A 106,302-nucleotide genomic window follows, 5' to 3' on the forward strand; every position below is an offset into this window, starting at 1 on the left:
TCTACCGTAGCACCTGCTGGACAGATGATACTTGGTGGTGTAGTGTCTACCACCGTGATGACCTGCACACAAGTAGTAGGGTTACCACACTCATCGGTGGCCGTCCAGGTGCGGGTGATTGTTTCGGTGTTGCCACAACCAGGTACAGAACTATCGCTGAAAGTAACGGTGACCGTTCCACAACCGTCGGTACCAATCGCTGTACCGGTGGCTGATGGGGCATCGCCACATTCCACCGTCTCGTCGGGAGGAATGACAATGGTGGGGGGGTATTGTCTACTATCGTGATGAGCTGGTTACAGCTTGATGGGTTGTCGGAAGCATCCGTCGCTGTCCAGATACGGGTGATTACGCCAGTATTGCCACAAGCTGAGGCAAAAAGGTCATTCCACGTAATAATGGGCGTACTACAATTATCGCTGCCCGTTGCAGTACCAGTGCTTCCTGGTCCGGTGTCTTCGTTACACTCTACGGTAACAGCAGCAGGGCAGGTGATGCTCGGAGGCGTACTATCCACTACCGTGATCGTCGCGGGGCAGTCATCACTATCGCCATTTATATCGGTAATGGTGAGCGTTACCAGCTGCGGTGTACCCACAGCATCACAACCGAATGTATTCGGGAAAACCATGAAGTCGGCCAAGCCACAATCAGCGGTACTCCCGTTGTCAATGTCATCAGTCGTGATGGTTACGGAATTACCGACTAGTACGGCGGTAAAGTTCTCACAATTAGCTACTGGTGCTACACAGCAGTAGCTATTATTATCAGCTATCGTGAAGCTACAAGTAGTAGTAGCTGTGTTCATAAATTGATCGGTCACTTGCAGCGTCACCATCTGTGGGCCTAGGTCGTCGCAATCAAAAGTGAGGCTGTTTTCACCGTCAATTAGGAAAGATAGCGGAGTGCAACCGTCGCTGGAATCACCGATTTGTTCTGCCGTTACGATAACCGTGGTGTTAACATCGAGCTGCACCGTCAGGTTGGCGGTACAGATCGGCGTAGGATCGGGTGTAGTGCCTTGGTATTCGTAAGCACCCATGTCGATAGTAGGAGCGCCAGGGATGGCCTCGAAGGTACGGTCGTTGCCGTCGAGGTCGGTTGCTTCTGAATTAGCACTATCGTCACCAGCATCTATCGCAGGAGAGCATTCCTGGAGACGAAGGTCCCCATTTACCTGGTCAACAAAGAGAGGGTCAATATCCAGCAGATTGGTACAGGTATAAGCGACTGAGCCAGTAGGACACCCCCCTTGCACGATGGAATTAGTAATGTCAGCGCTGCCACCAACGATTAAAAATTCACTCCCCCCGTCGCCCCAAAAGATACAATTTTTCACGATTGGTGAAACACCAATAAATCCGCTCAGACCACCAGCATTGTTTCCAGAATAAGTGCAGTTGACCAGCGTTGGAAAAGAACCGGAAGCGAAGGCTGTTCCATAATTTCCATTCCCAAAGAACGTACAGTTGGTATAAATGGAATCGTCCCCGTAGGTGTTCACGCCATTTTCAACATTATTAATGAATGCACAATTCCTTACTTGCATGCTTGCAATACCATCTATTCCGTCGCTGCCATTTTCGGTAAAAACACAATTAGCAATTGTTGGTAAGACAAAATATACAGACATGCCGTCAGCATTGGCGCCCCTGATGGTAAATCCATCCAATACCGCTGTTGCACCAATGACGACGTTGGTGCAATTATCACCCAATCCCGGTACACCGATTTCACCACTTAAGATAGACACATTGGTCATCCAGTCCCTTACGCCAAAGTTTCCTTCTTGTCCTGGTGAGCCCGGGAAGCCGCCGTAGATATCGACGCCATCTTTCATCTCAAACTCGTCCGCTTGGTTGGTGCCGGGTACGTAGATCCCTTCGGCAACCCAGATTTCGGTGACACCGGGGCACGTACTCGCCAGCGCATCCTGCAAATCAGTGAAGGCATCCGTCCAGGAGGTGCCGTTGTTGAGGCCACTAGCTTCGTCATTTACATAGAGTACATTTCCACCGGGGCAGCAGGTGTTGCCTTCGTCGATACCGTTGATACAATTATTGTCTACACCATCGCAGACTTCGAGCGCATCTGGGTTGACATTAGGATTATTATCGTCACAATCGCCGGCCTGTAATACCCAGCCAGCGCCGGGGTTGGTGCAAAAACCTTGGCCAACATTGGCGCCATAGGTATCACCGTCGGTATCAGCGTAATAAGTGGTGAGGGGTACAATAGATTGGTATTCATACGCCCCCATATCTATCATAGCCCCGCTGGGGATGGCCTCAAACTTGCGGGCATTGCCAGCAAAGTCGGTAAGTTCGGTATTAGCGGTATCATCGCCAGCATCAATTGCTGGGGAGCATACTTGCAATTGAAAGTTAGTAGTACTAACGAAAAGGGGATCTGCATTGCCGCTGCCATTTGGACAATCGGTGCAAGGCCCATAGCCGCCCTGTACGATGGAGTGGGTAACGTTGGGGCTGCCATTGATACCCGTAAAATTATTTCCCCAAATAATACAGTTGATAATATTGGGGGTGCTGTTATTATTGTGTATTCCCGAGGCACTACCCGATGAGTTGCCAGAGAAAGTACAGTTGATAATATCCGGGCTACTATTGATGAAGTTGCCCATACCCCCACCAACGACGCTGGCTGAGTTTCCAGTAAAAATGCAGTTGATGATGGCGGGACTACTGGAACTATTGGCCATTCCGGCACCACTACCAAAGGGTATCCTGTTCCCTGTAAAAATACAGTTGATGATAGAAGGGCTGCTATTTTCGTTGTACATGCCGGCACCGAATCCAGTACCAAAAGGGTCACTGGTGTCTCCTCCGGTGATCGTGAAGCCATTTAATACGGCACTGCGATTTAGTCCAGAGTTATAAACTACGTGGTAACTATTATCAGTGGTGGTACTGGTGCTGCCTATTTCACCACTAAGAATGGTGACATTGGCCGACCAGTTGCGCGCGCCGATGCCAGGGTTACCTGTGTTCGGGAATCCGCCAAGAATGGCCACCCCATTTTTCATCACAAAAGCATCAGTACGGTTGATGCCGGGGGTGTAAGTACCTGCGGCCACCCATACTTCGTCACCATTATTAGAGGCATTAATCATAGTCTGCAAATTGCCGGCGGCATCGGCCCATGAAGTGCCGCCACCACTACCGCCTGCTTTCACGTATCNGGTGGTGGCCATTAGCTGGCTGGAAGCCAAGAAGACCAGCATCAGTAAAGGAAGTGTTGTTTGTAAAAATTTGGTTACCGTATTCATAGTATTAAGATTTTGTAAGTTTTTCTATCAAAAGTCCCCGCCACCCACGTATGTGTACGGGCAGCGGGGCGGTAACCAATGCTCCTTTTACAAGGGGCATTGGTTCTTCTTAAAATCCTATTGTTGATCCAGGATCAGGATGGCAGGTTTTCCAATCACGCCAGCAGCTTGCATTGCTGTTTCTGTTTTGGGGTCGGCCGCATAAGCTTGAAAAGCCTCCAAGGAGGTCCATTCACTGAGGACGTAAACGGTTTTAGGATCATCGTGCAGGGTACCGAACTCAGAGCTGATCTCCCCGGCTGCCGAACGCATCTCCGCTTTCGCTGCGAAATTCGATTTCCACTTGGCAAAATCTTCCACCTGATGATGAACCATGATTTTGACGATGGGTGTTAGTACCGTTTGGGCTATTTTCCACTGGTCTTTGTCCTGGATCATGGTATTGGTGTAGACGCCTGTGGTGTGAACCTCAATATCATACACGTTGGTGATGCCGTAGATTTCATAGGTGCCCCTGGCAACCCAAGCGTGTTCAGCGTCCGACCAATGGACACTGCGCTGGCGAAGCAATAGCGTGGCATTGTTCAACCTAAACTGTTCCGATAGGTAGTTTACGACTTGGTCGGCGCCGACCATTTTTTCGCCGGCTTGGTCGATGCGCGTCACGTATTCGGAATACATGCTTTTTAGGGCGTCGACGTTCTGTTGGTTATAAGCAGCCATATAGTCACGAGCGAAGGCCTGCATTGCGTGTTCGTTAGTGGTCATTTGTGCTTGAATTTTTGAAAAGGTGATGGTACAAAGTAGTACCGTGAAGAGCAGGTAGCTTTTCATGATGTAGGATTAAAGAATTAGTATAGTGGTGTGAAAAATCGGGTCTATAGCCCGAGGACTACGGATATTAGTGCTGTTGGGTTAGCGCTTGTTGGGCTATTTCGCGAGATAATTCGTAGACGTAGCGCCCAGTGACTTTGCTCACTTGATCGGCGAGGAAGCCTATTTCCTGGTACCACCTTTGTAAAGACTTATTTGACTTTGCTGCTTGATTTGCTCTTCTGGTGGCCAGGCCATCAGGATCATCGGCTGGGTAGACGAGTTCAAAAATGATCATGTTGTCTTCTGCTGCGTAGGTGTAGCAATCATATTCCACAGGACTATTTAGCGCTCGCAGCGATGTAGCAATTTTGCGGAGCTTATCCATCATTTCGGTACGATCGCTCGAATGGACCCGATAAGTTACTACTTCCAGGTAAGGTGCGCCCGATATTTTGGCGGGCAAAAAATCCACCTGGTTACTATGGCTCAAAGCGGCGTGGTAATGAATCCCCTTACTTTCTTGCTGGTTGACTGCTCCCGTAAATTTGGTTGGGATGGCCGGTTGGTTGGTTAATTTTTCTGTCTCTCCATGAATAAGGGTACCCCACTCCAAGGTGTGATCATCATAGACATACACGTAAAAAGGAGCATCCAACCGGGCACTAAAAGCGTTGGCCCGGTTGACGTTTTCTGAAATAAAAGCTGTTTCCTGGCCCGGTTGTATATGGAGGCGAATGATTTCGATCAACTGATCGTTGTGCTGGCCAGCCAGCGAAGAAAAAATTCCCAAAAAGAGTGTGCAGGTGACGATGAGTTGCAACCTCCTATTGCCAAATTGTAATACTAGATTAATGTCGTACATAGAATATGAGTTTTAAGGATTGTGCCCAGCAGAATAGCTAGTGCATCACAATCTGTCAGCGTTTAGATTCTTTGCCTTACTGCGCAATCAGAAATTCCATCACCGCCGGAGGCGTAGAGGCTTCTCCACTCATGTTGACCTGAAGGAAGTATTTGTACCAGTTAGAACTGGCCACTGCCTGCTCGAAGCCCCTTACACTTTCTTGGCTAGGGAAGCTCCAGGTAGCGAAGAAATCATAATCGGCACGTTGGTCGGTTTCTAGATTATTCACCCCCCAACTGATGATTTCTACGCCACCAGCCAATATATTTTCGATTGGGGCAACCAATGATTCCAGATAAACCCTTTGCTCTTGGTCGCTGAGTGCTTTCCAGGCTTCGGTAGCGGTCCAGGCTTCAATGAAATGAATGCGTTCTTGGTCTTTTGCTACTGGTGTAGTACTATAACTTCGATAAACATCTACTTTGACACCCGCTTCGTCTTGCATAGCAGAAAAGCTATTGTAGTCGCCTGATTCTACTTCCAGAAAAATCTGTTGCTTATCGTTGGTTTGTGCATCGAGATGGATGGTAACAGAAAAAAGAAAAATGATCGTTAGTAATTTGACGGAAATAAATGGAACAACTTTCTTTTGAGATTTTTGAAAATTTCCACACAATTTCCTTGCAGTCAATTGTTTAGAAAATTTTAAAAAACCGAAAGTTGTTACACTTATTTTTTCTCCGTCTCTTAAGAAGAAAAAGGATATATGGTTTTTCATGATAAAGGGTTTTGCTTGCTCGTTTGTGTAATTGTGCTACTAAAGCTGTTAGCTTTTTTAAGGTCGCTATCAACTTATGGTCTCACGTCCAATACTACAAAGGTGCAAGCAAGGCACAGGAATGCCTTTCACCTATTATTCAAAAGCGTGAAGCTATCTTACAGGAAAGGGAAAAAGTCTAGGACTTATTTTACAAACGGATGCAATACAAATGCTAAAGATCTGAATTTCAACGCCTTAAAAACCCACTTGGGTTCTTGCCGAATTCTTTTTGAAATGTTCTGGAAAAGTAGCTGGGATCAGCAAACCCTACTTCATAGGCCACCTCAGAAACGGTCAATTGACCTTCTTTTAGCAATTCAAGGCCTTGTTGTAAGCGGTAGGAACGTATAAACTGGGAGGGCGTCTTGTTCGTTAGTGCTTTCAGTTTACGATACAGTTGCATCTGACTGAGGTGGCTCGCGGTGGCCAATTGAGTCACTCCAAACTCCGTATCACTGAGCCGAGCATGAATGTGTTCGTGCAGTTTGTTTACGAAAATATCTTCTATAGAAAGAGCGCTTGGGTCAACGGCTGCATCCACAGTACTACTGGCATAACGCCGTTGCAATTGCTTACGCACTTCTATTAGCCTCTTCAGACGGATCATCAATTCCTCTTTATCAAAAGGTTTGGTGAGATAGGCATCTGCTCCATAGCTTAACCCCTGAACTTTGTCTTGCTGAGTAGCCTTGGCGGTCAGTAAAATAACAGGAATATGGCTCGTACGTTCGTCCTGTTTTAATGTTTCGCACACTTCGTAACCATTTTTTTGGGGCATCATCACGTCGCTGATGATGATATCAGGAATAATTTCGAGGGCTTGTTCAATGCCTAATGCACCATTTTTGGCAGTATGAAAAAGGTACTGCCCATGCAAAATGGTTTTGATGTAGGTAATGATATCCTGATTGTCTTCAATGATCAGTAATTCCGGAAGTCCTGAAGTAAGTGCTTCTGATGCTTCGTCTTGCAGCGCTGTTGAAGTAGCGAAGGTCAAGCCCTCCTCTATAGGCAGAAGGGCATTTATGGGCTGCGATGACGTAGCGGCTATGTTGGCTTCAATCGGCAGATAAAGGGTAAATTCGGTACCGGATCCTTTCTCACTCTCTACTTCTATCCGACCATTCATTAACTCAACCAGCTCTTTGGTCAAGGCCAGGCCAATGCCTGTTCCTTCTGCTTGCTGGTTCTTCGTATCATTCACTTGATAAAAGCGGTCGAAAATGTGGTCGATGTTTTCAGGAGAAATGCCCTGCCCCGTATCTTTCACTTTTAATTTAAGCAAAGGTTGCCCCACCTCCTCTACTTTGTTAGCGTGGAAAACAATCCTTCCGCCCTCAGGCGTAAATTTCAGCGCATTGGAAAGTAAGTTATAAACGATTTGCTGGATGACACGCTCGTCGTAATCCATACTCACCTCTTTTTCTTCAGAATAAAAAACCAGGCGAATGTTTTTTTGCGTCGCGGTTGAATAAAAAGATTCTGTCAAGTATTGCAGGTACACGATGATATCTTGGTGTACCGGGTTTAAGGTCAGGCTACCCGATTCTAGTTTTGACAAGTCGAGCAGTTGGTTGATAAGCATCAGTAAGCTAGCACTATTACGTTTGATCAATTCCTTTTCTTTAGAATGACCTTTTATATTCTCGCTCATCCCCATAATTACCGTCAGTGGAGTGCGGAATTCGTGGGTAATATTGGTGTAGAAACGGGCCTTGAATTCATTGAGTTCTTTTAGGCGATCAGCCTCCAATTGCTTTTTCTCTTGAATGAGTTGACTTTCCTTGAGCGCAAATTTGGCTTGTTCTCCGGCCTGAAGCTGCTGTCGCTGACGGTATGCCAAACCCAGCGAAAAGACGATTACCTCAATAATCGCTCCTACTTTTAAGTAGAAAATGGAATAAGGTGTACTAGGTGACAACCTAGAAAGCAGGGTCAGGAAAAAGCCTAGCGTGATGATCGCAATACCCGCCACTACGAACCGCCCTTTGGTATCTCCGGTTTTATACAAAGGAAAAAGGAACAGCAAACAAGAAAACGTCACCAAGGCGACGTAGAACATACTCACCTGATCTTCCACCTTATAGCTAAAGTTAGAGTAAACGGACAGCACTACAGACAGTGCTATCAACGGAATTCCTAAATAGATAAGATACTTAAAATAACGATCCCATCCAGGTAACAACTGCTCTAAATCCAGAAAACTACGGATGAAAGCAACATAACACATCAATCCCCCAAACAGAACCAGCTTGAACAAGCTGTAATACAACGGATGTTGCGTAAACAGGACATTGCCCAACCAATCGGTCAGATCACTGGACGAAAAACTGACGTATAATACCACCGCCAGGATATAACCAGAATAAAAGAGAAAGCTGCTGTCGCGGTCAAAGAAGTAAACAATGAGGTTATAAAACAACATCATCAATAAAAAACCGATAAAAATCGAGCTGCCTGTTTTATCTATCACCAGTTTGTCATAAAAATCATCTAGTGGTTGAGCAAAAAGGTAAAAAGAAGGAATAATCTCTTCCTGTTTACTGATCCCCCGAAAGTAGATGGTTACCACCTCACCGGGGGGTAATATTATTTTGACCAAATTGCCTTTTGTGCTAGGCACAAACTTCTTTTGTGAGTAGGGCGTAGATGCACCACTAAGTTGTCGTTCCCAATGACCTTCTGTGGTGAGGAGGTAAATTTCCAAAGCAGACCAGGTGTCGGAAAAAGCGAAGGTCCATTCGGGGTACTGATCCGCTTCCGGCAGACGATTTTCTACCTGAATTTTTCCCCAGTAGTACTGGTAATTCTGCATGGGAAGAGGATAATCCTCATAAAACAAGAATTCACTTTGTTGGGCGGGCTGCAATATATCGTCCAGCGTATACTTACCCATGCTGTCGGCTAAAACCTGAGTGAACGTTCGCAGCTTATAATTTGTCTGATCCTGCTCCAGCAACGCCACTGGCGGAATACTACCAGGTACAGCCAGCGAAAAATCAGTATTCTGACAGCTGACCAGTAGTAACAACAGTATCCCAAAAAAAATAGCATGTTTATGCTTATGCATACCAGTGTTTTGTGCAATCCTTTCGTAAAATACGACATTCTCAGAGAGAACGAATAATTTAATTGTGGATCAACGTTAGCGGCCGACAAGCTAAAATTATTATTGCTTCTTAAATTTTTTTTAACATTTCCTACTACTGGTGCAACCTTCGCATAAGACCTCTGTCATTACCCATGTAAGTAAAACAGAATCACCCCTCTGTAATTTAAAAAAGGCCGGGGGCATTTGTTCCCCGGCAATTTTTTACTTTAGAGCGACGGCAACATTGGTCATGAAAAGCAATAAGGCCACTTTGGACTATGTGAATACGCATCGAGAAATTATCCAGGAATGTCAGCACGGCAACCGGCAGGCACAGTTCGAGCTATACAAGCACTACAACCGTGCTATGTTTAACGTGTGCTTACGGATGCTAGGAAATGAACACGACGCTGAAGATATTCTACAAGTGTCTTTTGTGCAGATTTTCAAGAAGATTGACACCTTTCGTTTTGAGAGCGCTATAGGAGCCTGGATAAAAAGAATAGTGGTCAACAACTGCATCAATTTTCATAAAAAGCGAAAGCTTCAGTTTTCTGAATGGGATGCTAAAATTGACCCTGTTGACGAATCATCCGAGCCACCTGTTCCTGATGGGCTGAAAGTTCAGCAAATCAAACAGGCTATGACCCAGTTATCTGATGGATATCGTACCGTTTTTAGCCTTTACGCCATTGAAGGGTACGATCATCAGGAAATAGCAAACATTTTGGGTATTAGCGAAGCGACCTCTAAGTCGCAGTATTGTCGTGCCCGGAAAAGATTAAAAGAAATTTTGCAAACACAATAGCTTGATCATTATTAAGCGATGTGTTTGGTTTGAATAAGATTATCTCTGTCTGATCTAGAAATATTTTCTAAATCAGCGGATGTAAAGCGAGTGAAAAATGCAACAGAACGATTTAGAAAAATTCATCCTTGACAACAGGGATGCCTTTGACGACGCACGTCCTAGTCTTAAACTCTGGGCTGCTATTGAGAAGAATCTCAACGAAGAGAAGGCTCCCTCGCACACTGTGCGTAATCGTCGCCCCTGGTACCAGGTAGCAGCTACGGTACTAATTCTCCTCACGGCAGGAGGTCTTGGAGGCGCTTTCCTTACGCAACAGACACAACAACCCACCGCACAAAGTTTGATTGAAGACGTTGCTCCCGAGTTCGCAGAAATGGAGCAATACTACAATCAACGCATCAAAGAGAACTACGCCCGTTTAACAACCCACACACAAGATCCTGAAATTGACGCGGACCTACAGCAGCTAGACAATGCGATGGCCGAACTTCGGGAAGATTTAACAAATGCACCCTCCGGGCGCGAAGAAATGATCGTACAGCAACTTATTGAAAGCTACCGTCTCAAACTTCAAATCCTGGAGCGCATTCTGGAGCGCATCGAAAATATTGACAACAGTATTACTACACCAGACAACAACAGCAATGAAACCAGTATTTAAACTACTCCGGGCGGGCAGCCTACTTTTTGCGGCCCTGCTTACCATCGGTAGCCTGATGGCCGGGACCAACCCTACAAGGGAGTTTTCAAAAACCATTAACAAGCAGTTCAACATGGCATCAAATGGCCTTGTAGAACTCTCTAACCGGCACGGAAAAATCGACATTAAAACATGGGATCAGAGTAATGTCCGTGTTTCTGTGAAAATCTTGGTCGATGCCAAAAGCGAAGAAGACGCCCAAGAGGTCTTCGAACGTATCAGCATCAACTTTTCTAACAACAGCAGCAGTGTTTCTGCTATTACAGAAATCCAGGACAAGAAATCCAGTTGGTGGGGATGGGGTGATAACAATGACGAATTCTCTATCAACTACGAAGTATTTATGCCCGCAGCTGGCAGCCTTGATGTAACCGCTAAGTATTGTGATGTTTACGCAGCAACGATTGCTGGTTCAGGTAAATTCCAAGTAAAATACGGCAACTTCAAACTGGATGGCCTCGGAGAAGACAGTGACATCACACTTGCCTATGGAAACGGTTCACTTAACCGTGTTCGTGATCTAAAGGTAGACCTTGCTTATGGCAACCTTGATGTAGAAGAAGCCAGTGACCTTACTGTCGATGTTCGCTATGGCAACATTGATGTCGCCCAAGCCGGAGACATTATCAGTGATTCCCGCTACTCTAACTTCAAGCTGGGCGAAATTCGTGAGTTCCGTAATAACGGAAAATACGACAATGTTGAAATTGGCTTTGCAGAAGAAGTGGTTTGCGAAACCCACTACACCAGTGTTCAGGTCGGGCGCCTATCCCGCCGAATGAACCTTGACATGGCTTATGGGTCTGCAAAAACAGGAAAAGTCGATGCGAGTTTCGACGAAATCAACCTCAATGGTCGATACACCGATTTTAAAATCAGTATGGATCCTGGCATTAATTGCTCACTGGACCTTTCGGGAAACTATGCCGACATTCGCTTACCATCTTCTGGTGTGAGAACCAGCTATGACGCCCAAGATGGCAACTCTCACGAAGTGCGGGGCACCATGGGCAATGGAGGAAACAGCAGTATTAAGGCTAGAATGAGCTACGGAGGAATCGTTGTACGGACGAATTAGAAAAGCTAGAGCTTTAAATAAAAAGACAGCGGGCAAAGCGATCAATGATTGCTCTGCCCGCTGTTTTTTTTATTTTCGTGCTGTTCCTAAGCATTGATCTTTTGAAAAATCAACAAGCCCCAATCAAGGGCATCCTGCTTTGCTGCGTTTTCCCAAGAAGATAATTCTTGATCTAAACTCTTTAAGAATGCTGCAGTAGGCTTCTTAAGACCGCTTGGAAACGGTGCAGTAATCGCACTTCGTAGTTCTGTTAAATGCTGTGGCAGGTATTGAGATAGCATTGCCGTGTAGACTTTAAGCAGTAAAGCACGATCAGCAAATTTTTGATAATTAGCAACCTCTGGAAAAGCATCCAATTCCAATAAATCAGCAACAGTAGCTAAAGCATCTTCAGAGGTCCCTTCTTTTTTTACGAGGCTCGTAAAAACAAAGCGACCTTTAGGAGTCAGTACACGTTGTACTTCTCGAAAAAGTTTAGCTTTTTTCTCAACACCAAGCATGGTATCCTGGGCCCAAACGATATCAAAGCTCTCGCGGTCAAACGGAAAAGAACTTAGGACACCTTCAGAAACGCCTACCTTTTTCTCCATTCCTTCTGCTGCGATCTTCTTTTCCAGCAACTGATTGTAGTCAGTATTTGGGTCAAGGCATTCAATTTTGCAGCCGAACTCTGTTTCCAAAGCCATTACCGTAGCACCTAACTGCGAACCGATCACCAACATTTTGGTACTCTTCGCAATTTTAGGGATCAAACGCACCATTTTAGCGGTCGTTTGCTCACAAGCTTCCGTTAACGTCAAGGATTCAGGGCGATAAATGCCCAAATGGAAGTAGCCCCCAAAAAGTTGTTCAAAAAAAGCGGTAGCGGCGGGGTCTCCGCTAAATTTATTAATCGTATTGCTAAATATCATAGACTATCAAAGATAGGAAAAATTTCGGCGCAAAAAAAAAGGAACCTGCCGAAGCAGATTCCTAATTTTGTGGGCGATGAGAGACTCGAACTCCCGACCCCCTCGGTGTAAACGAGGTGCTCTAAACCAACTGAGCTAATCGCCCTTTGCGTTAAGCGAATGCAAATATAGGGGGTCTTTTTTTTATGTGCAAGACCTTCTCGAAAAAAAATAAAATTATTTTTCTCTTCGACTTCCGTATTTTTACCTGTATATCCACTTCAACATTATGAAACGCTTCTTCAAACGCTTGCTAATTGTTCTTAGTATTCTTTTTTTACTCCTCTGCGGAGCCGTATTTGTAATATCTAGTCTCTTTTCCGATCAAATCGGAGAACGGGTCGTTAGTGAATTGAATCAACAGCTCAAAAGCGAGCTAGAGGTAGAAGGTTTCGAGCTTTCTTTTCTAAGAACCTTCCCTAATATTGGAGCAAACCTAAGAGGTGTCAGCCTAAAAGGAACAGATGAGGAAGACCTTCTTGTCGCAGATGAACTTTCCTTTCGTGCCGGTTTATGGAGCTTGCTCGGTTCGGATGTTCAACTCAAGTCGGTAGTTCTTAGCGATGGCATTTTACGAATTGCTGTAGATAGGGACGGCAATGCTAATTACGATATCTTTAAAACGGAAGAGACTGAACCAGCTCCAGAAGAAAACACTACGTCTGCCAGTATAAACCTGGAAAAAGCAGTCGTAAGCAACATGAAATTATTTTACAGCGATGCACAGAACAAGCAACGCCTGACGATGGATATTGAAGAAGCCATATTTGCCGGAAACTTTGGGAGTTCTCAGTACAAATTAAATAGTGAAGCTCAATTATTTATTAAATACCTCGAATCCGACGGTGAGAGCCTTCTTAGCAATCGGCCTTTCGCTTATAACACTGAGATAGCCGTGAATACCGAAGAAGGGCAATATCAAATTGATGAATTGCGCCTACAGGTAGGAGAGCTTCCGCTGGAAGCTTCAGGTAACTTTAGAATACAAGAAGAGGAAACCTTCATTAACCTCAGCTTTAGCAGTGAAGATGGAAAGTTAGAAGATGTCTTGAGTTTACTTCCTGATGAATATAAAAACCAGTTAAATGGTATAGAAACTGACGGTGACTTTAGCCTCAACGCCACGATTGAAGGGGTACAAAACAAGCAACAGCAACCCAAAATAACGGCTGAATTGCGTTTTGCTGATGGCCGTATTTCTGGCGATCGTGTCAATGCCCGAGTTCGTGACCTTGGCTTCCTGGCTTATTACACCAATGGCACCCAACAAAATGACAAAACGTCGAAAATCGTTATTGAAAACCTTCATGGAGAATTCGAGCGAGAACCTTTCGCACTTGATCTTACCATCGAAAATTTTAGCGAACCCAGTATCGTATTCGCCGCAGATGGCACCCTGGCTCCAGGAGCCTTAATGGCCTTTATTCCCGATGAAAGGATTTCTTCCGGTAACGGGAAAATACATCTCAACCGGCTTCGGATAAGAGGCAGATACGAAGATATGCTTCGCAGTAGCCGAATAGGCAGGGTAGACATGGGTGGTTCGCTAAGCTTTGAAAACGCAGGCTTTACTATAAACGATGAAGACATAAGCCTGAGCAGTGGGGAGATTGTCCTTGAGCAAAACACCCTGACTGCCAAAGCCGTCACCCTGGATGCCCCGGGCACAAAGATGCTTTTTGATGGTCGGGCAACCAATATTCTCCCGGTATTACTCGCCGATTCAGTGAACTCTCAGGGAGCAACACTGGTCTTTGATGCCCGCCTTCAGGCCACCGAGTTGGACATTGATCAACTAATGGCACTCGGAGCCCCTTCAGAAATAGCCCAAGAAGAAGCAGAAGCCACAGGAACAACGGATTCGCTAGCTCAGGCAGAAGTAGAAAAGCGAGAGTTTTTTACCCGTTTCTTGGATGGCACTTTTGCTGCCGAAATCCAAAGCTTCAATTACGACCTAGTAGAAGGAGAAGACTTCAAGGGAAACCTTACCTTTAAAGACGGTACAATGACCATTGCGGGAAACACCAAAACTATGGATGGTGAATTTCTTTTGGATGGCGAAATGAGATTTACGGAAACACCTGTATTAACGGCAAAACTCAGCGGAAACAGGATCAACATCTATGAGTTTTTCAGGCAATCAGAAAATTTCGGGCAGGATTTTCTCGTCGCAGACAACCTCGAAGGGCAACTTGATACCCGAATTTTTGTTGAAGCTCATTTTGACAACGCCGGCAACTTTCAAGAAGATCAACTAAGGGTACTTGCTGGCGTAGGCCTCAAAGACGGCGTATTGAAAGACTTCGCTATGCTAGAGGACTTTTCCACATTTGTGAATATTCGCGATCTACAAGAAATTCGTTTTACCAGCCTTCAAAACTTCTTTGAGGTTAGAAATAGTAAACTCTACCTCCCTGTTATGTTTATCCAAAGCAACGCCTTGAATATGACCATTAGCGGTGAGCATACTTTCGATCAGGACATCAACTACTTCGTTAAAGTCAATGCTGGGCAGGTCATGGCTGATCGGTTCCGCCGGCACAACGCTAAGCTGAAGCCTAAACCAGCCAGGCGAAAGGGATTCTTCAATCTTTACTATGCCATTTTAGGCAACCTGGATGATTATAACTTCGTATCGGATAAACGACGGGTAGAAAACGATTTCCGCGAAAGCGACAGGCGTAAACGCGACATCCACTTTGAACTGGAACGCTTGTTTGGCACCATTATAGAACTCGTTGACGAGCCACTAGACTGGCGTGACATTCCTGAGTACGAAGAGAACCCCGATAGCGACGAACCGGAATTTTTAGATATGGAGATTGAAGGTGGAAATTAGTGCTGAGAATCGTTTTTGTTTATAGTCCTCCAAGGCAGGATTTACTTTCAGTGCTACTTCGCGGTGTGAATTCTGACTTGACGAACGATAAATGTTTTAAGGCATCCATTTTTAATACCAATTAAATCCTAGTCCAATAGAGAGCACTACCGCTTCTCGATCTTTACCATCATCTAAATTAGTCCAGCCCATCTGCAGTTGGGTTTGAAGGTCTAGTGCAAAGTTTTTCTTTTGCACTAATTCATACCCTGTACTGAAGGAAACTGCTCCACCAAAATTCCAGTCTTCATCTTTAATGTTATCTTCATAGATTGCTGGAAAATCCATAGCTAGACCTGCACCAGCATTTACCCACCATCGGTCTTTTACCCAATATTGAACAGATGGCATAAATGCATCAAAACTTCGGTCTTTACCTTGGTATTCGTAGCCCATTCCAGAATACATTCCTAGAATAGCTAGGCGATCATTGACCATCCAACCCAATTTCAAATTTGGAAAACTGCCGCCGCCCTGAGCTTCGTCGAAAGGTATTTCTTGATCGCTATCAGATATACTGATTACACCACCGCCTATTCCAAAACCAATGACAAATCCTTTTCTTTCAATTTGGTTGGTCTCATTTTGACCATAAGAGAGAAGCGCACAAAACGTAAATACAAAAATTAATAAGCTTTTCATTTCCAATCGTTATATAACAAGTAATTGATTTTATTTATCAGACTATATCGTCCTCCAACCCAAGATTTGTGAATTCTGTCTTGTCCTTTTTCGCCTCACTACGTTGGAAAGCCTCGCCAACGCGCTGCGTTTCCTGCGTTTTCCGCCTTGTGAGTCAAAAAAATGACTTTGCCATATTTTCACAAACCCTGACTTGGAAGACTATAGCTTAAAATTTCCACCCGATGTAAATATTTGGCTCAAAGAGAAAGACGTTTCCATATTTATCGTCAAACTCCCTAAACCCTTCAGGGGAATTGTTATCAAACATCCACTGGTTGATATGAACCTGAGGTTCTATGAAAAATCGTTTTTTCTTCCCAAATGCAACATGGTAGCCCAAATGAAGCGAGTTGTAAAGCTTAAATCCATTTTTAATTTTATTACCATCTAAATCCGTGTAGGTTTGAATTTGCGGAAGGACTTCAACAGAAGCAAATAACCCTTTCCAAAGCATGCGTTGGTAGGTGATACCTATTCCTGTTTCCCTTAAATATCCATCGTAATACTCAGTTCCAGACTCTATTTTATCTACCACGCCATCCCACCAGGTGATTCCCATGGGTTGAAATAATCGCCAGGTGGCAAACTTTACCCCAATGATGTTCTTATTATCTAGGTTGCGTTTTACATGTAATTCTACCATTTGAGTACTTGTTCGACTGCTCCAACCATAGATAATCTCATCTGGAACAAGATAAGGTATACTTACCCTCCACTTATGAGCTACTTCCGTTTCTTGATCTACTGACGAGTTGCTTTGAGAAAAAGCACTAAGTGTGTAAAAAGATAGAAGAATTAAAAATAGATTTTTCATAACAGTATTTTTTTGGAAAACTCCGATTGCTACCAAGCACCTCCCATTATCGTTAATTCATTTAATAAATGGGAAAGGAGTCATCAGCCGATGATTACTTACGCTGCTTGATCGAATTGTTAATACAAAGATGGAGTGAAAAAGGAAGTGAATCGTTCTGAAGTGAAATTTGGAACTTTTTAGTGAGATTTAGAACTTTTAAGACATGCTATGTTAGCTTGGCTAAAGCCAAGCTTAGCATCTCTTAAACAGCTCTGAAGTAATCCACGAAATAGGGTTACCAGTTAGATGTTTAATTCCGTGAATTACTTAAATCTGATTAGCTTTCACCCAAGCTTTCGGTGTCATCCCTTCGGTTTTTTTAAAGAAGGTATTGAATACCGTTTTAGAGTTAAAGCCGCTTTCATAAGCTAGCGCTAAAAGAGTAAGGTGGCTATTGGCAGGATTTAGAGCATTCTCTTTGAAGTTCTCCAAACGAAGACTATTGATGTATTCATTGAAGTTTTGGCCAATTCGTTCATTCAGCAACCAGGAAAGCTTATTACTGCTAATATTCACGTTTTCGGCTAGCTCGCGTAAAGTTAGAGATGGGTTTTGAAACCACTTTTCTTCCTTCATTCCTTTTTCAAAAAATTCTAAAACCTTGTCGATTTTAGCAACTGACATTAAGGCTTTGGGAGGGGCAATTCGTATTTGTGTTTCGGGATCAGTTGGTAATAGTTCTGTACGGAAAACAGCTTGAACCAAATCCTGAAATCTCTGATATTGGTGTAAAGGTTTAAGCAGCGGAATATTCATAAAGTTTATGATTTGACCGGTACGCATTTTGATGTTTTCTTCTAAAAAGTCCAATGCCATTTCGTGTTTCCCAAAATGGACCATCAAGAATAATGGCCAGGGAAATCGTGCTGATCCAATATCCTCTTTTATCATTAAGCTCACTCTACTGATATCAATATCGATCTTTTCTTCTGCGTTGACCAGCTTATACAATACTCTGCATTCTTCTGGTCTCTCGGCTAAAGGGGTTTGTCTTAAGAAGTCATTTAGTTTTTCGTAATCTTTCGTAAGAATTAAGCAGATTTGTTTTAATGCGATAGAATGTGTGAAATCAGGATTGATGCTTAAGGAGATCTCTATACAATCCAGCGCTTCGGTGTAGTCCTCGTTTAAATAATGAATATTTGCTTTGGTAAAATAATGATTCGTAGCAAAAGGATTGATTTTTAAAATATGATCAGTATGCCAGAGCGCTTTTTCGAAATAACCTACTGCTGTATACAATTCGCATAATCCTTCTTCTGCTTCCGTATAGGATGGATTAAGTTCTATTGCTTTTTGAAAATATTTATGCCCATTGATAAAATCCCAATGACTCCAAAAAGACAATGTCGCTTTACTAAAATACCCTACAAAGGATTGTTTGTCCAGGTTAAACCCTTTGCTGAGTTTCTCTTTTGTCACCTGCAATAAACCTTTATTATTTCTAAATGATATGGACATGGCATTACAATACGCCAAACCAAAGTAAGGCAAAGAAAATGAGGGGTCTTTCGCTATGCTTTGTTCATAGAATTCTGTTGCTTTTGCGATTCCTGGTCCATCCCACATTAAATGCTGATAGCGACCTTTAAGATAAAGGTTGTAGGCCTCTATATTTTGTGTAGGCGCTTCAATTAGATGTTCCTGAATATTGAGATGACCAAAATTTTCTCGAATCTGGTCAGCAATGAGTAAACTTATTTCATCTTGTAGTGCAAATATGTCTTCCAAATTCCGATCGAAATTCTTTGACCAGAAGTGAGTGCCGTCATTAGTACTGATTAACTGCGCTGTAATGCGAACCCTTTTTTTGACTTTCCGGACACTCCCCTCCAAAATAGTGCTTACTCCTAACTGACCACCAATGGTTCGCACATCTATATTTTTATTCTTAAATGCAAAAGAGGATGTGCGGGCAATGACTTTTAAGCCCTTCACGGTGGTTAGAGCGTTGATTATTTCTTCCGTAATGCCATCGCTGAAGTATTCGTTCTCAGGGTCGGCACTCATATTAACAAAAGGGAGAACCGCAATGGATTTATTGGAGGATGGTATGGGTAAATGATTACTCATTTTCTACTATACTTTATCAAGGCTTCTACGAACTGACATTGAATTTTAAGGATTTTTCTTTTAATCGGCTGCAACATTCCGGCTCCCGCGCAAGCCGACGTTAGGAGGATTGACGTCATAGCCATTGTTCGCCGCAATCTAATATTCATACTTTTCAACTTCCTTCAGAAGCATTTTATCACTTTTGGGCTAACTCTCATGATTCCTTTTGTTGACGTTAGCTTGGAAATTTAATCAGCAAGGAAGAAATTGGGTGATTTTCACTACCAAAAGCGAAATCCACATAAGCCCTTTACTCTGATGTGATATTCCTTCTTTTTACCATTCGATTAATCACATACATCAACCCACCAGTTGCAATCATCAATGATATTACCACAACCCCTAAGGTGGGGAAATTATTTATCATCCCATCTTCAGATTGAAATACTATCAATCCTGCTATCATGGCCGCCATACCTCCGACTGCCAGTTGCATTGCTGCATCAACAGCCATAAATGCACCGCGGTCTTCCACCTCAGGAATAACTGTTCCTAAAGCTGAAGAAGAGATACTTCGAGCATTAATACCAAGGAAGAGGAGGGTATGAACGATGATAACTGCCCAAAAGGGGTTTATTCCCAAGTTCGTAAATACCGCTACCGTCATTATGGTCATGATAGTCCCTGCCCAAAAAATATTTAGTGTTCCATATTTATCTGTCAAACGACCAATAATGGGAGCAAATATGAAAGTAGCAACCCCTGCAATTCCATAAAGTAATGGAAGGTCGTCAAGATCTACTCCAAGATTGTTAGTGCAAAATGCAGAGCTAAAGGTCATCAAAATAATATCTCCTGATACCAAAAGCGTGTTGTTTAAAAATACTGTTAAATAATTTCTATTGCTGATTATTTTTACAGAATGATGCAACGGGTTGACTTTTGCTGGTATTTGTAGATGTTGATCTACGGGCCTTATTTTCCAAAAAACAAGAAAAACTGCAATGATTCCTATAAACAAAACCAACCCAAAAGCTAAATGCCAATCCAACTCTGAAGCTAAGTAGAGCGCAAGTGGTAAACCGAAAATTTGAGTCCCTGCCGAAGCCATTTGTAGAAATCCGAAAGCCCTTCCTCTTTGGGTCGTTTCAAATAAATCAGTTACGATGGCAAAACAAATAGGACCTACGACCCCTCCGAATATACCTGTTATAACCCTAGCAACAACCAATACTTGGAATGAAGGTGCATTTGCACAAAACAAAATACCCAGCAAAAAACCTGAGTAAAAAAATAAAAGCAATTTTCTCCGATCAAATTTGTCCGCATAACCTGATAATAAAACAGCAGCTATTCCTGCACTAATTGGATATGCAGACGCCAATAAACCAAACTGTTTGGTAGTGATTTCAAGCTTAGGAAGAAGGATTGCTGACAATGCGGACATAAGCATGAAGTCCAAAACTATAGTCATTAAAACCAATGCAATGATAGCTACTAAAAGAAATTGATAGCGCGTAAATTTAGGCTTAGTTTCGCCTTTCATAGTTATTCTATTTTTCCTGAGAATTCACCCATACTCGTGGAGTCATTCCTTCCATTTTCTTAAAAAAAACATTGAATACTGTTTTGGAATTAAAGCCACTTTCATAGGCTAAACCCAAAAGAGTAAGGTGACTGTTATTTGGGTTTAATGCTTTTTCTTTGAAAGCTATTAATCGGAAGGTATTAATGTATTCATTAAAATTCGTACCAATTTGTTCATTGATCAGCCATGATAATTTATTAGGGGACAATTCCAGTTTTTCTGCTAAATGCCTTAATGAAATTGATGGGTCTTTATATATTTCATCTACTTTCATTAGCTCCTCTAGTTTTTCTAAATAGTTTTCTATTTCATTTTTGCTTAACAATGAAGTACTAATGAAAGGGGTTTGAGCTATGGTTATAGGTTCAAGAATCTGCTTGTTTTTTATAGATGGGGGAAAATTCATTTGGGAATAAATTTCTTTAAACCGAGCATTATCCCGAAGGTTATCCCAGACCCAATAATTCTTTAAGGTTACCATCGTTACCGAGCGTTCTTCGTAAGCTTTGTCTAACCAGTAAATGGCTTCATTAGGCATATTTAAAAGAGAAAATAATAATGCTGGATCTGAAGAGTCCATGTATTTCGATTTTTTTATAACCGCTAAGGCCTCTTCCTTCTTGCCCATAAGTATTTTCACCACCAATAAATCTAAATTAGCAAGTCCTTGACCACTTGTAAGTCCAAGTGCCCTATTGATGTCAATTAATGCTTCGTTATATTTCCCTAAATACCCCAAGGCTAAACCTCGAAAACGAATTGCCTCTGCAAAAGTAGCGTCAACTTCCAAGGCTTTATTAAATGCTGCAATTGCCTCTTCAAAACTACGCGCAAAATAATAGATCAAGCCCAGTTGCCAATGTGTATGAACATCAAGAGGGTCAGTTTCAGCCACCCTTTTGGATACTTGAACAGCCCGTTCAAAATCCTCCTTGATAAATATATAGTAATAGGTAATGAATTCATTTTGGTCAGATAGACCATATTTTATTGCCTTATCGTATTCTATTAGGGCAGCGTCCCAATTCCAATCCGAGAACAGTTTGATATAAGCAAGCATCATATGTGCCTTTGCATTTTCTGCATCTAATTCGATGGCTTTTTCAGCGGTATTTCTTGCTAAGTCATTCCCTTCTTTACTGGGTATCATATTGTAGCTCGCCGCGTGAATATATGCTTCTCCCAAAAATGCATGGGCGTCTGCATAGTTCGGGTCAATTTTAATTGCACCTTTGAAGAAGTTCATTGCTTTTTTAACATCATCAAAGTCTTTCCTTTTTAGATGATAACTCCCTTTCAACCATAAATCATAAGCCTTGATATTTTGAGTTGGGATAGCATTGGAAAAAGACGGAATTTCGAAATGCCCAAAGTTTTCACGGATTTGGTCTGCAATGAGCAAACTGATTTCATCTTGCAAGGCAAAAATATCCTCCAGCTCCCGATCAAAATTCTTCGACCAGAAGTGAGTGCCGTCATTAGTACTGATTAACTGCGCTGTAATGCGAACCCTTTTTTTAGCTTTCCTGACGCTCCCCTCCAAAATAGTACTTACCCCTAACTGATCACCAATGGTTCGAACATCTATATTTTTATTCTTAAATGCAAAAGAGGAGGTGCGGGCAATGACTTTCAAGCCCTTCACGGTGGTTAGGGCGTTGATTATTTCTTCCGTAATGCCGTCGCTGAAGTATTCGTTCTCAGGGTCGGCACTCATATTAACAAAAGGGAGAACCGCAATGGACTTATTGGATGATGATATGGGTATATGCTTGCTCATTTTCTACTATACTTTATCAGGGCATCTACGAACTGACATTGAATTTTTAATGATTTTATTTAAAAATATAGTTTTGAACAGCCTCAACACGCAACCAATCTCTATGATTCATCATTGAACTTGTACTTGGCTAACCAACTTGCTCCCTTTCATCTTCATCTCTACTATGTAGCTTCCTTTCCTAAGAAAGGAAACATCAACATTAATAAGCTGTACTCCAAGATACACTTCTACTCTTTTGCTTCTCAATATCCTGCCATCCAGGGAAATGATACTCATTGTCGCAGAGCCTGCTATTGGAGAGTCAATATCTAAAGTCAAATAATCGTCTAGTACAGGGTTCGGAAACAATCGAATCTCATCTAGATTGTTATTTGTTAGCTCTTGTAAAGAAACTACCTGCTGATTAATATATAGCCTAGTAGATCTAACACCATCTGGCCACCCTGCTATCAACACATCTTGGTCACTATCTCCATCTACATCTGCAAAGACAACGGAACCTAGTGTAACGCCCTGAAACGGAGTGCCTAGAACTTCGCTGAACTCTCCCGATCCATTATTAGAATATAATTTTGCAATTCGTCCAATTTCCGTGTTTCCTGATATTATTACATCTTGGTCACCATCTCCATCTGTATCTGCAAAGGCAACGGAACCTCCATAAGTATCAAGAAATGGTGTATCATCTACTTCGTCAAAAACCCCAGTCCCATCATTAAGATACAACTTCGTAATAACTTCCAATCCATTCGCACCGGTTACCAGTAAATCTTGATCATTATCGTTATCAATATCTGCGAAAGCAACTGAACTTTCAATTCCTTCTACGTCCTCGATTGAAGTATTTTCATTCTCACTATATCCACCATTTCCATCGTTAATATACAACCTAGAGCTTGAGGAAGATCCGTTAAAGCCCACAATCAATAAGTCTTGATCATTATCACCGTCTACATCTGCAAATTTCACACAACTAACTGACACTCCTTCAAAAGGAGTGCTTTCGACTTCACTAAAACTACCTAATCCATCATTTTCATAAAGTATAGCGATATCCATACTACCATCGTTTCCTGTTATCAATACATCTTGATCATTATCGTTATCTATATCAGCAAATTCTACTGCGCTAAAACTAACAGCTTGAAACGGAGTATTTAAGACCTCACTAAAGTTTCCTAGCCCATCATTTTCGTACAAGTTAGAAATTCGACCTGCACTGCTTAATCCCGTAATGAGCACATCTTGATCATTATCACCGTCAATATCCGAAAATGATATTGAGCCACTACTAACTCCTTGAAGTGGTGTCTCTGTCAACTCAACAAAATATCCAAAACCATCATTCTTATATAGTTTTGCAACTTGAGCTGTTCCTGTATTACCCGTAATAAGTAAATCCTCATCGCCATCGTTGTCTATATCTGCAAAGGCAACTGAACTTCTATCAACTCCTTCAAAAGAAGTAGATATCGAAGACTCTAAAAACGATTGAGCGACAAGTAATGGCCCAGTTGCTATAAGGTATAAAAGTAAATATTGCTTTATCATTTTTATCATTGCATAGTCAAGGATATAGTGTACATCTTCTCAAGACACATGGTTTACAATTTTAGATATTTTTCTTCTCATCACCCGCAGGGTTGCCACCAACTCATTTTTATCCCCCCCTAATTCTTCCAATCCTTCTTCTCCTGCTCTATATGGTGTAGCACCACTTTGATCCCGTATTTATTCTTGATATGCCGGGCCAGGCAATCCGCTGCGTAAACGGAGCGGTGCTGTCCGCCTGTACAGCCAAAATTCACTTGAAGGTTGGTAAAACTACGATCAATGTAGTCTTCAACGGCGTTGTCTACAATGCGATAGACATCTTGCAAATACGTCCCTATTTCACTATGATGCTGCAAAAAATTGATAACAGACTCGTCCCGGCCAGTGAGTTTTTTGTAGGGTTCGTAGCGGCCAGGATTGTGGATAAACCGACAATCAAAAACAAATCCGCCGCCGTTGCCACTATTGTCTTCCGGCACACCGGTCTTTTTGTAGCTAAAGCTATTAACACCTACCGTCAATAAGCTGGAGCTTGCCTTAATTTTATCAAAAGGCTCAAATTTTTTAGAAGCGATCAGTTCTTCCAACGCCCGCCTGAGTTCAGGGATGGCTACCGGAATTTTATCATTATCAAACAGCCATTTAATATTTCGCAAAGCAAAAGGTATACTTTGCAAAAAGTGTTCTTTCCGCTCGTACATTCCCCTAAAACCATAGGCTCCCAACACTTGTACACAGCGCATAAATACGTATCCGTAATAATAGGGCACAAAAGCCTCTCGGTCAATAGGGCAAATAGGTTCCAGTGCATCCAGATAATGCGCTAATAATTCTTCGCGGATATCTTCCGGAATATTGGCTTTCGCCTGATAAAGCAAACTAGCCAAATCGTATTGTAATGCCCCCCGGCGGCCACCCTGGTAATCAATAAAGATGGGCTCACCATTCTTTATCATGATATTTCGGGTCTGAAAATCCCGAAACATGAAATGATCCGTATTCGTCTCTAGCAAGAAATCAGCCAAGGTGTGGACGTCATCTTCCATTGCCTGCTCATCGAAGGGAATATAAGCCAGCCGCAGAAAGTAATACTTGAAGTAATTGAAATCCCACAACATTGATTGTTTATCAAAATTAGTGCGGGGAAAGCATTTCTCGTAATCCAAACCATCGCCGCCTAATACTTGCAAGCGGGCAAGCTGTTCAACAACTCTTCGATAGATTTTCACCAGGTAATCTGGAAAATAATCCCCTTTTTGCAAGAGGTAACTGTACAAGGTTGTTGCTCCAAGATCTTCCTGCAAGTAGATATGCTGCGCTAGATTTTCAGCAAAGATTTCCGGTACAGGCAAGCCTTTTTCTCGAAAATGACGGGAAAAACTAATAAAAGCTTCATTTTCCTGAAGATGCGGGTTATATGCGCCTACGGCCAGTTTGTTCTTACTCTGTAAACGATAGTAAATACGATCCGACCCAGAAGGCGCTAAAGGAAGTACCAGCGTTGGGATCTCGCCGGCCCATTCTTCAAAAAGAGCACTCAGGCGTTGTTCAATTGCGATGGAAGCCATTAATTATAGGGAGTTATGAGGAACAGCACAAAAATAAGTTGAGCCATATTCAGCAAAGGTAAAAAAGAAAAAGCCTTGTTAGCAGTCAAAAACCACTAACAAGGCCGAAGGAGTAAACTATCCTCAAACAGTTACTCCAATTGGTAACCTCTCTCTTTTGCTCTAAACTGCTGCTGCCCGACGATGCCCGCGGTGCACCTCTAAATAAGCGCTAGCTCCGGGGCGGCTCAATAAATCCAAAAGTAATTCCTTGGCCCGAAACAGCTGGGCCTTTACAGTACCTAATGGAATATTGAGTTCAGTGGCAATTTCATCATAACTCAACTCTTTAAAATAGCGCAACTCGATCATTACGCGATACTTATCACTCAATCGCCCTAACACTTGCCTCATCAAACCAATCCTTTGCTCCCGAATAACGGCCTCTTCAGGGTTGAGTCCTGTCGCATGGAGGGTGCTGGAATAATCTTGCTGGCTTTCTTCATCCATGCGTTCGTCGATGGACAAAACGGTTAGTCTTTTCTTGCGAACATGATCGATGCAATTATTGACAGCGATCTTGTACAACCAAGTACTAAAGGCATAATTGGGCACATAAGAGCCCATGCGGGTAAAAGCTTTGCCAAAAGCTTCTATTGTTAAATCATAAGCATCTTCACGGTCGTTGGTCATTCTCAACATTAAGTGAAAAATGCTGGATTCGTGACGCGCCATCAGCTGCGTGTACGATTGCTGGCACCCTGCTTTTGCTCGTTCTACGAGTTCAAAGTCATTGAGTGCTTTTTGCGTAAGTCTGGGATTTTTAACTGCTACTTCCATTGTTGTATTCGGCTACCGGTTAATAATGTCGGTACGAATAAGAAGTAATACCCAAGGTATAGGAAATCCAGTAAGGGGAGATAGGGCAGCAAGTTATGCTCGCCCAGATGTTTACTGGCTCCTAGTGATACTCGGAGGACTACTCCCATCCGCACCATGTAATTTAGTGTCAGATAGTACCACACTTCGGGAAGCAGTATTAACAGCAGGAAAGTAGCCGCGTAAAAGGTAAAATGACTTAAAGCCAAAGCACCTAGTGCGATCTGATCTTGCCAGCGATAATAACTGCCTACACTAAGGTGGCGTCGTTTTTGGATGTAGTAGCCTCGCCAAGAGGAATGGGGACGAGAATAAACTCTCGCCTCTGGAAAAACATTAATCGTTGTATTCTCAGCTTGCGCAGCCTGGTTTACCAGAAGATCATCGTCTCCTGATATGAGGTGAGCATGCTTGCTAAAACCATTTGCTTGCCAAAATATGGATCGGTGGTACGCTAAATTACGCCCAACACCCATATAGGGATGGCCTGCTAATGAAAATGAAAAATATTGTATGGCAGTGTAGAAAGCCTCGAAGCGAATAAAGCGGTTAAGCCATCCTCTTCGTTTTTGGTAGGGACCATAACCAAGAACAATTTTCGTGTTCTTTTGAAATGATCGTTGAGTTATCTTCAGCCACTGTTTACTTATAGGTTGACAGTCAGCATCTGATAAGAAAAGTAAGTCAAAGCTCGATTGTTGTATGCCGTAGCTCAAAGCTGCTTTCTTGCCCGGAGAAGTTTCCTTCTTCATCGAAAGCAGGCGTAAGATCGAATATTTTTTTTGAAATTCCAAAACAACTTCCTCAGTTTTATCTGAAGAATTATCATTTACCACTAAAATTTCAAATTTAGGATAGTCTTGTTCCAGGAAAAACGGTAGGTTCTGGCGCAGGTTTTCAGCTTCGTTATGGGCACATATAATAATAGAAACCGGGGGAAGTTCGTCTTGGGGCACTTCTGGAAATACGGGCAATTCATACTTAGCTAATCGTCGGAAGCGAATTCCCCAAAAAAAGAATTGCACCAGTGAGGCTAATGCTAATACGCCAACAATGATATTAATAAGCATAAAACTAAGGATGAGCTGCTACCCAAACCTCCCCATCTGCAAAAATCTCCTTTTTCCAGATCGGCACCGTTTGTTTTAAGGTATCAATAGCGTATTGGCAAGCGGCAAAGGCAGCAGCACGATGTGCAGTTCCCACTGCTATAATAACGGCAATATCTCCAATAGCTAATTGGCCTACTCTATGGTGAATAGCGACACGGCTTTCTGGCCACCTTTCAGTTATAGTCATCGCGATTTTACGCATTTCACTTATGGCCATTGGTTCGTAAGCTTCAAAATCCAGGCGTAACACTTCTTTGCCCTGTGTATGATTACGTACAGTACCAACAAAGAGCACCAAGCCTCCCTTATCAGGAGCTTCTACCCACTGTTGGCAAACATTTGTATCCAGTGGCGTTGTAAGGAGCTGTATATCAATCGTCATAGTCATCAAATATTGCGCAAAAGATCTACCCTCCAGCTACAGGTGGGATAATTACGATTTCATCACCAGCAGAAATAGGCTGGTTTTCATTGGCATATTCAGCATTTACCGCTATTGCCAAGGACGTCAAGTCAACAAAGGCGGGGTAACGCTCTTTGAGCAATTCTAACAGGCGACCAACCGTCAGGTTTTCCGGGCCAGATATTTTCAACTCCGGGCCTCCAAGAATGTCTCTCGCTATGCCAAATGCCAGTACTTTTATCTCCATCTACACTTTAAATTAATTACTAATCCGAGCCAAAAAACAGGGGATTATCAGCAAATTATCATTTTCTTAACAAAACTTTAACACTTAACCGTACCTGCACTCGCCTTTGCCTCAAGATCGCTATTTTATTCTGTAGCCCCTTTTCCAATCGGAGGTTTATATGGACAGAATCTCTGTAAAGGATAGAAACAAAGGAGAAAATTTCACTTTTCATGCACTCCAACCCCCTGAAATATAAGAAACTAGCGCCTTTCGGCGTATAGCGAACCTAAAAACTTGCTATGCGTTAAAAAAGGGGATAATTTTGCACCCAAGTTGTTACACAGTGTAATAACATCACTTGCGTAAGTTACGATGACAAGTAACGTTTTATCTTATTAAAGGATAAACCAAGTGAAAACCGGCTTACCCCAGTTAGAAATATTTATCCCCAATCACTGTATCCCCAGTGATTAATATTTCAAAACTACGGCCGGACTTTGTTTGACGAAACTGAAAAGAATGAAATTCCCGTGGACAATACTTGTCACGGCCCTCTTATTTGCGGCCGTGGTAACAGGTAACACTACGTCTTATCCCAAAGCTACTGAAAAGTCTCCTTACGCTTTCACTCGCCTTTCGGATGAGCTTATGAATGAGCGGATCGACCAAATGGATCTTCCTTTTGCCGCTCAAAACACCCCACAGATCAAATCTGTTATTCGCCGTTTCACGGTGGAGGGCCAGCGTGATTCAGAATATATCTTGGGTCGTGCGAAAATCTACTTCCCCATTTTTGAGCACTATTTGCGGCTTTACAAGCTTCCAGAAACGCTTAAGTATTTACCCATTATTGAATCTTCCTTACGGCCTAGTGTCACCTCACCAGTAGGCGCAGCAGGTTTGTGGCAGTTTGTAGCCAGTACTGGTCGCATTTATGGCCTAACCGTAAATGGGCAGGTTGATGAACGACTAGACCCACACAAAGCTACCGAGGCTGCCGTTAGGATGCTCGCTGCTTTGTATGAGCAATTTGATGACTGGGGACTTGTGTTAGCAGCTTACAACTGTGGCCCTGGCCGAGTAAGAAAGGCAATGCGGGCAGCAAACAGCTCTGATTACTGGGCGGTACGTAAGTACCTTCCTTCTGAATCGCAGCACTATGTTCCTCGTTTTATTGCTGCTGCCTACCTCATGAATTACCATGCAGCTCACGGCATTACACCACGTATGCCTGACTATGACATGCTCGACACGCGTACTTTCAAAGTAACTCGTGCACTGCATTTAGGAACCCTGGCCCGACAGCTAGAGCTTAGCTACCGCACTTTAACTGCACTCAACCCTTCTTATTTACAGGGTTTGGTTGCTGCCAGTGCAAAAGGTCAATATATTACCGTTCCTACCCGAGTAGCTGCCAGCTTTAAAGAAAGATACATTGATACCAATGCCGTAGCAATACCGGCTAATCACCAAAAGAGTGAATACACTACCGTATCAGGTGATCAATTGGAAACTTTGGCAATCTTATTCCAGTGTACTCCACAAGATTTAATCAACTGGAATGGCTTAATCAATAACAAAATTACCGTTAACCAGCCACTTACTGTTTATCTACCAAGACGCGTAGCTAAACCTTAATATTTGGTCAACAGATCCCGAACGCCCTTTTCTCGTTATCGCGAGAAAAGGGCGTTTTTTATTGTCAGATGTAACCTTCCTCTTCCTTTTCCGTAAACAGTTAATAATAAGAGTTTTGAGAGGCTTCTACACACATGGTAAATTGCTTGATTAAAGCAATTAGCAACTAACTACACAACACACACACTTTTGTATTTTGCTTTGAGCACCGTCTTTTTCGGTGCTCCCCTATGAGAAAACCATACCGTTGAGCGTTATCCTGCACTGACCAACAAGTCGGAGCGAGGCAACTCTTCATCGGTACACAATGCCCTACGTCCATGAGAAACCCACTCAAAAAAGTACTGCTGTGCCTTATTGGCACCTTTACTTTCTCCCCCCTTTTGAGATCGGATTGTCTTGCTGATTTAACCTATCTAAAAGATTGCTTAGCTCCGAGAGATGCGCCTTACTTAGATAAAGCGTACTACCGCTACACCGTTAGTGGCCAGCAGGAAACTATTAAGATGCTAAAAAAGCTTCCTTTGTATGAAGCAACAATGGGAAAAGCACTCGCAGATGCTGGCGTCCCTGATTGGCTGAAGTTTATTCCCTTGGCGGAGTCTCGTTTAAAACCTCGTGCAGTATCCGCTGCAGGCGCTGCTGGGTTATGGCAAATTATGCCCCTAACAGGCCGCAGCCTTGGTTTGACCATCAATAAGCAGGTGGATGAACGCCTAGATACTTATAAAGCAAGCGTAGCCGCAGCTAAATACCTAAAACAGCTTCATCATCAGTTTGATGATTGGCTCTTGGCCTTAGCAGCATACAATTGTGGGCCAGGCAATGTGAGAAAAGCCCAACGAAGATCAGGTGGTTATTTCTATCATGAAATAAGCCGCTATTTACCTCGGCAAACCAGACGCTATATCCCCAGGGTACTCACGATTGCTCAAATTGCTCGAAAGCCACAGTCTTTTGGCTTATCTGTAACCCAAAAGGCCGTTCCTCCAGTAACGATTACAGTAACTACCTCTACCAACTTAGAGACAATAGCTCGCTATTATTGCATGCAGATAGGGCCGTTAATCTCTTTAAACCCTTCCTATTTGAAGGGGCGCATTAGTGCTACACAGTTACCTGCTAAAGTGGTTATTCCTGCGATCGTTTATCATAGTAACGAACGGGTAAGCGTAATAAAAATCTCTCAACATCTTCAGCACAATGATATTCTCTTGAGCACTGCTTTGCAAAAACAGCCACTCGGGACACCTCTTGCGCTCCAAGGGAAGCCAAGCAATTCAAATCCTTTCGGCATTGACTATTTACTTGCCTTTTCTATGTCTCTTCCTGTATAAGGAACAGTTTGGAAATTTTGCGCGTAAACAGAAAAACATTAGTCATCCCGAATTTTGATTGTCATCAAAATCCGTGCTGACCAACCGCAAAACCTATCGTTAAAGAAGAAACCCCATGATTTCACTAATAGAAATCGTGGGGTTTCCTACAAAAAGTCAGATAAATCACTCTTTTCAGGTATTTACGGACTCTTTCTAAGTTAACGTCAGGCTGGATTTTGGCTAAGGCCAAAATTCGGGATGACTATGTTTTCAATAAACAATTAATTGAGCTTATCGAACAAGGCGAATTTGCTTGGAGTGTTGCTGGTTACCCACTCTTAAGTTAACAACATACACACCTGCAGCCCAACCGATATCTGACAATGGCAGACTGAATCGTTGATTACCACTCATCTGGTAACCTTGAAAAACAGTCTTCATTGGTTGTCCAAGCATATTGTACAAGGTAATGTTTACCGGGCTGGCCGTGGCGAGATCATAACTCAAGAACAACTGGCCTGCATGGTAATATGCTTCAAGGTTTATGTTACTTAACTCCTGCGGCGACCAAGTACTTACGGGGGCACAGCTCAAGCCAAGGCCGCTCAGCCGCTCGTATGTTTCGCCCATTACCTGATCGACGAGGTTGCCATCGATACAAAGCCACTGCTCCAATACCGTAGCATAAATTTGACGGAAATCCGTCGTATACTGTAGGTTTCCATTGTTATCAACCTCTTCCAGGTCGGGTAATCCGCCCAAGCTCCCATTGCCATTCAGACCTTCACCGAACATTAACAATGGAGCTGCGGCTCCGTGATCGGTTCCATCAGAGGCATTTTGTTCAATACGGCGGCCAAATTCTGAGAACGTCATTGACAAAGCCCGTTCGCCATGTCCTCCGTTACTGAGGTCTTCATGAAAATGTTGAACAGCTCTTGACAATTGATTCATTAAGCCTGGGTGGTTATTCCCTTGATTTGCATGGGTATCAAAACCATCATGCACCACCATATACAGACGTGTTCCCAGACCTCCACGAATCATCCGCGCCACCAATGCTAGTTGCTCTGCCAGGCTGTTATTATCATACTCTACACTATTACTACCCTCTCCGTAAGCATCCGCAACCACCTCTGCATACCGAAAAGTGTTATTGGCAACAGAACGCAAGTAGCTAAGTTGTTCCCCATAATGACAATCCGGTACAGCCAATGGATCGTGCAACTGCCCTGTTTGAGCAATCGTATACAATTGTTCAGGATTGGCAACATTCAAAGACATATCAAAGCCATCCGTGTTATTAAAGACCAGATTACCCGCGCTCCCCATCTGAATCGCAGGAGGTGTCAATGGTGGATTGTTCAAGAAGTCGGGATACTCCTGCTCTAATAGACGGCCCAACCATCCAGAGTCAGCTACTTCATTGGCATCCGCGCCGGAAGCCCACAGGTCTGTAGACCGGAAGTGCGACAAACTATGGTCTTCGTAGCCTACATTGTTTACGATTTTCATCTGGCCGTCCTGCCACATATTCTCAAGCGCGCCCATTGAATTGGGCATTCCTAATTCTCCTGTAAGGTTAATCACCTCATTTTCGGGGATTGCAATGTTTGGTCGGCCAGACTGATAGGTACCATAATCAAACAGTGGTATGATGGTATTTAGGCCATCGTTTCCACCTTTGAGGCGAATCAAAACCAGTATCCTGTCTTCTGTGGTAGCACCAGAAAGTGCCATCGCAAGTGGAGAGCTGGTAATGGCCGTAAGTGGCATTTTCCCCAAAAGGAAAGAAGCGGTACCTGCCACTCCTAATTGGCGTAAAAATGTTCGGCGACTCCAGTTCTGATGATCCTGCTGGTGTGCCTGACCATGCTCTAGCGCAATACCGCGCTTTGTCTTTTTATTATTGTTATGCTTATCGTGATTACACATGATTGGTCAGGTTTTAGGATAATTGAAATTCAGGTAGGCGAGAAATGTGTTGCATCAGCAACCCGACCTGTACTGGAACGGTTTCCCAAAATAAGTTCCATTCCCCACTGTCGTAATAATTCTGAGGAACCTCCCATTTAAAAATATCCGTCGCAGCAGCGTAAGCTTCAGGAGTTGTTAGTCCCCCTGGTACCAGGTAATCAATGATGGCTTGCGTAACCAATGCCGGGTCATTTGCATTACTGGTTGTTAACGCTTGCGCCAATGTCACCAACCGTTGTGGTTCACCTTGATAATTGGTAAAGATGAAAAAGTCGGAAGTTTGCCAGCGGCCTGTAATCGTATTGGTGTTCACCCAGTCACGATCGCCGGGCCAACCAGCTACATCTATGGGGTTAAACAAGCCTTGATTGAGCTGATACCCTGCATAGAGGATATAATTGCGAATATCTTCATTGATAATAAAGTCACTTTCGATAACTGTATTAATCATAAATTCCAATGGGCTTTTGATTAGGACACCCATTATTTTTTCATCAAAAAAATGTTCGCTTTTGAATAGCTGCCGAAAAACGGGTTCCAGCTCCCAGTCATTCGTTCTCAATGTTTCTGCTAGCCCAGCCACAATATCTTCGGCAATTTCCGGGTGTACAAAGTGGCGGTAAATTTTCCCGCAGATGTATTCTGAAATTTCGGTAGCTCTTTCTGTAAACAGAATATCATGAAGCTCATCGTAACCCCAGTTACCCGTTTGTCCGAAAATAGTTTTACTATCCGGATCATGTAGCAATTCGGTAAAAGTGATCGGAGCACATGCAGAAGTAAAACCATTCCAGCCAGTGAGTGCGCGAGCTGTTTCTACAATATCCTGCTGGGTGTAGCCATTGTCTTGCCCAAGTGTAAAAAGCTCGTACAATTCACGCGCATAATTTTCATTCGGCTCGAAACGGTTATTCTGTACCCCATTGAGGAATACCAGCATGGCTGGTGTTTTGCCCATTTCGTAGACAAATTCCCGAAAATTACCCAGCGCGTGCGTTTGCAATAACTGGTGGTAAGTATACATCCAGGAAGGGCAGAAATAATCTTCAAACCTGGTCACAAAATGATTGTGCCAAAAGAGAGTAATGCGTTCCTTGGCACCATTTGCCAACATGGAACCTATCCAATCATTGGCATACTCGATGACTTGAGCATTGCTTTCGGCACCAAAATCACCGTAGTCATCAATTGTCCAGTTCGACCAAGTAGGCGCTGGCAAATTTGGCGTATTGAGGGCTCCATCAATCAATTGATCAACGAGCGCACCAGGAGTGAGTTGTTCCGCAGTAACAATTGTACCTTGAGTAGCGCCATAACCCAGACGACGAAAAAGGTGTTGAACGCGCGCACGGTTCCAGGGAGCCGCCGCGTTATCGGCATAGGGCACCAAAGTACCCGTTGCACAATTAGGAGGTGGGACAGTTAACATAATAGAATGGAATTAGGGGGTCAACAATTATTAGCCTTAACGTAAAGTTAGGCAAAAAGCTTGTTCCAATGCAAAACCTACTGACAATGAGGAGTTGAGGTTTTCAAAAAACGAGGCTTAGACCGTAAAAAAGGACGATGGTTTAAAGGGAAGGGCGCTTTTTAATATAGCCAATTTTGAGCTTGTATTCCTGCTCTGCTTTCACTTTGAGACGCGATTTTCTGTCCAATCAATATTGAAAGGCATCTGTAAGATTCCTTCCAACATTTATCGGTAAGATCGGTATATAGTTATATTTGAGGATTCTTATTATCTTTCCACTGATCAAATCAAAACCCAACTTATGAGGTTTCTGGCATTTTTGCTTTTCATAGCCTTCGTGCTCTTCGCGATTTTTGCCCGGTGGTTCTTTATTTGCGACATTTTGAACCTTTGTGAAGAGGCTCCTGTCGAAGTAGAAGTAGCTCCCAGGTTACAAACGCTACAGCTTACTGAAAACGACTCTGTTTTATTGAGTGGTTACGATCAGTTTGCATTTTCTAAAGGAATAGACCAACCCGAGCTGAACACCAACAATGAGCAATTCCTTGACACCCTTGCTCAAATGTTGACTGCTGATACAACAAAATCACTAGAAATAACTGGCCGTTTTACCCCACAAGAAAAGGACATCATGGCCGGTTTCTACGAAAACATGGGCCTAGCCCGAGCTGCGGCTATCCGAGATTTGATGGCCTCTAGGGGTATTGACGAGAACCGAATCAGTTTAAAGCACGCCATTACTTCCGACAGTTTACTACAAGAGCCGCTACTGTTCGCTTTTGCATTAAACGACCTCCCTAGTGAATACGCTACAGCATCGTATCGTTTCACGAACATGACTTACTCTGACGCTAACTTCCCTAGTAATAGTGCCATTTTTGACCCTGGTGAGGCGTTCCGCAATTACGCAGACTCTGTTAAAGTGTATATGGAAGCCCATCCTGAAAAATCTATCCGTATTGTCGGTCATACCGATAATATAGACTCTGAAAAATACAACCTTAAATTGGGAATGCGTCGCGCAGAAAGCGCCAAGGAATACCTGGAAAACCTGGGGATCACCTCCGCCATTGAAACAGAATCCAAAGGAGAAACGGAACACGTCGCCTCGAACGATACGCCAGAAGGACGGCAGGAAAATCGCCGGGTTAACTTCATCATTGAATAAAAAGGTCCGCAACTAAGTATTGCGCAGAAAATAAACTATAATGACTGATCAAACACTTATAAATTACTTCACTCAGATTGATTCCCGTGAGGGTTTGTTTTTGTGGATGTGTATGCTTGTTGCTTTTCTTATTGGCTTTATTATTGCGTATTTGTTGCGCTCAGGCAAGGTTCGTCGACTCAAGAAAGAGCTAGCCGAAGCCCGACAACAACTGGAAGCTAACCAAACACTCCTTACCAGTGCACAAGACCAACTGAAGCAACGAAACGCAGAACTTCAGGAAGAAAGTCGGGAAAAAGTAGACTTAATGGAGCGAGTAAGAGGCGTTGATACTCAAAAAGATCAACAGCTTCAAGAGGTTGTAATGCTCAATCAACGATTGGAAGAAATACAAGCCGCTAATCGCAACTACAGCCTCACCATTGACGACCTCAACAACCAGATTGCGGAGCTAAAAACGCAGAACGCACAATTATTGGAGACTCCTCAAAATTTTGTTGACACCAAAACAACGACTGTTGTTCCTTCTCAAGAAGTAGCAGAATTGCGCGAACGTTTAAATACTTTCGAAACCTCTTTAAGCCGCCTATCCGGAGAGAACCAAGCCCTAAGATCAGACTTGGCAATGCTGAAAACGCAGCCCACTGTTGAAACAGCCGTCGAAGCGGAAGATGGTGAATTAGTACTGGGTAATGACAAAACTGTTCTTTACGATAAAATCATTGTTTCAGATCGAGACAAAGATGCGCTTACTAACATAGAAGGAATAGGTGATTTTTTAGAGAAAAAGCTCAATAGTATTGGTGTTTTCTCTTATGAGGATATCGCCAACTGGACACCAGGACGGATTGATGAAGTTACTGGAAAAATCGGCTATATCCCTGGGCGAATAGAGAAAGACGACTGGGTTGGGCAAGCAGCTTTACTCTTACAAAAAGAACTACAAACACCTGCACCTACAGCAACAGCAACAGCTGAAGCAGCTAAAGGGAAAAAAGCTACTGATCTTAAAATTATCGAAGGTATCGGCCCCAAAATAGAAGAAGTACTCAAAGATGCTGGCATTGAAGACTGGTCCGCTTTAGCTGCTGCAGAACCCGGAAACTTGAAGGATATACTAGAAGAAGCGGGTGATCAATACAGAATGCACAACCCTTATACTTGGCCACTACAAGCAAGGCTGGCTGCTGCTGGCCGCTGGGACGAGTTTAAAACTTATCAAGAAGAACTGAAAGGCGGAAAAGAATAGTACGTCCAAAGTAGGAGAAGAAAGAGCAGTATAACGATCCGTCTCTGCGGTTTCAAACGCAGTAGAGGCACGACCGAAAGTGCTCTTCTCTCCGTACAATTGGCTAATGTAAATGAGAAAAATGAGACATATCGAGGGCGCGTACACGCGTAAAAACTATGGTATGTCTCATTTTATCAAGTACCTCACAAAAGCTAAGCAGCGACTAAATGCTTCTCCAGTGGCTCTTTAAGCCGGTGAACTAATTCTGGATCCACTGCTTCCGTAAAGAGGTCAATCTTACGGTGATCATCAATTAGTTGTAGCTCCATGCGCTCGGCTAAATCTTTTGCTAAATCGCCCATACGCACCGCATAATCCTGAGACTTTCCAACAGCCATAAAGAGATCAATAACTCCAGCACGAATCAAATCCAATGGATTAAGTTGCGCCAGTAATTGCCGTTGATTACCATTGACCTCCGCAGCTCCTCTTCGGCGAAGTTTATCACGAAGCCCTTCTGAGGTGTAGCCCAAAACTTCCGCCCGATATTGCCACCAATTAGTAGCCATGCCCTTATTGCGCTCACGATATACCCGCAAGTGGCGTCGTTCACATTCTTCCTGGCAGGAAATCAAGGTCATAGCTTTCGTAATATCGATCAAATGCTTGAACTGAGAAGAGCTTAGTCCGGCAGTATCGACCCCTTCGGTTAGCATAGCCAACTGGCGAGCATACTTTTGCTTGACCTTACTACGAGACCTTAACACTATTTGCTTAGCGAAGTCTACAGAAAGGTAATAGTCAGACCACAACACGGGCCCCTCCACTTTCCTTGCTGCAAATTCTTGCATTTTCAAGGGCTTGCGAATACCATCAGAGAATTCATAATAATCCTTCAGCCAACGTTTCACATTAACAGGGTAATGTTGAGCTGGCAACTGAAGCGCCTGGTAAAGATCTGTGGCCAAAACCACTTTTGTACCTTTTTTGCTTACAAATATATCGAGATCCATATTTTCATCTATTTGATCTGATACAAATATACACCTTATTGTTTTAATAAACAAAAAATTTAAAACAATAAATTATTCAAACAACAGAAAACCAAGGCCACGCAAACACGCAAACACCTCACAGTCAGTTACTAAAAAACAAATCGCTCGCAATTCTATCTGCTAACAATCTTCCTTCTTTAGTTAAAACAAAAACACTTTTTTCTTCAAAAACCAATCCTTTGTCAACAAATTGGTGAATACCCTCAATAAAATACGCCTTAAAAGGTGCAGCCATTTTATCCGTTGTTACCCCCCAGCTTGTGCGCAAGCCTGTCAGGATATACTCATTATATTGATCTGCCGGACTAAGGTTTTCTATTTCATACAAACCCACCGTAGCTTCTTCTTCATTCTCCTTTAGTGCAGCTATCGATTTTAGATACTTGGCATTATTAGCAATATTCCACTGCCGGGAATGGCCATTAAAACTATGAGCAGAGGGGCCAACGCCTAAATAATGGCTTGCCAACCAGTAATTACTATTGTGAACTGCCCGGTGCCCCGGCAATGCAAAGTTGCTGATTTCATAATGTTCATAGCCGGCATCTTCTAACCAGCGCATTAGTATTTCAAATTGGCGAGCAGCTTGCTCCTCTTCTACCTCTCGGCTTTTTCCTGTCTTAATTTGATAAGCCAAGGCCGTCTTCGGTTCTACCGTGAGCGCATAACACGACAAATGCGGCACCCCTGCATCAATCAGGGTCCGCACGTTATTCTCCCAAGTAACATCTGACATCGTAGGTGTTCCATAAATAAGGTCAACCGTCAGGTTTTTAAAACCAAAACTTTGGGCCATCGCAATACAACGGCGAGCCTCGACGGCATTGTGCGCGCGATTCATGTAGGTAAGATCCTCGTCAGCAAAAGATTGAATACCTATACTGAGTCGATTGATGGGCGAAGCCTGCCAACGCGCCAGGTTCTCTTCTGTAATGTCATCCGGATTGGCCTCCAGGGTAATCTCAGCATCAGCGCCCAACACAAAACATGCTTTTATCGTTTCAAAAAGGGTATTTAATTCTTCCTCATCAAGCAATGACGGGGTACCTCCTCCGAAATAGACGGAACTCAGGTGTTTGTCTTCTAAGTAATCCTTTCGTAAAATCAGCTCCTGCACGATAGCTTGTGTCATTTCCCCTTTATACTTCATTGAAGTGGAAAAATGAAAATCACAGTAGTGGCAAGCTTGCTTGCAAAAAGGAATATGCAGATAGAGACCCGACATAAAAAGCTATTTTTGAACTGTAAACATAACGAATGACCGCTTAAGGCGTTTTAGCATTGGTAAAACTTCTAACAAGTTCTTCGCAAATCACCTGTTCTCACCACATGCGATTGTTATTCGTAATAGGCTGGCTTTTCTTATGCTCCACTTCAGGTATCGGGCAGGTGACCACCCTTCACCTACTGACAACTGACGCGAATCACAAAGAACTACAGGACTTTAAATCTTTCCCCGACAGTACTTTTACAGATAGCCTTCAGTTGAACAACAGCCTCAAAACCTTTCTAAAAGAACTGCATGAGCAAGGTTACCTAGAAGCTTCGGTAGATACATTACTCCAAGCACAAAACAAGTATACCGCGATTTTGCATCGTGGCCCTCTTTACCGCTGGGTGACACTTTCAGGTAGTAACATCCCAAAATCTTGGCTAAGCAAGGCTGGCTTTCGCAGTCGCTTATACAGTGACAAACCGCTTGATATTAATCGTTGGTTGCAATTGCAAGAGCAACTGGCTGGCATTGCTGCAAACAATGGCTTTCCTTTCGCACAAGTAATGCTGGACAGTATCAGGTGGCAAGCCCCTGGAATGTTGGATGCAAAAATAACGATCCAAAGAGGGCCTTTAATTTTCTTTGAAAAGATAGACCTTACTGGTGAAGCTCAGATCAGTAAAACTTACCTACACAGTCATTTGGGACTATTTCCTGGGCAGGTCTACAACGAGGCTTTGATCAAGAAAGTTCAACAACGTATTCAGGAACTTCCATTTGTGCAGCTACAGGAAGCGCCGCGAGTACAGTTCATCGGTGATCAGGCTCGCTTAATCTTAAAACTTGCTCCCAAAAAAGCGAGTCGCTTTGATTTTATTGTTGGCGTACTTCCGCAAAGCCAACAGACCGGACGCCTATTGGTAACTGCACAATTGGATGGCGCACTCCAAAATGCGCTTGGTAAGGGAGAACGCGTAGCGATAGCTTTTGAACAGTTACGGCCACAAACCCAAGAATTGGACCTTGCCTTCAATTACCCTTATTTACTCAATCTTCCTTTTGGCGTAGATGCCCAACTGAACTTATACCGGCGTGACACCAATTTTATCAACCTCAATTGGCAACTTGGCATTGACTACCTACTAAGTGGCGGGCGGAGCGTCCAGGCTTTTTGGTCACAAAACCAAACCAACTTGCTGAGTATCGACAGCATTCAAATCCGGCAATTTGATCGTTTGCCGGACACGCTTGATGTGCGCCGGAGCACCTTTGGTCTGCGATTCAACCTTAATCAACTAGACTATCGCACAAACCCCACCAAAGGCTGGGAATGGCAACTATCTGCTGGTGCCGGTCAGAAAATCATTCGACGCAATGCAGAGATTGAAGCCGTAGGGTTAGACAACCTTTACGATAGCCTCACTTTGCGCAGTGGCCAGTACCGCTTAGAGACTTACCTGGCCCGTTATCAAAGTATTGGGCAGCGGAGCGTTATCAAAACTGCCTTTACGGGCGCTGGCATTTTGGCACCAGAACCCGTGCTCGCTAATGAGCAGTTTCGTATTGGTGGCAATCAACTTCTTCGTGGGTTTGACGAAGAGGGCATCTTCGCTACCAACTTTGGCTTACTTACACTGGAATACCGTTTTCTTCTTACGACAAACTCCTACCTCTACAGTTTTTTTGATTGGGCCAGAGTTGACAACACCTCCCTCAACAGCCCAACAGGTATTGATACCGTTTTGTGGTATCAGGGACTGGGGGCTGGCATTACTTTTGAGACCCGAGCGGGGCTATTTGGCCTTAGTCTTGCTTTTGGCAGACAAGACCAGCAGCCTTTTGACTTTGGGGCCCCCAAGGTACATTTTGGGTATGTGAGTTTATTTTAAAAAAAGATATCGAAGTAGTCTACGACATTTCCTCCTTCACAATTGTTTTTTTCCTGCAAACGCCAATACTTTCTTGCACCAGTAGCTCTAAAGTGTACGGGACCTTTCTTCACGCAAGTTTCGCCGCCATTGACATAAGAAACACGGGAGATGATCTCTCCATCAAACTGAAAAACTTGGTTGCCTTCCCAAGTTAGGACACCATTGATAGAGGCAAAATCGTCGTTCTCTGTGCCTTTTTGTTCGCCCTTCACACTGTATTTGTTATCCGATAAAAATTCGACCTCTACCTGGCCCGGGTTATCCCAACCGATCCACTGGAGGGTAAAACTGTGTTTTCCAGGTTGGATGGGGTGATCAATAATCTTGTCATCAGCACCCGTTTCTTCGTCTTGATCAGCGTCGCTTTCTGTCTCCTCTCTTTCTCCTACAGTAGGCGTATTTAATGTTGCGGGAGGTTCTGGATCGGTGGCCTCTGTTGTTTGTTCGGTCTGGGGTGCTTCTTGCTCTACAGTATCCTCCTTGCTTGATTTGTCACTAGAGCAATTGTTTAGTAGGGCAACGAAACAGAGAGACAATAGGAGAGTGGTGAGTTTGTACATGATTTTTCTGTTTTTGATTCGTGTAAAGATAAATATACCCGTTGCTAAGTAGTCTGGGACATTTTCACTTGTCCTTGTCCGAACAGAAAATGACGTTGCGACAATATTCCCAAACCACTTAGTGCCGGGTATAGTAAAACAACTGATCCCGAACATTGCAAAAGCAAAGTTCGGGATCAGTGAAAATATTTCATGCAAAAATCAAACGTTCTTAGGAACAGCACGAAAATAAAACGCGATTTTGTTTTCTGCGCAATACTTAGACGTCGATCTTAGCGTATTTAGCATTTGCTTCAATGAAGGCACGACGAGGGGGTACTTCGTCTCCCATTAACATGGAGAACACCTCGTCTGCGCCGCGTGCATCCTCGATGGTAACCTGCTCCAAGATGCGCGTATCAGGATCCATAGTGGTTTCCCATAGTTGCTCCGCGTTCATCTCACCAAGTCCCTTATAGCGCTGTATTTTGATACTGTTCTCAGAAGCACCAGCTTCGGTATAGTGATTAACAGACGCTTGGCGTTCTTCTTCTGACCAGCAATACTGAAACTGCTTGCCTTTGCGTACCNGATAGAGTGGCGGCTTGGCAATATAGATATAGCCATTCTGGATGAGGCGATGCATATAGCGGAAGAAGAACGTAAGAATCAGTGTTACAATGTGGCTACCGTCAACGTCGGCATCACACATGATAATTACTTTGTGGTAGCGGAGTTTTTCGATATTTAAAACCCGCTCGCCCTCATTATTTTCTTCAATACGTACGCCGAGGGCCGTAAACATGTTCTTGATCTCCTCGTTTTCGTAGATCTTGTATTCAAGTGCTTTCTCTACATTGAGGATTTTACCACGTAAGGGTAAGATCGCCTGAAAAGTACGATCGCGACCTTGTTTGGCCGTACCACCGGCCGAGTCACCCTCCACGAGGTATAATTCCGAGGCCTCTGGTGAACGCGAAGAACAATCGGCCAACTTACCAGGCAAGCCACTACCTGTCAACACGTTTTTGCGCTGAACCATTTCACGGGCTTTACGGGCCGCATGACGGGCCGTAGCCGCAAGGATAACTTTATCAACGATGCGTTTGGCTTCGTTAGGATTTTCTTCAAGAAAAATGCCGATGGCATTTCCTACAGCTCGTGACACAATACCCGTGACTTCGCTGTTGCCCAGCTCGCCTTTGGTCTGGCCTTTGAACTGAGGTTCAGGCACTTTAACAGAAACGATAGCCGTAAGTCCTTCCCGGAAATCTTCTCCGGTAATTTTGAACTTCAGCTTTTTAAACATCCCATTTTCTTCCCCATACTTGGCAAAGATCCGGTTAACTGCCCGACGGAAGCCGTTTACGTGAGTACCTCCTTCGCGCGTATTGATATTATTCACAAAGGAATAAATATTCTCACTGTACGAGGTATTATACTGCATCGCTACTTCCACCTCTACGTTATCTTCCTTACCGGTAACGTGGATTGGGTTTTCTGTGATTGGCTGCTTGCTTTGATCGAGAAACAGAACAAACTCCTTTAATCCACCCTCTGAGTAGAAGGTTTCGTTTCGGTGCTCGCCATTCTCATCCTTAGACCGCATATCCATAAGGGTCAGCGTCAGGCCAGAATTCAGGTAAGCCAATTCCTGCAAGCGATGGGCTAAAGTCTCATATTTATAAACCCGCTCTTCCCGGAAAATTTCCGGATCAGGCAGGAAGGTAACACGCGTACCACGCTCGGTAGTGTCCCCTATCACTTTTACATCTTCGGCAGGTTTACCCTGATGGTATACTTGCTCATATATTTTTCCTTCCCGATGTACTTCTGCACGTAGCATACTGGAGAGTGCATTCACACAACTCACCCCCACCCCGTGCAAACCGCCGGAAACTTTATAAGTATCCTTATCAAATTTACCACCTGCGTGCAGTACGGTCATTACCACCTCCAAGGCTGATTTTTTCAGCTTGGCATGCATACCAGTAGGAATGCCTCGACCATCATCTTTAACCGTGATTGAATTATCTTCTTCGATGACAACATCAATCTGGCTACAATACCCGGCAAGGTGTTCATCGATCGAGTTATCTACGACCTCCCATACAAGGTGGTGAAGGCCTTTGCTATCGGTACTACCGATGTACATTCCGGGTCTTTTACGTACTGCTTCCAACCCTTCGAGGGCGGTAATATTATCAGCACCGTAATTCATTTGCTGACCCTTGCTGTCTCTTTGATTTTCCTTTGTACTCATTCCTGCAAAAGTACGAAAAATCGACCTATTTTCAGACTATTATTTAACTTCAAGTAGGTAAATATTTTCACATTCTTGAATTCGTCGAATATGCTTTCTTTCTGAAGCAAAAATCCAGCTATCTTGGCGTAGATTTGCTACTGCGAAAAAATAAGTTGAGCCTTCTCTTGCCATTATCCTCTAGGAAAATCCTATTTTTGAAACATGAGTGACAAGGAGAAAAAAATCCCCCTGCCTAAAGAGTTTACCGAAGGCCAGCTAATGACCCAATCGGAGACTTTACAACGCAATACCAGGCAACGGCATTTATATATTGGGCTTCCCAAAGAAATTACTTTGCAGGAAAACCGAGTAGCCTTGGTTCCTTCCTCTGTCAGCACCTTGGTGGCTCATGGCCATCGGGTTGTTATGGAAACAGGTGCAGGGGAGAAGTCTAAATTTTCGGATCACGATTACTCCGAGGCCGGCGCAGAAATTGCCTACAGTCCTGAGGTTGTTTACAAAGCGGATGTCATCATCAAGGTAGCCCCTCCTACGCTCGACGAGATTGAATTTATGCGGCCTAACCAGCTATTGATTTCCCCCTTGCAACTTCCTATCATCAATGCGGAATACATCTACCGCCTGAAAAGCAAACGGGTAATTGCCTTGGCGATGGAGTATATCAAAGATGATTCCGGCTACTTCCCCATTGTTCGCATTATGAGTGAGATGGCAGGTATCAGTGCGATGCTTACTGCTGGCGAATTATTGACCAACACCAGCGGAGGGGCGGGCGTTTTGCTAGGTGGTATATCAGGTGTTCCCAGCGCAAAGGTCGTTATACTAGGTGCTGGCATTGTCGCAGAATATGCTACCCGAACGGCATTGGGGCTAGGAGCAGAAGTGCGCATTTTTGATGACAACATTTACAAACTCAAAAGAATTCAAAATCAGGTTGGGCGGCCCTTGTATACCAGTGCCCTCAATCCTGTTTATCTGGAACGTGAGTTGATTTCAGCAGAAGTCGTTATTGGCGCCATGCACTCCGAAAGCGGGCGCACTCCTATTGTCGTAAGCGAAGGAATGGTCGAAAAAATGAAAGATGGTGCCGTCATTATCGATGTCAGCATCGACCAAGGAGGGTGTTTTGCAACTTCGCGGGTAACATCGCTGGATCGTCCTACTTTTATAAAGCACGGGGTGATTCACTACTGTGTACCCAACTTGTCTTCTCGGATCGCCCGAACGGCATCCATCGCTACCAGTAATATCCTGACACCTATCCTTCAAAGAGCCGGCGACATTCAAAGTATTGAAAAAGTCCTTTTTGGAGATTACGGTCTGCGCCACGGCGTATATACTTACAAGGGTTGCTTGACCAACGAATATCTCGGACGACGTTTTTCCATAAAATCTACCGATTTGGATCTTTTGATAACTTCGTCACTCTAGCGGGTAAAACACGCTCTTTTTTGTATTACTCTTTTTTAAAACACCCCACAATTCATGTCTGCAAAAAACACCTACTCCGACGTCATCGCTGCTGAAGACGAGCTTTTGCGAGAAAGACGAAGAAAAATAATGGGCGATGACTTCGCCGCCGACCTCAACAACAATCGTTTTGGTTTGGCGCTCTCTGGCGGCGGTATACGTTCCGCTACGATCAACCTCGGGATATTAAAAACCCTTCACAAATTTGGCATTCTCAAACAAGCAGATTACCTAAGTACTGTTTCTGGAGGTGGGTATACAGGGGCTTATATTCAAGCCACGACCAAAGAAAAAGGACAAGATGGAAAGCTGTTTGCGACCGAGCACTTGGCCTACATGCGCTCTCATGGAGAATACCTTTTTCCTGGCACTGGCCTAGAAAAAATATGGAATCAGCTGACACTGGTTGTTGCTTTCTTGATCAGCTTTTTAATGAGTCTACTGAGCCCCGCTATCTTGGTAACATTGGTCGTAGGCTCCTACTTTTTCTGTGATTATTATGATTTGATAACCGTCAATTTCACGGACGCGCTTCAGCAGCATTGGCAGTGGCTGATGCCCGAACTTTTTTATGGCGGACTTGTCATATTCGTACTTCATTACCTCCTTAACATTGCACAAGTCTACAAGCTGGATGGATCCAATCTTTTCAACCGCCTAGAGACTTTGGTTGTTATTGGCATCCTGAGCACCTTTGGCTGGCCTTTGATTAAAAGCTTTCAATCCGTAAAATCGCCCAGCGCTGAGCAGCTTCTTTTTTTTGTAACGGCTGGTTTTATCCTGATATTGATGGGCTTATTCACCAACCCTAACGCAACCAGCTTCCATCGTTTTTACCGCAAGCAACTGGCGGATGCTTACTTGCACTTTGCCACCAATAATAAGAATATATTTCTGCACCAATTATGTCAACCACAGAGTGATGAAGCTAAAGACTACCTCGCTCCTTACCCCTTGATCAACACTTGCCTGAACCTACAGTCCAGTAAAGACCCCAATTTTCAGGGGGCAAAAGCCAGCGATTATTTCCTTCTTTCTCCGCTTTACTGTGGAGCCAAACTAGTAGGTTATGTACCGACGGAGGAAACTATTGGTTACAGGCAGATGACCTTGCCCGCAGCAGTCACTATTTCAGCGGCGGCAGTCAACCCTGGGCTTGGTGCTTACTCCAACAAGCTCCTTAGTATTCTTCTTACCGTCTTCAATTTGCGACTTGGTTTTTGGACCTGGAACCCTCTTAAAATAAAGACTTCCTGGCCCTTGGTCTGGTGGCCTTTCTACTTTTTCTACGAGCTATTTGGTCGTATCGGAACTGATAAAAAGATGATCAACATCAGTGACGGAGGGCATATTGAGAACCTCGGCGTAATGGAGTTGCTCCGTCGCCAATGCAAACTCATCGTCTCGGTTGACGCTGGCGCTGACCCCAAATTTACTTTTGCCGACTTGGAAAATCTTGCCGTTAGAGCTCGTAACGAATTAGGTATCGATATCCGCTTTCGCCCTGATAATATCCCAGAAGACATCATGCGGGTAAACCCTAGTCATGGTTATTCTCGCAAACGGTTTGCCGTAGCTGATTTGTACCAGCTTTGGGAAAAAGTATGTACAGATGAAGGCGAAGAAAAGATTGTACACTATCCCGGTGGAAAGAAAACAGGTGTTTTTGTTTACGTAAAAAGTACCGTTACAGCACCTACCGGCCGACCAGATGACGCTGCCTTCAAGGATGCTTTCCAATACGGAACTTACAAATACAAGATTTACAACCCCGACTTTCCTCACGAGTCTACTGCTGATCAATTTTTTGATCCAATTCAATGGGAGTCTTATTTTCAACTAGGGCAGTTCATTGCCGGTGATATCCTGGGGGTAGACAACCTCAATAATTTTGATGTCGAAGAAGAAGCTTTCACCATTCCGCTGGATGAACTTTATCGACACTTTGACGAAGACATGCAGTTGTTTGGCGCAATGGTATTGCCAACGCCAAGCGTTCGTGGAAGAGGGATGGACGACCTCATGATCGACGCTGCCCAGCAGGGACCAGATCAGGAAATGGAGGGGACACCTACGGAGTATAAGATGTAACCTTAATTAATTCATTAATGCAACAAGGGTGAGCTACTAGTCGCTAATCACAGATCACCAATAGCCCACCTATGCCCTTAATGTTTCGAGAACGAAGACTAATCATAAATGTGTGCCTCACAGAATTCACTAAGAGAAGTGGTGCAGGAATTCACGTATAATAGCTATTAACCTACCCATCATCATCCCTGCCAAAGAGCACTTTACCCCAATGTTCTCGGCGCTCATCCCGGCGTTCGTATCGCTCACTTTTTCGGCGTATTCTTTGGGCGTATTCCGCCAGCGTTTCGTTTTCCCGCCGGGGGTTCTTATCAAGGAGTTCTTGCAGAAGCGCAGCGTCCATTGATTCAATGGTGCGGTTCCATTCTACCATCTGATCGACGGGGGCGTCTTCGTAACCCACAATCGGCATTTCTGGCAAATAAGGCGGGCATTCCAACAAAGCAAGCACCATCTCCGGCGGCTCAGGGTAGGTAGCTCTGCGGATCGCTTTGAAATTAGGATCTTTGATCACGCGTACGGTATAGGAGCCAAAAACAGGCAGTGCCGTGCGTGATGCTTGCCCACGCGAGAGGCTACGAAAATGAATACCGGGGTGATCGGTACCTACCCATACACCGGTTACCATCTTGGGGTTAAACCCAACAAACCAGCCATCGGCCTGGTCTTGAGTGGTACCGGTTTTTCCCATCAGTGTACCGCCAATACCAAACTCGGTACGCAGACGTTTTGCGGTGCCACTGTCCACCACACTTTGCATGATATTCAGGATCATATCTGCATGACCAGGTTCTAGTACTTTCTTAAAACGGTTGCCATCTGGACGATCAAAGGTGAGTAGCACCTCTCCTTCTGCAGTCTCTATCCTATCCAAATAATGGAGGCGATCCGGGCGGTAACCCCGATTAGCAAAGGTGGCATAGGTAGTTACCATATCCAATAAATTGGCCTCCACAGCCCCCAGTGCGATGGCGGGTACTTCTGGTATATCGCTACTGATCCCCATATCATGCGCCAGCTTTACTACATTTCTGACACCGGCACGAAGGGCAAGTTCTACGGCAATGGTATTGACCGAATTACTAAGTGCCCCCGCCAGTGAATAAGCTCCACCGTATTTCCCATCGCTATTATGGGGCTGCCAGCCTTTGAATTGGTCGTAAGTGCGTAACTCATTGGAGGTATACTCACAGGGCATCATTCCACTCTGCAAGGCGGCCGTGTAAACAATTGGTTTAAAGGTAGATCCTACTGGCCGCCGTGATTTTACGTGGTCGTACTGGATGAAACGATGATCGCCACCGCCCACCCAGGCCCTGACGAGTCCGGTTTGTGGCTCCACAGAAAGCAAGCCTACGTTCAGTAATGTCAAGTAATGTTTGAGCGAATCCATAGGGCTAAGCAAAGTATCCACGGCACCTTCTCCCCAAACGAAGATGGTCATCGGCATTGGCTTGTCGAAACTCTTCTGAATCCGCGCTTCATTGGCACCTTTCTGCTTTAAATCCTGGTAGCGCTGTGTTCGCTCCAAGGCACTTTGCAGTGTTTTCTCTGACCAGGGTGTTCGTTTTTTCCAGTCGTCCTCAAACCGACGCTGTACCAAAGGCAACTGGTAGGCCACAGCTGCTTCGGCGTGCCGTTGCATCCGGCTATTGATGGTGGTATGAATTTTCAGCCCATCGGTATAAAGGTTATAAGCACTGCCATCGGGCTTCTTGAGGTCCTTTATCAGGCTGGTGACTTCCTGGCGGAGCTGCTCACGGAAGTAGGTAGCCATTCCTTCGTTGTGGCCTTCTTGCTGGTAGTCGAGCTCAAGCGGCAAAGCTTGCAGACTATCCAAAACACTGGCTTCTAAGTGACCAGCGCGGGCCATTTGGCTGAGTACTACGTTGCGGCGCTCAGTGGCTGCTTCCGGATGGCGGCGAGGATTGTAAGCCGTCGTTGCTTTAAGCATACCTACCAGCACTGCCGCTTCTTCCGTACTCAGGTTTTCGGGCGACTGATTGAAATATCGAAAAGCCGCCACCTTAATGCCGAAAGCATTTTCGCCGAAAGGCACCGTATTGAGATAGAGACGCAGGAGTTCTTCTTTGTCGTAGATACTTTCCAGCCTACGAGCTGTAAACATTTCCCGTAGCTTATTGATGGGCATCGCTAAAAAAGCATACGCTTGTCGAGGAAACAAATTCTTCGCTAATTGCTGACTCAGTGTACTTCCGCCACCAGAGGATTCATCACGTAATAATATTGACTTTACCAGTACCCGCCCCCAGGAGCGTAAATCAATGCCGCTGTGTTCAAAAAAGCGGGAATCTTCCGTAGCAACTAGCGCATTGATGACCTCGGGAGAAATCTCATCCAATCGCGCGTCGGTTCGATTTTCGATGTAATACTTGCCCAGGAGCACACCGTCTTCGCTGTAAATTTCTGATGACTGGTTGTTCTCAACATTCTGCAACTCCCCATACGTAGGCAGTGCTCCGAAAGCACCCTGCCAAACCAAAAAAGCCAATACCAACACAGCTATTACACCAGTGATTATCGGCCCACCTATCCCATAGATAGCAAGCCGCAATTTTGACTGCTCCTTGAGCCAGGCCCCAAACCGTTGGCCTGTCTTTCCTAGATACTGTTGAAAAATAGTGGTGGTTTTCTGAAATGCTTTTTGCCAATTCATACTGCTGTGTTGGGCGGAAGTTAAGGTTCCGCCTACTGAGGATTAATTCTTCAAGAAAACGAACCGGCTACAAAGATAGTATTCGCATAAAATGTTTTGTATTTTTATATGTAATTATTTTTTGTTTTAAAAACAACACATTTACCTAAGAATGGCCTATTTCGTCAAATCGCATTCTCGAAAACGGGAGAGAATTGCGCTGAACAACGAAGGTGCTAGTTAAAAACAGGGACAAAAATCAAACCCTTAGTTAAGATATTGATATAAACTTAAAAAAAAGCACCTTCCCCACTTACCTCACTCCTTTCTTTTGACATACACCTACAAAAGCCACGGGAAACCTTGGCAAAAAGAGTACGCCAAAACTCAAAAAGCGTACGCATTGAACCCAATTTATGTACCAATTTTATCTTTTTATGAAAAAGTTTTATCTCTTATTCTTACTCTGCTCTTTGAGCATGATGACTGCCAAAGCGCAGGTGACGGATATTCTAACAGGCTTAACCTTCCCCTATGATTGTGCTCTGTACGGAGACGATCTTTACATTGCAGAACTAGGAGCAGGTCGTATTATCAAGATTGACATTACTGCTCCTGCTCCACCGCCTATAGAAGTCGTGCTGACTGGATTATTGAACCCTGCTGCTATGACTATCAGTGGAGACTTCCTCTATTACGGGGAAAGCGGGGCTGATAGAGTTTCTAAAATTGACCTTACCCAAGCTACGCCAGTACCTGAAGTAGTTCTTAATACAGGACTGGCCACCCCGAATGACCTTTTCGTTGATGGTGACCTTCTTTACATCACAGACGAGGGGGTAGATCAATTAATACGGGTAGACCTCACAGAAGCAACCCCTACTCCTACAATAATAGCTAGCGGATTAAACAACCCTTTAGGTATCGCAAAATTTGGGGATGCTATCTATCTATCTATATTTGGTAGTTCTTCGATTGTAAAGGTCGACATTACCCAAACTCCAGCAGTAGTAACAACCGTAGCTACTGGTTTTAGCCAGCCTGCTGGAATAACACTAGATGGTAGCTTCCTATATATTGCCGAGAGCGGCCAAGTTTCCAGAATTAACCTTAATGCTGATACGCCTACAGCCGAAGCAGTAGTAACGGAAGGCATCGTAGGTTCTCGCAACGTTGCGTTTGACGGTATAGATATGTATATTGCCCAGACAGGCGGTACCTTTGGTGCAACAGGTAAGGTTTCTAAACTGACGATTGGTACTCCAGCCTTTTCTAATCTACCCAATGTTTGTTCAGACGACATGCCTACTATGTTAGGTGGTGCTTCTCCAAGTAGTGGTGTATACTCTGGCCCTGGCGTCACCGACAATGGCGACGGTAGCACCTTTTCTTTCAACCCAGCAGCGGCTGGAGGAGTAGGAACCTTTAACGTTACCTACACACTTGGTGGCGTGATGGCTAGTACAACACTTGAAGTCGTAGCCGCCCCCACCGTCACCTTCTCTACTGGTGGCCTCAGCGTACAAGTAGATGCTGGCGTACAGACTGGCCTCAGCGGCGGTATGCCTGCGGGCGGTGTATACTCCGGTAATGGCGTCACCGACAACGGCAACGGCATGACCTACAGCTTTGACCCTGCCGCGGCGGGTGAAGGTGAAAATGTGATCACTTATACATATTCTGATGCCAATGGTTGTGGAGGTGAGCAGGGTGCGGTGATTACGGTGACGGCACTGGCTGTACCTGGCGACCTTTGCGATGAGGCGATTGACATTTCTGCTCAATTTGGGCAAGCTTTCAATGAGCCACAAACGACTGGTTTGTACGACAATACCGATTTCGCCACGGGCGCTGACGACCCCGTTGCCGGTTTCGATTGCTTCTACGGAGGAGATCAACTCCAAAATAGTGGCTGGTTTTCCTTCACAGGTGATGGCAATACCTACCAGGTACGCAACGTACAGTGTACGGGGCCTAATACAGACCTTGACCTTCAGGCAGTAGTCTACAGCGGTAGCTGCGGCAACCTTACCACAGTAGCCTGTAATGACGACAACCCTGCCGGAGGAACGCTAACCTTCCTTTTAGAATTTGATACCGAAGAAGGCGTAGAATACCTGATCCTGGTGGATGGTTTTGATGGAACGGTTGGAGAGTTTTGTATTGAGGTGACGAACCTGACAGACCCTCTTCTACCTGGTGAAATGTGTACCAACCCCATTGACATCAGCGCCTTGGTAGGCCAAGCAGAGATGGTACCGCAGGTATCGGACACTTATGACAATGCGGAATATAACACCGATGATACCGATCTCGTGCCTTCTTGTTTTTTCCAGCTTCAAGACGGCACCGCGACCATCTATTATGCTTTCACTGGCGATGGTAACCGCTACACAATCAACAGCATCAACAATAGTAATCTGGACGCCCCACTAGCCGGGGTCTTGTACACCGGTACTTGCGGGATGCTTACGGAAGTAGCTTGCGCTTATCAAGGGGGTGTTGCCAATTTTGGTATCGACATAGAAACGGAAGCGGGCGTCGATTACCTCTTGATGGTGACGGAAGATTTCTTTGAGTTATCAAACACTTTCAACCTCGAATTCACTAACCAGGGCACTACCGGTGTCACCGATATTACCACCACCGCCCTGCGCGTCTTCCCTAACCCTACCAATGGTCTGGTACAACTGCCTCAAATCGACATGGAGCGTGTAGAAGCCTACGACGCTACTGGCCGCTTGGTTGTGAGCCAGCAGCAGCCCGGCACCAGCATCGACTTGGGTGCGCAGCCTGCGGGCTTGTATATCTTGAAGATGTACGCTGGCCAGGAGGTGTACTCGGCGAAGGTCGTGAAGGAGTAAGGCTCGGTGTAAGGGTTGGACTAGTGTAAGGGTGTAAGGGTTACAAGACTTTATACACGCTTACCTACCGGAAAGATTCTGACTTTATTACACGCTTTTCGTCCCTCTTCGATTTGGAGTAGGACCCACCCTAACCCTCCCTGAAAGGGCAGGAATGGGTCGAAAAAATTAGCTTTTTTTAAGGGAGAGTGCCCGTCGTCTTCGAGAGAAGCGGCGGGCTTTTTTTTGAACCACATAAAGCACTTAAGGGCACATGAAAAGGTATAGGGATCTGCTGCCACTTGCGGACAACAAATCCCTATACCCTCTACCAAATACCTAGTACGGTCAGGCTGGAGCGAAAGCCCACTAATGATACCCCTCACCAACCTGACCTTTACTCTACCACAACCGTCTTCACATTGTCATCATCGACACGGTCGATCAATAAACGCAATGGGTCAATGGCTGCTTTGGCGGGGAGTTTATCCAGCGTGAAACTCAATTGCCCTTCTTCCTGGGTGAGGTAAACCCGCTGGCGCATGATCAGCTCCTCTTCGTCACGATCAGCATAAAAACCGATGTCGATCCAATCGTTGAGAGTAGCTTCATCGGTATTACCGGCTCCGTCCGCTTTTAGCTTTTTGGCCAAGAAGTTGACGGTCACTTCATATTTCCCATTGTCCAGGGCCTTGGCTGTCGCCTCTTCCATGCGCAGATCATAGAGTGTGATGTCCTCAAACCAATCGGCAATCAGATACTGTAAAGAATCTGGCACCTGCGGTTCGAGATAACGCATAAAGTCATAAGCCGTTGGGTAAGGAGGTTCCTTATAGCGGAACTCTTCCAGGAAGCCGCGTAGGGCGGTATTCACCTTGTCTTCGCCAATGTAATCCTGCAACGCATAAAGAATCACCGAGCCTTTTCCATAGTGGATATGGCCTTGGTTTTCGACTTTCATAAGCGGTTGCTCCTGCTCTGTTTCGCGGCTACGGCCACGCAGGTAGCGTTGTAAATCATACTTGAGGAAGTCTTTCATTTGCACCTCATCCGTTCCTTGTTTCATCACCATCAGGGAAGAATATTCGGCAAAGCTTTCGCTCAACATGGTCGACCCTTTCATGTTCGCACCGATCACCTGATGCGCCCAATATTGGTGGGCCATTTCGTGAGCAATTACGGCATCTACCACGTTGTTTTTGTCCTCTCCTTCCAGATCGATGATAAAACCAAACGCTTCCGAGTAAGGCATGGTACCAGGGAAAGCCTGGGCAAACGTAGCGTAACGAGGAAATTCGATGATCCGCGCTTGCTTGTGATAATACGGGCCGAAATTTTCGGTGTAGTATTTCATCGATTTTTCCAGTGCATCCAGCATCCGTTCTATGTTGATGCTGTGGTCGGGATGATAATATACTTCCAGGTCAATGCCTTTCCAGGGTCGGGTAGCCACCTGATAATCCGCAGAAATGAACGAGTAAAAATTCTGCGAAGGGTGGTCCACTTTGTAGTGATAATGGGCACGCCCGTCTTTCACCTCTTTGCTTACCAGGGAGCCTGGCGCAATCGCGATCTGATCTTCACTGGTAGAAATAAACGTTTCTACCATTACCCAATCTGATGTTCCATCGGTTAGGTAATTGTTCATGCAAAGATCCGAACAGTTTTCCTGTAAATCAGGCATCCGCTTACGTTCGGGCAGCTCGTATTTACGGCGCTTGTTTTTATCACCCAACTCAAAATTTGGGTCATAGCCCAAAGAAGGCAAGATACTTCCATTGTTGAAGAATGTCCCGTTTCTCAACACAGACATATTGGACACCTCATTTTCAAATCCTTTCGGAGTGTAATCAAAACGGACTACCATCTCCATGCTGTCTCCTGCCTGTAGTGGTTGATTCAATTTATAAATAAGGAAACCTAACTCTTCATCTTCAAAAACCAGCTCACTGTTGGGTATTTCTACTTCCTGTTGGTAGCTTTCTGACACTGTAAATATCAGCGAATCCAGCGCTACATCATTTTTGTTACTGACTAGAAGTTCCGCCCGCCCATTCGTCGTACGTGCTTCTGGGTAGATATCAATAAAGTAATTAATATCCAGGACGCTTATCGTCGGCGCGTCTACAAATTTCCGATACTGCCTTTCATAACTTACTTGTTGTAGCTCCTGCTCGTGCGATGTCTTGTACGGGTTGAGTACCTGCGTATTGTAATACACAAACCCTGCCACTACAATAAAAGCTACACTGAAAAACCCTAGTGCGCCGTAATACCTACTTCCCAGTGCTTTGCGCCCGGCAGCCAAACGATCTTTCACCGTTTTACTGGTGCCACGTGGCCAGAGCAAGGCCGCTAATATGACGGTAAGGATACCAAACAGCATCCAATAACCATTGAACCAAAAACTCCCCGTCACGCCAGGGCCAAAAGCGTTCATATCAGAGTACATCGTACTGGGCGTACCGCCGATACTCAGCATATTGGTCTCGATTTTCAAAACCAGATAAATGATATCCAGCATAAACAGTAATACGACGGAAGCAAAATAACCGAGGTATTTATTATTAATGATTACCTGTATGAAAATCAGTAAACCTCCCCAGGTGAGGTACACCAAAAAGGCACCTGTAAAGAAATCACGGAAGTAGACATTCAATTCAAAATTGGTATATCCATTAAACGCCTGGTAAAGAATAGCCACCACCATCAAAGTAAGGTGAAGGATACTCGCCAACGAAACCAGCGACAAGGTTTTCGCTACCAGCGAAATTACTGAACGGTGCGGCGTTCCATCTATCACTTCGTTGATGTGGTTGTCCCGATCACGCCATACCAACTCTCCGCTAAAGAACACCAGAATGATAAGTACAAAAAGCGAGGAAAGGTTATTCACCTCGTCCAGCATTTTATAGGTCACTGGATAAGATTTTAATCCAAAATACTCAAAACCTCCCCAAAGGTTAGAGATCAGCAAAATGAGCGAGAACAAAAGCAGAATCACAAAAGTACTGCTCTTGAACATCGACAAAAAGTTGATCTTGAAAAAGCTTAGGAACGTTTGCCAACCCGATATTTCTTCAATTGTTTCTGGTACCAAAGGTTGGTAAATGATTTTCTTTTCTACCGTTGCTACTTTTCCTTTTTTAGACTTCTTCTGCTTTTTTGCTTTAGTAGCAAAGGAGAACCCAAAGTAAGAAAACGCCAGAATCACTAACCCAATACTCATCCACAACAGGCGATTGATCAGCAAGTGGCCACTAAAAGCTGGACCGATTACGTTTCGTTCCGCCGGGGTAAAATACTGGGTATCCAGGTTGTATGCTGAAATTCCAAAGACATCCACTAAGGCTGCTGTCGCCTGATTATCGATATCACTGGTCAGGTTTAAAGAAATGATGTAACCCACGATAATCAGTAAAGTTCCTACAAAAGAAATAATTGTACTCTTGAAGCGAGTAGCTAAAAGAAAGATAATCGTACCCGCAAAAAACATATTGGGTACTACGAATAAAAAGTAGCTACTAAAAAATGCTCCCCAGGGAGTAGGACCTAACCGTTCTGGACCTATCCAGTCAAAAATAGGGGCCATAAACCCACCAACGACTACACCAAGGTATACGCCGACCATCACTAGGGTAGACAACAACCAAGCGCCCATAAAACGCCCAAAATAATACCCCGCTTTACTAAGTGGCGTACTAAAAAGGATTTCGTTAAACTGATACTTGTAATCACGTAGCGCAGCATTATTGAAAAATGCGGTCGCGAAAAGGAGTCCAAAAATATTGAGCACACTCACAAATACCCCAATCACTGCCGGGGCATTTTTGTGTACATCACCTACCGCGCCACCAATCATCACATTATCGCTCACTACGGCAAAAAACACCAATAGCGCCACGATAAACATAAAAATATAAATCATCGGCCGCTTGAGCGCCGAAAAGACTTCTCGTTTGAAAAAAGTAAAAAACATAGTCTGGGGGGATTTAGGCAACAGTGGCGTGAATAGTAGTAAAGAACACATCTTCCAGGTTAGGGGCAACCTCTACAAAGCCCTCCCCTGGTAGCTGATCACTCAGTACATGAATCTGTGGCTGGCCGCCCACCATTTTATCAGAGATAATAGTATGCTGTGCAGCATAAGCTGCCTTCTCAGAACGGTCTATCGTCTTGCGCCACACCTTGCCTTCCAGCGAGGTGAGAGCATCCGCCGGTGTCCCTTTATAGACAATCTGCCCCAGGTTCATGATCGCCATGTCGGTACAAAGCTCGCGTACATCATCTACAATGTGGGTAGATAAAATCACGATTACTTCTTCACCTACTTCTGCCAGCAGGTTATGAAAGCGGTTGCGTTCACCGGGGTCCAGGCCTGCCGTGGGTTCATCTACGATAATCAGTTGCGGGTTGCCAATCAGCGCTTGCGCAATGCCTACTCGCTGCTTCATCCCGCCAGAGAAACCACTTACTTTCTTGTTACGCGCTTCATACAGGTTCACTTTTTGCAACAAATACTCTACCAGATCCTTACGGGTATTTCCATTACTGATACCTTTCAAGGTTGCAATATGATCAAGCAACTGAGCAGCCGTAATCCGTGGATACACGCCAAACTCTTGTGGCAGATACCCCAGCACTTTACGCACAGATTGCGGGTCATTGAGGATATCAACATCTCCGAGAAAAGCAGTGCCAGAATCAGCTTCTTGCAAGGTCGCCAGCGTTCGCATCAGCGACGATTTCCCTGCACCATTGGGGCCAAGTAGGCCAAACATTCCTTTAGAGAGCTCCAAGTCGACATCTACGAGCGCGCGCGTGCCATTAGGGTAGGTTTTATTCAGGCCGTTAATCTTAAGTAAGGACATTTATCAGTAGGTTTTCTAAAAAATGGGTGTGACAAGAGACAACACAAAATAATGTGCCATCCAAGTTAAGGAAAACCTACCGAGTAACGCTATCCTACTCCGGCATTCTAGACGTATAGCCGCTATTCTTAGATAAGTTGAGGAGATTTTGGGGCCGTAGCAACGCTGCGCTCGCTACCGCTTGCTCCATTCCTAGTGCTTGCTGCGCTGCGCACTACCATTGCGCCAGCTCGTCCTGCTCCTCCGTCCGCCGGGCTTCAGGCGCTGCCTTGCGCGCTATCGTTATCGTTTCTTATTGAAATTGGAACGGGCGTATACTACTAACAAGTGTTTCCGATAAAATGGCAAGTATGCGTTGCCACTTGTTGAGTTGCCGCTTTCTTGTAATCACCATCAACTCAGAGATTGTCCTCGGGCGGAGGTGGGTAATCGGAGGAAAAGAGAGTGCGTTAGCAGAGATGGTTATCCATCCTGCCTAACGTACCCTGGGCGGGGTGGAGGATACCTCCATTCTTGGCTTCCCCCTCTGTCCTGCGGACACCTTACTCCAGGTTCAACCCCTCCGTCACTTTGTGACACCTCCCCAGGGGGAGGACAAGGATATGTTTGGATTATGGGGCATATTTTTGATAAACAGCCTCCTATTTGAGGTGCTTCTGGTAAGAAAAAAGGAGTCACTCTCCTCTGTCTCTACGTGTATCCTAATACTTCCGACTTCTGACTTCCGCTTTCTGACTTAAACCCTACCGCCCCATATGCACCAACAGCACCGAAATATCCGAGGGGCTCACCCCACTGATACGGCTGGCCTGACCGATGGTACGCGGCTTGAGTTGCGTAAGCTTTGCGCGGGCTTCTTTGCTGAGCGACGAAAGCGTGTGGTAGTCGATATTTTCGTACAGACGCACCGATTCCAGGCGGTTCATTTTGTCGACCATCTCCTGCTCGCGGCGGATGTACCCCTCGTACTTCATATTGATCTCTGCCAGCTCGCGGGATTCGCTATCGTATTGCTCCAACTCCTGCGCGAAAGCGGGAACCTGTGCGCAAATATCTACCAGCGACACATTGGGGCGCAGCAGCACCGTATTCAGCTTTACGCTTTGCTTTAGCGGCGAAGAACCGATACTTTCCAGGTATGGATTAATCAATTCGGGCAGGATACTATAGTTGTTCAATAATTTTTCAATGGCTGCGGTAGCTTCCTTTTTTTCCGTCACCCTTTCCATGCGCTCTTCCAGGTGGTTCATGCCTATATTGGCGGCCAGTGGCGTGAGGCGCAGGTCCGCATTATCCTGCCGTAGCAGAATGCGATATTCGGCCCGCGAGGTAAACATCCGGTAAGGTTCCTCCGTGCCTTTGTTGATCAAATCGTCAATCAAAACGCCGATGTAAGCATCTGAACGTTTTAGTACAAAAGGTTCTTCGTCTTTCACGGCCAGGTAGGCGTTTATTCCGGCCATTAAGCCTTGACTACCTGCTTCTTCGTAGCCCGTGGTACCGTTGATTTGGCCTGCAAAAAAGAGGTTCTTCACGAGGCGAGTTTCCAAAGATGCACGCAGCTGCGTAGGCTGAAAAAAGTCGTACTCGATGGCATAGCCAGGGCGAAACATTTTCATGTTTTCAAAACCGGGTACTTTGCGCAAAGCACTGTACTGCACATCCTCCGGCAGCGAAGAACTGAAGCCGTTGACGTAAATTTCACAAGTGCTCCAACCTTCTGGTTCTACAAAAAGCTGGTGGCGATCACGATCCGCGAAGCGGTCGATTTTATCTTCAATCGAGGGGCAATAGCGTGGCCCCAGTCCACGAATACGACCATTGAACATAGGCGAACGATCAAAGCCCATTTTCAATGTTTCGTGTACTTCTTTGCTGGTATAAGTAATGTGACAAGGTAGCTGCTTGGTCAGCTTGGGGGTATCCGTATAGCTGAAACCGACAGGATCTTCATCGCCGAGCTGTACCTCCATTTTGGAATAATCCAGGCTGCGGCCATCAATCCGTGGGGGGGTACCCGTTTTCATACGGCCAGCTTCAAAGCCAAGCTCTCGTAATTGTTCCGTAATTCCGGTAGAAGCACGCTCGCCGGCACGACCGCCGCCAAATTGTTTTTCCCCAATATGAATCAATCCGTTCAGAAAAGTGCCATTGGTCAAGACCACCGCTTTGCCGGGTATTTCCAGCCCGATTCCGGTACGCACACCTACGACTCGCTCGCCTTTAACCACAATACCGGTGACCATCTCCTGCCAAAAGTCGATATTTTCGTGAGCTTCAAGCATTTCGCGCCACTTGCCCGCAAACAGCATCCGGTCACTCTGGGCTCGGGGGCTCCACATGGCAGGGCCTTTGGATTTATTAAGCATCCTAAACTGCACCGCAGTGTGGTCAGTAACAATACCAGAATAGCCGCCCAGTGCATCAATTTCACGTACAATTTGCCCTTTAGCTACGCCACCCATAGCAGGATTGCACGACATTTGGGCAATCGTATTCATATTCATCGTCGCCAGCATTACGCGCGCGCCCATATTGGCGGCGGCTACCGCTGCTTCGCATCCCGCATGCCCTGCTCCAACCACGATGACATCATACTCCGGAAACATAAACTCTTCCTTTTTTGTGCTGTCTTTTATTTCTCTCCTTAACTCAACAGCTGAAACCCAGTAAAATCGCCGCAAAAATACGCAAAAAGTGCTGTACAGAGAACATTGTCAAGCCACTATTCGTTCGCCCTTTTTTTTCATTCAGGCAGCGATTAAAAGACTCATTGGGTCTTAGTGCTGTAACCGGAGCAACAACAGCTCCCATATTTCCTGCTTAATCAACACGTTTTGGGATTAGTACAAGCTACCTTTGCACACCAGCAAGGCTAGGTACTTTATTGTCAAAAATCACTAACCCCTCAACATTATGAATCCCATGCACCGATATTTACTTTCCATACTAACCACCTTTACACTCTTTGTAGCGCTGCCTTTAAGTAGCCTGCAAGGACAAGAAACCGCATTCGTATACGGTGATGAATTCCTTTGTCCCGACCAGTGTGGACAATGGTTTGTAGAGTTCCCTCAAGACCCTAACCTTAGTTACCATTGGTCAATCTACGACGGTACCTCTCCGGATAATGGAACCCTCTGGAGTGAACAGGAAGGGATTGGCTTGTTTACCTACGATCTATGTAACGGACCAATCAATATACCACTACCTCCCGGTGTATACACGGTCTACCTCGTTGTAAGTGGGCCGGGGGGAACAGACGTCATCGCTACTGGACAAACCAACTTTTACGTAGAAGATTTCTTCGACCTCTTTGGAGAAGCCTACGGCCAGCATATTACAGATTGCGAACAGGATTCTTTTACAATCAACCTACCTGGTGGCTTGGATGAATGCTATGAAGTATGTGTAGGTTCGACTTCTACCGTCAGTATGGACAACATTTTTGTCTCTACCCCAAATGGACAAACCACCTCGATAAACCTTAATCAGGGGCAGTGGTCGGTTACCAACGGTACAATCATTCCCACTGTAAATACCGACGATAGTAATTTCAACCTTGCCGAAGTGTATGCATCTCCAGGGCAGACGGTCTGTGTGCCTTTGACGGTCAATAATTTTGACAACATACAGGGGATGCAATTCAGTATCAACTATAATGCAGGCATCCTTGACTTCCTCTCCTTCCAAAATATCACGAATAGTCTTCCTGGCTTTTCGATTGAATCACTAGAAATCCCTTTTCCTGGTAATGTAACCGTCTCATGGAATAACTCTATGGGGGAAGGGGTTGATTTACCAGATGGCACTGTCCTTACTGAAATTTGCTATGTTGTAGAAGGTACGACCTCTTCTTCGCTGAGTTTTTCAAGTACGCCGATCCAAATCGAAATCGTAGACGGTAATGGCAACATTGTTCCCTTCGATAACAACACCGGTGCAGTCATCATTGGCTCCCCGCCAGCCAATACCATTTCTATTCTTTGGGATGAAGAAGGCCCCGGTCGGGCAACCTTCTCCTATTGGTATATCAGTGATAACGGTTGTGATATTTACTCCAGCGTTGATGTTTGTTTCGATGTTATCCCTCCACCCCCTGCTGACTTCACCACTCAACCTCCTGTAAGCCCCAATGGCCTTTTGGAGATTTGTGAAGGCCAAACGGTGTTCTTTACCAGCGAGGCCACAGAAGCCGATGCTTACCTGTGGGACTTTGGCGATGGTGGCGGCTCCTCACTGCCCAACCCACAACATACCTACAACGTTGCGGGTACCTTCGAAGTCGAACTTATCACTAGCTCAGGGTGTGAATGTGCAGATACAAGCAGACTTACTGTCATCGTAGAAGGCAATGACGCGCCTTTTGTCGATTGTGTCGCCACTATTTGTGAAGGCACTTCGGTTACTTATACCGCCAACACTGGCTGTAGCAGCTACGACTGGACTATCAGTGCCAATGGTAGTATTCTCGACGGCGGCGGACCAGCAGATGATTTTATCACGATTCAGTGGGGCGCTGGACCTATTGGCGAAATTACATTAGAAACAGATGGCTGCCCCGACCTCAGTGACTGTACAGAGGCCGCTTATCTGCAAGTCCCCATTATTTCCAATAGTACTACCATTGAAGGACCAGCACAAGTTTGTCGAGGCGATCAAACCGTATATACTGTTCCTCCTTTTGAAGGCACGGAATTCAACTGGAGCGTTTCCTCTTTTGGAACGATCATTGACGGGCAAGGCACCCCTAGTGTAACCATCGAATGGTCTGACGGCCCAATTCCTGCTGGTGCACAAACTGTAAGTGTCGACTATACAAACTGTTACCTCGAATGTGGCGGCAGTGCCCAGATGGATGTGTTTGTACGTCCTGAATTTTACCTTACAGGTGAAATAGAGGTTTGTGAAAACAGCACGGAAGACTATGCTGTTATAAACACCCAAACCAACGTTGGTTTCCCCGCCAACTTCAGCGTCCTTGCCTCCGATGGCAGCACCGTATGGACGAGCCCTGGCTCGGGAAGTTCTTTCCCTATCGACTGGAATTTCGGTGCTGGTGATTTTACCTTGGTGGCTACGCCCCAAAACCCTGCTGACTACTGTACCCTTTTGGCAGAAATGGCCGTGAAAGTAATTCCTCAACCAGCGGCAGTTGCTACCATCAACGGACAAACAGAAATTTGTGCAGGCATTGCCTACACCTATAGTATAGCCAACCCTATCGACGGAGAACGCTATCGCTGGACGATCAACAACGCAGGTACAACCACTAACAGAGAAGGAGCTTCTATTGCTGTGATCTGGAATGCCGGAGGGCCCTACGAACTGAGTGTCATCCGCCTTTCTCCTCCTTTATTCTGTGCTTCTGCGGCAACCTCTCTCTCTATTGGTGCCGTAAGTAGTTTTGCCATCAGCGGCGACAATCAGGTCTGCATGGACCAGTTAGCTGCTTATACCAGCGATCAAACCGGTGATGTATTTTACGATTGGGCTATTCAGCCCGCGAGTGCCGGCACCATTACAGGTGACCCCACCGCCGCAGACATTGAAGTCCTCTGGCACAGTGCCGGACCAGCAACCGTAACCCTCGACATTTGTGGACAACAGGAAACCTTTGTGGTAACCGTAAACGCGCCCCCTCAGCCGGTAGTTAACCATCCGGCTTCCATTTGTCCTGGTGTTACCGCTCCGGTAAGTACAACTGCTGCTTTTGCCACTTACTCTTGGCAAGATGCGGAAGGTTTGGAACTATCTACCAGTCCAACACCAGACCTAGCGGGAGGCTATTACCGGCTAGAAGTAACCGATGCTATCGGTTGTGTAGGACGTACGACCTTCCAGATTTACGAATTCCCGGAATCTAATATTAGCATCAGTACGCCTGACTTTACGCTTTTCTGTAACGTTCCTCCTTTGAGTCGCTTATATGCGGTAAATACCGAGGATGGTTATACCTACCAATGGTACCAAAACGGGGCGGCCCTTGCCGGAGAAACCGGCTCTAACTACACCGCTACTGCTTTTGGAGCCTACCACGTAGACATCATTGATGAAAACGGATGTGCCTTTTCTTCCAACACCATAAATGTAGAAGACAACTGTACCGATATTCGCTGTACAGGAGGAGGAGCAGGTTGCAACAACCCAGGCCACACCTTTACGGCAATGGACAACGGCTCTTGTGACGACCGCGCTTATACGGCGATTGCCACGGGGAGTATTCCTGGTAGTGTTTTCTGGAACTTCGATGATCCAGACAGTGGTGCTGCTAATAGTGGTTCAGGTGTCAACGTGACCCACCAGTACACCAAGCCTGGTTTCTATCGGGTGCTAATGGGAGCACTCTATGACGATGGCATGGGTGGTTCGGTATTGTGTCGGGAAATCCTTCCGGATACTGTTTTTGCGGTCGCTGACTTTGAGTACGATGGCGTTTGCCCAGGGGCACCAGTTCAGTTTTATGATCTTACTACTTTTCTGGATCTAGCGACTATTACTAGCTGGAGTTGGGACTTTGGCGACCCTGCCAGTGGCGTAGATAATACCTCTACCGATAAGGATCCCATACACATCTTCAGCGGTGGTGGTGACTACCAAGTGAGTTTAACTGCTACAACTGACCAGGGCTGTAGTACGACCATCACCAAAACGGTCAGTATCTATCCCTTACCTTTCACCAACTTCTTGGAACCTGATGTGAGTTGTGCATTAACAGCCATCGAATTCAACGCTGATGTAGAAGCCACCGTCTCCGAAGTAATGTGGAATTTTGGCGAAGCTAGCAGCGGGGATGCCAACACCTCCACCTTATTTGACTCTTACCATCTTTTTGCCACTCCCGGCAATTATTTGGTAAGCCTGGAAGCAACCAGCATTTATGGCTGTGTCAACACCTTTGATCGTACCATTGCGATCATACCCAACACCTTGAGCGGAGAGATTGACCCACCGGGCACTTCGACCTTATGTGAAGGGGACGAACTTACCTTGAACGCTCCAGGAAACGGCGCTACCTCATGGCTTTGGTCTACCACCGAAGATACGCAAGCGATTACAGTTGACGAAGCGGCAGCTTATAGTGTAGTACTTACCGATGACGATGGCTGTACTTACAGCCCTCAGCCTGTTTTGGTAGATATTATTCCAGCACCTCAAAGTCCGATTCGTTCTGTCACTTATAATGACTTCAACCAACCGACGGCCTTTACTTACGATACCTTGTATGTATGTTTTGGTGAAGATATCTTCTTGGAAACAGAAGAGACTGCCGGCTATACTTACCAATGGTCAAACGGAGATACCGGTGTTGATACGGAATACACCGAAGACCGAGGCAACCTACTTGCCGCTGGTGAATACCTCATCACCATGGATGTTACGGATACCAGCACCGGGTGTAGCGCAACCGAAGGATTTGTGATCATTGTTCATCCAACACCAGATATTCCTGTTTTGGATTCGGGCAACAGTGCATTGTGCGCAGGCACGACCGCTACCATTTCTGTTAGCAACCCTCAGGCCAATGTTATCTACTTCTGGAGCAGTGGCGATACCGGACCAAGTATCACTACAGATGAAGCAGGTGAATACTATGTTACTTCCGTCAATATTTACGGTTGCCGCAATGAAAGCGAAGTCACCGAAGTACTAGAAGGACCAGACATTAGCTTGGTGCCTAATGGTTGTCATACGCGCTGTGCGCCGGATACCCTTTGTTTGCCAACAATCCCTGACGTTATCAGCTACCAATGGTACCTAGATGGTGTATTGATTCCTGCTCCTGATGGAACGATCCCGAATTTGATTGTAGATCAAAGCGGTAGCTATACTCTGGAAATGGAGGATATCAATGGCTGTGTACAAACCAGCAATCCTTTAAATATTGACCTCCTTCCTGGCTTTGGTACTTTCTTTGGTAATGTTTACTATGATATGAACAACAACGAGATGATCGATGCCGCAGATAGCTTAGCGGGCGACATTGAAGTTGAACTATCCGGTAACCTGGGACTACAAGATGCCATTATCACCCCAATTGATGGCACTTATGGCTTTGTGAATGTTCCCGAAGATGACTATACCCTTTCGATTGACGAAATGACCGTTCCTGCCAGCTGGATACCGCAAATAGCTTCTATTGACACCACCTTTATGGGTTGTGACCAAGAGGTTGTTATTAACTGGTTGTTAATACAGGATTGCGATTTTGACACCTCTTTCGTTGCCAGTATTTGTCCGGGTGAGGATTATATGTTCCAAGGTCAGCCTTATGCCATTGGCAGTAACAACACCATTCAAACTTCCTCTGCTCAGGGTTGCGACTCTACATTTACCTTTACGGTAACAGCATTGCCAAGTAGTACCGAAATTCTCGGTGTAGAGGTTTGTGCCGGTGAAACCTACAGCTATGCTGGAGCAGAATACCCCATCGGCACCGACGAGATGATCACCTTTATAAATAGCGCAGGTTGTGATTCTATCGTCCAGCTTCAGGTACTGGAATCACCAAGCACTTCCGAAATTCTCGGTGTAGAGGTTTGTACCGGTGAAACCTATAGCTATGCTGGAGTAGAATACCCTATCGGCACCGATGAGTTGATCACCTTCACCAATAGTTTAGGTTGTGATTCTATCGTCCAGCTTCAGGTAGTGGCTTCTCCCGAAGCAAGCTTTGCCCTGAGTACAGAAGAAAGTTGCCAGGGGCTACCAACGGGTACCCTCACGGTGGTGCCGAACACAGGTATGGCGCCTTTTGTTTATGCAATTGACGATGGTGACTTCCAGACCCAAGCCGCATTTACAGACCTTGAAGCTGGCGCTTATGATCTTATCGTCGAAGACGCCAATGGTTGCCAATACCTTGAAAGTTTCGCGGTGGATGCTTCTCCAAGTCTTGTTGTCGATGCCTCTGACATGATATTGCCATGTGATAGTGCAGCAGTTCAATTGCTGCCGGAAATCGTAAGCGGTGACGATGGCTTCCTCCTTTTCCAGTGGAGCGATGGCATTACGACCCTTGGACGGCAAGTAAGCACTCCGGGAACATTGTATCTAGAGGTAAGCAATGGTTGTGAAACAGTAAGCCTGCCTGTGACGGTAGAAGCAGAAAAATCGCCAGAAGGCTCGCTTATCTATGTCCCAAATGCATTCTCTCCTAATAACGATGGAGCCAACGACACCTTTAAGGTCTATCCTGGCCAAGATGTCCAGATTGATGATATCGACTTCCAGGTTTTTGATCGCTGGGGCAGCATGATTTTCGATGCTCAGCAAGGTGATGACGAATGGGATGGTGTCAACAATGGTCGGCGCGCAGCGCAGGGTGTTTACATCTGGCAATTAAAAGCAAAAGTAAACTTGTGTGGACAAGTAGTAGATATTGTCCAGCAAGGTGAAGTTATATTGGTTCGCTAAGTGTGTTGCTATGGCCCGGATCTATTTCCGGGCCAGGCAACGCACATTTTCGTTCCTTTTTAAAAGACGAGTAGTAAATCCTTATTTAGCGGATGGAAGCAATAGCTTTTCATCCGCTTTTTTTACCTTTGGAGATTAAGGTATACCCTACCTCATTTTTAAGCCTTTGGCTTCCTCTATTGAAACTAAATATTATTATTGATATGTCTTATGAATTAACCGGAAAACTCCACAAAAAATACCCCACTGAAAACAAAACGGACAGCTTTCAGGCGCGGGAATTCGTGGTGTTGATGGAAAGTGGGAACTACCCTCAATACATCAAACTACAACTGACGCAAGATCGTTGTGCTTTACTTGATCCTTATGAAGAAGGTCAGGAAATTAAAGTACACTTCGACCTTCGTGGACGAGAGTGGAACGAAAAATACTTCACCAACCTTAATGCTTGGCGCATTGAAGCTCCTGCCGCAGCTACCGCTCCTTCGGCATCAGCTGGTGAAGAGAACTTCTTCCCTGCCGCAGGTGATGAACCTACCGTAGCAGCGGATGATGATTTGCCATTCTAACCTAATCTATGCCCGGGCAACTATTTGACAACCATGGCCGGCAGATCAACTACCTGCGCTTAGCAGTTACTGATCGCTGTAACCTTCGCTGCTTTTACTGCATGCCGGAGGAGGGTATCAATTATGTTGCCCGGACACAGCTCCTCTCTTACGAAGAAATGCTTCGGATCGTACAAGTACTTGTACCTCTGGGGATTGAAAAAATACGTTTAACGGGTGGTGAGCCCTTTTTGCGCAAAGATTTCATGCCTTTTTTACGGACCATCAGTAAAATCGATGGCCTGAAGCAAATCAACCTCACCACCAACGGTACACTTACCGAACAGTACGTCCCCGAACTCAAACAAATCGGTATTCATTCCGTCAATCTTAGTATTGACACCTTGGATCGGCAGCGTTTTTACGAGATTACTCGGCGGGATAGCCTGCCGGAAGTTTGGCGTACCTTCGAAGCACTTGTAGCACACCGTATTGATACCAAACTGAATGCCGTCGTGATGGACCAGCAGAATATTGAAGATATTTTGCCCATGGTAGCGCTCACCAAGGAATACCCGGTTAGTGTTCGCTTTATCGAAGAGATGCCTTTCAATGGCGACACCGCTCATTATAAAAAACTGCCCTGGGATCATCGACGGATAACGGAGCATATTCGTTCTGCTTACCCCGATCTAGAAAAGCTAGTTGACCCTCCCGGTAGTACCTCTTACAATTATCGTATTCCTGGCCACCAGGGCACAGTAGGCATCATCGCCGCCTATTCTCGCACTTTTTGCGGCAGTTGCAACCGCATCCGGGTTACACCTAAAGGCTTGCTAAAAACATGCCTTTACGACCAGGGAGTGCTCAGTATTCGCGATATCATGCGGGCGGGTGCTACCAACGATCAATTGGCAGATGCCTTCACCTCTGCACTCCAACACCGGGCCAAAGACGGCTGGGAAGCAGAAGGCCGCCAAAACAATGACCCCAATGCTCGAGAAAGCATGGCTACGATTGGGGGGTAAACCAACTTTATTTTCGTACTTATTGTTATATTTAGGAATAAAGACATTGCTAATGAAACAAACAACCGTCGCTCTGACTGACCTTTACAAATGGACGGTTTCAGAGTTTCAGCAAATGGTAACAGCAGGAATTATAGAAGAAGACGCTCACGTCGAATTACTTCACGGTCAAATTGTACAAATGAGTCCCGTAGGAAAATTCCATGCTGCTTGTGTTAGTTTTTTGAATGATTGGTTGGGCCAACAACTACGATCCGATTTCATTATCAGGGTACAGGACCCTATAAAAATGGATGATCATTCTGAACCAGAACCAGATATTGCGGTCGTTAAGCGGCGTGCAGATTTCTATGCCAGTCACCTTCCCGGCCCTGACGATATTGAATTCCTGATTGAAGTTGCAGACTCCTCTCTCCAAAAAGACCAAGAGGTTAAGGCTCCTCTCTATGCCCGGTTTGGTATCAAAGAATTTTGGCTGGTGGATTTGTCAAAACAAACCTTACACCATTATACAATGCCAGCGAATGATGCCTATCAACAATGCAAAACCTTTACCTTAAACGATCAGTTTGAGCACCCTTTACTTGGTATAGTTGTTATCAGTAAATTATTCCCCTGGCTTTAATTCTTTCCAAAACATGTCTTCCTTCACACATCTTGATGCTGCCGGTAATCCATCCATGGTCGATGTTGGCAACAAAAACGTTACGCGCCGTACAGCCGTAGCACAAGCCATCGTCGTTCTCGGAGACGAAATTATGAACAAGCTCGACAACAAGGATATTCAAACGAAGAAAGGTCCTGTTTTTCAGACGGCTATATTGGCTGGGATCATGGGCGCTAAAAGGACAAGTGAACTGATTCCACTCTGCCATCCTTTGGCTTTGGAAAAAGTGGGCGTTGATATTAATATTAATGAGGCGAGGGAAGTCGTTATTACCTGTACAGCTCGCCTTTCCGGCAAAACCGGCGTAGAGATGGAAGCCCTCACCGGCGCCAGTGTAGCCGCCCTCACCATCTACGATATGTGCAAAGCTTTCAGCCACGATATTGTGATAAAATCTACCCGCTTGTTGGAGAAGACGGGGGGGAAGTCTGATTATCAATCTGCTTAGATTATGCCCAAACCTCACCAAAAACACGCCAAGCTTACCCGCCCCACTTACGGCGAATTTCACCGCAACGAATGGGGCTTTATTGGTGCTCCCTGCGGCACAATCCAGCAATTAAGCGCTAAACTCATTGAGGCTTTACAGGTGCATTATCGCCTCGCTTACGTAGATGCCGATCACGCCGCGGGCGACCAAGCAGAAACCATGCCCGTAAGTGGCAGTACGCTGGTCTACACCGACAAGATCAACTATCACCGCTATGATCTGGCGAATGATTTGAATACCTTCCACCGTCGTCCGCTTTTCAATGCAGTAGATGGGGTGCTCGTCAATGGCAACCACTTTTCAGCTAAAAAGCAGATCGTCATCCTCGACCCAAAGAAGGAAGAAAGCCTTAGTCGTAAGCTGGATCGCCTGACAGACGTGGCGCTTATCCTGACCACTCCCAGCCAGGAAAAACCTTACGATTTCCTATTGGAACACCTCGGCGAAAACCGCCCATTCATGATGCCCCTTGGCGACATCAATGGCATCCTCCAGTGGCTCCGTGCTCAACTGACCGCGGCACGTGCACCGCTCAACGGGCTCGTCCTGGCAGGTGGTAAAAGCCAGCGTATGGGTATTGATAAAGGCAAAATTATTTACCATCAACTTCCTCAGCGTGAACATCTTTCGCAACAACTCAGCGGTATTTGCCAAGCGGTTTATTATTCTTTGCGGGAAGGACAAGAGGCGCCGGAAGAAACAGCCGTTATTTGGGATACTTTCACGGGCCTTGGGCCTTATGGCGCTATACTTTCCGCTTTTCGCGAACAGCCAGAAGCGGCATGGCTGGTAGTGGCTTGCGACCTCCCTTTACTCGACGAAGAGGCCTTGAAATTCTTACTCCAGCATCGTGATCCATCTAAGTTAGCGACTGCGTTCCACAATCCAGAAACGGGCTGGCCCGACCCCCTAGTCACAATATGGGAGCCGCGTGCTTACCCGGTTTTATTGCAGTTCCTCACCCAAGGCTACAGTTGCCCACGCAAGGTGCTCATCAACTCTGATATTAAATTATTGGATGCTCCAAATCCTCACATTTTACTAAATGCCAATTCGCCGGAAGAGCGGGAAGAGGTAAGAAAAAGACTGGATCAATAGTTTTTTTTTGAACCACTTAAGGCACCAAAGTGGGATTCTTTTTTGAACCATATTAGGGATTATAAGGAATTATAAGAAGCGGGCAGGATAAGGTAAATTCATGAATTTACCCGACACAGGTCGCCGCCTAATACTAATCTTCCGCTTCGATCGCTTCCACTTTTTTCAGAATACCTTGCAAGACCCCCTTGGCTTCGCTCAGGGTGTTTACGTTCTGTTTGCTCATTATAAGGTAACGAGCAGCTTGCTTGAGGTTGAGGCCTCGTAGTTTGCCTTCGGTCGTGATCAGTTGCAGTATGTTATTGAAACGCTTGGTTTCAAAATAGATACTTTGAGGGTCTTCTACAAAGTAGGCGCGGAGCTTACCGCCTTTGAGAATAATACGCTCAAAACCGAGTTTCTTACACTCCCATCGCAGGCGTAGGCCATCGAACAATTCATCTACCTGTGATGGGATAGGGCCAAAACGATCTCGCAGTGATGTCGCAAACTTGCCCAACTCCTCCTCCGTCTCAATAGCATCCAATCTGGTGTAAAGATTTAGTCGCTCCTGGATGTTAGTGATGTAAGCATCCGGAATCAACATTTCCACATCAGTATCGATTTGAACATCGCGGACGAAGTCGTTCTTTTTCTCCAATTCTTCCCGGAAGATATCTTGGAATTCTTTTTCTTTCAATTCTCGTACGGCATCGTCCAGCACGCGCTGGTAAGTTTCGTAGCCGATATCTGAGATAAAACCACTTTGCTCACCACCAAGCAGGTTACCCGCGCCACGAATATCAAGGTCGCGCATGGCGATATTAAATCCGCTACCTAGCTCGTTGAATTCTTCCAATGTCCGTAACCGGCGGCGTGCTTCCGGCGTGAGTACGCTCATAGGCGGGCCCATCAAGTAACAGAAAGCCTTCTGGTTAGAACGCCCTACCCGGCCGCGCAGCTGGTGCAAATCACTCAACCCAAACTGATGAGCATTGTTGATGATCATGGTATTTGCATTCGGAATATCCAGTCCTGTTTCGATGATATTTGTACAAATAAGCACCTCGTGGCGACGGTCGATAAAGTCGATCAGTACCCGTTCCAATTCCTTGGGTTCCATTTGCCCGTGGGCTACCGCTATATCTACATCAGGGCACAGCCGGCGTACCAAAGCCCCCATATCGGCCAGGCTTTTGACCCTATTGTGAACAAAAAAGACCTGCCCACCACGTTGTACTTCGTAGTAGATCGCATCTTTTATCATTTCCTCTTTAAAAACCCTCACTTCCGTGTGGATAGGGCGACGGTTTGGCGGAGCCGTTCTGATAATCGACAAATCGCGGGCAGAGAGCAAGCTAAACTGAAGAGTTCGTGGAATAGGCGTTGCCGTCAAGGTCAGCGTATCTACATTCACCTTGATGCTGCGAAGTTTTTCTTTAGCAGCAACGCCAAATTTTTGTTCTTCGTCAATAACCAACAAGCCAAGGTCTTTGAACTTGAGTTTCTTGTTGAGTAAAGCGTGCGTGCCGATCAATACATCGACTTCACCAGCTTCGGTAGCCTTAAAAACCTTGTTGCGTTCGCCAGTCGTTCGGAAACGGTTGACGTAATCAACCTTCGCGCCAAATTCTTCTAATCGCTCCTTGAAAGTTCGGTAATGCTGCAAAGCAAGGATGGTCGTTGGAACCAAAATGGCTACTTGTTTGCCACCAACCACGGCTTTAAACGCTGCCCTTACCGCAATTTCGGTTTTACCGAAACCTACATCGCCACAGATCAGGCGATCCATCGGGTAGGCTTTCATCATATCCTCCTTCACATCCTGTGTGGCCGTAAACTGGTCGGGCGTATCTTCGTACATGAAGCTGGCCTCCAGTTCATTCTGCAGATAGCCATCTTGCGGGAATGCAAACCCGGGACTGGCCTTACGTTTTGCGTAAAGCTTAATCAACGATGCTGCAATGTCTTTAACTTTCTTCTTGGTGCGTGCCTTGAGGGTTTTCCAGGCATCAGACCCCAGCTTATTGAGACGAGGTGGCGCACTGTCTTTGCCCGAATGGCGGGAAAGCTTATGCAGGGAGTTAATCCCTACATAGAGTAGGTCGTTGTTTTTGTAAACAATACGTACCGACTCCTGGCTCTTTCCATTTACATCCAGCTTCTCTAAGCCGCTGAAACGCCCAATACCGTGATCAATATGAACGACAAAATCTCCCGGCTCCAGCTCCCGCAGCATTTTGAGGTTCAGCGCCTGGTCTTTGGTAAATCCTCTTTTTAATTTATAACGATGGAAGCGTTCAAAAATCTGATGATCAGTATAACAAGCTACCCCTAAATCTATATCCACAAATCCTTCATGAATGGCCTTAACGATTGGATGAAACTGCACATGCGCATTCAGGTCATCGAAAATCGCATAAAACCGTTCTATCTGTTTAGGGTTATCAGTAAACAGGAAATTTTCGCGGCGCTCACCCGTATTACTGTGTAGGTCTTTGATCAGCAGATCAAAATTCTTATTAAAACTGGGTTGCGGACGTGCATCAAAATGTATTTTTTGCTGAACGGGAATCGGCTGAGTATGATCCGTAAATAAAATGATCGGATGATCAGCTACATCAGCTGCTACTTCACCTGGACGGATGAAGGCTCGGTCTCGGAAGATTTCGGCTAAATCGCCTTCATCAAGAATCGTAATGGATTTTGAAAACTCTTCTGCTTTTTCAAAACAAGCTTGCAGCCTATCCAGCAACAACTGTAAATCCGCAATCCAGATAACCGTATTTGGTGGTAACACTTGAAACAAAGGAACCTTCTGATCCTGATTAAATTTGGTATTGATGTTTGGCACAATCGAGACTTGCTTGATTGTGCGTACCGACAACTGATCCAGCGGATTGAAGGTACGAATAGTCTCTACTTCTTCATCAAAAAGCTCTACCCGGTAGGGGTAGTCATTGCCATAAGAGAAAATATCGATGATGCCTCCACGAATGCTAAACTGCCCAGGCTCGTAGACAAAATCTTCACGACTGAAGCCGTATTCCGTCAACAGCTCTATCATCGTATTTACATCCACCAATTCGCCAACGACGATATTAATCCGGTTGGCATTGAGCACCTCCGGTGCAACGACTTTTTCAAAAAGCGCCTCTGGATAAGTGACAACGATTTCGCCTTTTGCCTTGGATTGCGAGAGGTTATTGACCGTCTCGGTACGTTGGAGAACGTGATTGGTCTCTAATACATCAAAGTAAAGTGGACGCTTAAAGGAATCAGGGAAAAACCGGACGGGCTTGGGCTCCAACAGGCCAGCTACCGTATTTTGCAAATAGGCCGCCTCTTCTTTGTCGTTAGCAACGATCAAATGATGCTGATTGGCCTCTTTATACGCGGCACTGATCACGAAGCTACTCAGGCTACCTCGCAGACCTGTAAGTTGTATGCGTGGCTGATCGCCTTCCGAACCACCACCTAGTGCAGTGAGCAGTTGCTTTAAACGATCATCGTTTCGGTACCGTTGGAGTAAGTCTTCTAAATTCCCCACTAAGAATAGCCTGTATTAATTTGAAAATGCAAAGATACGGTTTGGTAACAAGGTGAACGGGAATAGGTTGGATGTATGCAAAAAAAGGAGCTTACCTCGTTAATATTCGAAACAGCAAAGGTCTTCAGCAATGGTAAAGATTGATCGTGTATTAGCACCCAAAAGATACTACCTTTATTGGTTGAGTAATCTCCCAATACCGTTTTCCAATGAAATACTGGCTGTATACCTTATTCTTGTTCTCTTTAGCTTTCACGATTAACGCCCAGAACTTGGTTCCCAACGGTGATTTTGAAATCATTGATTGCCCTACCAATAATATCAATAGCATCACCGAAACGGCCACTTGGTATGCCTGTAGTGGTGCCGACGCTTACTGGCTGCACGAGGATTGTCCGCTGGATCCAGCTATTGCGGAATCTGTATTTTTCATTAATACCGCTACAGAGGCTTACTCCGGCGTAGGATATATTTCGCTGGAAGGCGTGATGACGCGCAACGGTTATATCACCTCTGAAGGGGTAGGTATTCAATTGACGGAACCTCTACAAGCTGGTGTTCCTTACTTTTTCCAGATGGCAGCACTTTTTCAAAATGAAAGAATTGCCGGCCAGCATCCCGGTAATGCTTGCCAGACGCTACCTCCTCACTTTATGGAAGTATATGTTGGGTCTGAAAAAATACTGGTTCGCAGAGAAAGCGACATTTTGGACGTGACTACGGGGATCTCCTCAAATGCCGATCTCGTTTTAGTCGATTCTACTTCGACTGTAGCAGAAAATTTCTATAATAACCAATGGTATCTTTTTTCCAATTGTTTTATTGCTTCTGGGGGTGAGACGCATATCGGTGTTATGGGTAGCAATTTTCAAGTACCCGCCAGCAATGGTTGTGTAGCAGAAGGGGAGCCAGGTGCCGTTTATTTATTTGGCTACAGTCTGGATGCCGTACAATTGGCAGAAATGCCTACAGAAATCGAAGCTGATCGCAACATCTGCGACAATGGCGGCTGGGTAGATATGGAAGGCGTCGTCTCGGATGTTTATTTCGATTATGCAACCTTCCTTTGGGAAGATGGCTGCACCTTGGCCCGGAGGGTAATTCGCCGACCGGGTCTTTATCAGGTAGACATGATACTGCCTTGCATAACCATTCCAATCACCTTGGATATTTCTATTGATGAATTTTGCAGCGCGGTGATGTATACGGAAGAAATGCCTGAAAGTATTGCTGAGAACATCGTAATTTGTACCGATGAAGGCCCAGCGAACATCAACCTCCTGGATTACACGCCTGAAGTACTGCGCAACGACCTCTCGTTCGATTGGGCGGATGGCTACTCGGGGGCTACTCGTATATTGGACAACTCCGCTGTTTACGAGATTTGGGCTGCCACTCCTTGCTTTGCTTTTCCGATGACCCTGCAAGCGGAATTACTGTCTTGTGAAATAAAGATTTTCGTACCCAATGCCTTTTCGCCCAACCTGGATGGAGTTAATGACCAATTCCGACCTTTTATCAATAGCCCTTGGCCAGTCTTAAATTACCAGTTCAACGTTTTTGATCGTTGGGGACAGCTTGTTTTCCAAACCGACAATCCTGATGAAGCCTGGGACGGAAAGGTAAAAAACAAGCTAGCAGACCAAGGTGTCTTCTTATGGTCGCTGGAATACGATACAGGACAGGAAAACGGTGGAAAAACCAGTCTTTCTGGCGATGTTATGCTGATTTATTAGATGTTAGACCAACTGTCCTTTCAAGAACGTATCTTTGCCCCAATAAGCATTCGGTCAAAAATTAACTATGAGTAAGGGTCCTGGTAATAATCCTCGTTTTCGACAAAGTCGTGCCCGTAATGCAGGTCCTGCGCCAAAGATACAGCGTGACCCGGCCGAGATTATCGGTATGCGGCTGAACAAGTATATTGCCCACAGCGGTATCTGTAGCCGCAGGCAGGCAGGCGAGTATGTAAAGGACGGCCTGGTAAAGGTCAACGATGTGCTAGAAATCAACCCGGCTTATCAGATTCAGGAAGGAGATGTTGTCACTTTTCGTGGAAAAAAGATACAGCCAGAAGAAGAACTCGTATATATTCTGCTGAATAAACCCAGCGGTGTGATCACCACTTTATCCGATGAACACGGTCGCAAAACGGTCATGGATGTACTGGCGGGTGCTGTCAAGCAGCGTATCTATCCGGTGGGCCGCTTGGATAAAGATACTACAGGTCTTTTACTACTGACCAATGATGGGCAGCTGGCTAAAAAAATGATGCACCCCAGCCATGAAGTGCCCAAGGTGTATGAAGCCACCTTAGACAAGCCTGTTCCCCCCGAAGATTTGGAAAAAATTGCAGCCGGATTGACACTGGAAGACGGTCCCGTGAGTGTAGACTGGGTCAATTACCTTCAGCCTGACAACAAAGAAGTAGTCAGCCTCGAAATTCATCTGGGGCGCAACCGTATTGTTCGTCGAATTTTCGAGCACCTGGGGTACCAGGTAATCAAGTTGGATCGCCCTTATTTAGCCGGATTAACCAAGAAAGACCTCCCTCGTTCTTATTTCCGTTACCTGACGACACAGGAAATTACGATGTTGAAGCATTTTATCAAGTAATTCCTCGCGAACGCCCTTATTATTCCTACCTTTGCGGGTAGTTCCCTGAATACAGCTTTGACAACCTATAAGTGCCACACTTTTTTCTAGTGATTGGCGCCTATTTTCATTGTTAGGGTATACCTACAGCTATGAAATTGAATTCAGCAAAAAATCACGAGCCTCAATTTAACATGATGGTTGACGTAAAAATCCTTACCACTACCAACTCCCGTTACCTTGGCGAAAAAATCGCCGATTATTATGGCCAGCCTCTGGGTGACCTTATCATCAAACGCTTCAGCGATGGCGAGATGCAGCCTGTAATCAATGAATCGGTGCGCGGTGGTTTTGTTTTCTTTATCACCTCTACTNGCCAGCCACACGAAAACCTGATAGAGCTGCTATTGGCGATTGATGCTGCTAAGCGGGCATCTGCTGGCTACATTACGGCAGTGATCCCTTACTTTGGCTACGCTCGTCAGGATCGTAAAGACAAGCCACGAGTGCCGATTTCTGCAAAGCTTATTGCTAATTTACTGCAAGCTGCTGGTGCTGATCGCATTATGACTATGGATTTGCACGCCGACCAGATTCAGGGATTTTTCGACATTCCTGTAGATCACTTAAAAAGCGAGGCTATTTACCTGCCTTACCTTCAGGAAAACCTAGATTTGACCAATGTGATTTTTGCCTCCCCTGATGTTGGAGGAGTAAAAAGAGCCAGAACTTACGCGAAGCATTTCAATCGCCCGCTCGTTATTTGTGACAAATACCGCAAGCGTGCTAACGAAATTGCTGAGATGACCGTAATTGGTGAAGTAAAAGATGCCGATGTTATTCTGGTTGATGACCTTGTAGATACAGCAGGAACGCTTTGCCGAGCAGCAGACATCATCATGAAGAAAGGTGCCAAAAGCGTGCGTGCGCTTTGTACCCACCCTGTACTCAGTGGCAAAGCCTATGAAAATGTAGAGAATTCTGTATTAGAAGAGCTATTGGTTTGTGATACGATTCCACTGACACAAGAGTCAAGCAGAATCAAGGTGCTTTCTACTGCTAAACTCTTTGCCAGAGCCATCCGAAACACCCACGAACACCGCTCTATTTCAGCATTATTTGTAGAGCAATAAGGATTTTTAAAAAAAAGTACACTATAACTAACACGCTTTCTAGGATTTACCTATCTTTGCGTGCCTTTTTAGAGCCTCTCATTACGAAGGCCGTTAATTGAAAAGAATAACTATCATGGAAGCAGTAACTGTTTCAGGACAAATAAGAACGGACGTTGGTAAAAAAGCTACCAAAGCGATTCGTAATGCTGGACAAGTCCCTGCTGTACTCTACAGCAAAGACGAGACTATCCATTTTGCAACTACGCAAAAAGCTGTTAAGTCACTTATCTATACGCCTAAGTTCAAAGTAGCTGAGGTTGAAATAGACGGTACCACTCACCGCGCTATTATTAAAGATATTCAGTTTGATGCTGTTACTGACGATATCGTCCACTTGGATTTCCTCAAGTTGGTAGATAGCCATTCTGTAAAACTCGAGATTCCTGTACGTTTCGAAGGTACTGCTCCTGGTATGCGTTCTGGTGGTAAGCTACTTCGTCTGATGCGTCGGATTAAAGTTAAGACCACTCCTGAGAAAATGGTTAACGAATTAACCGTTGACATCTCTTCTTTGGAACTAGGCCAATCTATCCGTGTTCGTGATATCAACCCTATTGACGGAGTAGAAATCATGAGCCCTGCTGGAGCTCCTGTAGGCATCATCGAAGCACCTCGTGCACTTCGTTCTGCTGCAACTGCAGAAAAGAAAGCTGCTGCTGCTCCTGGCGCTGCTGCCCCTGCCGCTGCAGATGCCTAGACATATATATGTCAGTTAATGGCAAAAAATATCAAAAGCGAGCATACCCTGTTGAAGGTATGCTCGCTTTTTTTGTTGGCAGAATACTGGTGATATGGAACATTTAAAAATAGCATTGCTACAAGCTGATCTTATCTGGGAAAGAGCAACAGATAATCGCCGGAAATTTGCCCGGCTACTACAAACTATTTCTCCTGACACAGACTTGGTCGTCCTACCAGAGATGTTCACTACTGGATTCAGCATGGAGCCGGCCAAACTCGCCGAAACCATGGAAGGAGAGACCATCGCATGGCTTCGCCAACAAGCAGCTGACTTGCAGGTTGCGATTACAGGGAGTATTATCATTGAGGAAAACGGCAATTATTACAATCGCTTGTTGTGGGTATTTCCAGAAGGTGAAATACTTAGCTATGACAAACGCCACCTTTTTACGCTTGCTGGAGAAGAAAAAGTCTATACTCCCGGGCAAAAACAACTGCTTGTAACCTACAAAGGCTGGAAAATTATGCCACTCATCTGTTATGATCTACGCTTTCCTGTTTGGAGCCGTAATCAATTCGATTATGATCTCTTATTGTATGTCGCCAATTTCCCTGACAAGCGAGGCCTGGCTTGGCGTACGCTCTTGCAGGCACGAGCCATCGAAAACCAAGTGTACACCATTGGCCTTAATCGGGTAGGAACAGATGGAAACGGTGCTTATTATGCAGGCGATTCTTGCCTTATAGACTACGATGGAAAAATCCGACATCATCTACCTCCCCGAGAGATGGTACAACAGTTTGAAATCAAAAAAGAGGAGCAAACAAACTTTCGAAAAAAACTAGCTTTCCTGCCAGATCAGGATGAATTTACCATTCATGTCTAGACAGCCTCCTTTGCTACATGTTTCTGACCTTCCTTCCCCTAAAGGACACCCTCTGCTGGGGTACTTGCCTCAACTCAAAGCAACGGCGAAGCATCAGGTCCTAGAGCGGTGGGTAGCGTTTTCGAAAATCTAAAGATCAGACTTGATACTAAAAAACGGTAGCAGATTGCTCTACTACCGTTTTTTCTAATATTTATCAGAAGCTTCTACTAGGCTTTCCCTTTCAAGTTTAGCACCAAGCCCAGTTCATCTAACTGCTCTTTGGCAACGCCGGAAGGTGCATCGATCATCATATCGCGTCCCTGATTGTTTTTCGGGAAGGCGATGAAATCGCGGATAGAACTTTGTCCGTTCATCACGGCACACAAGCGATCAAAACCGAAGGCGATACCACCGTGAGGAGGAGCACCATATTCGAAGGCGCCCATCAAGAAGCCAAACTGTTCTTCGGCCTCTTCCTGGGTAAACCCAAGTAGCTTGAAGTTTTTCTCCTGTAGGGTACGGTCGTGGATACGAATAGAGCCACCACCAATTTCAGCACCATTGATGACCAGATCGTAAGCATCAGCACGAAGGGCTTTCATGGTTTCGTGATCACCATTGAGCATGCGCTCCATGTCTGCTTTTTTAGGGCTGGTGAAAGGGTGGTGCATCGCGTGGAAACGCTCTGCATCTTCGTCCCACTCCAAGAGCGGGAAATCTACTACCCACAATGGCTTGAAAACACCCGGCTTCATCAGGTTCAACTCGCGGCCCATCTCCAGGCGCAGCTCTCCCATCTGTTTACGGGTTTTTTCTTCTTCACCGCTGAGCACCAAGAGTAAATCGCCTGCTTCTGCACCGAATTTCTCGGCCCATGCTTTCAGGTCTTCTTGGCTGTAGAACTTATCAACGGATGACTTGAACGTTCCATCCTCGTTGCACTTGACGTATACCAAGCCTTTGGCACCAATCTGTGGCCGCTTGACCCAGTTGGTCAGACCATCCAACTGCTTACGTGAGTAACCCGCCTGGCCTTTGGCACAGATACCGACCACCAATTCTGCACTATCGAAAATAGCGAAGCCTTTATTTTGGGCAACGTCATTGAGGTCTGTCAGTTCCATATCAAAACGCACATCTGGCTTATCGATACCATAGCGACGTATCGCTTCATCGTAAGTCATATGTGGAAAATCAGGTAGATCTACGCCCAATGTGTGCTTGAACAAGTGCTTGGTGAGCCCTTCAAAGGTAGCAAGTACTTCTTCTTGGGTTACAAAGGCCATCTCGCAGTCAATCTGCGTGAATTCCGGCTGGCGGTCTGCCCGAAGGTCTTCGTCACGGAAACACTTAACGATCTGGAAATAGCGATCAAAACCACCTACCATCAAGATTTGCTTGAAGGTTTGCGGGCTCTGTGGCAAGGCGTAAAACTCTCCCTGATTCATCCGGCTAGGTACGACAAAATCGCGGGCACCTTCTGGTGTGCTTTTGATCAGGAAAGGCGTTTCTACCTCTACGAAGTTTTGGCTATCGAGGAATTTGCGGGTTTCCAGTGCCAATTTGCTCCGGAAGATGATATTACTCTGCAGCGGCCCGCGACGCAAGTCGAGGTAACGGTACTTCATCCGCAGGTCATCGCCACCGTCTGTTTCTTCCTCAATAGTAAAAGGAGGAACTTTAGAGCTATTCAGAATAGACATCGACTTCACTTCGATTTCAATGTCACCGGTGCTCCGGTTAGCATTTTTGTTGGTACGCTCACGAACCAGGCCGCTGGCCGTAACTACAAACTCACGGCCCAACTTACGGGCTTGCTCACACAAAGCTGCATCATCCTCACTATCAAATACCAATTGGGTAATACCATAGCGATCTCGCAAATCGACAAAAGTAAGGGCTCCGAAATCGCGGCCTACCTGTACCCAGCCGCTAAGGGTTACTTCTTGTCCTACATCAGACATGCGGAGTTCGCCGCAATTGTGTGTACGATACATGAGTTATATTTTTGCTGCTGACAATTTTGCGGTCAGCATTAATGTAAAGTCATAAGTTTAAAGACCGCAAAAGTAAGAATAGTTCCGGGCTCTGGAGGTATGTCTTTTGGTTTATTTGCAGCACCTATGGTCTGTTTGAGACCTTAGCTGGACTTTCGGCAAAAGTTCGCAGAAAGATGCGGGCTGCTTCGCGCCCTGAGCGTAAAGAATAGAGGGATTCAGAGACCTCACTAGTTTATGTGAGCTTCTACGCTAAAAGGTTCATCTCGGCCTAGTGATGTGAAGTAGTGGCCCCACAGGGGACAGACCTCAGGTTTCCTGAGGGCCGAGCGAGCAGCGAGCTACGTAACGTAACGCCCGAAGGGAGGCCCCAAAGCACTATCCGAGCTCTCTGTTCAACACTCTATTTTTTTTGACATCCACTAAGACAGTTGATCAATTCCTTTTAATACAATTGCACAAGCTTTTCGTATTTCTTCTTCGGTAATGATTAAGGGTGGAGCAATACGCAGACTGCGATCATTGAAGAGAAACCAATCCGTGATTAGTCCCTGCTCCAAACAGTGTTTGATAACGGTTTGCACCTCCTCGAAGTTTGCCAGCTCAACGGCCAACCACAAGCCTGCGCTACGCACATCTAAAATACGCGGATGCTGTAGCAGTTCTAAAAACAATTGTTCTTTTGAGGGCACCTGGGCAATCAGGTTTTCTTCGAGAATAGCCTGCAAGGTAGCCAGCCCGGCAGCCGTGGAAACAGGGTGGCCACCAAAGGTTGTAATATGCCCAAGAATGGGGTCGCTGGCCAGGGTGTGCATCATGGCCTTGGGCGCGACAAAGGCCCCAATGGGCATACCGCCCCCCATGCCTTTAGCGATCAGAAGAATGTCGGGAACGACCTCGTATTGTTCAAAAGCCCAGAGGGTGCCGGTGCGACCGTATCCCGCCTGTATTTCATCGAGAATCAGGAGTGCGCCGACTTCGTTGCAACGCTGTCGAACGGCTTGCAACCAAGCTTTGCGCGGGCGGCGAAGGCCCCACTCTGCCTGAACGGTCTCCAGGATTACAGCTGCCGTTTTGGTGGTAATTTTAGATAGGCAGAAATCGCAATTAAAATCCAGGTGTTTTATACCTGGTAAAAGAGGGTGAAAAGCCTGGGTGAAATCTTTGGGCCACATGAGGCTAGCGGCCCCTTGAGTGCTGCCGTGATAGGAGCGAGTAGCGGAGACAAACTCGTGCCGACCAGTGTAGCGCTTGGCTAACTTCATGGCACCTTCTGTAGCTTCGGTGCCGCTATTGGTAAAGTACACACTGTCTAGCGGGGCAGGAAGCTGTTCGGCTATCAGGCTGGCCAATTGCACCTGCGGAGCAAGGACGAACTCGCCATAGACAATGGTATGCAGGTATTTATCCAATTGTGCCTTGGCCGCATTTACGACCTTGGGGTGCCGGTGGCCGAGGCTGCTCACGCCAATACCTGCAATCAGGTCTAAATAAGCCTTGCCTTGCCTGTCGTAGAGATACATACCTTCACTAGAGGCAATCTCAAGACCGAGGGGGAAATCACTGGTTTGGGCAACGTGTGCAAGGAAAAGCTGGCGTAAATTGGGCATAATACGGTTCTAAAGATTAGTTAATGACACTGCAAAGGTACAATCGCTGGCTTAGTATTGTTCTAAATAGGTCGGCCAGTATACAGCATCTCTCCTTTTGATCGCCACCAAATAATAAACGGGAAAAAGAACCAATCTAAAGGCATCTTTTCCGTAATATTGAACGTTATTGGATTAATAAGGGGCATATTCACAAAAAAACATTCTTCAATTATCTACCCGTGTTGAGGTCACTACTTCCAATCATTGCGCTTGTTTTTATTTTGGTTGCCTGCCAGGGTGACACCGTTCGCAGAGTAGATTTTGCTATTCAAGGCATTGATGTTTCTCGTTATCAACTGGCTATCGACTGGCCGCAGGTTGCTCAGCAAGATATTCACTTTGCTTTTGTAAAAGCGACCGAAGGGTCTACGCATTTAGATACCCTTTTTCAAGAAAACTGGGCGGCAATTCGAGAAGCGGGTCTGCGCCGTGGTGCCTATCATTTTTTTCGTCCCACCACTGATCCGCTGGCACAAGCACAGCATTTTATCGACCAGGTAGAGCTACAGGATGGCGACCTGCCCCCTGTTTTAGACATTGAGGTACTGGACGACAGCCACCCCGCACTACTTCTTGTCTCCTTAAAGACATGGTTGGATACGATTTATGAATATTATGGTGTGCGCCCCATTCTCTATACCAACCTCAAATTTTACAACAAACACCTTGCTGGCCATTTTGATGAGTATCCGCTCTGGATCGCGCGTTACAGTGAGGAAAAACCAGTACTGGCTTGTGGCCGTGAATGGCAGTTTTGGCAGTACGGTAACCGGGGTAAAATTGAGGGCATCAATGGTTATGTTGACTTCAATGTCTTTGCCGGTAGCTGGCAGGAGTTAGACCAACTCTCTTTTGGTCAACATACGGTTCTAAGCTTAAACTAAATTTAATCCTCCCTTAAGGCTGACTTCATCCACTTACTGCATTTTTGCGGTGTTAATCTTTGATTTCTTGCTGTACTCATTTTTCCATTCTTTACACTATCCTTTGGTGTATGAATAGATTCGCTGTAGGGCCAGCATATTGTTTCTCGAACAGTATACTGGCCCTTTTTAATATGGATCAATACTTAATCTGTGTTTAATCTTTAATTCACATCCTCTAGCGTTCTTTGCAGTATAAGAAATAAGTTGAGCTAAGCGCTTGACGACCTTTTAAGCTTTTATCCTATACTGTAGCCCTTTTTGCTGTGTTCATGCGTCATGGAGCACAGCTTTTTTTTGCCCGGTCCAGTCTGGAGCTGACTTCGGGATTTGCTGTAAAAGCTGTTTGCGAAACCGCTGGTAGTGTACTTCTATGGTATGCCGTTGGCTACGTGTAAACGCTTTAGCTATAAAATCGCTGTCTTTTTCTGCCAATGCTCCAAGATTAGCTGGTCTTTGCCAACGCTCCATAATGTAGTTAGCTGCTAATTTTGCCTGCAGGTCACTGAGTGGCCAAATAGCGCCCTGCGGCTGAAATAAGCCAACAAAGACCAAGCTGGGATAGTCTTGATGAAACATACGCAGATAGAGTGGAACACGATCAGCTTCTTCGTAATTGATGAAGTCTTCCTTGAAAAACGGTAAAGTGATCTTATAACCCGTTGCCGCTAAGACCGTATCGTACTCTTCCTTTTTACCATCATTGAAAGTAATTTCTTTGCCTTCGATATTCGCTATGCCTGAACGGGGATGCACTTTCCCATGTCGGATTTTGTACAACAATTCTGAGTTGAGCGTAGGATGAGCTGCTGTGACTGGAAAATCCGGTTTGGGAAGGTTGTAGCTACGATAATCCCCGACCATCAACTTCAGCGTGAGACTTCGCAACAGATTGCCTAACGGTTTTGGCAGGTAAGTAATAATTTTATTAAACGTGTCTGTGGGTTTACCCAAAAAGAACTTCGGGATAATGTATTGTGCCCTACGGATGCTGATCGCTGACTGCTTGGCCACACGGCTAATTTCCACCGCACAATCACAGCCAGAATTGCCGGAGCCGATGACTAAAACGCGTTTATCTTTAAAAGGCTCATTGGTTTTATACGCATGAGCGTGCAAGTATTCGCCCGAAAACGCTTCTTCCACTCCTTCAGGGTGACGGGGTACGTTGTGGTGGCCATTTGCAACTAGTAAAAAATCAAAAACCTGGGTTTCTTCTCCGTTGATTTGCAACTTCCATTGCTGGTTTTCCAAAAGTACAGCTTCCGTGATCCTGCTATTAAATTGAATGTGAGGATATAGGTCAAAGTGCCGTGCATAAGACTGAAAATAAGCCAGCACCTGTTCGTGAGAAGGGTAATCAGGGTAATCTTCCGGCATTGGAAAATCTACATAAGCAGACAGTGTTTTCGAAGAAATAATATGCGTTGTTTCACACACGCTAGAATGGGAAAGCTGAGGCGAGTAAATCCAATTTCCCCCAACTTCTGCGTTTTGCTCATAGCAGACCACTTCTTTTACACCCGCTTGTAACAGGTTCTTCACTGCCGTAATACCAGAACAGCCTGCTCCAATAACCGCTACGCGCGTCGATTTTTTCATTTTTTTTCTTTACTAAGTATTACGCAAAAAAATAAGTTGACCACTAATATAAAAACGTAGATTAGATATTGGTTTACGATCAAGCTTCAAAGCTTTGATTTAAAAAGAATCGCACATATCATTACCTTGCCATAATGAATGATCAGTTAAAGCAAAAATTCGGTACAGGGCCAGTATTTTTTACCGCCATTTCTACCATTCTTGGTGCCATCATGTTTTTACGCTTTGGCTTTGCCGTAGGTAGCGTAGGTTTTGTTGGTACGCTTGCTATTATCTTCATTGGTCATGCCGTAACTATACCTACAGCAATGGCTATCGCAGAAATAGCCACTAACCAAAAAGTAGAGGGTGGAGGAGAGTATTACATTATTTCTCGTTCTTTTGGGCTGGTCATTGGATCTACTATTGGGTTGGCGTTGTACCTCTCTCAAGCTATCAGTGTAGCGTTTTATATTATGGCTTTTACAGAAGCTTTCAGCACTGGTATAGATTGGCTAATTACTAGTTTTCAGATTCCGGCCTGGGGAGTATGGCTGTTAGAACAAAAACAACTCATTAGTGTACCCGCGCTCCTGATACTTACGATGATTGTATTGACTAAAGGTGCAGACCTGGGCGTAAAAGCACTCTACGTTGTTGTAGCAACACTGGCGATTAGTATGATTGCTTTTTTTGCAGGAACTACTGATTATGAAGCCAACAATCGATTTGATCCGCTGGCGACGGTTTACAATACCACAACAAACGATGACACGACGGTTATTGCTCTTCCTCCCCCTGTGACAGAAGACAGCACCAGTATGTTTAAAGAAGTTCCTGTAATCAGGAATCAAACCACTCCAGCAGCCCCTAATACTCCGGGGCTTTCTCTTGGTTTCTTTACGGTATTTGCCATCATATTTCCTGCCTTCACGGGTATGACTGCGGGGGTAGGGCTTTCTGGCGATTTGCGCGACCCTGGTCGTTCTATTCCCCTCGGAACATTGGCCGCCACTATTGGCGGTATGTTCGTTTACTTTTTAATTGCTTATAAACTAGCTGTCTCTGCAAGTCCGGAAGACCTGGCCGACACCTCCAAGTTGGTGATGGCTGATATTGCTATCCAGGGGTGGTGGCTTATCCCTGTGGGGTTAGCTGCCGCAACAATTTCTTCTGCACTCGGATCTATCATGGTTGCGCCGCGTACTTTGCAGGCGATTGCTCGGGACAAAATATTCCCTACACCAGCACTCAACCGCTGGATATCTGTAGGTAAAGGTAAAAATGACGAACCCTACAATGCTTCCGTTATCACGGTTGTCATTGCGCTCATTTTTATTTCTATGGGGGCCATTGACAGTGTAGCAGAAGTCATTTCGATGTTCTTTATGGTTACTTACGGGTCGCTTTGTTTGATTTCTTTTTTAAACCACTTTGCAGCCGACCCGAGTTACCGGCCCAAGTTTCGCTCCAAGTGGTTTATCTCCCTGTTTGGTGCCATTGCCTGTTTTGGTTTGATGTTTTTTATGAATACGACGTACGCTTTATTGGCTGTTGTTTTCATTATTGGTTTGTATTTCCTGATTTCCTCTTTTAACCCCGACAAACGGAGTATTGCGGTAATCTTCCAGGGAGTAATCTTTCAATTGAGTAGAAGGCTCCAGGTATTCTTGCAAAAAGCGGATAAAGAAAAAGGGAGCTGGCGTCCTTCAGCTGTGGCCCTTACCAGTGACTCTTTCCAACGACTGGGAGCATTCGATATGCTTCGATGGATTGCTCAGAAATATGGCTTTGGTACTTACATTCACCAGATCAAAGGCTACTTGTCTCGGCAAACCAACCAGGAAGCGAAAGATATCAAAGAGCGCCTTATTCGTATGGGAGAGGCCAGCTCCAGTAATATTTATGTAGACACCCTCATCAGTCCATCCTACACCTCAAGTGTTGCTCAGGTCATCCAGTTACCGGGGATTGCCGGTACCGAAAATAACCTGCTCCTGTTAGAATTCTCGAAACACGCACCTATCGACTTGGAAGATATTGTTGACAACTTCAAACTCATTCGTTCGGTTGACTTTGACGTGGCCATACTGGCGAGTTCTGAACGAGGATTTGGCCTTAAGAAAGATATCCATATTTGGCTTACCAGTAAAGATTTCGACAACGCCAACCTGATGATTTTGTTGGCTTACGTGTTACTTGGACATAAAGATTGGGGAGAAGCAGAAATAAAAATATTTGCGCTCTACCCTCAAGACACCTGTGAGGTTGAACGCCAACATTTATACCAACTGATTGAAGCCGGGCAGCTACCAATATCTACCCAAAACATCCAAATCATTGCACGAAACCCCAACCTAGACACCATCAGTATCGTCAATGAAAAATCACGAGATGCAGACCTTACCATTCTTGGTTTCAGAGAAGAAGCCGTAAAACACGATGGCAAGGATGTTTTCATGGGTTATAGCAACATTGGTAACATTTTATTTGTTAATGCCGTAGAACAGAAGGAAATAAAATAGCACTACCTCTTCTTGGTCTACCCCTTGGCTAGATCTATCGAATATGTCGGCTTCCTATTTGGGTAATGTAGATTTTTTCTACATCTTGCACAGCACGTACCGATATGATTAACAGTGCACGATAAATTATTATGAAAAATAAAACAGTGGCCGGCATTCTGGCCCTGGTTGCGGGCTACATGGGATTGCACCGATTTTACCTTGGGCAGGTAGGATTGGGCATCGGCTATATAATGTTACTCCCTATTTTCCTTGTTACCGGCTTATGGTTCTTCCTATTTATCGGCTTGATTGACGCGATAGCCCTTTTTTCGATGGACCAAGGGGCTTTTAACGCTAAATACAACAAGCACCTTGAAGGAAATCAGGGCTCGTTTAAAAACCGTAATGACCGACGCCAACAAAAACGAAACCAGCGTTACGAAGACCGTAATAGCCGTCGTTACGAACAGGTAGCTCCCAAACGTAGTACGTCTCCCAAAAAGAATCCGCACCTTAAAGAGGGAAAGGCCAAATTTAAAGACTACGATTACGAAGGAGCTATTATGGATTTCAATAAGGCGCTAAAAATCGACCCTAAAAATATTGCGGTTCATTTCAACCTCGCTTGTGCACATTCCTTGATGGAGCATAAAGACAAAGCTTTTTATCACCTGGATCGGGCAGTTGCCCTTGGATTTGATGATACGGAAGTTATTAAAACCCGTGACCACCTCGCTTTTTTACGGATTCAACCTGAGTTTTTACCGTTTGAAACCAATGGCTTTCGCCTCGCCAAGCAACTAAAGACTCCCCAAGAGAATCTATTGGACAAGCAAGCTTCTCCAAATCAGGCGACCCAAGGTGATTTACTTGATCAGCTCCAAAAATTGGCTAAGCTCAAAGAAAAGGGATTGTTGACGGAAGAAGAATTTCAAGTACAAAAAGAAAAGCTATTGCGTTAGTATTGTGCAGAAAATAAAGCTTAATCTCCCAACGAACATGACTGCTGAACAACTTATCTCCGACATTATAATTCCTCTCCGCACTTCTGATACAGGGGACGAAGCCTTAGGCATTATGAACGAGTTTTATGTTCGTCATCTGCCCATTGTTAATAAGCATGAGTTACTGGGCCTTTTATCAGAAGACGACATTCTTGACAATGATGCAGAGGCAGCTGTAGGCGGTTACAACCTTAGTTTGCAACACCCTTTTGTGCGTACCAAAGATCACCTTTATGATATTATCCGCCTCGTAGCTGACCATCAACTAACGGCCATTCCTGTTGTTGATGAAAAACGGCATTACGCTGGCCTTATTACCGCCGAAGATTTGCTCCGCCACTTTGCCGAGAGCGGAACCTTCCGCGAACCTGGTGGCATTATTGTACTGGAAATGGTTCGTCAGGATTATTCCCTGGCGCAGTTGGCTCGGATCGTCGAGTCGGAAAATGCGGTTATTCTGAGTGCTCATGTACAAACCTTCCAGGAATCTCCTCGCATTGAAGTGACCCTCAAGGTTAACAAACAAAACATCACCAATATTCTGGCTTCTTTTGAGCGTTTCGATTTCGTCATCAAAGCAACCTTTAACGAGGTAGAATACTTTGACAGTTTGCGCGAGCGCTATGATAGCTTCATCAGCTATTTGAATGTCTAAAAATAAACCTTCCTTACAAGTTTTCGGTATTCGCCATCACGGCCCCGGTTCTGCTCGGCGCCTGTTGCAAGCATTAGAGAGCTGGCAACCTGACTGCCTGCTTGTCGAGTTTCCCGCTGATGCACAGAAGGAATTGGAACAGATGGGACACCTAGCTCTGNCCCCCCCAGTAGCATTGGTGGTCTATGATCAAAAAAACATCCAGCAAGCTTATTATTACCCTTTCGCCCGGTTTTCACCGGAATGGCAGGCACTACGCTGGGCTGCGAGAGCGGGCGTACCCTCCGAAGCGATTGACCTCCCGGTAGGCACACAGCTTGCACTTAAAGATCAAAAACAACTGGAAGTAGGCGAAAAAGTCGCCGATGCATGGCAACGCGACCCTTTGGGGGAGGTTGCCCGCTTGGCTGGTTTTACTGATCGAGAACAATGGTGGGACCTCACTTTCGAACAAGAAACAGATGACTTCGCTTTGTTCAGCGCCATCAATGAACTCATCGCTACCCTGCGCTCGGAAGCCCACCAGAATAGTCGAGAAACACTGTTACGAGAAGCTTTCATGCGCAAGGCGCTCCGCAAAGCAATGCGCGCTGGTTACGAACGTATCGCTATCGTTTGTGGCGCATGGCATAGTCCGGCATTGCTCGATGTAGCAAGGTATAAAGTAGCAGCCGACACCCAGGTACTCCGTGGTTTGCCCAAGGTAAAAGTAAAAGCCGCCTGGATTCCCTGGAGCTATCCCCGCCTTTCGCGGGAAAACGGCTATGGTGCAGGCGTAAAATCACCCGCCTGGTACGAATTGCTTTACGATTACAACCGAGAAGCGACAATTCACTGGATGGTAAAGGCCGCCCAACTGCTGCGCAAAGAAGGCCTGGATACCTCGCCAGCACACGCCCAGGAGGCTGTGCACCTGGCGTACACACTAGCGGGTATGCGCGGGCAACGTATTCCCAATTTGAGTGATTTGCATTCCGCCGCACTCAGTATTCTTTGTCATGGCTCTGAAGAGCGTCTACAATTGATTGAGCAGGTGTTGATGCTGGGCGAAAAAGTGGGCCAAGTACCAGAAAACGCTTCTGTCGTTCCGCTTCAGAAAGACCTCACCCAGCGATTAAAGACCACCCGCCTGACCAAATACTGGGGCATCACCGGCGAAAAGTGGCTCAAAGGAACCAAAGCGAATCCGCGCGGGGGTATTGACCTTCGGGAAGACAACGATTTGCAGAAAAGCCAACTACTGCATTCTTTACAAATTTTGGATATCCACTGGGGGCACCAGCAAGAAGTAAGCGCCAATGACCTTGGTGCTTTTAAAGAGCTCTGGCTACTCCAATGGCAGCCCGAGTTTAGCCTGAGCATCCTGGAAGCAGCTATGTGGGGCAATTCCCTTCCGGAAGCTGCTGACAATAAGCTTCGCCAACAAGACCCCGCGGCCAATATTCTGCAATTGTCACAAGCTATTCTTTTGGGCCTGAAGGCCAATTTGCGGCCAGCCGTAGACGTCGTCACCCAACTACTCCGCGACCGCTCGGCGCTGACCAAAGATGTGCAGGAGCTACTAGCGGGCTTACCCACGCTCATCAAAATTATCCAGTACGGCGATGCGCGTAAAACGGATGTGACCGCGCTGGCTATTTTGGTAGAAGAGATTGCTCCAAGGTTAGCCGCAGCCCTCCCTGCTTCTGCCATGAATATCGACGAAGAAGCCGCACAATTATTACTGAGTGATTTTTTGGCAACTCACCGTGGCTTGTGCCAATTGGCGCTGCCTTTGCTAGATGATCACTGGTGGCCAGCGGTAGAAAAACTGGCCAATATTCCCGGTATTGCACCGCTGTTGAAAGGTCTCGCTACCCGCTTGCTTTTCGATCAGGAAAGGCTCGATTTAGAGGAAACCAGCCAGCGGTTGGACTTTGCTCTTTCTCCTGGCAACGAACCGTTGGAGGTCACCAACTGGCTAGCCGGCTTCCTAAACGGCAGTGGCTTACTGTTGCTGCACCACCCGCCGCTGTGGCAGTTGGTCGACCGCTGGGTGCAAGCCTTACCGCTGGATGAATTGGAACCTCTCCTGCCGCTCTTGCGGAGAACATTCGCCCAGTTTAGTCCAGGCGAGCGGCAGCGTATGTTGGGTTTGGTGCAGAAAAGTTACGAGCCAGAAAAAGACCAAAAAACAGGTACAAAAGCTACAGGGGTAGTGGCTTCGCCGCTGGCAGAAGATTTGCTGATAGCGATTCAGGGGTGGATTTTGGAGTAATTTGCAAACCTTAACCTATTCAATCAATTTTATCCAATCATTACGAATCTTGAAACGCATTCCATGGTAAGAATCGACATCACGTTCCCTGTGCTTCGCTGGAATGAATATGAGTTCATTATTGAAAATATTTAGTATTTCATCTCTTGTGGCATTCGTCTTTGAATCAACCAGTTTCGTTTCTACAATGTGCCCTTCACAATTTATTGCAAACCTTATTGTGAAGGTTCCTTTCTTTCCTTTTAAATGTGCCAAGTTTAGATTCTCTAGAAACTGAGATTGATTTTCAATACTAGCAGGATCATCACAAACATTGAAAACTAGATCACTATTACAGAAATCAGCTACATAGGTAGAAGACTGAACTATTTCTGTGGTTAGATATTCACTGTAATCGATGTACTCCTTGCCCCCCCTTCTACCCGGATAGCATACGACGGGACTGTTTTCACAATAATCTACAAGAATAGAATTAAAGCCCTCACAGTCAACACCAAATTGCATATCCCCTAAATCCTCCATTGAGTAGCAACCAGAATAACTGGTATAAAAAAGACAATCGGGGCTAATATTATCAACAAGATTGATGAGAGCACGACTTCTAAAAGATGGAATCCAATACTTATAATACCGCCCCTTATCATCTAAAAATGATAATACACAATCGCTCTTTATCACCTCTGGCACTGTAACTACCCCTTCAGCGAAGTCACCAAGTTTTATTAATCCTCTTGTCGTGCAATCAAGAATTTCAACATCATACAAGCCTATTAAAAACAATTCTATCCTACTTAAATCAAGCTTATCTTGACTCTTAATGACTTTGACTTCTTTCGCTTCCAAGGACAATGATTGAAGAGAGACCAATAAGCAAATTATCATCATTCGAAATACGTGAACCTTCTTCATTATTAACTCCTTCTCAAAATGCCTATTCATACATTTCTTAATTAGTTTTGTTATAAACTTACATCTTTAAACTTAAAGCCGCTAATTGCGCTAAAAACCTAAGGCGCATGGTAGTCCCCAGGCTACCATTTTATATCTTGCTGGTCCCCTGACCAGCTAACAAGCTTAAGATATAAGCTGTTGGTCGGGAGACCAACGTGATATTTCCAGGTTAGTCTGGGGACTAACCTGACCGGTGTTCGTAAAAAATTCAAATGAAAGTAATAATAACAGGTTCTACAGGAATGGTTGGTCGATCTACACTCAATGAGTGCTTGGTTAATGACAAGGTTAAAGAGATTCTTATCGTTAATCGTAGAGAATTGGGGATTTTACATCCAAAGCTCAAAGAGTTGATCCATTCTGATTTTACTGATTTTAGCAAGCTCGCCAATGAGTTTTCAGGCTTCGATGCTTGTTTTCATTGCATGGGGGTTACATCTGTAGGTAAAAATGAGGATGAGTTTACCAAATTAACTTTTGATATCACAAAATCATTAGCTGACGCGTGTTTTTCAGCCAACCCTGAAATGGTTTTTAATTATGTATCTGGCACGGGTACCGATTCAAGCGAGCAAGGAAAAACGATGTGGGCCAGAGTGAAAGGAAAAACAGAAAACTATGTACTGAACAAAGGATTTAAAGATGCTTACATGTTTAGACTTGGAGCGCTTATCCCTGAAGGAGAAGTAAGCTCGGGAACCGGTTGGTATAAATACATCTATATACTAATGGCACCGTTAAGTCCTTTGCTGAAAAAATTAAAGTCTGTTACAACTAGCAGTAAGTTTGGTAAGGCCATGATAAACTCAGTGCATGCCAACCAGGATTTGAAGCATTTGGAAGGAGTAGATATTAATCAATTGGCCGGAAATGATTAAAAGAAATATATGGTTCAAAGAAACGTCAATCTCCCACTACCCGAGCAATGGTCATCCCTACCAACAAAATGATGATTAGGTAAATAATCCCCAGAGCGGGGTCATGGCGGGCAGAATCCCACAAAGGTTCAACACGTTTCCAGCCAGCGGTAAACGCGCCAAAAATTAAGAGTCCAATTAAAATCCAACGTCCTTTGCGCATCCTTCCTCTGTTTAAAAATTACGCTTATTACTTCTGATCTTCAGTATTAACAAAGCCAGCAGCAAAAGGATGACCGTGGCGGAGAGGATCATGGTTTCCGTATCTCCGAGTTGCATATTTTCAGGTATCATAGTTTACTCGATCATTGATTGTCTGAATAATATCGCTAATTTAGCGGTTTGCTAAACCTCAACCTAGGGTTTGTGGTTTGCAATGTGTAACAAAAAGACAGCAGGGCTCATTTGAAGCGCTAGATACATGGCTAAATCAGCATCACCCCTTACAGAAGAGGTCGGTATTTCCGACGAATTATTCAACGAAGACTTCATTCAGGTCACCGGTGCCAATGAGCACAACCTGAAAAACATCAACGTGGCTATCCCGCGCGACAAACTCGTGGTGGTCACCGGCATCAGTGGTAGTGGTAAATCGTCGCTGGCTTTCGACACTATCTATGCTGAAGGGCAGCGCCGCTACATGGAGACATTTTCAGCTTATGCCCGCCAGTTTATTGGCGAGATGGAGCGCCCCGAAGTCGAACAGATTACCGGCCTGAGTCCCGTCATCAGTATTGAGCAAAAAACCACCGGCCGCAACCCGCGGTCGACAGTGGGGACGGTAACAGAAGTTTACGATTTTCTCCGCCTGCTATACGCCCGGATCGGCGAAGCTTACAGCTACGAGACCGGTAAAAAGATGGTAAGCTATACCGAAGAGCAAATTCTGGAGCAGATTTTTTCTGATTTCGAGAATCGTAAAATATCGGTACTCTCTCCGTTGGTACGGGGCCGTAAAGGGCATTACCGCGAGCTTTTTGAGCAGATGCGCAAGCAAGGGTATACCAAGATGCGGATCGACGGAGAAATCACCGACCTTACGCCAGGTTTGCAGGTCGACCGCTATAAAGTACACGATATTGAGTTGGTGATTGATCGCCTCAAAGTGAGCGATGAACGTAGAGAACGACTAGCCAACAGTCTGCAAATAGCCCTGAAAATGGGCGGTGATCTCGTCATGATTGCCGACCATGAGGACGATACCGTTGTTGCTTTCAGCCGTAGTTTAATGGATGCTGATAGTGGCCTTTCTTACGAAGAACCTTCGCCTAATACCTTCTCTTTTAACTCGCCGTATGGCTACTGCCAGGAATGTAAAGGCTTGGGTGTGGTGAATCAGGTAGACGAAGACAAAGTCATACCGGACCGTAGCAAAAGCATCAATGATGCCGGTATTGCGCCTTTTGGAGATGTGAGAGACAACATGACCTTCAAGCAGTTGAGGGCCATTGCCAAGAAGCATAATTTTACGTTCGCTACCCCTATCGAAGACATTCCAGCGGAAGCCCTAAAGGCAATTTTGACCGGAGGAGACAGCAGCTTCCGTGTGAAGAGCAAGAGTTCGCACGACTTGTCTTACAACCTCGCCAAAGAGGGTATTATCCCCATGCTGAAACGCTGGTACGATAACTCTACTTCGGAGAAGATCCGGCGTTGGGCGGAAGACTTTATGACCATCAGCACCTGCCCTACCTGTAATGGACAGCGACTGCGTAAAGAAGCTCTGCACTTTAAAATCAACGAAAAAAATATTTCTGACCTCGCAGTTTTGGACCTTGTGGCCCTCAACGAATGGATGGAAACGGTAGACCAACACCTGAGTGATCGACAGAAGTTGATCGCTCGTGATATTATCAAAGAAATCCGGTTTCGCTTGGAGTTTTTGCTGCAAGTAGGACTTGATTACCTCAGTCTTGATCGCCCCGGACGTACACTCTCCGGTGGAGAAGCACAGCGGATTCGTCTGGCGACTCAAATCGGTTCGCAATTAACGGGGATCACCTATATTTTGGATGAACCCAGTATTGGCCTCCATCAACGCGACAACCAACGCCTGATTGAAGCGCTGCGGGAATTAACCGACATTGGCAATACGGTGCTCGTCGTCGAACACGACCGCGACATCATGCTGGCCTCTGATTATCTTATCGACTTAGGGCCAGGGGCCGGACGACTTGGTGGAGACCTTGTGGCCCAGGGCATCCCCGCTGATATTGTAACTGCCGGCAAAACGACAACCGCCCAGTATTTAAGTCGAAAAAAAGATATTGAACTGCCGGAGGAACGCCGCAAAGGTTCCGGCAAATTCATGGAGCTGAAAGGCGCTAGTGGCAACAACCTCCAAGACGTAAGTGTAAAAATCCCGCTAGGTACATTTACTTGTGTGACCGGCGTATCAGGTAGTGGAAAATCTACCTTGATCAACGAAACACTGTACCCCATTTTGCGGCAGCATTTTTATCGCAGTCTGAAGCCGCCCTTGCCTCATAAATCCTTCAAAGGCCTGGATCATGTGGATAAGGTGATTGAAATTGATCAATCTCCTATTGGGCGGACACCGCGTTCCAATCCAGCCACTTATACCGGGGTATTCACTGATATTCGTAGCTTATTCTCCAATCTTCCGGAGGCCAAAATCCGTGGCTACAAGCCTGGTCGTTTTTCCTTCAACGTAAAAGGCGGTAGGTGCGAAACCTGTCAGGGGTCAGGGATGCGCCGAATAGAGATGAATTTCCTTCCTGATGTTTACGTAGAATGCGAAACCTGCCTTGGCCGACGCTATAATCGCGAGACGCTGGAAATCATCTACAAAGGAAAATCCATTAATGATGTACTCGAAATGCCGGTACACGAAGCCGTAGAGTTTTTCCAACCTATTCCCAAGATATTCCGCAAACTAAAGACCTTGCAAGAGGTTGGCCTCGGGTATATCACACTAGGCCAACAGGCCACCACGCTTTCTGGCGGAGAAGCACAACGGGTAAAACTTGCCGAAGAATTATCGAAAAGGGACACTGGAAATACAGTCTACATCCTGGACGAACCCACCACCGGCCTGCACTTTGAGGATATTCGCTACCTGCTGAAAGTACTGATGAAGCTGGTAGATAAAGGCAATACGGTGATCGTTATTGAGCATAACCTCGACGTCATCAAGGTCGCCGATCATATTATTGATATGGGACCGGAGGGTGGTCGTCGCGGTGGAACTTTAGTCGCCAGCGGCACCCCGGAAAAGATTGCTAAAAACAAAAAGAGCCACACGGGGCATCATTTAAAAATTGAATTAGCAGATACGATAGCGGGGGAGCGGTAGAGGGTAAGTTAACTCGGACTTGGGTGATGTGCAAAGAACAGCATAATTGCCTAGGGGAGTGTATTCCATTGCTTATATTCCTGTATTTCTTCAAAGAGTTTCCATATATCGCTTTCAACGATTACAAATGGCCATAAATTCGAGTTCCTTTTGGTACTCCATTGTAGCTTATCGTAATCCCAAAATATTTCATAAAATATCCTTCCATTTCTTTCAAATGCAATAGAATCAACCTCAGGAGCAAACCTTTCTTTTTCATTTTTTTGAAATTCATTAATAATATCAAATAAGTGATTTATAAACATGTTGTTATTTGGAACAAAATTCACTAATTCAGAAAGATCGTTTAGTTGAAAATCATCACTATCAAAAAATAGCTCTTTCGATTTCTTCTGATTATTATTTATATCAACAATAGACTCTGAATATGTATTAGCTGATATTTCTCCTTGGATTCTGTATAAAAGATAATCTTCTTTAGATTGTAGGTGTGGGGTATTAAATCTTTCTTTTATTAAATTTTGCCTACCCCTTAGCTGTACCTCATCAATTTTATATCTCGTTTTTTCTGGTTTGTTCATAATATCAAAAGTGTCTATTCCTCCTCCTGAACCAGCATATATATCCGCACAGTCATATCGATTTTTAAATTCTTCGTCTTCAAAAAAAAGTGGAACACTTTTCCCGATATACTCTAGCCTAAAATGCCTATTGTGATAAGAAAAATAAAAACCTGAGTACACTACAACTTCATTCTCTATACGGCGCAAGAATTCAGCAACAGTGTGCTGATTAAAGTTAGCCTCTTTATCAATAATCCAACATTTATAATTTACCCAGTTCCCCATTTTTCCTTTTTCGAGTTAACGTTACTATTGACTTCGTAGTTTAAGGCAAACTTACTTTGTATAAATGGAATAATTTTTAGGCGATGAAAAACCTGATTGAACCCTAAGCCAGAAGGATACGCCACACTCTCTGAACCGAAAGTATAGGATAGAGGAAAAACGCCCCTCTACCCTATACCATAAGTGGCGATAAAATCGCCGCGCATCCCTTTACTTCTGCAAGCAGTTCTACTCTTCCCCTTCGCTCAGCTTCTGCTTTACGTTTGCTAAATTTTTCTCAAACAATTCGAGGTCTCTGTCCTCGTTTTCTTTCGCGACATCGACGGCTTTTTGATAATTTTCAACGGAAGCGGCTAAATCGCCACGCATCATCAATGCCTCTGCATAACTATCGAATACGTTGGCAGAATTGGGGTGGAGAAGTGTGTTGGCTCTAAATATAGATTCTGCTATTTGGGGCTTTTTGTGCTCTAGCAAATATTCGTAGCCCAGTATATTTATATCTCCTTCGCCTAAGAGGCCAACCTTTTGACAAATCGTTAACTGCCCAAGAATTTCTTCTTCTGATTGCCCTGCGGTGTAATGGTCAAGTTTGCTGTTTAAATCAGCAAACAACTGGGTGTACTTTTTCTTCGTTTCAGCTCGATAAGCTTCAGCCGCCGCTTGTGCCAGTTCGTGTGTTTTAGCTAAAGCGTCCTCAGGAGTTGCTACAATTTCGGGGACTACGCCGACGCCTTCCCAATTTGTTTTGGTAATAGGATTAATGGCTCTTCCGACGGGAATAAAAACGTTCAAATTATCATTAATTCTCCTGGTTCCTCCGGGGTTAGCGCCGCCGCCGGTGGTTTGGCCTACCAGCGTTGCTCTTTTTTGTGTCTGCATGTTGTAGGAAAATTCCTCAGCGCCAGAAAATGTTCTATCACTGGTAATAATGAACAAGGGCACCTCAGGCATTTTAGCTCCTCCCACTTCTTCTAGTGTCCAAAACTCTTCTGTTTCATCTCCGTCTCGCCAGTAGAGGCTATTCAAATGCACTTTCTGGTCAAAGAAATAGCTACACAAGTACTGGACCATCCGCGGGCTACCTCCTCCATTTTTGCTAAGGTCAAAGATGACCGCATCGGTTCTGGCCATTAACTGCATCGCAGCATCAGCACTTGCCTGTGCATTTTCTAAGCCCGCAAAACCTCTTAGATCCAGGTAACCTACATTGCCTTCCAGGATTTCAACATTATTAAATCCATAGCTTCCCCTTCGAGACCTTTCTAGGCGATCAAGGCGTTCTTCGATCCTTCTTTCGGGGGTATTGGGTTGGGCTTCATAAGGTGGGTTGACCCTAATGCGCATATGCTTATCGTGGTTGATCTCTTGCACAGAGGTCGTCAAAGCTGCCGCAAATGATTCATCATCGGTGAATTGATCGAAATGGCCTGCTTTCCATTGGGCAAGGAGGTGTTCTTCCGTTTTTTTGGCCACTTCCGGGAACACGTAAAAATCATTCATTAAGCGAGAAAGGTGTTGGATAGCTTGTTCTTTGTACTTTTCCGTAAGCGACAACTCTTGAGCTGTGGAGACGTTCATTTGGAAAAACAACACGACTAATAGTAAAGACAGTCTGGATACAATTTTCATTTTATTCGGATGATTGGTGAAATTTAAAGTTACAAAATAAGTAAAACCAAAGCCCTACTTACTAGAGGAGTAAGTGCTTATAGGAAAACACCCCAGATAAAACTCTCTAGCAAACGTACAAGATGCTTACAGGCGTCTTTATGGTGTAAAACAAGTGGTGATAAGTAATAACAGCAAAGGAATACGATAAGACTATTATCCCCCCAATAACTCCAATACCGAAGGTGCCCAAAGTTTGGCGGTAAAATAATAGGTTGCCAATACAAGAAAGGCCGTTGCCAAAAAGGTTAATATAGTAGCTCCAATTTTTGCAGCATTGGACTGCAAAGCTCCTCGGCGACCAATAAAAATTTCAGCAACTAGCAAATTGGGAAGGTAGAACCAGAAATCCATGAAGTAATCAAATGGACCACGGAATTCTGAAGTGTGGCCTAAACCATCCGTAAAAAGAAACCAAAAACCATAGTCCATCCGGTACAACCAGGAACCAATAGCCAAGGCGAACAAGCGAATAGCCCACGCTCGGTGTTGTTCAAAACGAGCCATCCGAGCGTAGCGAATGGTCTGTACTGCGGCCACAAACATCAGGATGCCATACAGCGCAAACGCGACGTTCATGACAGTCCCCCCAATCGTATCCTTGACCAAAATAAAGACCAACCCACCGATAGCAGTAAGCATGGCCGAAATAACGTAAAGTCGCCCCAGCCAGCGGTGTACCGCCGGATAGCGCACCCTTATACGGTCAATCAACTGGATACAGCCCAGTACTAATAGAATGCCGCCCGCCGCAAAGTGAAGCCCGATGCCCAGCGTAGCCAGGCGAGTAGAAGTATCAAATAGACCAGGGAGCACCTTGTTCCATAATGAAGTTTCCTCCAGCAATAACGCGGCGAAGTAAAATAGCAGAATATACAGTCCAAACAGGGTAGCACTTAGCCACACCGTTCCGACGAGTAACCTGGTAGCAAGTCGAAAAATTTGATCTGGTCGAGAAGTAGAGGTCGTAGGCATTGGTAAAAGAGTAAGGACATGTTTTGTTATCACCGCTAATTTAGCTTTTCAGACAGGTTAAACACATCAAAACGCTAACAAACTAAAATTCCACCTGGCAGAATGAGCGTAATACGATTAATTCCCTAACCAGGATGGTTTGACCTCTTCCTTATCTATAGTGAAATACTATATGACCTTAAGTCATTTTTAGTATATTTATCCAGTGAGCGTTTTGACGTTCATTGGGTGAAATTGAGTTGACCTAATATCAAAATAGACTCAAGCTCTTGAAATAAAAAACATGTCTAAAATTTACGATTCTGACAAGCAAATTGTTTGCATATCCAACGCAGGGAATTCGGGCACTTGGAAAGTAAAAGACAGTAAGGGAGTATATTCTGACAGCTGCACTACCGATAGCAGTTCGATTGGTACAATTGAGGTTTCACATTTAACCGAGCCATTTGAATTATGGCAAACACTCCCCATGCCTGATAACATTCCTGCTTTTTCAGATTTTAATCCACCATACAAGATTATAAAAGATATTATAGCTGGTGATGTCGTTATTATAAGCGGCCCTGCCACTTATACAGGCGGTAATCATATTAATCCACCTACAGAATATGCCATAGTACGGAGAAGAACTAAAGTCTAGACTTCAAATTTCCCCACCGCCTTTTCACATCCTTCCCAATTGATTTTGATATTTGATTCATCAAACAAGAGGTCTTCGGGTGTTAATCGTTCAGGGAAACCATTCCATCCATCCCCGGAAGGGCCAAAGAAATCGCCTGATTTTGCGCCGGGGTCCATTGCGGCTCTGATAATCCCCGTAGCTCCATCTTCTGCTGATTGTGCCATTTGCATAAACTCGGCGTTGGCATCCATACCACCAACTGCTGCACTTGTTGTAGCCAATTCCGTTTTAGCCAAACCAGGATGTGCCAACAGTGGAATAACATTGGAAATATTGGCAGCCTCCAGCTTATTCTTGAGTCCATACGTAAAGGCTGCGTTGGCCAATTTGGTCTGATGGTAACGCCCCCACCTTGGGCCTCGGAAACTGAAGTTTTCTTCTTCCGTGCCATCGCCTCCCAGTTGGCCACCTTTTTTCTCAAAATATTCGCTGGCCAGCGGTGGGCCCAACCGTGCCATAGAAGAATGATTCACGATCCGACCTTCATCGCTTTTGCTGAGCAAGGGGAATAATTCTTTCGTGAGGAGGAAATGAGAAATCGCATTCGTTTGCATCTGCACATCATAGCCATCTGGCGTTGCCTGATCTCGAAGTGCCATGACTCCCGCATTGTTGACCAACACGTCCACTACTTCGTAATTACCTTTAATGGCTGCTACAGCATTTCGTACGCTTTCAAAGCTTTGTAAGTCGCAAGTGATTTGCTCAAACTTACCGCCAGGAACATCCGCTTTCAGTTGATTGAGCGCCTTTTCAGCGCGTTCGCTTTTGCGGTTCAGAAGGACAACGGTAGCTCCTTTTTGGGCTACTTCTTTTGCACAAACATAGCCAGTGCCGCTGGTTGTGCCAGTGATCACGACAATTTTTCCAGTCATGTCTTGTGCATGATTTTCTAATACATTAGCTAAGTGCTTGGTTGGTATTTGACTTGACATATTGTTTGTTCTCTATTTTAGAAATCAAACAGGTGCGGCTATCAGATGGTTTAGCTTGCAGTATATATCTGTGAACATTCACAAACTTCATTGGGCTTTGTTATTTCAACAACACCAATTGAGCCAGCGCTGGAGCAACGAGCCAATGCTTTACATTAGGTACAATGTTTACATAATCACCAGCGTGCAGTTCAATTCTCTTGGCTGTTTCATCTTCGTAAATTACATGGCCAGTAATGCAAAGTAAAAGGGCTGGGGTTTTGGTAATATGTTCTTTAAGCAAACCATTCTCTTTTAGCTGAATGGCCGTTGCTGTTCCCATTTCTCCCTTGAATAAACTCAAGGCAGAAACTTCTTTGGCTTGATTGTGCAGGTCTCTTAATTTCATTGAAAATAGGTATTGTAGGTTTGGAATGACTCCTTTAGTTGGGCTATTGTTTTTTCTGCTTCTTGTTGGTTCTTCGCCTTACTCAGAGCTTCTACCAACTGAATATGTGGGTGTAGCCATTTATGCAATTCATCATGGCTTTCGCCATTCATGGTACAGCTTTTTATCAGGCCATCGTTTTGTTCCTTTAGCCGCTTGGCCAAGGTTGCATAATCATTGCTGTCAGACTCATTTAGCATCTTCTCTGCATCCAGAATGTAGGGCGTCATTTCTGTATTCACTTCCCATTTCTGGCCATTATTGAGCGCTATAACTGCATTCTCGCTGCTATTGCTATTCATGCAGCTCGTGACAAATAGCGTTACTAAAACGGCTATTGATAAGGTGTAAAATCTCATTGCTTATTTTTTTATAATGGTTAATAACGATTGAATTATTTCCTCTCCTTTATGAAGAATATCAAATTGAAAGTTTGCTACTCTCCACTTGTACATCTGCAGCCGCATTGATCCCATTATGATGTGCATGATGTTATCAGCGGATATCGCATCAGTGAATAATTTGTTTTCCTGGCCTTCGAGTATGATTGGCTTCAGGTGCTTCATTTTCACCTGCATTATTTTAGAAATCGACTCATTTACAGACTGGCTTTCTTCCATCAACCCATCAGAAAAAACAGCCACAACGAAATGGGGATTGCTATCAAAGAATGTAAACTGGTTCTGAAAAAGTGTAATAAACTTCTCTTCCGTTTTTCGCTCAATGCTTAATATTTCGGTATAGCGTTCATCCATATTAGATGCTAGAAAATCAAGCATCGCCAGGATGATTTTCTCCTTACTGGAAAAATGCCTGTAAACAGCACTTTCAGAAAATTGCATCTCTTTGGCCAGGTTCTTAATGGTCAACCCACCTACGCCAGCATTGGTCAGAATTTTGCCAGCTGCTCCGATGATTTCGAATTGTCTATCTGTAATTGTATTAGCCACTTTAAAAATTCCGTGTTTGTGAACGTTCACTCACATAAATATATCTGATTTTTTCCTTCACTTCCAAATTTGGATGCAAAAAAATACTTATTCACAGTTGTAGAGAAATGCAGGAGAAGGCTACTCTTTGCAACAGCCATAGAAAATGACTATCATCAAATAAACAAAGGGGCATGTCTTCTTAACGGAAGACAAATAATCTTATACTTACCCACCTAAGAGTTTAAATTACACTAAACCTACTCCCCAATTGCTGCCCTCAATTTACGCACCAGCGAATTCACAGCAGTTTCCAGTCGCTTGCGTTCGGCAATATCCGGGGCTAGTAACTTATTGAAAAGGTAGCCGACATTATTAAAGGTAATCGCACTAGGAAAAGGAGACTGCAAAGGAGCCAAGTCACGATTGGTGAGCAGCATAGCATCCGCACCCGAACCAGTGGCTGCATCAGCATAGCCCATTCTCAACAGCACGAAATCATCAGGTAAGGTGATACTAGGGTCAATCTTCAATGCTGCATCATAAAAATAACCGGAGGGTTGCTCCTTTTGAAGAATCGCCAATGCTGTATCAGGCATAAAGTAGAGTGGGCCAAGGTCATAAAGCGCTCCAAATATTTTGACAAGGAGTGCCGCTTGCTCTTCTGTTTCTTCAATAGTGGTTGCCAGGCGAACACCTAGTCTACTACGATTTTGTGCGGTTAAATCCCCTGTCTCCAAGACCTCTTTCATTGCTGCTATCTTACGAGCATTGGTTGGTATTTCAACAATAAGGCCATCCATTTTCAGTGTAAAAGCCACCTGTTCAGCCAGTGCTTCTTGTGCAGCTTTTTCTGCCTGTCGGTCCTGAGAAAATGCGGTACAAAAAACTGAAACTACCAACGCTAAGGTCAAGAAATGTCTCATTAAGGAGGGGATTTGATTTTTGTGACGGAATAGTTTAGCTCCGTCCAACTATTAAGAACTTAGTTTTCTTAAGCCACTTGCTGCAAAAATAAGGGCTTGCCCAGCACAATCCCCCTTATTGGCTTTAAATGTGGCAAAAATTAGCCATTTTTGTAATCCTTTTTGCTTTTTGTGAACTTTTATATAGTATTATATACCCATAAAATAAATTGAATACTCGTATGCAATCGGTAGACATCGAAGCGCTTAACCAACAGATTTACGCCGACAGTGCGATCATCGAACGAATCCAAGCGGAAACAAGTAAAGTCATTGTAGGGCAAGATCACATGATCAACCGTCTGCTTCTTGGCCTACTTACCCGTGGCCACGTATTACTGGAAGGTCTGCCAGGTTTAGCCAAAACACTGGCGATCAAAACATTGTCACAAGTACTCCAAGGTCAATTTAGCCGTATCCAGTTCACACCGGATTTATTACCTGCCGATATTGTGGGTACCATGATTTACAACCCTAGCAAAAATGATTTTTCTGTAAGAAAAGGACCTGTTTTTGCCAATTTTGTCCTCGCAGATGAGATCAACCGGGCTCCAGCAAAGGTACAGAGTGCATTACTGGAAGCCATGCAAGAGCGCCAGGTTACCATCGGCAACGAGACCTTCAAACTGGAAGAACCGTTCCTCGTTTTGGCGACCCAAAACCCTATCGAGCAAGAGGGTACTTACCCCCTACCAGAAGCTCAGGTGGATCGTTTTATGCTGAAGGTCAAAATTTCTTATCCTAACAAGGAAGACGAACGCGAGATCATGCGTCGCAACTTGTACGATCTCGATTTTGGAAAAGTCAATCCCGTCACCTCTGTCACCGAAATCCTCAAAGCACGCGAATCTGTTCGTAAAGTCTACATGGACGAAAAGATCGAACGCTACATTATTGATATCGTTTTTGCTACTCGTAATCCAGAAGACTACGGCATGGCCTCACTGAAACCACTACTTAGTTTTGGTGGTTCGCCAAGGGCGTCGATCAACCTGGCATTAGCCGCCAAAGCCCATGCCTTTTTACAGCGCCGTGGCTTTGTGATCCCCGAAGATGTAAGAGCGGTTTGTGACGATGTCTTGCGCCATCGTATTGGACTTACTTACGAAGCGGAGGCGGAAAATATCAGCCAGGAGGATATTATTCATAAGATTTTGAATGCCGTAGAGGTTCCTTAGTATTGCGCAGAAAACAAATGACGTTTTTTTAAAATTTTCCAAATAGTTGACACTCTTTAAATGAACCGTTTAGCCAACTATTTTAAAAACAAAACGCCATTTATTTTCGTGCTGTTCCTAGTATTGCGC

74 protein-coding genes and 1 tRNA gene are annotated in these 106,302 nt (G+C 45.0%); 33 read left to right on the forward strand and 42 right to left on the reverse strand.

Annotated elements, in window-relative coordinates:
- Window positions 1–46: 46 nt before the first annotated feature.
- The 5 genes from A3EU_RS0116145 to A3EU_RS32955 all read right to left on the reverse strand — a co-directional run bounded on the left by A3EU_RS0116145 (window position 47) and on the right by A3EU_RS32955 (window position 8,836).
- The gene (locus A3EU_RS0116145) at window positions 47–3,286 is read right to left on the reverse strand and encodes a choice-of-anchor Q domain-containing protein (protein ID WP_020537227.1); all 3,240 of its coding nucleotides are present in this window, start codon (window positions 3,284–3,286) and stop codon (window positions 47–49) included.
- 117 nt (window positions 3,287–3,403) lie between these two features.
- Entirely contained in the window at window positions 3,404–4,120 is a 717-nt protein-coding gene (locus A3EU_RS0116150) for a nuclear transport factor 2 family protein (RefSeq protein ID WP_020537228.1), read from the reverse strand.
- Window positions 4,121–4,187: 67 nt separating this feature from the next.
- Window positions 4,188–4,964, reverse strand: a complete 777-nt coding sequence (locus tag A3EU_RS0116155) for a hypothetical protein (protein WP_020537229.1) — start codon at window positions 4,962–4,964, stop codon at window positions 4,188–4,190.
- A gap of 76 nt (window positions 4,965–5,040) precedes the next feature.
- A complete protein-coding gene (locus A3EU_RS0116160) occupies window positions 5,041–5,724 on the reverse strand; it encodes a DUF6616 family protein (protein ID WP_020537230.1) in 684 nt (227 codons plus the stop codon).
- A 229-nt stretch (window positions 5,725–5,953) separates the two neighbouring features.
- Window positions 5,954–8,836 (reverse strand): ATP-binding protein, encoded by a 2,883-nt coding sequence (locus tag A3EU_RS32955; RefSeq protein WP_020537231.1) that lies wholly within the window; start codon window positions 8,834–8,836, stop codon window positions 5,954–5,956.
- Window positions 8,837–9,107: 271 nt separating this feature from the next.
- Between A3EU_RS32955 and A3EU_RS0116170 the strand changes: the two genes are divergently transcribed.
- The 3 genes from A3EU_RS0116170 (at window position 9,108) to A3EU_RS0116180 (ending at window position 11,446) form a co-directional block, all read left to right on the forward strand.
- A complete protein-coding gene (locus tag A3EU_RS0116170) occupies window positions 9,108–9,665 on the forward strand; it encodes an RNA polymerase sigma factor (RefSeq protein ID WP_020537232.1) in 558 nt (185 codons plus the stop codon).
- A gap of 97 nt (window positions 9,666–9,762) precedes the next feature.
- Window positions 9,763–10,329 (forward strand): hypothetical protein, encoded by a 567-nt coding sequence (locus tag A3EU_RS0116175; protein ID WP_020537233.1) that lies wholly within the window; start codon window positions 9,763–9,765, stop codon window positions 10,327–10,329.
- The gene (locus A3EU_RS0116180) at window positions 10,313–11,446 is read left to right on the forward strand and encodes a DUF4097 family beta strand repeat-containing protein (RefSeq protein WP_020537234.1); all 1,134 of its coding nucleotides are present in this window, start codon (window positions 10,313–10,315) and stop codon (window positions 11,444–11,446) included. Before A3EU_RS0116175 ends, A3EU_RS0116180 begins: the two co-directional genes overlap by 17 nt.
- An 86-nt stretch (window positions 11,447–11,532) precedes the next feature.
- Here A3EU_RS0116180 and A3EU_RS0116185 read toward each other — a convergent pair whose 3' ends face one another.
- Window positions 11,533–12,357 (reverse strand): SAM-dependent methyltransferase, encoded by an 825-nt coding sequence (locus tag A3EU_RS0116185; RefSeq protein WP_020537235.1) that lies wholly within the window; start codon window positions 12,355–12,357, stop codon window positions 11,533–11,535.
- Window positions 12,358–12,427: 70 nt separating this feature from the next.
- Window positions 12,428–12,502, reverse strand: a tRNA-Val gene (locus A3EU_RS0116190).
- 123 nt (window positions 12,503–12,625) lie between these two features.
- Between A3EU_RS0116190 and A3EU_RS0116195 the strand changes: the two genes are divergently transcribed.
- The gene (locus A3EU_RS0116195; protein ID WP_020537236.1) at window positions 12,626–15,235 is read left to right on the forward strand and encodes an AsmA family protein; all 2,610 of its coding nucleotides are present in this window, start codon (window positions 12,626–12,628) and stop codon (window positions 15,233–15,235) included.
- A gap of 111 nt (window positions 15,236–15,346) precedes the next feature.
- Here A3EU_RS0116195 and A3EU_RS0116200 read toward each other — a convergent pair whose 3' ends face one another.
- The 11 genes from A3EU_RS0116200 to A3EU_RS0116250 all read right to left on the reverse strand — a co-directional run bounded on the left by A3EU_RS0116200 (window position 15,347) and on the right by A3EU_RS0116250 (window position 27,982).
- On the reverse strand, window positions 15,347–15,916 hold the full coding sequence (locus tag A3EU_RS0116200; RefSeq protein WP_020537237.1) for a hypothetical protein: 570 nt from the start codon (window positions 15,914–15,916) through the stop codon (window positions 15,347–15,349).
- Between the two features lie 208 nt (window positions 15,917–16,124).
- Entirely contained in the window at window positions 16,125–16,772 is a 648-nt protein-coding gene (locus A3EU_RS0116205; protein ID WP_020537238.1) for a hypothetical protein, read from the reverse strand.
- A gap of 309 nt (window positions 16,773–17,081) precedes the next feature.
- The gene (locus tag A3EU_RS0116210; RefSeq protein WP_020537239.1) at window positions 17,082–18,824 is read right to left on the reverse strand and encodes a helix-turn-helix domain-containing protein; all 1,743 of its coding nucleotides are present in this window, start codon (window positions 18,822–18,824) and stop codon (window positions 17,082–17,084) included.
- 355 nt (window positions 18,825–19,179) lie between these two features.
- On the reverse strand, window positions 19,180–20,415 hold the full coding sequence (locus A3EU_RS0116215; protein ID WP_020537240.1) for an MFS transporter: 1,236 nt from the start codon (window positions 20,413–20,415) through the stop codon (window positions 19,180–19,182).
- 7 nt (window positions 20,416–20,422) lie between these two features.
- Window positions 20,423–22,174 carry a helix-turn-helix domain-containing protein gene (locus A3EU_RS0116220; RefSeq protein ID WP_020537241.1) on the reverse strand — a complete coding sequence of 584 codons (1,752 nt, stop codon included), beginning with the start codon at window positions 22,172–22,174 and terminating at the stop codon, window positions 20,423–20,425.
- A gap of 174 nt (window positions 22,175–22,348) precedes the next feature.
- Window positions 22,349–23,791 (reverse strand): FG-GAP-like repeat-containing protein, encoded by a 1,443-nt coding sequence (locus A3EU_RS0116225; protein ID WP_020537242.1) that lies wholly within the window; start codon window positions 23,789–23,791, stop codon window positions 22,349–22,351.
- A gap of 119 nt (window positions 23,792–23,910) precedes the next feature.
- Window positions 23,911–25,362: a RapZ C-terminal domain-containing protein gene (locus A3EU_RS0116230; RefSeq protein WP_020537243.1), complete on the reverse strand. Its 1,452-nt coding sequence runs from the start codon at window positions 25,360–25,362 to the stop codon at window positions 23,911–23,913.
- A gap of 162 nt (window positions 25,363–25,524) precedes the next feature.
- Window positions 25,525–26,181 carry an RNA polymerase sigma factor gene (locus A3EU_RS0116235; protein ID WP_020537244.1) on the reverse strand — a complete coding sequence of 219 codons (657 nt, stop codon included), beginning with the start codon at window positions 26,179–26,181 and terminating at the stop codon, window positions 25,525–25,527.
- Window positions 26,172–27,290: a glycosyltransferase gene (locus tag A3EU_RS30765; RefSeq protein ID WP_020537245.1), complete on the reverse strand. Its 1,119-nt coding sequence runs from the start codon at window positions 27,288–27,290 to the stop codon at window positions 26,172–26,174. The genes A3EU_RS0116235 and A3EU_RS30765 overlap by 10 nt, the downstream gene beginning before the upstream one ends.
- Before the next feature lie 4 nt (window positions 27,291–27,294).
- Window positions 27,295–27,714 (reverse strand): molybdenum cofactor biosynthesis protein MoaE, encoded by a 420-nt coding sequence (locus A3EU_RS0116245; protein WP_020537246.1) that lies wholly within the window; start codon window positions 27,712–27,714, stop codon window positions 27,295–27,297.
- 25 nt (window positions 27,715–27,739) lie between these two features.
- Window positions 27,740–27,982, reverse strand: a complete 243-nt coding sequence (locus A3EU_RS0116250) for a MoaD/ThiS family protein (RefSeq protein ID WP_020537247.1) — start codon at window positions 27,980–27,982, stop codon at window positions 27,740–27,742.
- A gap of 501 nt (window positions 27,983–28,483) precedes the next feature.
- On the opposite strand from A3EU_RS0116250, the gene A3EU_RS34580 reads away from it, so the two are divergent.
- Window positions 28,484–29,602 carry a lytic transglycosylase domain-containing protein gene (locus tag A3EU_RS34580; RefSeq protein WP_020537248.1) on the forward strand — a complete coding sequence of 373 codons (1,119 nt, stop codon included), beginning with the start codon at window positions 28,484–28,486 and terminating at the stop codon, window positions 29,600–29,602.
- Between the two features lie 320 nt (window positions 29,603–29,922).
- The gene (locus A3EU_RS32960; RefSeq protein WP_020537249.1) at window positions 29,923–30,939 is read left to right on the forward strand and encodes a lytic transglycosylase domain-containing protein; all 1,017 of its coding nucleotides are present in this window, start codon (window positions 29,923–29,925) and stop codon (window positions 30,937–30,939) included.
- Between the two features lie 273 nt (window positions 30,940–31,212).
- On the opposite strand, the gene A3EU_RS0116265 is transcribed toward A3EU_RS32960, so the two are convergent.
- Window positions 31,213–32,856, reverse strand: coding sequence for a DUF1501 domain-containing protein (locus A3EU_RS0116265; RefSeq protein ID WP_020537250.1), 1,644 nt, complete (start codon window positions 32,854–32,856; stop codon window positions 31,213–31,215).
- Between the two features lie 13 nt (window positions 32,857–32,869).
- Complete coding sequence (locus tag A3EU_RS0116270) at window positions 32,870–34,327, reverse strand: DUF1800 domain-containing protein (RefSeq protein WP_020537251.1); 1,458 nt, start codon at window positions 34,325–34,327, stop codon at window positions 32,870–32,872.
- Between the two features lie 343 nt (window positions 34,328–34,670).
- On the opposite strand from A3EU_RS0116270, the gene A3EU_RS32965 reads away from it, so the two are divergent.
- Together A3EU_RS32965 and A3EU_RS32970 are read left to right on the forward strand one after the other, a co-directional pair.
- On the forward strand, window positions 34,671–35,537 hold the full coding sequence (locus A3EU_RS32965) for an OmpA family protein (RefSeq protein ID WP_020537252.1): 867 nt from the start codon (window positions 34,671–34,673) through the stop codon (window positions 35,535–35,537).
- Window positions 35,538–35,577: 40 nt separating this feature from the next.
- On the forward strand, window positions 35,578–36,786 hold the full coding sequence (locus tag A3EU_RS32970; protein WP_020537253.1) for a helix-hairpin-helix domain-containing protein: 1,209 nt from the start codon (window positions 35,578–35,580) through the stop codon (window positions 36,784–36,786).
- A gap of 194 nt (window positions 36,787–36,980) precedes the next feature.
- On the opposite strand, the gene A3EU_RS0116285 is transcribed toward A3EU_RS32970, so the two are convergent.
- Both A3EU_RS0116285 and hemW read right to left on the reverse strand, forming a co-directional pair.
- Window positions 36,981–37,781 carry a hypothetical protein gene (locus tag A3EU_RS0116285; protein ID WP_020537254.1) on the reverse strand — a complete coding sequence of 267 codons (801 nt, stop codon included), beginning with the start codon at window positions 37,779–37,781 and terminating at the stop codon, window positions 36,981–36,983.
- Between the two features lie 124 nt (window positions 37,782–37,905).
- On the reverse strand, window positions 37,906–39,048 hold the full coding sequence (gene hemW, locus A3EU_RS0116290) for a radical SAM family heme chaperone HemW (RefSeq protein WP_020537255.1): 1,143 nt from the start codon (window positions 39,046–39,048) through the stop codon (window positions 37,906–37,908).
- Window positions 39,049–39,152: 104 nt separating this feature from the next.
- Between hemW and A3EU_RS0116295 the strand changes: the two genes are divergently transcribed.
- Window positions 39,153–40,928: a BamA/TamA family outer membrane protein gene (locus A3EU_RS0116295; protein ID WP_020537256.1), complete on the forward strand. Its 1,776-nt coding sequence runs from the start codon at window positions 39,153–39,155 to the stop codon at window positions 40,926–40,928.
- Here A3EU_RS0116295 and A3EU_RS33945 read toward each other — a convergent pair.
- Window positions 40,925–41,530 carry a hypothetical protein gene (locus A3EU_RS33945; protein WP_020537257.1) on the reverse strand — a complete coding sequence of 202 codons (606 nt, stop codon included), beginning with the start codon at window positions 41,528–41,530 and terminating at the stop codon, window positions 40,925–40,927. The two genes, A3EU_RS0116295 and A3EU_RS33945, sit on opposite strands and share 4 nt — an antisense overlap.
- A gap of 259 nt (window positions 41,531–41,789) precedes the next feature.
- Entirely contained in the window at window positions 41,790–43,772 is a 1,983-nt protein-coding gene (gene gyrB, locus A3EU_RS0116305) for a DNA topoisomerase (ATP-hydrolyzing) subunit B (protein ID WP_020537258.1), read from the reverse strand.
- Window positions 43,773–43,976: 204 nt separating this feature from the next.
- Here gyrB and A3EU_RS0116315 point away from each other — a divergent pair, with 204 nt between their 5' ends.
- Window positions 43,977–45,206: an alanine dehydrogenase gene (locus A3EU_RS0116315; RefSeq protein WP_020537260.1), complete on the forward strand. Its 1,230-nt coding sequence runs from the start codon at window positions 43,977–43,979 to the stop codon at window positions 45,204–45,206.
- Window positions 45,207–45,260: 54 nt separating this feature from the next.
- A complete protein-coding gene (locus A3EU_RS0116320) occupies window positions 45,261–47,336 on the forward strand; it encodes a patatin-like phospholipase domain-containing protein (RefSeq protein ID WP_020537261.1) in 2,076 nt (691 codons plus the stop codon).
- Between the two features lie 172 nt (window positions 47,337–47,508).
- On the opposite strand, the gene A3EU_RS0116325 is transcribed toward A3EU_RS0116320, so the two are convergent.
- Complete coding sequence (locus A3EU_RS0116325; RefSeq protein ID WP_020537262.1) at window positions 47,509–50,013, reverse strand: transglycosylase domain-containing protein; 2,505 nt, start codon at window positions 50,011–50,013, stop codon at window positions 47,509–47,511.
- A gap of 416 nt (window positions 50,014–50,429) precedes the next feature.
- Between A3EU_RS0116325 and A3EU_RS0116335 the strand changes: the two genes are divergently transcribed.
- A complete protein-coding gene (locus tag A3EU_RS0116335; protein ID WP_169433363.1) occupies window positions 50,430–52,856 on the forward strand; it encodes a T9SS type A sorting domain-containing protein in 2,427 nt (808 codons plus the stop codon).
- A gap of 376 nt (window positions 52,857–53,232) precedes the next feature.
- On the opposite strand, the gene A3EU_RS0116345 is transcribed toward A3EU_RS0116335, so the two are convergent.
- Both A3EU_RS0116345 and A3EU_RS0116350 read right to left on the reverse strand, forming a co-directional pair.
- On the reverse strand, window positions 53,233–56,814 hold the full coding sequence (locus tag A3EU_RS0116345; protein WP_020537266.1) for a M1 family aminopeptidase: 3,582 nt from the start codon (window positions 56,812–56,814) through the stop codon (window positions 53,233–53,235).
- A 13-nt stretch (window positions 56,815–56,827) separates the two neighbouring features.
- On the reverse strand, window positions 56,828–57,706 hold the full coding sequence (locus A3EU_RS0116350) for an ABC transporter ATP-binding protein (RefSeq protein WP_020537267.1): 879 nt from the start codon (window positions 57,704–57,706) through the stop codon (window positions 56,828–56,830).
- A gap of 350 nt (window positions 57,707–58,056) precedes the next feature.
- Here A3EU_RS0116350 and A3EU_RS35285 point away from each other — a divergent pair, with 350 nt between their 5' ends.
- Window positions 58,057–58,185, forward strand: a complete 129-nt coding sequence (locus tag A3EU_RS35285; protein WP_281169154.1) for a hypothetical protein — start codon at window positions 58,057–58,059, stop codon at window positions 58,183–58,185.
- 264 nt (window positions 58,186–58,449) lie between these two features.
- Here the strand turns inward: A3EU_RS35285 and mnmG are convergent, their stop codons facing one another.
- On the reverse strand, window positions 58,450–60,315 hold the full coding sequence (gene mnmG, locus A3EU_RS0116355) for a tRNA uridine-5-carboxymethylaminomethyl(34) synthesis enzyme MnmG (protein ID WP_020537268.1): 1,866 nt from the start codon (window positions 60,313–60,315) through the stop codon (window positions 58,450–58,452).
- 307 nt (window positions 60,316–60,622) lie between these two features.
- Between mnmG and A3EU_RS0116365 the strand changes: the two genes are divergently transcribed.
- The 6 genes from A3EU_RS0116365 to A3EU_RS33950 all read left to right on the forward strand — a co-directional run bounded on the left by A3EU_RS0116365 (window position 60,623) and on the right by A3EU_RS33950 (window position 70,954).
- On the forward strand, window positions 60,623–67,123 hold the full coding sequence (locus tag A3EU_RS0116365; protein ID WP_020537270.1) for a T9SS C-terminal target domain-containing protein: 6,501 nt from the start codon (window positions 60,623–60,625) through the stop codon (window positions 67,121–67,123).
- Between the two features lie 203 nt (window positions 67,124–67,326).
- The gene (locus tag A3EU_RS0116370) at window positions 67,327–67,692 is read left to right on the forward strand and encodes a DUF3127 domain-containing protein (RefSeq protein WP_026211430.1); all 366 of its coding nucleotides are present in this window, start codon (window positions 67,327–67,329) and stop codon (window positions 67,690–67,692) included.
- Between the two features lie 8 nt (window positions 67,693–67,700).
- On the forward strand, window positions 67,701–68,699 hold the full coding sequence (gene moaA, locus A3EU_RS0116375; protein WP_020537272.1) for a GTP 3',8-cyclase MoaA: 999 nt from the start codon (window positions 67,701–67,703) through the stop codon (window positions 68,697–68,699).
- A 52-nt stretch (window positions 68,700–68,751) separates the two neighbouring features.
- The gene (locus A3EU_RS30790; RefSeq protein ID WP_020537273.1) at window positions 68,752–69,324 is read left to right on the forward strand and encodes a Uma2 family endonuclease; all 573 of its coding nucleotides are present in this window, start codon (window positions 68,752–68,754) and stop codon (window positions 69,322–69,324) included.
- A 13-nt stretch (window positions 69,325–69,337) separates the two neighbouring features.
- Entirely contained in the window at window positions 69,338–69,814 is a 477-nt protein-coding gene (gene moaC / locus A3EU_RS0116385; RefSeq protein ID WP_020537274.1) for a cyclic pyranopterin monophosphate synthase MoaC, read from the forward strand.
- A gap of 3 nt (window positions 69,815–69,817) precedes the next feature.
- On the forward strand, window positions 69,818–70,954 hold the full coding sequence (locus tag A3EU_RS33950; RefSeq protein WP_020537275.1) for an NTP transferase domain-containing protein: 1,137 nt from the start codon (window positions 69,818–69,820) through the stop codon (window positions 70,952–70,954).
- Window positions 70,955–71,087: 133 nt separating this feature from the next.
- On the opposite strand, the gene mfd is transcribed toward A3EU_RS33950, so the two are convergent.
- On the reverse strand, window positions 71,088–74,483 hold the full coding sequence (mfd, locus tag A3EU_RS0116395) for a transcription-repair coupling factor (protein ID WP_020537276.1): 3,396 nt from the start codon (window positions 74,481–74,483) through the stop codon (window positions 71,088–71,090).
- Between the two features lie 209 nt (window positions 74,484–74,692).
- On the opposite strand from mfd, the gene A3EU_RS0116400 reads away from it, so the two are divergent.
- The 5 genes from A3EU_RS0116400 (at window position 74,693) to A3EU_RS0116420 (ending at window position 79,821) form a co-directional block, all read left to right on the forward strand.
- Entirely contained in the window at window positions 74,693–76,219 is a 1,527-nt protein-coding gene (locus tag A3EU_RS0116400; RefSeq protein WP_020537277.1) for a T9SS type B sorting domain-containing protein, read from the forward strand.
- Window positions 76,220–76,286: 67 nt separating this feature from the next.
- A complete protein-coding gene (locus A3EU_RS0116405; RefSeq protein WP_020537278.1) occupies window positions 76,287–77,099 on the forward strand; it encodes a pseudouridine synthase in 813 nt (270 codons plus the stop codon).
- A gap of 176 nt (window positions 77,100–77,275) precedes the next feature.
- Window positions 77,276–78,211 (forward strand): ribose-phosphate pyrophosphokinase, encoded by a 936-nt coding sequence (locus A3EU_RS0116410; protein ID WP_026211431.1) that lies wholly within the window; start codon window positions 77,276–77,278, stop codon window positions 78,209–78,211.
- A gap of 115 nt (window positions 78,212–78,326) precedes the next feature.
- Window positions 78,327–78,950, forward strand: a complete 624-nt coding sequence (locus tag A3EU_RS30800; protein ID WP_020537280.1) for a 50S ribosomal protein L25 — start codon at window positions 78,327–78,329, stop codon at window positions 78,948–78,950.
- Between the two features lie 94 nt (window positions 78,951–79,044).
- Entirely contained in the window at window positions 79,045–79,821 is a 777-nt protein-coding gene (locus A3EU_RS0116420) for an amidohydrolase (RefSeq protein ID WP_020537281.1), read from the forward strand.
- Window positions 79,822–80,030: 209 nt separating this feature from the next.
- Here the strand turns inward: A3EU_RS0116420 and aspS are convergent, their stop codons facing one another.
- Both aspS and A3EU_RS0116430 read right to left on the reverse strand, forming a co-directional pair.
- A complete protein-coding gene (aspS, locus tag A3EU_RS0116425) occupies window positions 80,031–81,800 on the reverse strand; it encodes an aspartate--tRNA ligase (RefSeq protein WP_020537282.1) in 1,770 nt (589 codons plus the stop codon).
- Between the two features lie 422 nt (window positions 81,801–82,222).
- The gene (locus tag A3EU_RS0116430; protein ID WP_020537283.1) at window positions 82,223–83,410 is read right to left on the reverse strand and encodes an aspartate aminotransferase family protein; all 1,188 of its coding nucleotides are present in this window, start codon (window positions 83,408–83,410) and stop codon (window positions 82,223–82,225) included.
- A 221-nt stretch (window positions 83,411–83,631) separates the two neighbouring features.
- Between A3EU_RS0116430 and A3EU_RS0116435 the strand changes: the two genes are divergently transcribed.
- Complete coding sequence (locus A3EU_RS0116435; RefSeq protein ID WP_020537284.1) at window positions 83,632–84,336, forward strand: glycoside hydrolase family 25 protein; 705 nt, start codon at window positions 83,632–83,634, stop codon at window positions 84,334–84,336.
- A 309-nt stretch (window positions 84,337–84,645) separates the two neighbouring features.
- On the opposite strand, the gene A3EU_RS0116440 is transcribed toward A3EU_RS0116435, so the two are convergent.
- Complete coding sequence (locus A3EU_RS0116440) at window positions 84,646–85,977, reverse strand: flavin-containing monooxygenase (RefSeq protein WP_020537285.1); 1,332 nt, start codon at window positions 85,975–85,977, stop codon at window positions 84,646–84,648.
- Window positions 85,978–86,111: 134 nt separating this feature from the next.
- On the opposite strand from A3EU_RS0116440, the gene A3EU_RS0116445 reads away from it, so the two are divergent.
- From A3EU_RS0116445 to A3EU_RS35035, 4 genes are all read left to right on the forward strand, one after another.
- Complete coding sequence (locus tag A3EU_RS0116445; protein WP_020537286.1) at window positions 86,112–88,481, forward strand: APC family permease; 2,370 nt, start codon at window positions 86,112–86,114, stop codon at window positions 88,479–88,481.
- A gap of 131 nt (window positions 88,482–88,612) precedes the next feature.
- Window positions 88,613–89,425: a TPR end-of-group domain-containing protein gene (locus A3EU_RS34840; RefSeq protein WP_020537287.1), complete on the forward strand. Its 813-nt coding sequence runs from the start codon at window positions 88,613–88,615 to the stop codon at window positions 89,423–89,425.
- 37 nt (window positions 89,426–89,462) lie between these two features.
- Window positions 89,463–90,122: a CBS domain-containing protein gene (locus A3EU_RS0116455; protein ID WP_020537288.1), complete on the forward strand. Its 660-nt coding sequence runs from the start codon at window positions 89,463–89,465 to the stop codon at window positions 90,120–90,122.
- Window positions 90,115–92,379, forward strand: a complete 2,265-nt coding sequence (locus A3EU_RS35035; RefSeq protein WP_020537289.1) for a DUF5682 family protein — start codon at window positions 90,115–90,117, stop codon at window positions 92,377–92,379. Before A3EU_RS0116455 ends, A3EU_RS35035 begins: the two co-directional genes overlap by 8 nt.
- A 15-nt stretch (window positions 92,380–92,394) precedes the next feature.
- On the opposite strand, the gene A3EU_RS0116465 is transcribed toward A3EU_RS35035, so the two are convergent.
- On the reverse strand, window positions 92,395–93,222 hold the full coding sequence (locus A3EU_RS0116465; protein WP_156825794.1) for a hypothetical protein: 828 nt from the start codon (window positions 93,220–93,222) through the stop codon (window positions 92,395–92,397).
- A gap of 320 nt (window positions 93,223–93,542) precedes the next feature.
- Between A3EU_RS0116465 and A3EU_RS0116470 the strand changes: the two genes are divergently transcribed.
- A complete protein-coding gene (locus A3EU_RS0116470) occupies window positions 93,543–94,208 on the forward strand; it encodes an NAD-dependent epimerase/dehydratase family protein (RefSeq protein WP_020537291.1) in 666 nt (221 codons plus the stop codon).
- Between the two features lie 25 nt (window positions 94,209–94,233).
- Here the strand turns inward: A3EU_RS0116470 and A3EU_RS34295 are convergent, their stop codons facing one another.
- Window positions 94,234–94,410, reverse strand: coding sequence for a hypothetical protein (locus A3EU_RS34295; RefSeq protein ID WP_020537292.1), 177 nt, complete (start codon window positions 94,408–94,410; stop codon window positions 94,234–94,236).
- 258 nt (window positions 94,411–94,668) lie between these two features.
- Between A3EU_RS34295 and uvrA the strand changes: the two genes are divergently transcribed.
- Entirely contained in the window at window positions 94,669–97,563 is a 2,895-nt protein-coding gene (gene uvrA / locus A3EU_RS0116485) for an excinuclease ABC subunit UvrA (RefSeq protein WP_020537294.1), read from the forward strand.
- Window positions 97,564–97,613: 50 nt separating this feature from the next.
- On the opposite strand, the gene A3EU_RS0116490 is transcribed toward uvrA, so the two are convergent.
- The 3 genes from A3EU_RS0116490 to A3EU_RS0116500 all read right to left on the reverse strand — a co-directional run bounded on the left by A3EU_RS0116490 (window position 97,614) and on the right by A3EU_RS0116500 (window position 101,057).
- Window positions 97,614–98,411 carry a hypothetical protein gene (locus A3EU_RS0116490; RefSeq protein ID WP_020537295.1) on the reverse strand — a complete coding sequence of 266 codons (798 nt, stop codon included), beginning with the start codon at window positions 98,409–98,411 and terminating at the stop codon, window positions 97,614–97,616.
- A gap of 228 nt (window positions 98,412–98,639) precedes the next feature.
- Window positions 98,640–100,043, reverse strand: a complete 1,404-nt coding sequence (locus A3EU_RS30815) for a S41 family peptidase (protein ID WP_020537296.1) — start codon at window positions 100,041–100,043, stop codon at window positions 98,640–98,642.
- Between the two features lie 195 nt (window positions 100,044–100,238).
- Entirely contained in the window at window positions 100,239–101,057 is an 819-nt protein-coding gene (locus A3EU_RS0116500; RefSeq protein WP_020537297.1) for a DUF2306 domain-containing protein, read from the reverse strand.
- Between the two features lie 283 nt (window positions 101,058–101,340).
- On the opposite strand from A3EU_RS0116500, the gene A3EU_RS0116505 reads away from it, so the two are divergent.
- Window positions 101,341–101,697: a hypothetical protein gene (locus A3EU_RS0116505; protein WP_020537298.1), complete on the forward strand. Its 357-nt coding sequence runs from the start codon at window positions 101,341–101,343 to the stop codon at window positions 101,695–101,697.
- On the opposite strand, the gene A3EU_RS0116510 is transcribed toward A3EU_RS0116505, so the two are convergent.
- The 5 genes from A3EU_RS0116510 to A3EU_RS0116530 all read right to left on the reverse strand — a co-directional run bounded on the left by A3EU_RS0116510 (window position 101,694) and on the right by A3EU_RS0116530 (window position 104,956).
- Window positions 101,694–102,674, reverse strand: coding sequence for an SDR family NAD(P)-dependent oxidoreductase (locus A3EU_RS0116510; protein WP_020537299.1), 981 nt, complete (start codon window positions 102,672–102,674; stop codon window positions 101,694–101,696). The genes A3EU_RS0116505 and A3EU_RS0116510 overlap by 4 nt on opposite strands.
- Window positions 102,675–102,774: 100 nt before the next feature.
- Complete coding sequence (locus A3EU_RS0116515; RefSeq protein WP_020537300.1) at window positions 102,775–103,062, reverse strand: cupin domain-containing protein; 288 nt, start codon at window positions 103,060–103,062, stop codon at window positions 102,775–102,777.
- Window positions 103,059–103,460 (reverse strand): hypothetical protein, encoded by a 402-nt coding sequence (locus A3EU_RS0116520; RefSeq protein ID WP_020537301.1) that lies wholly within the window; start codon window positions 103,458–103,460, stop codon window positions 103,059–103,061. The genes A3EU_RS0116515 and A3EU_RS0116520 overlap by 4 nt, the downstream gene beginning before the upstream one ends.
- A gap of 3 nt (window positions 103,461–103,463) precedes the next feature.
- Window positions 103,464–104,051: a TetR/AcrR family transcriptional regulator gene (locus A3EU_RS0116525; RefSeq protein WP_156825795.1), complete on the reverse strand. Its 588-nt coding sequence runs from the start codon at window positions 104,049–104,051 to the stop codon at window positions 103,464–103,466.
- A 239-nt stretch (window positions 104,052–104,290) separates the two neighbouring features.
- Complete coding sequence (locus A3EU_RS0116530; RefSeq protein ID WP_020537303.1) at window positions 104,291–104,956, reverse strand: hypothetical protein; 666 nt, start codon at window positions 104,954–104,956, stop codon at window positions 104,291–104,293.
- Window positions 104,957–105,177: 221 nt separating this feature from the next.
- On the opposite strand from A3EU_RS0116530, the gene A3EU_RS0116535 reads away from it, so the two are divergent.
- Window positions 105,178–106,173 (forward strand): AAA family ATPase, encoded by a 996-nt coding sequence (locus A3EU_RS0116535; RefSeq protein WP_020537304.1) that lies wholly within the window; start codon window positions 105,178–105,180, stop codon window positions 106,171–106,173.
- The last annotated feature ends 129 nt before the right edge of the window (window positions 106,174–106,302 follow it).

The organism is Lewinella cohaerens DSM 23179 (genome assembly GCF_000379805.1).
GTDB lineage: Bacteria > Bacteroidota > Bacteroidia > Chitinophagales > Saprospiraceae > Lewinella > Lewinella cohaerens.

Bases quoted from the DNA above. Each gene is read 5' to 3' on its own strand.
- A3EU_RS0116205 (WP_020537238.1), bottom strand. From the start codon at position 16,772: ATGAAAAATCTATTTTTAATTCTTCTATCTTTTTACACACTTAGTGCT.
- A3EU_RS34840 (WP_020537287.1), top strand. From the start codon at position 88,613: ATGAAAAATAAAACAGTGGCCGGCATTCTGGCCCTGGTTGCGGGCTAC.
- mnmG (WP_020537268.1), bottom strand. From the start codon at position 60,315: ATGTTTCCGGAGTATGATGTCATCGTGGTTGGAGCAGGGCATGCGGGA.
- A3EU_RS0116210 (WP_020537239.1), bottom strand. From the start codon at position 18,824: ATGAGTGCCGACCCTGAGAACGAATACTTCAGCGATGGCATTACGGAA.
- A3EU_RS0116235 (WP_020537244.1), bottom strand. From the start codon at position 26,181: ATGGAAGTAGCAGTTAAAAATCCCAGACTTACGCAAAAAGCACTCAAT.
- A3EU_RS0116510 (WP_020537299.1), bottom strand. From the start codon at position 102,674: ATGTCAAGTCAAATACCAACCAAGCACTTAGCTAATGTATTAGAAAAT.
- A3EU_RS34580 (WP_020537248.1), top strand. From the start codon at position 28,484: ATGAAATTCCCGTGGACAATACTTGTCACGGCCCTCTTATTTGCGGCC.
- A3EU_RS0116225 (WP_020537242.1), bottom strand. From the start codon at position 23,791: ATGATAAAGCAATATTTACTTTTATACCTTATAGCAACTGGGCCATTA.
- A3EU_RS0116430 (WP_020537283.1), bottom strand. From the start codon at position 83,410: ATGCCCAATTTACGCCAGCTTTTCCTTGCACACGTTGCCCAAACCAGT.
- A3EU_RS0116440 (WP_020537285.1), bottom strand. From the start codon at position 85,977: ATGAAAAAATCGACGCGCGTAGCGGTTATTGGAGCAGGCTGTTCTGGT.
- A3EU_RS0116500 (WP_020537297.1), bottom strand. From the start codon at position 101,057: ATGCCTACGACCTCTACTTCTCGACCAGATCAAATTTTTCGACTTGCT.
- A3EU_RS0116215 (WP_020537240.1), bottom strand. From the start codon at position 20,415: ATGAAAGGCGAAACTAAGCCTAAATTTACGCGCTATCAATTTCTTTTA.
- A3EU_RS0116195 (WP_020537236.1), top strand. From the start codon at position 12,626: ATGAAACGCTTCTTCAAACGCTTGCTAATTGTTCTTAGTATTCTTTTT.
- A3EU_RS0116445 (WP_020537286.1), top strand. From the start codon at position 86,112: ATGAATGATCAGTTAAAGCAAAAATTCGGTACAGGGCCAGTATTTTTT.
- A3EU_RS0116420 (WP_020537281.1), top strand. From the start codon at position 79,045: ATGGAACATTTAAAAATAGCATTGCTACAAGCTGATCTTATCTGGGAA.
- A3EU_RS0116370 (WP_026211430.1), top strand. From the start codon at position 67,327: ATGTCTTATGAATTAACCGGAAAACTCCACAAAAAATACCCCACTGAA.
- A3EU_RS0116220 (WP_020537241.1), bottom strand. From the start codon at position 22,174: ATGAGTGCCGACCCTGAGAACGAATACTTCAGCGACGGCATTACGGAA.
- A3EU_RS0116515 (WP_020537300.1), bottom strand. From the start codon at position 103,062: ATGAAATTAAGAGACCTGCACAATCAAGCCAAAGAAGTTTCTGCCTTG.
- hemW (WP_020537255.1), bottom strand. From the start codon at position 39,048: ATGTCGGGTCTCTATCTGCATATTCCTTTTTGCAAGCAAGCTTGCCAC.
- A3EU_RS0116455 (WP_020537288.1), top strand. From the start codon at position 89,463: ATGACTGCTGAACAACTTATCTCCGACATTATAATTCCTCTCCGCACT.
- A3EU_RS0116185 (WP_020537235.1), bottom strand. From the start codon at position 12,357: ATGATATTTAGCAATACGATTAATAAATTTAGCGGAGACCCCGCCGCT.
- moaA (WP_020537272.1), top strand. From the start codon at position 67,701: ATGCCCGGGCAACTATTTGACAACCATGGCCGGCAGATCAACTACCTG.
- uvrA (WP_020537294.1), top strand. From the start codon at position 94,669: ATGGCTAAATCAGCATCACCCCTTACAGAAGAGGTCGGTATTTCCGAC.
- A3EU_RS0116245 (WP_020537246.1), bottom strand. From the start codon at position 27,714: ATGACGATTGATATACAGCTCCTTACAACGCCACTGGATACAAATGTT.
- A3EU_RS30800 (WP_020537280.1), top strand. From the start codon at position 78,327: ATGGAAGCAGTAACTGTTTCAGGACAAATAAGAACGGACGTTGGTAAA.
- A3EU_RS0116150 (WP_020537228.1), bottom strand. From the start codon at position 4,120: ATGAAAAGCTACCTGCTCTTCACGGTACTACTTTGTACCATCACCTTT.
- A3EU_RS0116345 (WP_020537266.1), bottom strand. From the start codon at position 56,814: ATGTTTTTTACTTTTTTCAAACGAGAAGTCTTTTCGGCGCTCAAGCGG.
- A3EU_RS0116490 (WP_020537295.1), bottom strand. From the start codon at position 98,411: ATGGGGAACTGGGTAAATTATAAATGTTGGATTATTGATAAAGAGGCT.
- A3EU_RS0116535 (WP_020537304.1), top strand. From the start codon at position 105,178: ATGCAATCGGTAGACATCGAAGCGCTTAACCAACAGATTTACGCCGAC.
- A3EU_RS0116520 (WP_020537301.1), bottom strand. From the start codon at position 103,460: ATGAGATTTTACACCTTATCAATAGCCGTTTTAGTAACGCTATTTGTC.
- A3EU_RS34295 (WP_020537292.1), bottom strand. From the start codon at position 94,410: ATGCGCAAAGGACGTTGGATTTTAATTGGACTCTTAATTTTTGGCGCG.
- A3EU_RS33945 (WP_020537257.1), bottom strand. From the start codon at position 41,530: ATGTACAAACTCACCACTCTCCTATTGTCTCTCTGTTTCGTTGCCCTA.
- A3EU_RS32960 (WP_020537249.1), top strand. From the start codon at position 29,923: ATGAGAAACCCACTCAAAAAAGTACTGCTGTGCCTTATTGGCACCTTT.
- A3EU_RS30765 (WP_020537245.1), bottom strand. From the start codon at position 27,290: ATGCTTATTAATATCATTGTTGGCGTATTAGCATTAGCCTCACTGGTG.
- A3EU_RS0116270 (WP_020537251.1), bottom strand. From the start codon at position 34,327: ATGTTAACTGTCCCACCTCCTAATTGTGCAACGGGTACTTTGGTGCCC.
- A3EU_RS35285 (WP_281169154.1), top strand. From the start codon at position 58,057: ATGCGTTGCCACTTGTTGAGTTGCCGCTTTCTTGTAATCACCATCAAC.
- A3EU_RS0116530 (WP_020537303.1), bottom strand. From the start codon at position 104,956: ATGAGACATTTCTTGACCTTAGCGTTGGTAGTTTCAGTTTTTTGTACC.
- A3EU_RS0116315 (WP_020537260.1), top strand. From the start codon at position 43,977: ATGAGTGACAAGGAGAAAAAAATCCCCCTGCCTAAAGAGTTTACCGAA.
- A3EU_RS0116350 (WP_020537267.1), bottom strand. From the start codon at position 57,706: ATGTCCTTACTTAAGATTAACGGCCTGAATAAAACCTACCCTAATGGC.
- A3EU_RS0116325 (WP_020537262.1), bottom strand. From the start codon at position 50,013: ATGAATTGGCAAAAAGCATTTCAGAAAACCACCACTATTTTTCAACAG.
- moaC (WP_020537274.1), top strand. From the start codon at position 69,338: ATGTCTTCCTTCACACATCTTGATGCTGCCGGTAATCCATCCATGGTC.
- A3EU_RS0116265 (WP_020537250.1), bottom strand. From the start codon at position 32,856: ATGTGTAATCACGATAAGCATAACAATAATAAAAAGACAAAGCGCGGT.
- A3EU_RS0116400 (WP_020537277.1), top strand. From the start codon at position 74,693: ATGAAATACTGGCTGTATACCTTATTCTTGTTCTCTTTAGCTTTCACG.
- A3EU_RS0116320 (WP_020537261.1), top strand. From the start codon at position 45,261: ATGTCTGCAAAAAACACCTACTCCGACGTCATCGCTGCTGAAGACGAG.
- A3EU_RS32955 (WP_020537231.1), bottom strand. From the start codon at position 8,836: ATGCATAAGCATAAACATGCTATTTTTTTTGGGATACTGTTGTTACTA.
- A3EU_RS0116505 (WP_020537298.1), top strand. From the start codon at position 101,341: ATGTCTAAAATTTACGATTCTGACAAGCAAATTGTTTGCATATCCAAC.
- A3EU_RS33950 (WP_020537275.1), top strand. From the start codon at position 69,818: ATGCCCAAACCTCACCAAAAACACGCCAAGCTTACCCGCCCCACTTAC.
- A3EU_RS0116285 (WP_020537254.1), bottom strand. From the start codon at position 37,781: ATGGATCTCGATATATTTGTAAGCAAAAAAGGTACAAAAGTGGTTTTG.
- A3EU_RS0116170 (WP_020537232.1), top strand. From the start codon at position 9,108: ATGAAAAGCAATAAGGCCACTTTGGACTATGTGAATACGCATCGAGAA.
- A3EU_RS0116405 (WP_020537278.1), top strand. From the start codon at position 76,287: ATGAGTAAGGGTCCTGGTAATAATCCTCGTTTTCGACAAAGTCGTGCC.
- A3EU_RS0116335 (WP_169433363.1), top strand. From the start codon at position 50,430: ATGAAAAAGTTTTATCTCTTATTCTTACTCTGCTCTTTGAGCATGATG.
- A3EU_RS0116180 (WP_020537234.1), top strand. From the start codon at position 10,313: ATGAAACCAGTATTTAAACTACTCCGGGCGGGCAGCCTACTTTTTGCG.
- A3EU_RS0116365 (WP_020537270.1), top strand. From the start codon at position 60,623: ATGAATCCCATGCACCGATATTTACTTTCCATACTAACCACCTTTACA.
- A3EU_RS32970 (WP_020537253.1), top strand. From the start codon at position 35,578: ATGACTGATCAAACACTTATAAATTACTTCACTCAGATTGATTCCCGT.
- A3EU_RS0116230 (WP_020537243.1), bottom strand. From the start codon at position 25,362: ATGGCTTCCATCGCAATTGAACAACGCCTGAGTGCTCTTTTTGAAGAA.
- A3EU_RS0116250 (WP_020537247.1), bottom strand. From the start codon at position 27,982: ATGGAGATAAAAGTACTGGCATTTGGCATAGCGAGAGACATTCTTGGA.
- A3EU_RS30790 (WP_020537273.1), top strand. From the start codon at position 68,752: ATGAAACAAACAACCGTCGCTCTGACTGACCTTTACAAATGGACGGTT.
- A3EU_RS0116200 (WP_020537237.1), bottom strand. From the start codon at position 15,916: ATGAAAAGCTTATTAATTTTTGTATTTACGTTTTGTGCGCTTCTCTCT.
- A3EU_RS30815 (WP_020537296.1), bottom strand. From the start codon at position 100,043: ATGAAAATTGTATCCAGACTGTCTTTACTATTAGTCGTGTTGTTTTTC.
- A3EU_RS32965 (WP_020537252.1), top strand. From the start codon at position 34,671: ATGAGGTTTCTGGCATTTTTGCTTTTCATAGCCTTCGTGCTCTTCGCG.
- A3EU_RS0116160 (WP_020537230.1), bottom strand. From the start codon at position 5,724: ATGAAAAACCATATATCCTTTTTCTTCTTAAGAGACGGAGAAAAAATA.
- A3EU_RS0116155 (WP_020537229.1), bottom strand. From the start codon at position 4,964: ATGTACGACATTAATCTAGTATTACAATTTGGCAATAGGAGGTTGCAA.
- A3EU_RS0116295 (WP_020537256.1), top strand. From the start codon at position 39,153: ATGCGATTGTTATTCGTAATAGGCTGGCTTTTCTTATGCTCCACTTCA.
- A3EU_RS0116175 (WP_020537233.1), top strand. From the start codon at position 9,763: ATGCAACAGAACGATTTAGAAAAATTCATCCTTGACAACAGGGATGCC.
- aspS (WP_020537282.1), bottom strand. From the start codon at position 81,800: ATGTATCGTACACACAATTGCGGCGAACTCCGCATGTCTGATGTAGGA.
- A3EU_RS0116470 (WP_020537291.1), top strand. From the start codon at position 93,543: ATGAAAGTAATAATAACAGGTTCTACAGGAATGGTTGGTCGATCTACA.